At 66.5% G+C, this 111,049-nt stretch carries 111 protein-coding genes and 1 other RNA gene; 47 read left to right on the top strand and 65 right to left on the bottom strand.

All coding sequences use genetic code 11. The features are described 5' to 3' along the window. Positions 1–14 precede the first annotated feature (14 nt). The 6 genes from PIGHUM_RS05085 to PIGHUM_RS05110 form a co-directional block, all read right to left on the bottom strand. The gene (locus PIGHUM_RS05085) at positions 15–857 is read right to left on the bottom strand and encodes an N-acetylmuramoyl-L-alanine amidase (protein ID WP_124078312.1); all 843 of its coding nucleotides are present in this window, start codon (positions 855–857) and stop codon (positions 15–17) included. 123 nt (positions 858–980) lie between these two features. Then, a complete protein-coding gene (locus PIGHUM_RS05090) occupies positions 981–2,582 on the bottom strand; it encodes a DHA2 family efflux MFS transporter permease subunit (protein WP_124078313.1) in 1,602 nt (533 codons plus the stop codon). 25 nt (positions 2,583–2,607) lie between these two features. After that, complete coding sequence (locus PIGHUM_RS05095) at positions 2,608–3,900, bottom strand: HlyD/EmrA/EmrK family protein (protein ID WP_124078314.1); 1,293 nt, start codon at positions 3,898–3,900, stop codon at positions 2,608–2,610. Between the two features lie 54 nt (positions 3,901–3,954). Continuing rightward, positions 3,955–5,379, bottom strand: a complete 1,425-nt coding sequence (locus tag PIGHUM_RS05100) for an efflux transporter outer membrane subunit (RefSeq protein WP_124078315.1) — start codon at positions 5,377–5,379, stop codon at positions 3,955–3,957. Between the two features lie 99 nt (positions 5,380–5,478). Further along, a complete protein-coding gene (locus tag PIGHUM_RS05105; protein ID WP_124078316.1) occupies positions 5,479–5,967 on the bottom strand; it encodes a MarR family winged helix-turn-helix transcriptional regulator in 489 nt (162 codons plus the stop codon). Positions 5,968–6,116: 149 nt separating this feature from the next. Further along, the gene (locus PIGHUM_RS05110; protein ID WP_124078317.1) at positions 6,117–7,667 is read right to left on the bottom strand and encodes a helicase HerA-like domain-containing protein; all 1,551 of its coding nucleotides are present in this window, start codon (positions 7,665–7,667) and stop codon (positions 6,117–6,119) included. 216 nt (positions 7,668–7,883) lie between these two features. Between PIGHUM_RS05110 and PIGHUM_RS05115 the strand changes: the two genes are divergently transcribed. From PIGHUM_RS05115 to PIGHUM_RS05170, 12 genes are all read left to right on the top strand, one after another. Continuing rightward, positions 7,884–8,609, top strand: a complete 726-nt coding sequence (locus PIGHUM_RS05115; RefSeq protein ID WP_124078318.1) for a YebC/PmpR family DNA-binding transcriptional regulator — start codon at positions 7,884–7,886, stop codon at positions 8,607–8,609. Positions 8,610–8,615: 6 nt separating this feature from the next. Then, entirely contained in the window at positions 8,616–9,911 is a 1,296-nt protein-coding gene (purD, locus tag PIGHUM_RS05120; RefSeq protein WP_124078319.1) for a phosphoribosylamine--glycine ligase, read from the top strand. Beyond that, positions 9,908–10,816 carry an oxygen-dependent coproporphyrinogen oxidase gene (gene hemF, locus PIGHUM_RS05125; RefSeq protein WP_124078320.1) on the top strand — a complete coding sequence of 303 codons (909 nt, stop codon included), beginning with the start codon at positions 9,908–9,910 and terminating at the stop codon, positions 10,814–10,816. Before purD ends, hemF begins: the two co-directional genes overlap by 4 nt. Then, positions 10,813–11,436 carry a nicotinate (nicotinamide) nucleotide adenylyltransferase gene (gene nadD / locus PIGHUM_RS05130; RefSeq protein WP_124078321.1) on the top strand — a complete coding sequence of 208 codons (624 nt, stop codon included), beginning with the start codon at positions 10,813–10,815 and terminating at the stop codon, positions 11,434–11,436. Before hemF ends, nadD begins: the two co-directional genes overlap by 4 nt. A gap of 3 nt (positions 11,437–11,439) precedes the next feature. Then, entirely contained in the window at positions 11,440–11,799 is a 360-nt protein-coding gene (gene rsfS, locus PIGHUM_RS05135; protein WP_124078322.1) for a ribosome silencing factor, read from the top strand. A gap of 208 nt (positions 11,800–12,007) precedes the next feature. Then, on the top strand, positions 12,008–12,478 hold the full coding sequence (gene rlmH / locus PIGHUM_RS05140) for a 23S rRNA (pseudouridine(1915)-N(3))-methyltransferase RlmH (protein ID WP_124078323.1): 471 nt from the start codon (positions 12,008–12,010) through the stop codon (positions 12,476–12,478). A gap of 8 nt (positions 12,479–12,486) precedes the next feature. Then, a complete protein-coding gene (locus PIGHUM_RS05145; protein ID WP_124078324.1) occupies positions 12,487–13,083 on the top strand; it encodes a Maf family protein in 597 nt (198 codons plus the stop codon). A 46-nt stretch (positions 13,084–13,129) separates the two neighbouring features. Continuing rightward, positions 13,130–14,596, top strand: coding sequence for a ribonuclease G (gene rng, locus PIGHUM_RS05150; RefSeq protein WP_124078325.1), 1,467 nt, complete (start codon positions 13,130–13,132; stop codon positions 14,594–14,596). Between the two features lie 84 nt (positions 14,597–14,680). After that, positions 14,681–16,552, top strand: coding sequence for an FAD-dependent monooxygenase (locus PIGHUM_RS05155; RefSeq protein WP_160142173.1), 1,872 nt, complete (start codon positions 14,681–14,683; stop codon positions 16,550–16,552). 61 nt (positions 16,553–16,613) lie between these two features. Then, positions 16,614–17,591: a Bug family tripartite tricarboxylate transporter substrate binding protein gene (locus PIGHUM_RS05160; protein ID WP_246012916.1), complete on the top strand. Its 978-nt coding sequence runs from the start codon at positions 16,614–16,616 to the stop codon at positions 17,589–17,591. 11 nt (positions 17,592–17,602) lie between these two features. Then, positions 17,603–18,919 (top strand): fumarylacetoacetase, encoded by a 1,317-nt coding sequence (gene fahA, locus PIGHUM_RS05165; protein WP_124078327.1) that lies wholly within the window; start codon positions 17,603–17,605, stop codon positions 18,917–18,919. 30 nt (positions 18,920–18,949) lie between these two features. Next, positions 18,950–19,696, top strand: coding sequence for an IclR family transcriptional regulator (locus tag PIGHUM_RS05170; protein ID WP_124078328.1), 747 nt, complete (start codon positions 18,950–18,952; stop codon positions 19,694–19,696). Positions 19,697–19,815: 119 nt separating this feature from the next. Here the strand turns inward: PIGHUM_RS05170 and PIGHUM_RS05175 are convergent, their stop codons facing one another. Both PIGHUM_RS05175 and PIGHUM_RS05180 read right to left on the bottom strand, forming a co-directional pair. Next, the gene (locus tag PIGHUM_RS05175; RefSeq protein ID WP_124078329.1) at positions 19,816–20,019 is read right to left on the bottom strand and encodes a cold-shock protein; all 204 of its coding nucleotides are present in this window, start codon (positions 20,017–20,019) and stop codon (positions 19,816–19,818) included. Between the two features lie 325 nt (positions 20,020–20,344). Next, complete coding sequence (locus PIGHUM_RS05180) at positions 20,345–20,854, bottom strand: DUF2165 family protein (RefSeq protein WP_124078330.1); 510 nt, start codon at positions 20,852–20,854, stop codon at positions 20,345–20,347. A gap of 98 nt (positions 20,855–20,952) precedes the next feature. Between PIGHUM_RS05180 and PIGHUM_RS05185 the strand changes: the two genes are divergently transcribed. Beyond that, the gene (locus PIGHUM_RS05185; RefSeq protein WP_124078331.1) at positions 20,953–21,384 is read left to right on the top strand and encodes an acyl-CoA thioesterase; all 432 of its coding nucleotides are present in this window, start codon (positions 20,953–20,955) and stop codon (positions 21,382–21,384) included. A gap of 66 nt (positions 21,385–21,450) precedes the next feature. Here PIGHUM_RS05185 and PIGHUM_RS05190 read toward each other — a convergent pair whose 3' ends face one another. Continuing rightward, positions 21,451–21,738: a DUF883 family protein gene (locus tag PIGHUM_RS05190; RefSeq protein WP_124078332.1), complete on the bottom strand. Its 288-nt coding sequence runs from the start codon at positions 21,736–21,738 to the stop codon at positions 21,451–21,453. 113 nt (positions 21,739–21,851) lie between these two features. Then, complete coding sequence (locus PIGHUM_RS05195; RefSeq protein ID WP_124078333.1) at positions 21,852–22,751, bottom strand: LysR family transcriptional regulator; 900 nt, start codon at positions 22,749–22,751, stop codon at positions 21,852–21,854. A 92-nt stretch (positions 22,752–22,843) separates the two neighbouring features. Between PIGHUM_RS05195 and PIGHUM_RS05200 the strand changes: the two genes are divergently transcribed. The 4 genes from PIGHUM_RS05200 to PIGHUM_RS05215 are packed head-to-tail and all read left to right on the top strand — an operon-like array spanning position 22,844 to position 26,808. Then, entirely contained in the window at positions 22,844–23,269 is a 426-nt protein-coding gene (locus PIGHUM_RS05200) for a GlcG/HbpS family heme-binding protein (protein ID WP_124078334.1), read from the top strand. A gap of 19 nt (positions 23,270–23,288) precedes the next feature. Continuing rightward, positions 23,289–24,194 (top strand): VOC family protein, encoded by a 906-nt coding sequence (locus PIGHUM_RS05205; protein ID WP_124078335.1) that lies wholly within the window; start codon positions 23,289–23,291, stop codon positions 24,192–24,194. A 22-nt stretch (positions 24,195–24,216) separates the two neighbouring features. After that, positions 24,217–25,800 (top strand): bifunctional 3-(3-hydroxy-phenyl)propionate/3-hydroxycinnamic acid hydroxylase, encoded by a 1,584-nt coding sequence (locus tag PIGHUM_RS05210; RefSeq protein WP_124078336.1) that lies wholly within the window; start codon positions 24,217–24,219, stop codon positions 25,798–25,800. A gap of 24 nt (positions 25,801–25,824) precedes the next feature. Continuing rightward, complete coding sequence (locus PIGHUM_RS05215; RefSeq protein WP_124078337.1) at positions 25,825–26,808, top strand: Bug family tripartite tricarboxylate transporter substrate binding protein; 984 nt, start codon at positions 25,825–25,827, stop codon at positions 26,806–26,808. 51 nt (positions 26,809–26,859) lie between these two features. On the opposite strand, the gene PIGHUM_RS05220 is transcribed toward PIGHUM_RS05215, so the two are convergent. The 8 genes from PIGHUM_RS05220 to rpsP form a co-directional block, all read right to left on the bottom strand. Continuing rightward, a complete protein-coding gene (locus PIGHUM_RS05220; RefSeq protein WP_124078338.1) occupies positions 26,860–27,243 on the bottom strand; it encodes a DUF3597 domain-containing protein in 384 nt (127 codons plus the stop codon). Between the two features lie 167 nt (positions 27,244–27,410). Then, on the bottom strand, positions 27,411–27,662 hold the full coding sequence (locus PIGHUM_RS05225) for a hypothetical protein (protein ID WP_124078339.1): 252 nt from the start codon (positions 27,660–27,662) through the stop codon (positions 27,411–27,413). Positions 27,663–27,767: 105 nt separating this feature from the next. Then, a complete protein-coding gene (locus PIGHUM_RS05230) occupies positions 27,768–28,769 on the bottom strand; it encodes a CobD/CbiB family protein (protein WP_124078340.1) in 1,002 nt (333 codons plus the stop codon). A gap of 70 nt (positions 28,770–28,839) precedes the next feature. Beyond that, complete coding sequence (locus PIGHUM_RS05235) at positions 28,840–29,601, bottom strand: CoA pyrophosphatase (protein ID WP_124078341.1); 762 nt, start codon at positions 29,599–29,601, stop codon at positions 28,840–28,842. 173 nt (positions 29,602–29,774) lie between these two features. Next, the gene (gene rplS / locus PIGHUM_RS05240; protein WP_124078342.1) at positions 29,775–30,152 is read right to left on the bottom strand and encodes a 50S ribosomal protein L19; all 378 of its coding nucleotides are present in this window, start codon (positions 30,150–30,152) and stop codon (positions 29,775–29,777) included. Positions 30,153–30,274: 122 nt separating this feature from the next. Continuing rightward, the gene (gene trmD, locus PIGHUM_RS05245; protein ID WP_124078419.1) at positions 30,275–31,048 is read right to left on the bottom strand and encodes a tRNA (guanosine(37)-N1)-methyltransferase TrmD; all 774 of its coding nucleotides are present in this window, start codon (positions 31,046–31,048) and stop codon (positions 30,275–30,277) included. A 62-nt stretch (positions 31,049–31,110) separates the two neighbouring features. Further along, on the bottom strand, positions 31,111–31,722 hold the full coding sequence (rimM, locus tag PIGHUM_RS05250) for a ribosome maturation factor RimM (RefSeq protein WP_124078343.1): 612 nt from the start codon (positions 31,720–31,722) through the stop codon (positions 31,111–31,113). A 7-nt stretch (positions 31,723–31,729) separates the two neighbouring features. Further along, positions 31,730–31,990 (bottom strand): 30S ribosomal protein S16, encoded by a 261-nt coding sequence (gene rpsP, locus PIGHUM_RS05255; protein ID WP_124078344.1) that lies wholly within the window; start codon positions 31,988–31,990, stop codon positions 31,730–31,732. A gap of 110 nt (positions 31,991–32,100) precedes the next feature. Here rpsP and PIGHUM_RS05260 point away from each other — a divergent pair, with 110 nt between their 5' ends. Further along, positions 32,101–32,559, top strand: coding sequence for a TM2 domain-containing protein (locus tag PIGHUM_RS05260; protein WP_124078345.1), 459 nt, complete (start codon positions 32,101–32,103; stop codon positions 32,557–32,559). Positions 32,560–32,641: 82 nt separating this feature from the next. Here PIGHUM_RS05260 and PIGHUM_RS05265 read toward each other — a convergent pair whose 3' ends face one another. Further along, complete coding sequence (locus tag PIGHUM_RS05265) at positions 32,642–33,790, bottom strand: PA0069 family radical SAM protein (protein ID WP_124078346.1); 1,149 nt, start codon at positions 33,788–33,790, stop codon at positions 32,642–32,644. A gap of 143 nt (positions 33,791–33,933) precedes the next feature. Between PIGHUM_RS05265 and PIGHUM_RS05270 the strand changes: the two genes are divergently transcribed. Together PIGHUM_RS05270 and PIGHUM_RS05275 are read left to right on the top strand one after the other, a co-directional pair. Further along, positions 33,934–36,075 carry an ATP-dependent helicase gene (locus PIGHUM_RS05270; RefSeq protein ID WP_124078347.1) on the top strand — a complete coding sequence of 714 codons (2,142 nt, stop codon included), beginning with the start codon at positions 33,934–33,936 and terminating at the stop codon, positions 36,073–36,075. Between the two features lie 4 nt (positions 36,076–36,079). Further along, positions 36,080–36,520, top strand: coding sequence for a YbaN family protein (locus PIGHUM_RS05275; protein ID WP_124078348.1), 441 nt, complete (start codon positions 36,080–36,082; stop codon positions 36,518–36,520). A 53-nt stretch (positions 36,521–36,573) separates the two neighbouring features. Here the strand turns inward: PIGHUM_RS05275 and PIGHUM_RS05280 are convergent, their stop codons facing one another. The 9 genes from PIGHUM_RS05280 to PIGHUM_RS05315 all read right to left on the bottom strand — a co-directional run bounded on the left by PIGHUM_RS05280 (position 36,574) and on the right by PIGHUM_RS05315 (position 44,764). After that, complete coding sequence (locus PIGHUM_RS05280) at positions 36,574–37,890, bottom strand: sulfate adenylyltransferase subunit 1 (protein WP_124078349.1); 1,317 nt, start codon at positions 37,888–37,890, stop codon at positions 36,574–36,576. Continuing rightward, the gene (gene cysD, locus PIGHUM_RS24145; protein ID WP_246012918.1) at positions 37,890–38,804 is read right to left on the bottom strand and encodes a sulfate adenylyltransferase subunit CysD; all 915 of its coding nucleotides are present in this window, start codon (positions 38,802–38,804) and stop codon (positions 37,890–37,892) included. The genes PIGHUM_RS05280 and cysD overlap by 1 nt, the downstream gene beginning before the upstream one ends. Before the next feature lie 3 nt (positions 38,805–38,807). Continuing rightward, positions 38,808–39,563, bottom strand: a complete 756-nt coding sequence (locus PIGHUM_RS24150; protein ID WP_246012921.1) for a phosphoadenylyl-sulfate reductase — start codon at positions 39,561–39,563, stop codon at positions 38,808–38,810. A gap of 6 nt (positions 39,564–39,569) precedes the next feature. Further along, entirely contained in the window at positions 39,570–40,628 is a 1,059-nt protein-coding gene (locus tag PIGHUM_RS05290) for a sulfate/molybdate ABC transporter ATP-binding protein (RefSeq protein ID WP_124078350.1), read from the bottom strand. Positions 40,629–40,649: 21 nt separating this feature from the next. After that, positions 40,650–41,543, bottom strand: coding sequence for a sulfate ABC transporter permease subunit CysW (gene cysW, locus PIGHUM_RS05295; RefSeq protein WP_124078351.1), 894 nt, complete (start codon positions 41,541–41,543; stop codon positions 40,650–40,652). Continuing rightward, positions 41,540–42,430: a sulfate ABC transporter permease subunit CysT gene (gene cysT, locus PIGHUM_RS05300; protein WP_124078352.1), complete on the bottom strand. Its 891-nt coding sequence runs from the start codon at positions 42,428–42,430 to the stop codon at positions 41,540–41,542. The genes cysW and cysT overlap by 4 nt, the downstream gene beginning before the upstream one ends. Before the next feature lie 11 nt (positions 42,431–42,441). Further along, complete coding sequence (locus tag PIGHUM_RS05305; RefSeq protein ID WP_246012935.1) at positions 42,442–43,416, bottom strand: sulfate ABC transporter substrate-binding protein; 975 nt, start codon at positions 43,414–43,416, stop codon at positions 42,442–42,444. 192 nt (positions 43,417–43,608) lie between these two features. Then, positions 43,609–44,016: a DoxX family protein gene (locus PIGHUM_RS05310; RefSeq protein WP_124078354.1), complete on the bottom strand. Its 408-nt coding sequence runs from the start codon at positions 44,014–44,016 to the stop codon at positions 43,609–43,611. A 103-nt stretch (positions 44,017–44,119) separates the two neighbouring features. After that, the gene (locus PIGHUM_RS05315; RefSeq protein WP_124078355.1) at positions 44,120–44,764 is read right to left on the bottom strand and encodes a peroxiredoxin; all 645 of its coding nucleotides are present in this window, start codon (positions 44,762–44,764) and stop codon (positions 44,120–44,122) included. 250 nt (positions 44,765–45,014) lie between these two features. Here PIGHUM_RS05315 and PIGHUM_RS05320 point away from each other — a divergent pair, with 250 nt between their 5' ends. Then, complete coding sequence (locus PIGHUM_RS05320; protein WP_124078356.1) at positions 45,015–45,617, top strand: RBBP9/YdeN family alpha/beta hydrolase; 603 nt, start codon at positions 45,015–45,017, stop codon at positions 45,615–45,617. A gap of 45 nt (positions 45,618–45,662) precedes the next feature. Here the strand turns inward: PIGHUM_RS05320 and PIGHUM_RS05325 are convergent, their stop codons facing one another. The 4 genes from PIGHUM_RS05325 to PIGHUM_RS05340 form a co-directional block, all read right to left on the bottom strand. Next, entirely contained in the window at positions 45,663–47,459 is a 1,797-nt protein-coding gene (locus PIGHUM_RS05325; protein ID WP_124078357.1) for an acyl-CoA dehydrogenase, read from the bottom strand. A 58-nt stretch (positions 47,460–47,517) separates the two neighbouring features. Then, a complete protein-coding gene (locus PIGHUM_RS05330) occupies positions 47,518–48,447 on the bottom strand; it encodes an electron transfer flavoprotein subunit alpha/FixB family protein (protein ID WP_124078358.1) in 930 nt (309 codons plus the stop codon). 2 nt (positions 48,448–48,449) lie between these two features. Beyond that, positions 48,450–49,199, bottom strand: a complete 750-nt coding sequence (locus PIGHUM_RS05335; protein WP_124078359.1) for an electron transfer flavoprotein subunit beta/FixA family protein — start codon at positions 49,197–49,199, stop codon at positions 48,450–48,452. Positions 49,200–49,297: 98 nt separating this feature from the next. Continuing rightward, the gene (locus tag PIGHUM_RS05340; protein WP_124078360.1) at positions 49,298–50,218 is read right to left on the bottom strand and encodes a histone deacetylase family protein; all 921 of its coding nucleotides are present in this window, start codon (positions 50,216–50,218) and stop codon (positions 49,298–49,300) included. 130 nt (positions 50,219–50,348) lie between these two features. On the opposite strand from PIGHUM_RS05340, the gene mltB reads away from it, so the two are divergent. After that, the gene (gene mltB, locus PIGHUM_RS05345; protein WP_425466676.1) at positions 50,349–51,509 is read left to right on the top strand and encodes a lytic murein transglycosylase B; all 1,161 of its coding nucleotides are present in this window, start codon (positions 50,349–50,351) and stop codon (positions 51,507–51,509) included. A gap of 144 nt (positions 51,510–51,653) precedes the next feature. Here the strand turns inward: mltB and cysM are convergent, their stop codons facing one another. The 14 genes from cysM to gyrA all read right to left on the bottom strand — a co-directional run bounded on the left by cysM (position 51,654) and on the right by gyrA (position 67,457). After that, on the bottom strand, positions 51,654–52,559 hold the full coding sequence (cysM, locus tag PIGHUM_RS05350; RefSeq protein WP_124078420.1) for a cysteine synthase CysM: 906 nt from the start codon (positions 52,557–52,559) through the stop codon (positions 51,654–51,656). Positions 52,560–52,589: 30 nt separating this feature from the next. Then, positions 52,590–52,985, bottom strand: a complete 396-nt coding sequence (locus PIGHUM_RS05355; RefSeq protein ID WP_246012925.1) for a ComEA family DNA-binding protein — start codon at positions 52,983–52,985, stop codon at positions 52,590–52,592. 133 nt (positions 52,986–53,118) lie between these two features. Then, positions 53,119–54,108: an ADP-glyceromanno-heptose 6-epimerase gene (gene rfaD, locus PIGHUM_RS05360; protein ID WP_124078363.1), complete on the bottom strand. Its 990-nt coding sequence runs from the start codon at positions 54,106–54,108 to the stop codon at positions 53,119–53,121. A gap of 152 nt (positions 54,109–54,260) precedes the next feature. After that, on the bottom strand, positions 54,261–55,223 hold the full coding sequence (gene rfaE1, locus PIGHUM_RS05365) for a D-glycero-beta-D-manno-heptose-7-phosphate kinase (protein ID WP_281279054.1): 963 nt from the start codon (positions 55,221–55,223) through the stop codon (positions 54,261–54,263). Between the two features lie 254 nt (positions 55,224–55,477). Then, positions 55,478–56,746 carry a lipopolysaccharide assembly protein LapB gene (lapB, locus tag PIGHUM_RS05370; protein ID WP_124078364.1) on the bottom strand — a complete coding sequence of 423 codons (1,269 nt, stop codon included), beginning with the start codon at positions 56,744–56,746 and terminating at the stop codon, positions 55,478–55,480. Between the two features lie 9 nt (positions 56,747–56,755). Then, positions 56,756–57,073, bottom strand: coding sequence for a LapA family protein (locus PIGHUM_RS05375; protein ID WP_124078365.1), 318 nt, complete (start codon positions 57,071–57,073; stop codon positions 56,756–56,758). A 213-nt stretch (positions 57,074–57,286) separates the two neighbouring features. Next, positions 57,287–57,589, bottom strand: a complete 303-nt coding sequence (locus PIGHUM_RS05380; RefSeq protein ID WP_124078422.1) for an integration host factor subunit beta — start codon at positions 57,587–57,589, stop codon at positions 57,287–57,289. Positions 57,590–57,772: 183 nt separating this feature from the next. Then, positions 57,773–59,479 carry a 30S ribosomal protein S1 gene (gene rpsA, locus PIGHUM_RS05385; protein WP_124078366.1) on the bottom strand — a complete coding sequence of 569 codons (1,707 nt, stop codon included), beginning with the start codon at positions 59,477–59,479 and terminating at the stop codon, positions 57,773–57,775. Positions 59,480–59,616: 137 nt separating this feature from the next. Then, positions 59,617–60,306, bottom strand: coding sequence for a (d)CMP kinase (gene cmk, locus PIGHUM_RS05390; RefSeq protein WP_246012928.1), 690 nt, complete (start codon positions 60,304–60,306; stop codon positions 59,617–59,619). A 23-nt stretch (positions 60,307–60,329) separates the two neighbouring features. Further along, a complete protein-coding gene (gene aroA, locus PIGHUM_RS05395; RefSeq protein ID WP_124078368.1) occupies positions 60,330–61,658 on the bottom strand; it encodes a 3-phosphoshikimate 1-carboxyvinyltransferase in 1,329 nt (442 codons plus the stop codon). Positions 61,659–61,663: 5 nt separating this feature from the next. Continuing rightward, on the bottom strand, positions 61,664–62,581 hold the full coding sequence (locus PIGHUM_RS05400) for a prephenate dehydrogenase (protein WP_124078369.1): 918 nt from the start codon (positions 62,579–62,581) through the stop codon (positions 61,664–61,666). Between the two features lie 14 nt (positions 62,582–62,595). After that, positions 62,596–63,678 carry a prephenate dehydratase gene (pheA, locus tag PIGHUM_RS05405; RefSeq protein ID WP_124078370.1) on the bottom strand — a complete coding sequence of 361 codons (1,083 nt, stop codon included), beginning with the start codon at positions 63,676–63,678 and terminating at the stop codon, positions 62,596–62,598. Next, complete coding sequence (gene serC, locus PIGHUM_RS05410) at positions 63,671–64,801, bottom strand: 3-phosphoserine/phosphohydroxythreonine transaminase (RefSeq protein WP_124078371.1); 1,131 nt, start codon at positions 64,799–64,801, stop codon at positions 63,671–63,673. The genes pheA and serC overlap by 8 nt, the downstream gene beginning before the upstream one ends. A 16-nt stretch (positions 64,802–64,817) precedes the next feature. Then, positions 64,818–67,457 (bottom strand): DNA gyrase subunit A, encoded by a 2,640-nt coding sequence (gyrA, locus tag PIGHUM_RS05415; protein WP_124078372.1) that lies wholly within the window; start codon positions 67,455–67,457, stop codon positions 64,818–64,820. A 191-nt stretch (positions 67,458–67,648) separates the two neighbouring features. Here gyrA and PIGHUM_RS05420 point away from each other — a divergent pair, with 191 nt between their 5' ends. The 5 genes from PIGHUM_RS05420 to ssrA all read left to right on the top strand — a co-directional run bounded on the left by PIGHUM_RS05420 (position 67,649) and on the right by ssrA (position 71,854). Then, entirely contained in the window at positions 67,649–69,001 is a 1,353-nt protein-coding gene (locus tag PIGHUM_RS05420; RefSeq protein ID WP_124078373.1) for a TRZ/ATZ family hydrolase, read from the top strand. A 98-nt stretch (positions 69,002–69,099) separates the two neighbouring features. Then, entirely contained in the window at positions 69,100–69,750 is a 651-nt protein-coding gene (ompA, locus tag PIGHUM_RS05425; RefSeq protein WP_124078374.1) for an outer membrane protein OmpA, read from the top strand. 187 nt (positions 69,751–69,937) lie between these two features. Next, entirely contained in the window at positions 69,938–70,660 is a 723-nt protein-coding gene (gene ubiG, locus PIGHUM_RS05430) for a bifunctional 2-polyprenyl-6-hydroxyphenol methylase/3-demethylubiquinol 3-O-methyltransferase UbiG (protein ID WP_124078375.1), read from the top strand. After that, on the top strand, positions 70,657–71,322 hold the full coding sequence (gene gph / locus PIGHUM_RS05435) for a phosphoglycolate phosphatase (RefSeq protein WP_124078376.1): 666 nt from the start codon (positions 70,657–70,659) through the stop codon (positions 71,320–71,322). Before ubiG ends, gph begins: the two co-directional genes overlap by 4 nt. Before the next feature lie 112 nt (positions 71,323–71,434). Continuing rightward, positions 71,435–71,854: a transfer-messenger RNA gene (ssrA, locus tag PIGHUM_RS05440) on the top strand. A 204-nt stretch (positions 71,855–72,058) separates the two neighbouring features. Here ssrA and PIGHUM_RS05445 read toward each other — a convergent pair. After that, positions 72,059–72,478 (bottom strand): DUF2846 domain-containing protein, encoded by a 420-nt coding sequence (locus tag PIGHUM_RS05445; RefSeq protein ID WP_246012931.1) that lies wholly within the window; start codon positions 72,476–72,478, stop codon positions 72,059–72,061. 680 nt (positions 72,479–73,158) lie between these two features. On the opposite strand from PIGHUM_RS05445, the gene PIGHUM_RS24075 reads away from it, so the two are divergent. Genes PIGHUM_RS24075 through PIGHUM_RS05470 form a run of 5 tightly spaced genes read left to right on the top strand, consistent with a single transcriptional unit; the run spans position 73,159 to position 78,462 of the window. Continuing rightward, positions 73,159–74,619, top strand: coding sequence for an ATP-binding SpoIIE family protein phosphatase (locus tag PIGHUM_RS24075; protein ID WP_342773172.1), 1,461 nt, complete (start codon positions 73,159–73,161; stop codon positions 74,617–74,619). Positions 74,620–74,625: 6 nt separating this feature from the next. Further along, entirely contained in the window at positions 74,626–74,964 is a 339-nt protein-coding gene (locus PIGHUM_RS05455; RefSeq protein ID WP_124078377.1) for an STAS domain-containing protein, read from the top strand. Further along, positions 74,961–76,517, top strand: a complete 1,557-nt coding sequence (locus tag PIGHUM_RS05460) for an ATP-binding response regulator (protein ID WP_124078378.1) — start codon at positions 74,961–74,963, stop codon at positions 76,515–76,517. Before PIGHUM_RS05455 ends, PIGHUM_RS05460 begins: the two co-directional genes overlap by 4 nt. Then, positions 76,514–76,885 (top strand): response regulator, encoded by a 372-nt coding sequence (locus tag PIGHUM_RS05465; protein WP_124078379.1) that lies wholly within the window; start codon positions 76,514–76,516, stop codon positions 76,883–76,885. Before PIGHUM_RS05460 ends, PIGHUM_RS05465 begins: the two co-directional genes overlap by 4 nt. After that, positions 76,882–78,462: a Na/Pi symporter gene (locus PIGHUM_RS05470; protein WP_124078380.1), complete on the top strand. Its 1,581-nt coding sequence runs from the start codon at positions 76,882–76,884 to the stop codon at positions 78,460–78,462. The genes PIGHUM_RS05465 and PIGHUM_RS05470 overlap by 4 nt, the downstream gene beginning before the upstream one ends. An 82-nt stretch (positions 78,463–78,544) precedes the next feature. Here the strand turns inward: PIGHUM_RS05470 and PIGHUM_RS05475 are convergent, their stop codons facing one another. Beyond that, entirely contained in the window at positions 78,545–79,033 is a 489-nt protein-coding gene (locus PIGHUM_RS05475) for a MarR family winged helix-turn-helix transcriptional regulator (protein WP_124078381.1), read from the bottom strand. A 44-nt stretch (positions 79,034–79,077) separates the two neighbouring features. Here PIGHUM_RS05475 and PIGHUM_RS05480 point away from each other — a divergent pair, with 44 nt between their 5' ends. Further along, entirely contained in the window at positions 79,078–80,433 is a 1,356-nt protein-coding gene (locus PIGHUM_RS05480; protein ID WP_246012933.1) for an FAD-dependent oxidoreductase, read from the top strand. Positions 80,434–80,658: 225 nt separating this feature from the next. On the opposite strand, the gene pcaQ is transcribed toward PIGHUM_RS05480, so the two are convergent. Next, positions 80,659–81,579: a pca operon transcription factor PcaQ gene (pcaQ, locus tag PIGHUM_RS05485; RefSeq protein ID WP_124078382.1), complete on the bottom strand. Its 921-nt coding sequence runs from the start codon at positions 81,577–81,579 to the stop codon at positions 80,659–80,661. 132 nt (positions 81,580–81,711) lie between these two features. On the opposite strand from pcaQ, the gene PIGHUM_RS05490 reads away from it, so the two are divergent. The 7 genes from PIGHUM_RS05490 (at position 81,712) to PIGHUM_RS05520 (ending at position 88,763) form a co-directional block, all read left to right on the top strand. Further along, positions 81,712–82,686: an amidohydrolase family protein gene (locus PIGHUM_RS05490; RefSeq protein WP_124078383.1), complete on the top strand. Its 975-nt coding sequence runs from the start codon at positions 81,712–81,714 to the stop codon at positions 82,684–82,686. A gap of 49 nt (positions 82,687–82,735) precedes the next feature. Continuing rightward, positions 82,736–84,211, top strand: coding sequence for an aldehyde dehydrogenase family protein (locus PIGHUM_RS05495; protein WP_124078384.1), 1,476 nt, complete (start codon positions 82,736–82,738; stop codon positions 84,209–84,211). Positions 84,212–84,223: 12 nt separating this feature from the next. Further along, a complete protein-coding gene (locus PIGHUM_RS05500) occupies positions 84,224–85,384 on the top strand; it encodes an iron-containing alcohol dehydrogenase (RefSeq protein WP_124078385.1) in 1,161 nt (386 codons plus the stop codon). Continuing rightward, positions 85,381–86,355, top strand: coding sequence for a Bug family tripartite tricarboxylate transporter substrate binding protein (locus PIGHUM_RS05505; protein ID WP_124078386.1), 975 nt, complete (start codon positions 85,381–85,383; stop codon positions 86,353–86,355). The genes PIGHUM_RS05500 and PIGHUM_RS05505 overlap by 4 nt, the downstream gene beginning before the upstream one ends. A gap of 36 nt (positions 86,356–86,391) precedes the next feature. After that, positions 86,392–87,567, top strand: a complete 1,176-nt coding sequence (locus PIGHUM_RS05510; RefSeq protein WP_124078387.1) for an ABC transporter substrate-binding protein — start codon at positions 86,392–86,394, stop codon at positions 87,565–87,567. A gap of 163 nt (positions 87,568–87,730) precedes the next feature. Further along, a complete protein-coding gene (locus tag PIGHUM_RS05515) occupies positions 87,731–88,312 on the top strand; it encodes a VOC family protein (RefSeq protein WP_124078388.1) in 582 nt (193 codons plus the stop codon). 13 nt (positions 88,313–88,325) lie between these two features. After that, a complete protein-coding gene (locus PIGHUM_RS05520; protein WP_124078389.1) occupies positions 88,326–88,763 on the top strand; it encodes a nuclear transport factor 2 family protein in 438 nt (145 codons plus the stop codon). A 65-nt stretch (positions 88,764–88,828) separates the two neighbouring features. Here PIGHUM_RS05520 and PIGHUM_RS05525 read toward each other — a convergent pair whose 3' ends face one another. Beyond that, positions 88,829–89,755 carry a LysR substrate-binding domain-containing protein gene (locus PIGHUM_RS05525; protein WP_124078390.1) on the bottom strand — a complete coding sequence of 309 codons (927 nt, stop codon included), beginning with the start codon at positions 89,753–89,755 and terminating at the stop codon, positions 88,829–88,831. Positions 89,756–89,856: 101 nt separating this feature from the next. Between PIGHUM_RS05525 and PIGHUM_RS05530 the strand changes: the two genes are divergently transcribed. Together PIGHUM_RS05530 and PIGHUM_RS05535 are read left to right on the top strand one after the other, a co-directional pair. Continuing rightward, complete coding sequence (locus PIGHUM_RS05530; protein WP_124078391.1) at positions 89,857–90,552, top strand: nuclear transport factor 2 family protein; 696 nt, start codon at positions 89,857–89,859, stop codon at positions 90,550–90,552. 97 nt (positions 90,553–90,649) lie between these two features. Continuing rightward, on the top strand, positions 90,650–90,865 hold the full coding sequence (locus PIGHUM_RS05535) for a hypothetical protein (protein ID WP_124078392.1): 216 nt from the start codon (positions 90,650–90,652) through the stop codon (positions 90,863–90,865). A gap of 33 nt (positions 90,866–90,898) precedes the next feature. Here the strand turns inward: PIGHUM_RS05535 and PIGHUM_RS05540 are convergent, their stop codons facing one another. From PIGHUM_RS05540 to PIGHUM_RS05605, 14 genes are all read right to left on the bottom strand, one after another. Further along, positions 90,899–91,900 (bottom strand): tripartite tricarboxylate transporter substrate-binding protein, encoded by a 1,002-nt coding sequence (locus PIGHUM_RS05540; RefSeq protein ID WP_124078393.1) that lies wholly within the window; start codon positions 91,898–91,900, stop codon positions 90,899–90,901. 70 nt (positions 91,901–91,970) lie between these two features. Beyond that, positions 91,971–92,774, bottom strand: coding sequence for an amidohydrolase family protein (locus tag PIGHUM_RS05545; RefSeq protein WP_124078394.1), 804 nt, complete (start codon positions 92,772–92,774; stop codon positions 91,971–91,973). A gap of 150 nt (positions 92,775–92,924) precedes the next feature. Then, a complete protein-coding gene (locus tag PIGHUM_RS05550) occupies positions 92,925–94,127 on the bottom strand; it encodes a LysR substrate-binding domain-containing protein (RefSeq protein WP_160142174.1) in 1,203 nt (400 codons plus the stop codon). Positions 94,128–94,222: 95 nt separating this feature from the next. Beyond that, positions 94,223–95,002: an SDR family oxidoreductase gene (locus PIGHUM_RS05555; protein ID WP_124078396.1), complete on the bottom strand. Its 780-nt coding sequence runs from the start codon at positions 95,000–95,002 to the stop codon at positions 94,223–94,225. A gap of 20 nt (positions 95,003–95,022) precedes the next feature. Next, the gene (locus tag PIGHUM_RS05560; protein ID WP_124078397.1) at positions 95,023–96,039 is read right to left on the bottom strand and encodes an amidohydrolase family protein; all 1,017 of its coding nucleotides are present in this window, start codon (positions 96,037–96,039) and stop codon (positions 95,023–95,025) included. Positions 96,040–96,076: 37 nt separating this feature from the next. Then, the gene (locus tag PIGHUM_RS05565; protein ID WP_124078398.1) at positions 96,077–97,000 is read right to left on the bottom strand and encodes a VOC family protein; all 924 of its coding nucleotides are present in this window, start codon (positions 96,998–97,000) and stop codon (positions 96,077–96,079) included. A gap of 21 nt (positions 97,001–97,021) precedes the next feature. Then, positions 97,022–97,909, bottom strand: coding sequence for a substrate-binding domain-containing protein (locus PIGHUM_RS05570; RefSeq protein WP_124078399.1), 888 nt, complete (start codon positions 97,907–97,909; stop codon positions 97,022–97,024). A 4-nt stretch (positions 97,910–97,913) separates the two neighbouring features. Then, positions 97,914–98,873, bottom strand: a complete 960-nt coding sequence (locus PIGHUM_RS05575) for a substrate-binding domain-containing protein (RefSeq protein ID WP_124078400.1) — start codon at positions 98,871–98,873, stop codon at positions 97,914–97,916. After that, a complete protein-coding gene (locus tag PIGHUM_RS05580; protein WP_124078401.1) occupies positions 98,874–99,728 on the bottom strand; it encodes an HpcH/HpaI aldolase family protein in 855 nt (284 codons plus the stop codon). Positions 99,729–99,753: 25 nt separating this feature from the next. Next, positions 99,754–100,797, bottom strand: coding sequence for a WD40/YVTN/BNR-like repeat-containing protein (locus PIGHUM_RS05585; protein ID WP_124078402.1), 1,044 nt, complete (start codon positions 100,795–100,797; stop codon positions 99,754–99,756). 153 nt (positions 100,798–100,950) lie between these two features. Continuing rightward, the gene (locus tag PIGHUM_RS05590; RefSeq protein WP_124078403.1) at positions 100,951–101,679 is read right to left on the bottom strand and encodes a maleate cis-trans isomerase family protein; all 729 of its coding nucleotides are present in this window, start codon (positions 101,677–101,679) and stop codon (positions 100,951–100,953) included. Next, positions 101,676–102,650: a Bug family tripartite tricarboxylate transporter substrate binding protein gene (locus PIGHUM_RS05595; protein WP_124078404.1), complete on the bottom strand. Its 975-nt coding sequence runs from the start codon at positions 102,648–102,650 to the stop codon at positions 101,676–101,678. The genes PIGHUM_RS05590 and PIGHUM_RS05595 overlap by 4 nt, the downstream gene beginning before the upstream one ends. A gap of 14 nt (positions 102,651–102,664) precedes the next feature. Continuing rightward, positions 102,665–103,798, bottom strand: coding sequence for a porin (locus PIGHUM_RS05600; protein ID WP_124078405.1), 1,134 nt, complete (start codon positions 103,796–103,798; stop codon positions 102,665–102,667). Positions 103,799–104,067: 269 nt separating this feature from the next. Next, complete coding sequence (locus PIGHUM_RS05605) at positions 104,068–105,885, bottom strand: alpha/beta fold hydrolase (RefSeq protein WP_124078406.1); 1,818 nt, start codon at positions 105,883–105,885, stop codon at positions 104,068–104,070. 168 nt (positions 105,886–106,053) lie between these two features. Here PIGHUM_RS05605 and PIGHUM_RS05610 point away from each other — a divergent pair, with 168 nt between their 5' ends. The 5 genes from PIGHUM_RS05610 to ahpF all read left to right on the top strand — a co-directional run bounded on the left by PIGHUM_RS05610 (position 106,054) and on the right by ahpF (position 110,241). Next, entirely contained in the window at positions 106,054–106,434 is a 381-nt protein-coding gene (locus PIGHUM_RS05610; protein ID WP_124078407.1) for a DUF488 domain-containing protein, read from the top strand. A gap of 7 nt (positions 106,435–106,441) precedes the next feature. After that, a complete protein-coding gene (ogt, locus tag PIGHUM_RS05615) occupies positions 106,442–106,987 on the top strand; it encodes a methylated-DNA--[protein]-cysteine S-methyltransferase (RefSeq protein WP_124078408.1) in 546 nt (181 codons plus the stop codon). A 66-nt stretch (positions 106,988–107,053) separates the two neighbouring features. Next, positions 107,054–107,752, top strand: coding sequence for a glutathione S-transferase family protein (locus PIGHUM_RS05620; protein WP_124078409.1), 699 nt, complete (start codon positions 107,054–107,056; stop codon positions 107,750–107,752). Between the two features lie 183 nt (positions 107,753–107,935). Next, the gene (ahpC, locus tag PIGHUM_RS05625; RefSeq protein ID WP_124078410.1) at positions 107,936–108,499 is read left to right on the top strand and encodes an alkyl hydroperoxide reductase subunit C; all 564 of its coding nucleotides are present in this window, start codon (positions 107,936–107,938) and stop codon (positions 108,497–108,499) included. Between the two features lie 152 nt (positions 108,500–108,651). After that, a complete protein-coding gene (gene ahpF, locus PIGHUM_RS05630; protein ID WP_124078411.1) occupies positions 108,652–110,241 on the top strand; it encodes an alkyl hydroperoxide reductase subunit F in 1,590 nt (529 codons plus the stop codon). A 97-nt stretch (positions 110,242–110,338) separates the two neighbouring features. On the opposite strand, the gene PIGHUM_RS05635 is transcribed toward ahpF, so the two are convergent. Next, positions 110,339–111,034, bottom strand: coding sequence for a GntR family transcriptional regulator (locus tag PIGHUM_RS05635; protein WP_124078412.1), 696 nt, complete (start codon positions 111,032–111,034; stop codon positions 110,339–110,341). Positions 111,035–111,049 lie beyond the last annotated feature (15 nt).

Below are 111,049 nucleotides of genomic sequence, written 5' to 3' on the forward strand. Positions count from 1 at the left end.
GGGTTCTTTGGGTTTTAGTCGGCGTCGGGGGTGGCGGCCAGGAGGGCGGCTAGGATGGCGGCGGTTTGGGGGTCTAGGTCGCCGTCGTAGCGGGCGGGCCGGTAGTGCATCTGGAAGGCTGCGAGCGTGGTGCGGGTCTGCTGGTCGAATTCGCCGGTTTGAGGGACGCCGTAGCCCAGGCGCGCCAGTTGCTGCTGCACCCAGGCCGCGTCGGGCAGGCCTTGCTGGATGAAGCGCTCGGCCAGGGCCTGGGCGACGGATTCGTCGTACCAGCGGCCGAAGCCCTCTTGCGCCAGTTCCTTCCATGGGAACAGCGGCCCGGGATCCTGCTTGCGCAGCGGCGCGATGTCGCTGTGGCCGACGATGTCCTCGGGCGCGATGCCGTGGCGCGCGACGATGTCGCGCAGCAATGCCTTCACTGCCCGGATCTGCGCCGCGTCATAGGGTTGCCAGAGCGGCGTACCGTCCGGCGCGGCGCCCATCGGGCCGCGGTTGACGATCTCGATGCCGATCGAGGTGCGGTTGAGCCAGCTATACCCCTGCCATTCGCTGCGCCCGGCGTGCCACGCGGCCTGGCTTTCGTCGACCAGGCGGTAGACGCGGGGCGGATCGCTATCGGTCACCAGGTAGTGGCTGCTGACCTCGCCCTGGCTGAGGGTGCCCAGCGCCCGGGCGGAATCCGACACCGTGTAGTGCAGCACCACGAACTTGACGCGGCTCCCCTGGCTGCGGGCATCGATGGACGTATCGATCTCGAGCCGGCCGGCATCCCGCGGCGTCGTACAGGCCTGCAGCGCCAGCAGCGCGGACAGCGCCAGGATCGTGCCCGGCGCTCGTGCGAGAGAAAAAAACGGCATGCGCATCGAAGAAACGTGGAAGTGGATGGGCTCTCGCTACGATAACCCACCGCCATCGGCAGCCGAGGCGGCCTGGCGCGAACGGGAAGACGGCAGATGCCGCCGCCCCCTGCCCCTCTGCGCTCAGTGCGCGCCGCCCGCGTCCGCCGGCGCACCCTGGCCGCGCTTGCCCGGGCGCGCAAACCACACCATCGCGGTCAGGACCACGAAAATGATGGCCGAGCCGTAGAAAATGTCGACGGCCGACATGGTCAGCGCCTGGCCGTTGATCATGTTGTTGATCGACGCCATGGCCTGCTCCGGCGACATGCCCGCGGCCTGCATGCTGGACAGCGCCTGGCCCGCCGCCGGGCTGTCCGTGGCGATGTGTTCGGCCAGGTGGGCATGGTGCATGGCGGCGCGGTCCTCCCACATGGTGGTCGAGATCGAGGTGCCGAACGCGCCTGCCGTAATGCGCAGGAAATTGGACAGGCCCGACGCGCTGGCGATTTTTTCGGCCGGCTGCCCGGCCAGAGTCAGCGACACCAGCGGCACGAAGAAAGCAGCCATGCCCGCCCCCTGGATCAAGGTGGGTTCGAGCAGCGTCATGATGTCGGACTGCGGCGTGAAGCCCGCGCGCATGAAGCTGACCCCGGCGAATACTCCGAAGGCCATCGTTACCAGCACCCGCGGATCGGTGTGGGCGAGCATGCGGCCCACCACCGGCGTCAGCACGATGGCCAGCAGGCCGACCGGCGCGGTCACCAGGCCGGCATCGGTGGCGGTGTAGCCCATCTGCGTCTGCAGCCACAGCGGCAGCAGCACCACGTTGCCGAAGAACACCGCGTAGGCTACGGACAAGGTCAGCGCCCCCACCGTGAAGTTGCGGCCGGCGAACAGCCTCAGGTCCACGACGGGATGTTTGTCGGTCAATTCCCAGATCACGAAGAAGACGAGGCCGACCACGGCGATCACCGCCAGCGTGACGATGAAGCCGCTGGCGAACCAGTCGAGCTCCTTGCCTTTGTCCAGCATGATCTGAAGGGCGGCGATCCAGACCACCAGCAGCACCAGCCCCACGGTATCGATGGGCAGCTTGCGGATGGGCGACTCGCGCTTGTGGTAGATCATCCAGGTCGCCCATGCCGACAGCAGGCCGACCGGGATGTTGATGTAGAAGATCCACGGCCACGAGTAGTTGTCGGAGATCCAGCCGCCCATCAGCGGCCCGGCCACCGGCGCCACCAGGGTCGTCATCGCCCACAAGGCCAGCGCCATCCCCGATTTCTCGCGCGGATAGCTGCCCAGCATCAAGGTCTGCGACAGCGGGATCATCGGCCCGGCCACCAGCCCCTGCAGCACGCGAAAGGCGATCAGCGACTCCAGGTTGGGCGCGAGCCCGCACAGCCACGAGGCCACGATGAACAGCAGCACCGATGCGATGAACAACCGCACCTGCCCGAAGCGCATGGTGAGCCAGCCGGTCAGGGGCAGCGAAATGGCGTTGGCTACCGCGAACGAAGTGATTACCCAGGTGCCCTGGCTCGTGCTCACGCCCAGTTCGCCCGAAATGGCAGGCAGCGAGACGTTGGCGATCGAAGTGTCGAGCACGTTCATGAACACCGCGGCCGATAGCGCGATCGTGCCCAGCAGGCGCTGGCCGCCCTGCAGGGGCGGATACGAATCCTGCGGCGCGGGCCGCGTGTCGGCGGGCGCGTCGGACTGCGAAGAAACGGAAGTGGTCATCGAATATCCCGGTCCGGCGTTCCGCTCACAGCGCGCCCGGGCCCGGGCGCGCATTGCCCGGCCGGACCGCGATCGGATGCGGCGCGGCCTTGGCGGCTGCCGCCGGGCGGGCCGGCTGCGCGGCGCCCTTGCCCAGGTTCTCGGCGATAGTGGCGGCCACCAGGGCGTCGGCTTCCTCGCGCGCATGCTCCATGACGTCGGTGGTATAGGCCGGCTCGCTGCGCGGCGCCGCAGCCAGCGCGGCGCCGCCGGTGTCGGAGACGTCCACCGACACGTTCATCGACAGGCCGATGCGCAGCGGATGGGCCTCGACCTCCCTGGCGTCGAGCACGATGCGCACCGGCAGGCGCTGCACCACCTTGATCCAGTTGCCGGTGGCGTTCTGCGCCGGCAGCAGCGCGAAGGCGCTGCCGGTGCCGGCGCCCAGGCCGGCCACCTTGCCGTGGTATTCCACCTTGGAGCCGTAGACGTCGGCCTCGAGCGTCACCGGCTGGCCGATGCGCATGCGGCCGAGCTGCACTTCCTTGAAATTGGCGTCGACCCAGACCTGCTGCAGCGGCACGATGGTCATCAGCGGCGCGCCGGGCGCGACTCGCTGCCCCACTTGCGCGCTGCGCTTGGCCACGTAGCCGGTCACCGGCGCCGGCAGCGCGGTGCGCGACAGGTTCAGGAAGGCCTCGCGCACCTTGGCGGCGGCGCCCAGCACGTTCGGATGCGCCTGGACCGTGGTGCCGTCGGTCAGCGCGGTATTGGTCGCCAGCTGCTCGCGCGCGGCCACCAGCGCGGCCTGCGCCGAAGCCAGCGCCGACTTGGCGTTGCTGACGGCCGTCTGCGCATGCAGCAGTTCTTCGCCGCTGACGGCGCCCGACGCGGCCAGGTCCTGGCGCCGCCTGGCGTCGTTCTGGGCCTTGGCCAGGTCGGCCTGGGCGCGCTCGATCTCGGCCTGGCGCACCGTGATGTTGGCCCCCAGCGCGCCATTGCTGGCATACAGCGTGCGGACCTGGCGCACGGTCTGGGCCAGTGCCGCCCGGGCCTGGTCCAGCGCCATCTGGGCGTCGGCCTCGTCGAGCAGGACCAGCGGCGCGCCCGCCTCGACGTAGTCGGTGTCGTCGGCCTGGATGGCGACGATCGTGCCGGCGATCTGCGGCGTGATCTGGACCAGATTGCCCTGCACGTAGGCATCGTCCGTCTTCTCGTAGTGGCGCGCCACGATGGCCCACCATGCGCCATAGCCGATGGCGGCGACGGCAAAGACGGCGGCGGCGCCCAGCATCAGCTTCTTGCGGGGGCTAGCGGGGGCGGATTGTGCGGTTTCCATATACAACCTTGGCTTGAATAGGGGTGCGAATCACATGCTTGAAAAAAGGAATGCTCAGCCGCCGGCGGCGAGCGGCGCGGGCTGGCTGGCGGACAAGTCCGCGCCGCCGCCCAGCGCCTTGGCCAGCGCGACGTCAAGCGTCAGTGCGCGAGCCTTGAGATCGGCGTCGAGCCGGGATTGGGCCAGCACGGAACCTTGCGCGGCCAGCACGCTCAGGTAGTTGCCCAGGCCGGCGCGGTAACGCTTGACCGCGAGTTCGTAGGCTTGTTCGATGGCCTCCCTGGCTTTGCGCTGCTCGGCGCTCTCGCGCTCCAGTGCACGAATGGAGGCCAACGCGTCCGCCACCTCGTTGACGGCATGCAGCACCGTCTGGTTGTAGGTGGCGATGGCCAGGTCGGCGTCGGCCTGCCGGCCCGTCAGGTTGGCATTGAGCCGGCCGCCTTCGAAAATGGGCAGCGTAATGGCCGGCCCCACGCCGACGATCTGGCTGCCCGACCGGAACAGATTGGACAGGCCCAGCGCCGACGTGCCGATGAAGCCCGCCAGGTTGACGTCGGGATAGAACATGGCCTTGGCCGCGTCCACGCTGCCGCGTGCCGATTCGACCCGCCAGCGGGCCGCGACGATGTCGGCGCGCCGGCCCAGCAGCGACAGCGGCACGGAATCGGGCACGGCTGCCGCGGGCGCCGCCAGCTTCACGGGCTGGAGCGACACGCCCCGCTCCGGACCCCGCCCCACCAGCGCGGCGAGCGCGTTGCGTTGCAAGGCAACGCCTTCGTCAACCTGGGCAAGCTGGGTGCGGGCCTCGGCCAGCGCCGACTCGGCCTGCTTGACCTCGACCTGGGTATCCAGGCCCGATGCGTAGCGCTGGCGCGTCAGCTCGACCACGCCGTTGCGTTGATCGATGGCCGAGCGCAGCACCTCGCCCTGGGCGAACAGCCGCTGCAAATTGAAGTAGGCCGTGCCGACGGAGGCCGCCAGCAGGCTCGCGGCCGCTTGCCGCTCGGCTTGCGCGGCCCGCCCCTCGGACAGCGCGGCGTGCAGCTGCGCGCCGTTCTTGTCCCAGAAGTCGAAGTCGTAGCCGACGTTCAGCGCCAGCCGGGCATCGGTGCGCACCGCGCCGGCCAGCGGCGCCGGGACGATGCCATGCTCGGTATAGCGCTGGCGCGTGGCGGTGAACGTCGCATCGACCTGCGGCAGGCCGTTCGCCCGCACCGTGCCGGCGGCCGCCTCGGCGCGCGCCAGCCGGGCCTGGGCCATCGCGATGGAGGGACTGCCCGCCACTGCCTCATCGACCAGAGCGTTCAACTGGCCGTCGCCGTAGCGATGCCACCACTGCCGCGCGGGCCACTGCACCTCGTCCAGGCTCATCCCGAGCTGCGCGGCGTCGACCGCCTGCACATGCTCTGACGGGTCCCGGTCCATGCCCGCGCAGGCGGCCAATGCGGCGACCAGGGGCACTAGCAAGAGTTTCTTCATGGGAATACTTACGTTTTGCTGAATTTAATTGCCTAGCTTATTACTGCTTAGGCAGCTTTTTGGACATGAAAAGGCCGCCGGTGTTCGCTGCCGCCCCGCTCAGGCGGGGCTGGCTCCATTGGCGATCATCCGGCGCAACAGGGATTTCAATTGCTCGATTTCCTCCGCGGTAAAACCGCGCGTGTGCTGGTTCATGACATGGATGAGACGTTCGGGCACCTGCTCGCTGGCACGGGTTCCTTCCTCCGTCAGCTCGAGTTTGATGACCCGGCGGTCCTGCGCGCTGCGCACCCGGCGGATCAAGCCCTTGGACTCGAGCCGGTCGAGCATGCGCGTGGTCGCGCCGGTATCCGAACAGGCGCAGCGGGCCAGTTCAGCGGCAGTCTCGCAGCGTCCTAGCGCCAATTGCATGAGCGGTCCCCATTGCATGGCAGTCAGGTCGAGCACCGTCATCTCGGCATCGACCGTGCGCTGCAACGAATGATTGACCTGTTTGAGCAGGAATCCCAGGCTTTCGTCGAGGTCGTAATCCTTCAGGGATACGCCGCGCGCAGCCGAAGCCTGATCGGCTTGATTCGCATAGTCCATGCCGGCATTATCACTGTCTAGGCAATCATTGTCAAAGCAGCAACTGACCCGTACAGCAACACCAGGCGCATAGAAATATGCGATCTAACCCAGGGCGCCGTGGATCCGGCTTTGCCGGTCCACCAGCGCCGCCCCCCGGGGGGCGCGCGTCAGCGCGTAGGGGGCGGCCTTTTCCTCCCGAGCAGCGAGCCCAGCACGCCTCGCGTCAATTCACGGGCCAATTGCGTGCCGGCAGAACGCACGGCGCTGCGCGCGGCGGATTCCAGCATGCCTTCCCTGCGTCCGCCGCGCGGCCCGGTGGAGCCGAACAGTACGTCGCGCAGGCCGCCGAGCAGGCCGCCATCGCCGGCCTCGTTCGCGGCCGGAGCCGGACGCGGCTCCGCTTTGCCTGCCTTGCCCGCCGTGGCCGGGGCGGCAGACCCGGCGCGGGCGGTCAGCATTTCATAGGCGGACTCGCGATCCACGGCTTCTTCATAGACTCCCGCAACGATGGAAGACTGGCGCAGGGCCTGGCGTTCGGCCCCGGACGCCGGCCCGATGCGGCTGCCGGGCGCCACGACATAAGCGCGTTCGGTCACGCCCGGGCGGCCTTTCTCGTCGAGCAGCGACACCAGCGCCTCGCCCACGCCCAGCTCGGTGATGGTCGCAGCGATGTCCAGGCCGGGGTTGGGCCGCATCGTATCGGCCGCCGATTTGACGGCCTTCTGGTCGCGCGGCGTGAAGGCGCGCAGCGCGTGCTGTACGCGGTTGCCCAGTTGCCCCAGCACCGTCTCGGGAATGTCCAGCGGATTCTGGGTGCAGAAATACACCCCGACCGCCTTGGACCGGATCAGCCTGACCACCTGTTCGATCTTGTCCAGCAGCGCCTTGGGCGCATCGTTGAACAGCAGGTGCGCCTCGTCGAAGAAGAACACGAACTTGGGCTTGTCGGTATCGCCGGCCTCGGGCAGGTGCTCGAACAGCGTGGACAGCATCCACAGCAGGAAGGTCGCGTAAAGCGTGGGCGACTGCATCAGCCTGTCCGCGGCCAGGATGTTGACCACGCCATGCCCTTTGGCGTCGGTCTGCATCAGGTCGTCGATATCGAGCATGGGCTCGCCGAAGAAGCGGTCGCCGCCCTGCGCCTCCAGCGCCAGCAGGCCGCGCTGGATCGCCCCGACCGAGGCCGCCGAGACGTTGCCGTAGCGGGTCTTGAACTGGGCCGCGTTGTCGCCCACGTACTGCAGCATGGCGCGCAGGTCTTTGAGGTCGAGCAGCAGCAGGCCGTTGTCGTCGGCGATGCGGAACACCATGGTCAGCACGCCGGACTGCGTATCGTTCAGGTTCAGCATGCGGCCCAGCAGCAGCGGCCCCATGTCGGAAATCGTGGCGCGCACCGGATGCCCCTGTTCGCCGAACACGTCCCACAGCGTGGCCGGGCACGCGCCCCAGGCCGGCTCGTCCAGGCCCAGCGAGGCCAGCCGGGCCTCGAGCTTGGGCGAACTGGCGCCGGCCTGCGCGATGCCGGTCAGGTCGCCCTTGACGTCGGCCATGAACACCGGCACCCCTTGCCGCGAAAAAGCTTCGGCCATCACCTGGAGCGTGACGGTCTTGCCGGTGCCGGTCGCACCGGTGATGCAGCCGTGCCGGTTGGCCATGGCGGGCAGCAGGAAGAGCTCGGCCTGGGCGTTCTTGGCGAGGAGGATGGGGGCAGCGGCCATGGCGATTCCGTTGAGCGCGCCGACGGGCGCGGAAAATTGCCGGGATTCTGGGCGCAAGGGGCGGATCTTGTCAAAAACCGTCCCGCCGCGGCTCTCCGGCCCGGGCAGATCACGCTCCGGCTGTGGTATCGGCATCAAGAGCATATTCCTCCGAGCGCCGGTATCCCGCGGTCAAGCTAAAATGGCTGTTTTACCGTTACGACACAAGCGATTTCCATGGCCGGACATAGCAAATGGGCCAACATCCAGCACCGCAAAGGGCGCCAAGACGCCAAGCGCGGCAAGCTGTGGACCAAACTGATACGTGAAGTCACCGTTGCCGCCCGCGCCGGCGGTGCCGACCCCGACACCAACCCGCGCCTGCGCCTGGCCTGGGACAAGGCCACCGACGCCAACATGCCCAAGGACACCATCCAGCGGGCGATTGCGCGCGGGGCCGGCGGAGCCGACGGCGACCACTACGAAGAAGTCCGCTACGAGGGCTATGGCATCGGCGGCGCGGCGGTCATCGTCGACTGCATGACCGACAACCGTACCCGCACCGTGGCCGAGGTCCGGCATGCCTTCGCCAAGAACGGCGGCAACCTGGGCCAGGAAGGCTCGGTCGCCTTCATGTTCAAGCACTGCGGCCAGTTCCTGTTCGCTCCCGGCACCTCCGAGGACAAGGTCATGGAAGTGGCGCTCGAGGCAGGCGCCGAAGACGTGGTCACCGACGACGAGGGCGTGATCGAAGTCCTCAGCGCCCCCGCCGACTACGCCGCCGTCAAGCTCGCCTTCGACGCCGCCGGGCTGAAGGCCGAGATGGACGACATCGTCATGAAGGCGCTCAACGACACGGCGCTGGCGGGCGAAGACGCCGAGAAAATGCAGAAGCTGCTGGATGCACTCGAATCCCTGGACGACGTCCAGGAGGTCTACACCACTGCGGTCATGGACGAATAACTCCTTATGAAGCTCCTCGTAATCGGCTCCGGCGGCCGCGAACACGCCCTGGCCTGGCAACTGGCAAGGGCGGCCAAGACCCAGAAGGTCTTCGTCGCGCCCGGCAACGGCGGCACCGCGCTGACTCCGCGCCTGCAGAACGTCCCCATCACCGACCCGGAACGGCTCGCCGACTTCGTCGAGCAGGAAGGCGTCGGCCTGACCGTGGTCGGCCCCGAAGCGCCCCTGGCCGCCGGCGTGGTCGACATCTTCCGCGCCCGCGGCCTGAAGATCTTCGGCCCCACCAAGGCCGCGGCGCAGCTGGAAAGCTCCAAGGATTTCGCCAAGGCCTTCATGGTCCGGCACAACATCCCCACGGCCAAGTACCAGACCTTCACCGATCCGGCCCAGGCCCACGCCTATGTCGACGAACAAGGCGCTCCCATCGTGATCAAGGCCGACGGCCTGGCCGCGGGCAAGGGCGTGGTGGTCGCCGCCACGCCGGAGCAGGCCCATGAGGCCATCGACGCGATGCTGGGCGACGGCAAGCTCGGCCAGGCCGGCGCGCGCGTGGTGATCGAGGAATTCCTCGACGGCGAGGAAGCCAGCTTCATCGTGCTGTGCGACGGCAGGCACGTGCTGCCGCTGGCCACCAGCCAGGACCACAAGCGCCTCAAGGACAACGACGAAGGCCCCAACACCGGCGGCATGGGCGCCTACTCGCCGGCCCCGGTGGTGACGCCCGAATTGCACGGCCGCATCATGCGCGAGGTCGTCTGGCCCACCATCCAGGGCATGGCCAAGGACGGCATCCCGTTCACCGGCTTCCTGTATGCGGGCCTGATGATCAGCGCGAGCGGCATCAAGGTCCTCGAATTCAACTGTCGGATGGGCGATCCCGAGACCCAGCCCATCATGATGCGGGTCAAGAGCGATCTGCTCGAAGTCTTCGAGCACGCCGTCGCCGGCACGCTGGACCAGGCCAACATCGACTGGGACCGCCGCACCGCGCTGGGCGTGGTGATGGCCGCGCACAACTATCCCGACACGCCGCGCTCGGGCGACGTCATCACCGGCCTGCCGGCCGAGACCGCCGACAGCATGGTGTTCCACGCCGGCACCACCGAAAGCGGCGGCGTGGTCAAGACCAGCGGCGGCCGCGTGCTCTGCGTCACGGCCCTGGGCGACTCGGTCAAGCTGGCCCAGCAGCGCGCCTACGACGTGCTGCAGTCCATCCATTTCGACGGCGCGCAATGCCGGCGCGACATCGGCTGGCGCGCCATCTCCCGGCGCGCTGCTCCGGCCGACACGAGCGCCTCATGAACGTCGATACCGCGCTGATGCGCAGCTACTTCACCGGCCTGCAGGCGCGCATCGTCCAGGGCCTCGAAGAACTGGAAGGCCAGCCCTTCCGCACCGACGTCTGGGAGCGGGCCGAGGGCGGGGGCGGCATTTCGCGGCTGATCGAAGGCGGGCAGATGTTCGAACGCGGCGGCGTGCTGTTCAGCCACGTCACCGGCGCCACGCTGCCGCCCTCGGCAAGCGCGCACCGCCCCGAACTGGCCGGCCGTCCCTGGGAAGCCATGGGCGTATCGCTGGTCATCCACCCGCGCAACCCGCACGTGCCGACCGTGCACATGAACGTGCGGGCGTTCATCGCCAAGTCCGTCCACGCCTCCGATGCCGACGACGTATTCTGGTTCGGCGGCGGCATGGACCTGACGCCCTACTACCCGCACGAGGAAGACGCGGTCCACTTCCACCGCACCTGCAAGGCCTCGCTGGAAACCGGCGGCCCCGATCTCTATCCGCGCTTCAAGAAGTGGTGCGACGAGTATTTCTACCTCAAGCACCGCAAGGAAGCGCGCGGCGTGGGCGGCGTGTTTTTCGACGATTTCAGCGAAGGCGGCTTCGAGCATGCATTCGCGGTCACCCGTTCGGTGGGCGACCACTTCCTCGACGCCTACGTTCCCATCGTGCAGCGCCGCGTGGCGCTGCCCTACGGCGAACGCGAGCGCGACTTCCAGGCCTACCGCCGCGGCCGCTATGTCGAGTTCAACCTGGTCTTCGACCGCGGCACGCTGTTCGGCCTGCAATCGGGCGGACGCACGGAATCCATCCTGATGTCCATGCCGCCGATCGCGCAGTGGCGCTACGACTGGCATCCGGAACCCGGTTCGCCCGAGGCGCGCCTCTACGAACTGCTGCCGGCGCGGGACTGGGCTTGAGCGCCACCGTCCCGCACATCGGATTGCTGGGAGGCAGTTTCGATCCCATCCATACGGCGCACGTGGCCCTGGCGCTAACGGCGCTCGAACACCTTCAGGCGGATTCGGTCCAGCTCATTCCTGCCGCCGCTCCCTGGCAACGGCAGCCCTTGGCTGCCACCGCCGAGCAGCGTGCCGAGATGGCGGCGCTCGCCGTGGCCGGCCACCCGGGGCTGGCGGTGAACCGCATCGAAATCGAACGCGGCGGCCCCAGCTACACGGTCGACACGCTGCGCGAACTGACCCGGGAAGCCAGGGAACAGGGCCGCCCGGTCCGCTACGTCTGGATCCTCGGCGCCGATCAGTTGGCCAACTTCTGCACCTGGAACGACTGGCAGGAAATCGTCGCCCTCGCCGACCTCGCCGTGGCGGCCCGGCCCGGCGCCCAGCCCGAACCGTCCGCCCCCCTGACCGAAACGATGCGGGCGTGCGGCTCCCTGCTGCACCGCCTGCCCATGCCCGAAATGGCCGTTTCCAGCTCCGCCATCCGCCAGCGCCTCGCCCGCGGCGAGTCCATCGAAGGCCTCGTCCCTGCGGCGGTATCGCAATACATCACACAGCACCGCCTGTATCAGGTCTAAAACATGGATATACGCAAACTGCAACGCGCCGTCGTCGACGCCCTGGAAGACGTCAAGGCCCAGAACATCACGGTGCTCAACACCAGCCACCTGACCAGCCTGTTCGACCGCGTCGTCATCGCCAGCGGCACCTCGAACCGGCAGACCCGGGCCTTGGCCTCCAACGTCTGCGAAAAGATCAAGGCCCTGGGCGGCGAGGTCATCGCCACCGAAGGCGAGGAAACCGGCGAATGGGTGCTGGTCGACCTGGGCGACGTCGTCGTCCACATCATGCAGCCCGCCATCCGCGAGTACTACAACCTCGAAGAGGTCTGGGGCGGCAAGCCCGTCCGCATGAAGATGACGCCCCCCCCTACGCGCTGACGCGCGCCCCCCAGGGGGCGAAACCGGCGGACTGGCGGAGCCAGATCCGCGGTTTCCTGGGTCTAAACCAACGTGCTTCGCATGCAAACACAATTAGGCAAGAGAGACATCTTGATTAATCGCATGTTTCTATCCAGGGCACAGCGGATCCGGCTCTGCCGGTCCGCCAGTGCCGCCCCCTGGGGGGCGCGCGTCAGCGCGTAGGGGGGTGAAACTGATCATTATCGCGGTGGGGCACCGGATGCCCGGATGGGTCGACGAGGCCTTCGCCGACTACGCCAAGCGCATGCCGCCCGACCTGCCCATCGAACTGCGCGAGGTGCGGCCCGAGCCCCGCACCACCGGCAAGACCGCCGCGCAGATGCAAGCCCTGGAAGCCAGGCGCATCGAAGCCGTCCTGCCCGCCGGCGGACGCTGGCTGGCGCTGGACGAGCGAGGCCGCGACCTCACCACCATGGACCTGTCCAAACAGATGCGGCAATGGCGCGACAACGGCCAGGACGTCGCGCTGCTCATCGGCGGGCCCGACGGGCTCGACGCCGACCTGAAGCGCCGCTGCCACGGCATGCTGCGGCTCTCCAGCCTGACTCTGCCGCACGGCATGGTGCGCGTGCTGCTGGCCGAGCAGCTCTATCGGGGCTGGTCCATCCTGGCCAACCATCCCTACCACCGCGCCTAGGAAGGCCCATGACCACCATCTACCTCGCCTCGCGCAGCCCGCGCCGCCGCGAACTGCTGACCCAGCTCGGCATAGACCACGAACTCCTGCTCGCGCCGCCATCAGAAGGACCGGACGAACCGCAGCTGCCCGGCGAACGCGCGGCCGACTACGTGCGCCGCACGGCGCGCGAGAAAGCGCTGGCCGGCGCCGAGCTGATGCAGATGCGCGAATTGCCTGCACGGCCGGTGCTGGCGGCGGACACCACCGTGATCCTGGACGGAGACGTGCTGGGCAAGCCGCTGGACCGCGACGATGCCGGCCGCATCCTGCGGCGGCTGTCGGGGTCCACGCACGAGGTGCACACCGCGCTCGCGATGGTACATGGCGGCATCCTGCATGAAGACGTCTCGGTCACGCGTGTGCGTTTCCGCGCCCTGGACGAGCGCGACATTGCCAGCTACTGCGACAGCGGCGAACCCTTCGACAAGGCCGGCGCCTACGGCATCCAGGGCCTGGGCGGCGTGTTCGTCGAGCATATCGCCGGCAGCTTCACCGGCGTGATGGGACTGCCGCTGTTCGAGACCGCGCGCCTGCTCGCGATAGCCGGCATCGCCCTGCCCTGACCTGCGGTAAGCTGCGGACTGGGCCCTCGCGCATCTCCTACCGTCCATGACCGAAGACATCCTCATCAACGTTTCCCCGTATGAAACCCGGGTAGCCGTCATCCAGCAGGGCGCCGTCCAGGAACTCCACATCGAGCGCACCTCGCAGAAGGGCTACGTCGGCAACATCTACCTGGGACGCGTGGCGCGGGTGCTGCCGGGCATGCAGAGCGCCTTCATCGACATCGGCCTGGGACGCGCGGCCTTCCTGCACATCGCCGACATCCGCGAAAGCCGGCAGGAGCGCGCCCACGGCGGACACCCCGCCACCCCCATCGAGAAACTGCTGTTCGAAGGCCAGACGCTGATGGTGCAGGTCATCAAGGACCCCATCGGCACCAAAGGCGCGCGGCTGTCCACGCAGATCAGCGTGGCGGGCCGCATGCTGGTCTACCTGCCCTTCGATCCGCATATCGGCATCTCGCAGCGCATCGAATCCGAGGCCGAACGCACGCAGCTGCGCGACCGCGTGCAGAAGCTCGTGCCCGAAGACGAAAAGGGCGGCTACATCGTCCGCACCCAGGCCGAGGACGCCAGCGACGAAGAGCTCGCCGCCGACATCGCCTACCTGCGCAAGCTGTGGTCCATCATGCAGCAGCAGGCGCGCACCAAAGGCGCCCCCTGGCTCCTGCACGAAGACCTCAACCTGACGCAGCGCGTGCTGCGCGACGTCGCCAGCGCCGAGACCGCCTCCATCCAGATCGATTCGCGCAGCAGCTTCACGCGCATGCTGGCCTGGGCGCGCGAGTTCACCCCGTCGGTCATCGACAAGCTGGTGCACTACACGGGCGAACGGCCGCTGTTCGACCTCTACAACATCGACGACGAAATCAGCCGCGCGCTGTCGCGCCGGGTCGAGCTCAAATCCGGCGGCTACCTCATCCTCGACCAGACCGAAGCGCTGACCACGATAGACGTGAACACCGGCGGCTTCGTCGGCGGGCGCAATTTCGACGACACCATCTTCAAGACCAACCTCGAGGCGGCCCAGGCCATCGCCCGCCAGTTGCGCCTGCGTAATCTCGGCGGCATCGTCATCCTGGACTTCATCGACATGGAGAACCTGGAGCACCGCGAGGCGGTGCTGGCCGAACTGCGCAAGGCGCTCTCGCGCGACCGCACACGCATCACGCTCAACGGCTTCACCCAGCTCGGGCTGGTCGAAATGACCCGCAAGCGCACACGCGAATCGCTCAGCCACGTACTGTGCGAATCCTGCCCCACCTGCCAGGGCCGCGGCCAGGTCAAGACCGCCCGCACGCTGTGCTACGAGATCCTGCGCGAGATCCTGCGCGAAGCCAGGCAGTTCAACCCCAAGGAGTTCCGCATCCTGGCCTCGCAGGCCGTGGTCGACCTGTTCCTGGAAGAGGAAAGCCAGAACCTGGCGGCGCTGGGGGACTTCATCGGCAAGCCGGTCTCGCTGCAGGTCGAGGGAATTTATAGCCAGGAGCAGTACGACATCATTTTGATGTGATCAAATTTGGTATTTACCCTCATATAAATTGCCATTTAATAGAATAAAAATACCAGAAAATGGAATTTATAAGAGATGGATCACATGCAGGACCAAGCATTCCCATTCGTCCCCCCTGCCGAAATGCGGGGAGCCCCGGCCAGCGTCCACCCGGTAGCCATCGTCGGGGCCGGGCCGGTCGGCCTGACCTTGGCGCTGACGCTGGCGCGGCATGGCGTGCCGGCGGTCCTGCTCGAGGACCAAGCACAGGTCTGCACAGGCAGCCGCGCGCTGGGCATGTCGCGGCGAACCTTGGAGATCTGGGCAGCGCTGGGCGCGGCCGAAGCCATCCATGCGCGCGGCGTGGTCTGGGACGGCGGCCGCAGCTTCTTGCGCGACCGCGAGATTCTTCGCTTCCGCATGGCCGACGACGAACGGCTGAGGTTCCGGCCCATGCTCAACCTCCAGCAATGCCACACCGAGCAGTACCTGGTCGAGGCGGTGAGCAAACATCCCCACATCGACCTCCGCTGGCAGCAGCGCGTCAATAAGGTTGCGGCCGGCGGCGACCGGGTCGAGCTCGAAGTCCAGACCCCCGAAGGCAGCTATACGCTGCTGGCCCGCCACGTCGTCGCCTGCGATGGCGCGCGCAGCACGGTGCGCGAATCCATGGGGCTGCGCCTAGACGGATCGACCCACGAAGCGGCTTATCTCATCGCCGACATCCAGCTCGACACCGAGACGCCCATGGGCCGCCGCTGCTGGTTCGATCCGCCGTCGAATCCCGGCTCCACGGTCCTGATGCACGGACAGCCGGAAGGCGTCTGGAGGCTGGACTACCAATTGCAGCCGGGCGAAAACCAGGATCAGGCCCAGCAGCCGGAACGGGTGAAGGAACGCATCGCCCGGCATCTCGACTACATCGGCGAAAAAGGCGCATGGACATTGCTCTGGACCAGCCTTTACCGCGCCCACAGCCGTTCCCTTGCCGATTTCCGCGTCGGCAACGTCTTCTTTGCCGGCGATGCCGCGCATCTCATGCCCATCTTCGGCATCCGGGGCCTGAATTCCGGCGTCGAAGACGCCTGGAACCTGGGGTGGAAGCTGGCGCTGGCGCACCATGGCCAGGCCGGCGATGCGCTGCTGGACAGCTATTCGGCCGAACGGCGCAAGATATTCCTGGAGAACGCGGCCCTGGCCGACCGCAATGCCTGGTTCATGACGCCGCCCACCGAAGGGGCCCGCCTGGTTCGCGACGCCGTGCTTGACCTGTCGGTTTCTTGCCCCGAAGTGACGGGCATCATCGACCCGCGGCAGGCCAGCTACGTTCCCCAGCGCGACTCCCCCCTGAATACGGCGGACGGGGAGAACGGCTTCGCATGCGGCCCCGCGCCGGGCGACGTGGTGCCCGACATCGCGCTTCCCCGGCAGGAGGGCTGGCTGCATGCGCGGCTGGGCCGGTCTTTCACGGCGCTGGTGTTCTGCCGGGCAGAGGAACCGGATGCCGCAACGCTGCAGGAACTGCGGCGATTGTCGCAGCGATGCGCATTGCAGATCCTGCAGGTGGCGCAGCGCGCGCCCCGGGAGACGGACGAGGCGACGATCGCGGATCCCGAGGGAATGCTGCACGACGCGTTCGGCGCGCAAGCGGGAACGGTCTATCTCGTCCGTCCGGACCAGAACGTCGCGGCCAGGTGGAAAAAACCGGACGCCGGCGCCCTGGAGGCCGCCACGGCCAAAGCCCTGGCGCGTCACGGCCAATCCGGTTGGGCAGCGCCCTCCCCGGTGGTCGTCGAACTCACGCCGGCCGAACGGATTTATCGCATGATCAGTACCGCGGTCAACGGCGCGGACCGGGCCTCCAATGCACTGATGCTGGCCAAGCTCGCCATGCTTCTCGCTCTGGAAGTGGGAGATCCGGAGTCCGTCAGGCAAACCATCGCGCGTGCAGGCCTGGGCGAGCCCGCGGCCGACTGAGCGGGAACACTCACCCGACTCCCATCACCGAGCCCTTCCCGCCCTATTCCAGGAGACAGACTTGAACATCCGAATTTCCTTCGCCCTGAAAACCCTCGCCGCGACGGTGCTCGCATCGGCGCTCGGCACTCCGGCGCTGGCGCAATCCTATCCCACCCGGCCGGTCAGGCTGATCGTTCCGTATGCCGCCGGCGGCGGCTCCGACGTATTCGCCAGGACGGTGGCGCCGGCGATGTCGGCCGACCTCGGCCAGCCCATCGTGGTGGAAAACAAGCCCGGCGCCGCGACCGCGATCGGCGCGGACCTGGTGGCCAAGGCCGCGCCCGACGGCTACACGGTCCTGTTGGGCGACAACGCCACCTATGCGGTCAACCCGAGCCTGTATCCCAATCTGGCCTACGATCCCCAGAAAGACCTGGCGCCGGTATCGCTGACCGCACGCTTCGCGCTGGTGCTGGTCGTCGGGTCTCAGGTGCCCGTCGCCTCGGTGGCCGAGCTCACCGCCTACGCAAAGAAGTCGAATCTGTTCTATGCCTCGCCGGGTACGGGCTCGCCCCACCACCTGGCCATGGAAATGTTCCGCCGCGGCATGAACATTCCGATGACGCACGTGCCCTACAAAGGATCCGCACCCGCGACCAACGATCTGCTTGCCGGCACCATCCCGACCATGTTCCTCGATCTGGCCTCGGCATCGCAACACCTCAAGGCCGGCAAATTGCGCGCCCTCGCCGTCAGCACGCCGCAGCGGCTGAAGGATTGGCCCGATATCCCGACGGTCGCCGAATCGGGCCTGCCCGGATACGAGGCCTGGGCCTGGCAGGGCTTGTCCGTCCCGGCAGCCACGCCGGCAGCCATCGTCGAGCGCCTGAACAAGGCCTATGCCAAAGCGGCATCCGACCCAGCGACCCGGCAGCGGATCACCGACCAGGGGGCGGAAATCCTCTCCAGCACGCCCAACGAGATGGGCGCCTACGTCAAATCCGAGACGGCCACCTGGTCCAGGCTGATCCGCGAAGCGAACATCAAGGTCGAGTAACGGAGATAACGATGCAATTGAACGAAACCCACGACGTTGGCAAGCGCAGCTGGCTCGACTCGGCCAATCAGGCCGAGACGGATTTTCCGATCCAGAACCTCCCGTTCTGCGTGTTCCGCCGCGCCTGCGGAGGCACGGCGGCCATAGGGGTAGGCATCGGCGACCAGATCCTGGACCTTGCCGCTGCGCTGGAGTCCGGCGCGATACCCCGCTCGCCCGGCCTCGACGCCGCTGCGGCGCAGACCCGGCTCAACGCGCTGATGGCGCTGGATCGCGGCGAACAGTCGTCGCTGCGCAAGAAGCTGTCGGCGCTGCTGGATGCCTCTTGCGACGGCGCGCAGCGCGAACGGGCGGCTGGCCACCTGGTGCCGATGCGCGATGCGGAACTGCTTCTTCCCGTGGAAATCGGCGACTACACGGATTTTCTTACCTCGGCCTGGCATACCGAGCGGCATGGCAGATTCAAGGGCTTGCAAGATCCCCTGCCGAAAGCCTTCTTCTCCCTGCCCGTGGCCTACCATGGACGCGCCTCCTCCATCCGGGTCAGCGGCACCCATGCGACTCGTCCGTGGGGGCAGATCAGGGACGCGCAGGGCGGCGTGAGATTCGCCCCCAGCGAAGCCATGGATTTCGAACTGGAACTCGCGGCCTTCGTCGGCCAGGGCAACCAGCAGGGCCGGCGCGTCGAAATCGGCCGCGCGGGCGAGCATTTGTTCGGCTACTGCCTGATGAACGACTGGTCGGCCAAGGACATCCAATGGTGGGAACAAGTCCTCGGCCCTTTCCTGGGCAAGAGCTTCATGACGGTCGTCTCGCCCTGGGTCGTCACCGCCGAAGCGCTGGCGCCCTACCGTGGCCGGATGGACCCCCGGCCTGCCGGCACCGCCGCCATCCTGCCGCACCTGGCGGGCGGAAACGAGACGCTCGACCTCGTCATGGAGGCCTGGCTCCAGACCTCCCGGATGCGCGGCGAGGGAACGCCGGGCGTCCGTCTCACGCGGACCAATCCGCGCAACCTGAGCTGGAATTTCGAGCAAATGCTCGCTCACCACACCAGCAACGGCTGCAATCTTCGAACCGGAGACCTGCTGGGCAGCGGCACCGTATCAGGCGCGTCCGACGACGCCATGGGCTGCATGACGGAAATGACCTCTGCCGGCGCTTCCGCGCTGCAGCTGCCCAATGGCGAAACCCGCAGCTGGCTCCAGGACGGCGACGAGGTGTTCTTCAGGGCGCGGGCCGCGCGGGAAGGGTTTGCATCGATCGGTTTCGGCGAATGCCGCAGCCGGATCCTGCCTGCGAACGCCGGCGATTCGGCCGCATCGTAACCGCGCCTCGCAACACTTTTCCACCTCGCCATGTCGCAATTGAACAAGGTCCTGCAAGTCCTGGCCGTCTTTACCGAGGAGCGCCCTTTCTCAAGCGCCGAAGAAGTCGCGGCGCGATTGGACATTCCCCGCACGACGGCCTTCAGGCACCTGAACCAGCTTTGCGAAAGCGGATTCGTGACCAGGCAATCCGGACGCTACAGCCTGGGGCCGCGCATCATCCAGCTCGACTATCTGATGCGCCGCAACGACCCCTTGATCAACGCCTCGCGCCAGGTCATGCAGTCGCTGTCCGCGGCCACGCATTGCTCCGTCCTGCTGAGCAGCCTGTTCGGCGACCAGATTCTCAACATCCACCACGAGGCCGGCTCGGACACCACCCATTTCAGCTATGTCCGCGGCCGCGGCCTGCCCCTGTTCCGGGGAGCAGCGTCGAAGATCATTCTTGCGCACCTGACGTCGGCCAGGCTGCGGAGCATCTACGACAAGCACCAGGAAGAGGCCCACGCCATCGCCGGGGATTGGCGGACGCTATCCGACTCCCTCCGGCAGAGCCGCAAGAATGGCTGCTACATTTCGCATGGCGAAGTGGACGAGGGCGTCACCGGCATCGCCGTACCGCTCTTCGGCGACGATGGACTCGTTGCCGGCAGCCTGTCGCTCGTATTCGAGTCGCAACGCGCCGGGCTCTTCAACACAGAACTCCTGGTGCGCATGCTGCAGCAAGGCGGCCAGGCCATCAACGAGGCCCTCGCCCAGGCTGTGCAGCCGTCCTGAGCCGGCGGCCCGGCCAATCGCGGGGCGTCCTCCATTTAAGACTGGCCCATAACGAACAAGCCCTCTTTCGAGGGCTTGTTGGGTGAAGAACCGGGCCGCTCTAGGCGGCTCGATCTTGCTTACAGCGGCGTGATCTTGGTCGCTTGGGGACCCTTGGCGCCTTGGCCGGACACGAAGCTGACACGCTGGTTCTCTTGCAGGGCCTTATAGCCGCTGCCTTGAATTTCGGAGAAATGCGCGAACAGATCCTTGCCGCCGTTGTCGGGCATGATGAAGCCGAAGCCCTTGTCGGCGTTGAACCACTTGACGATACCGGTTTCCATGGATATTTCCTTGATACCTTGATAAATACGGGCACATGCCCGAGGACGAGACGATCAAGGAAGGACCAGAACAATTTATGGCGTACGGGTCGTTCGCGCACAACGGCAGGAATCACAACACTTGAAGATCTATGCGCACTATCGGCCCTGAGGGAACCGGCGTCAAGCGGTATTGTGTGACAGCCCCCCTTCGAGCCTCGCCAACCGCGGAAAACACCCTTTCCATATACGAAAATACGACATATCGCGCACCCCTGCGCTGCAGCTGGGAATACTGCTCGACCGTTATCCCCGGGGTCGTGTCGATAAAACTCCCGTTCTCCAGTCAGTCGTCGCGCATCGACACATAGATCAGCACCCCCAGCACGGTGATGAACATGCGGAAAGCGCTCTCGATGCCGTTCCATTGCTCCGACATCCACATGCCGAACCATTCGCCGCCCAGCGACATGAAACCAACCTGCCAGAGCAGGAAGCCCACCGTCAAACCAGCCACCGCGGCCGCTTTGGCATGCTGGAAATCCGGCGCCGGCGCGCGCAGGCGGTGCGCCATGCGCCATGCGCCCAGCCAGCAAAGCAGCGCGGCCAGGATCTCGGCGGCGATGATGAACGCATACGCCACATGATGCATCGCGGGGGATTCGATGGCGCGGTAGCGGATGGTGCTGCCGGGAAAAATGGTGTCCATCTTCAGGACGTGCTGCACGAACGCGAAATTGGTCCCGTAGTCGGTAATGTTGCCGACGGCGGCAAGGGTCGCGAAGAGTCCGACGGCACCCACCATCGACGTTTTGGAAAGCCTGACGAGCGGGCTGGCCGCGCCGAGGTCGCGCATAATGATTATCCTTTCTTCCGGGCGTGGAGCACGACCGCAGCTTACCAGCCCGCTGCGCGCAGCGCGCCCTATCGTTCCGACGGACTTGCCTCTTGCCCATGCAGACCAATCACACCTTCCGCCTGCAGCACAAAATCCACTTCTCCCGCTGCGATCCGGCCGGCATCATTTTCTATCCGCAGTATTTCATCCTGTTCAACGACCTGGTCGAGAGCTGGATAGACGCGATCCTGCCCGGCGGCTACCAAGGGTTGATAGGCGAGCGGCGGGTGGGCATGCCCACGGTCCACATCGAATCGGAATTCCGGGCGATCAGCCGCTTCGGCGAGCAGGTATGGCTGGAGCTGGAAGTCGCGCGGCTGGGCAATCGCTCCATCACGCTGGCGTGGCGCTGCGTAGGCATGGACGACGTGGTGAGGATGTCGGCGGTGCAGACCATCGTAACGACCTCGCTGGAGACGCACACGTCGATCGCCATTCCCGAGGATCTGCGGGCCGCCCTGGAACGCGCGGCGCCCGCGTCCGGCTGAATCGCCTTGCCCTGGAGCATGGCGGGCGGCTGCCCGGACGGAGCGAGCCGCGCTCGAGGTTCGGGCTTACGCGCGCAGCCGGCCCAGCAGATAGGCGATGGCCGCCACGCCTGCCACGGTAGTGATCGGATGGGTACGGATCACATCCTTGGCGCAGCTCAGGGCCTCCTCGAGGTAGTCCTGTCCGCCGTCCAGCGCCTGCTCGGCCTTGTCCTTGGCCTGGCGGGCCGTCTTCGACACAGAGTCCGCGGCAGATTGCGCGGCCTTGGCCGTTTTCTGCGCAGCGGCATCGACGTTGTCGGCGACTTTCTCTACGACGTTTTTAGCTTGGTCAACAGCGTCATCCTGGGCCATGTTCGTTTCCTTGAGGCATCTGTCACGGGAAATCCAAGTCTACCGCCGCAGCCAACGCCTCGCCGCGTTACCAAGGTAACGGTGTGCGTGCCCGGCCGCGCGCCGATGCCGGGTCACGCCCGGAACAGTTCGTGCAAAACGCCTCGCAGCCACATATTGCCCGCGTCCTTGTGGAAGCGGCGCGGCCAGAACTGGTGGACCTCGATCGTCGGCGCCTCGAGCGGCACGTCCAGCATGCGGATATTGGCGTGCTGGACGCAGACATTGGCCATGTCGCGCGGCACGGTGGCGACCAGGTCCGAGGTCTCGATGATGGGCATCAGGCTGGTGAAGTGCGAGGTCTCGAGCAGCACACGGCGCTCGAGACCCTTGCGCTGGAGGAACTCCTCGAACAGATGTTCGCGCCCCGGCCGCACGGCGGCATGAGGCAATGCCAGGTATTGCCCGAGCGTGAGGCGGTCGCCTACGTCGGGATGGTCGGCGCGGACGATGCAGACGAAGGTATTGCGGAACAGCAATTGCTGGAACATGCCGGCCTTGTGCAAGTCCGGGAAGTAGCCGATGGCCAGTTCCGCCTCGCCCGATTCCAGCGCCTCGGCCGCCGCATGGCGCGGCATGGAGAGGGTGCGCAGGTTCAGCCCCGATCCGGCCCGCACGAGGCGGGCCAGCAGCCTGGGGACGAAGTTGATCTCGCCGATGTCCGGCGTGATCAGTGTGAAAGTGCGCTCGCTCGCGGCAGGATCGAAGCTGTGCGCCTGCAGGATCTCGCCCTTGACCGTCTCCATCACGCGCCGCACCGCCGGCGCCAGGGCCACGGCCCGCGGCGTAGGCTGCATCTGGGCGCCGGTGCGCACGAACAGCGCGTCGTCGAACAATGCGCGCAGACGCGCCACGGCCGCGCTCATGGCCGGCTGGCTCAGGCCGATGGCCTCGGCCGCGCGCGACACGCTGCGGTGCTCGAGCATCGCGTCGAAAACGCGGAGCAGATTGAGATCGACATGACGAATATCCATGCGGTGGATTCTAACTATTCACTGAATCATCTGGATAGATATTCCTCTAGTCCGTAGACTCCCGGCATGAATCGATCGCCGGAGACACAGTCATGAACGGACTTACCCTGGAGCGGGCCAACCTCATCATTGCCGAAGCGCTGCGCACGTCGGCCAGCAAGGGCTACAAGCCCATGGCGGTCGTGGTGCTGGACGCCGGCGGCCACTTGAAATCGGCCCAACGCGAGGACGGCGCCAGCATGTTCCGCGTGGACGTGGCCACCGGCAAGGCCTGGGCCGCCATCGGCATGGACGCCTCCAGCCGCACCCTGGCCCAGCGCGCCAAGGAGAACCCGAACTTCTTCACGACGCTGGCGGCGACGGCGCAGGGACGCTTCCTGCCTCAAACGGGCGCCGTCCTGATCAAGGACGAAGCGGGCAATATCCTGGGCGCGGCGGGTGCCAGCGGCGGCACCGGCGACCAGGACGAGGAAATCTGCATCGCCGGCATCATCGCTGCCGGCCTGCAGGCGGGTTGACCGATACGGCGAGACACCCATGGCATCCTCCACCATACAAGGCTTGCGCAGCGTCGCCCTGGACGTCCCCGACCTGGACAAGGCCGAGGCGTTCTACACCCAGATCTGGCATCTGGCCGTCGCGGCCCGCGAGCCGAATGCCGTCTATTTCCGCGGAACCGGACCGGATCACCACCTGCTCGCCCTGCACCGCGGTCCGCGCACGGCGATCCGCCACGTCACGCTGCGCGCCCGCAGCGAGCAGGCCTTGCACACGATTGCGCACGCCTGCGCCGAAGCCGGCGGCAGCGTGGCGGATCCGGTCGGGCCGGCCCGCGATCCGGCGGGCGGGCTGGCGCTTCGGATACGCGACGGCGACGGCCGGCTGATCGAGATCGTGGACGGCGATGCGCGCCACGCGGACGTCGGCGAGCATCCGGACCGCCCCAGCCGCCTGGCCCATGCCGTGCTCAACAGCGACGACGTGCCCGCGACCCAGCGCTTCTTCGAACGCGCGCTGGATTTCCGGCTGTCGGACCGCACCCGCATCATGGCTTTCATGAACTGCAACAGCGACCATCACACCATCGCGCTGGGCGATACCGACAACAATGCGCTCAACCACATCGCCTTCGTCATGCCCGACGTGGAATCGGTCATGCGCGGCGGCGGACGCATGAAGGATGCGGGATACGGCATCGAGTGGGGCCCCGGCCGCCATGGCCCCGGCGACAACGCCTTCAACTACTTCATCGGCCCATCGGGCGAGGTCATCGAATACACCGCCGGGGTCGAACAGATCGACGACAGCTACCTCGCTGGCGGTCCGGACGACTGGAAATGGCCGCCGGGCCGCCTGGACCAATGGGGCATCTCGGCCCCGCCCTCCGCCCGCCTGAAAGCGGCGCAAAGCTCTGTGTTTTTTGCCGCCGGCTCAGCGGCCTGACTTTTCCCGCCACGGATACATCATGCGAAGCACCCATGCCCAGGACGCGGGCAGGACCCGTCACGCGCCCGACACCTTCTACGACGTCGCCATCGTCGGCTTCGGCCCGGCCGGCGCCGTGGCCGCCGGGCTGCTGGGCGGGATGGGCCTGAAGGTCCACGTTTGCGACCGGCAGCGCGAGGTCTACGACAAGCCGCGCGCCATTGCCGTCGATCACGAGATCATGCGCGTGTTCCAGCAACTCGGGCTGGTCGAGCGCATCGCCGGCTACGTCGAACCGTTCACGCCGTCGGAATACTTCGGCGTGGACGGCCGGCTGATCAAGCGGCTCACGATGGTCGAGCCGCCCTATCCGCTGGGCTATACGCCCTCCAACGTATTCACCCAGCCGCCGGTCGAACGCATTCTGCGCGAGCATGTCCAGGCACTGCCCGATGTCTGCGTCGAGCTGGGCGCGGCGCTGCGCTCGCTGGAGCAGGACGATGCGGGCGTGACGCTGGCGCTGGATCACGACGACGGCCGGCGCAGCAAGGTGCGGGCGCGCTACCTGGTCGGCTGCGACGGCGCCTCGAGCACGGTGCGCGACCTGGTCGGCATCGCGCTCGAAGACCTCGAGTTCGACGAGCCCTGGCTGGTCGTGGACGTGCTGGCCAATGAACGCGGCCTGGCCAAGCTGCCCCGCACCAGCGTGCAGTACTGCGAAGCCGACCGTCCCTGCACGCTGGTCATCGGCCCGGGCAATCATCGCCGCTGGGAAATCTCCCTCAGGCCCGGCGAAGATCCGCAGGCCGCCACCCGGCCGGAGGAAACCTGGAAGCTGCTGTCGCGCTGGCTGACGCCCGACGATGGCGAACTGTGGCGCCAGGCCAGCTACCGCTTCCATGCGCTGGTGGCCGGCCAATGGCGCAAAGAGCGGGTGTTCATCGCCGGCGACGCCGCCCACCAGCAGCCGCCGTTCCTCGGCCAAGGCATGTGCCAGGGCGTGCGCGACGTCGCCAACCTGAGCTGGAAACTCGCCTCCGTGCTGCGCGGCGAAGCCGGCGGCAAGCGGGCCGAGGCCCTGCTCGACAGCTATGGCGTGGAGCGCAAGCAGCACGTCCGCACTTTGACCGGACGCATCAAGGCCATCGGCGCGGTGATCTGCGAACGCGACGAGGCCCGCGCCCGCGAACGCGACGCCCGGCTGCTGGAAGAATGCGGCGGCATCGTGCGCGATACCCCGCGCCAGGACGTCATCCCGCCGCTGGAGCTGGGCCTGCTCGCCCCGGACGCGTCATCCGCCCGCGGCACGATCTTTCCCCAGCCGTGGATCCGGCGCGCCGGCGGCGCCGCCGTCCGCCTCGACCACCATGCCGGCGACGGCTGGTGGCTGGTGCTGGCCGCGGACTACGGCGGCGACGCCCCGCCGCTGCCCCATGCGCCGCAGCTCGCCCTCTTGCGGCTGGGCCGGGACCTGGAAGAAACCGAAGGTGTCTGCGCGGCCTGGTTCGCGCGGCACCAGTGCGCGGCGGCCGTCGTACGCCCGGACCGCTACGTCTATGGCACCGCCGCCACCGCACAAGAACTCGACGCGCTGCTCGAGACACTGCGCAACAAGCTGCACTGACGCCCATCCCGCGAGGAGACAAACATGAACAGAAGAATCGCCATCAAGACCGCAGCGGCCCTGGCCGCCGCTTCCCTCCTGGCGCCGCTGTCCGCGGCCCAGGCCCAGGCTTGGCCCGACAAGCCGGTACGGCTGCTGCTCTCGCAGCCGCCGGGCTCGGGCCCCGACAACATCGCACGTCTGCTGTCCGACCGCCTGTATGCGCGCTGGAACCAGCCCGTGATCATCGAGAACAAGCCCGGCGGACAGAATACGGTCGGCGCAGTCGCGGCGGCGCGCTCCCCTGCCGACGGCCACAACTTCTATTTCGCCACGACCGCCGCGCTGGTGACCAACCCCTTCCTGTTCAAGCAGTTGCCTTACGATCCCGCCAAGGATTTCGTGCCGGTGGCTTTCGTGGCGCGCAGCCCTTTCGGCATCCTGGTCAAGGCCGACTCGCCCATTCGTTCAGTGGAAGAACTGGTCGCCAAATCCAAGGCCGCGCCCGGCACGGTCACATTGGGCAATGAAGGACCGCGCACCTTCGGCGGCATGATCGCGCGTCTGTTCAATTCGCGCTCGGGCGCCCAGGCCAACCTGGTGCCCTACGTATCGGTGGGAGTGTCCACGCAGAACCTGATGGGCGGCCACGTGGATGCGATCGTCGCCGACGTGGCCTCGACGGCCCAACTGGCCAAGCAGGGACGGCTGCGGCTGCTGGCCGTCACCTCGGACAAGCGCCTGGCCGATTGGCCTCAGGTGCCGGCGCTCTCGGAACAATTGTCCGATTTCGACATGGTCGGCTGGTTCGCCATCGTCGCGCCGGCGGGCACTCCCGCAACGGCCATCGAGCGCATGAACCGCGACGTGAACGCGCTGCTGTCGGACGACGACGTGGCCGCCCGCATCGCCGCCGTAGGCCCGATCGCCGCGCCCGGCTACAGCCCCGAGCAGACGGGGGCCTTCCTGGCGCGCGAACATGCGCGCTGGGCCAAGATCACCAAGGAAATCGATATCCTGCCGGAGTAATCCGCCGGCGCGGCGGCGCGGCCTGGCCCGTCGGCCGCCGCCGCCCGCTCGCTACCTCTTCAGATCGTCCGGCACCTTGCCGCCGTTGTCCGCCAGCTTCTTCATGACCTGCTTGTGCAGCCAGATGTTCATCGTGGCCGAGTCGTTCATATCGCCGCCGTAGCCGAGCTCGGTCGCCAACTGCTTGCGCGCGGCCAGGCTGCTGTCCAGGCCGAGCAGCTTCATCAGGTCGACGATCGACGTCTTCCAGTTCAGCTTTTCCGGGTTCTTGGCGGCCAGGCCGTTGAGGATGGCTTCGACGTCGACCATGGGAGCGGAGGCAGCCGGCGCCGCGGTGGGCGCCGCCGGCGACGCCGAAGCCGGTGCGCCGGCTTGCGTCGTTGCGGGATGGCTGGAGGGGAAGATCTTGTCGAGTATGGCTTTGAAAATGCTCATGCTGGTTCCCTCGTTGGAAATGGCAGGCACATGCCTGGACACGATTGTAGGAAACACGGATGCGAGCGTATGTGGCGATGCGTAAGCATCGCCGGCCATCGCAGAACGGTTTTGCGAAGCAAGGACCGGGCGTCCGGGGAAACACTCCCCTGGACGTCGCCGCGCGCCTACAGCTTGAACCAGCGATCGTTCTCGATGTCGGCGGCCACGCGGATCTCGGCCTCGTCCAGGCATTCCTCCTCGGACTGCGCGGCGATGTCGCGCAGCGACAGCGCCGGCCCCAGCAACAGGCGGCGGCCTTCGCTGGCTTCATAGATCCTGCAGTTGGCGTCCCACATGCCGGGCGCGCGCTGATGGGGATCGATTTCCACTTCCAGCACGCGAGAGCTGCGATTCGGACTGTATTGGAAAGAAAACATGGCCAGACCCCGCTCCGATCCGTTTTCGACGCGCCCACTATAGCGCCGGATCCCGCGCTTGGCCTCATGCACCGCAGCATGCGGCGAGGCCCGGCCGTGGCGGCCTCAGGAAGCCCAGGACACCAGCGACAGCAACAACAGCAAGGCCATCCACAGCACGACCGCCCGCCACAGCAGGCCGACCGCGGCCTGCAGCGTGGCCGGGTCGGGCGCGCGCACCGGTTCGTCGGGCACCTCGGAGGCCGCCGCGAACTCGCTGGCGGCCGAGGCCGGCTGCACCGGCCCGACCAATCCGGGATCCGGTTCCTGCACCGGCCGGCCAGGCTGCCATGCGCTGGAAACGGCCGCCAGCCTCACGCCCAGCGCGCCAGCGGCGCTCTCGACGATGACGCCGCGCTGCGGATCGTCCCAGGCCGCGGCGCGCTGACGCCAGCCATAGAACGCGTCTTCGAAATTGCCGACGATTGCGAAGCCCACCGCGGTCATGCGCGCCGGAATCCAGTCCAGGATCAGGAAAGCCTGGCGGGCGACCTCGCCAAAGCCGTCGGTGCGCGCGCCCCATTCCTGCCGGGCGATGCCGGCCAGCTTGTAGAGCGCCGCGCCGGTTGCGCCAGGCAGCACGGCATACCAGAACAGCACGCCATAGACGTTGCGGTGCGAGGCCACCACACCTTCTTCGATGGCGGTCCGGCAGACTTCGGCAACGCTCATGTTCTCGGTGGACACGCGCGATTCGCCCGCGCGCAGCCACTGCTGCAGGTGATCGCGTGCCAGGTTCAGGTCGCCGCGCGCCAGCGCGAACTGGATTTCGGTGAAGTGATGGCTGAACTGGCGGAATCCCAGCGTGAACCACAGCACCAGGACGTGGAAGAGCAGCGCCAGGACGGGATGCACCGCCCACAGCAGCGCATCGACCACCCACACGGCCAGCGCCGGCGCCAGCACGACCAGCAGCCAGCCGAGCACGGCGTAGCCCCGGCTGCCCGCGTCCAGCGCGTGGCCGGCCCAGCGGCACGCCGCCCGCGCGGCTTCGTGGACGGCATTGGAACGGGGCAGCGGCCGGACTTGTTCGGCCAGGAAGGCAAGAAGAAGGGCGAAGAAACTCATGCAGGCATTCTAGTGTGCTGGGCGGGGTTGTGCATCTCCCGGAACGCTGCCGGAAGGCTGCGCCGCCGGTTCATGCGCGCAGGAACTGGTAGAGATTGCGCAGCATGCCTGCCGTGGCGCCCCAGATGAAGAACTGCTTCCACGGCATGGAATAGTAGGACCGGCTGCCGCCCGAGGGCAGGCTGGCGCTGTGCAGATGGTGGTTGGCCGGATCCATCAGGAAAGGCAGCGGCACCTCGAACACCTCGGCCACTTCGGCGGGATCGGGGCGCGGCAGGAAATCGGGCTGCACCAGGCCGACCAGCGGCACGACGCGAAAGCCCGTGCCGGTGAAATAGTCGGGCAACTGGCCGATGACCTCCACCATGCCGCGCGGCAGGCCGGTTTCTTCTTCCGACTCGCGCAGCGCCGCGTGCGCCACGGAAGCATCGCTCGGCTCGACGCGCCCGCCGGGAAAACTGACCTGGCCCGCGTGGTTGTGCAAGTGCGCAGCGCGCTGGGTGAGCATGATCCGGATGCCGCCGGGCCGCAGCACCATGGGCACGAGTACCGAAGCCAGCCGCAGCGAGCGGTCGATCTCGCGCGCCGGGTTGATGTCGCTGGCATCGGGCTGCCAGGCGGGCGGATCGACGAAGCGGGTGCGCAAGGCCGGCGGCGTCAGGCGTTCCGGCGGCACCGGCGCCAGGCCGCCGGGATTGGCCACCCACGGCTGGGCAACCGGATCGAAGGCGGGGCTTCCCGCCAGGCGCTTCTTGCCGGCGGCCCGCTGGATTTCTTCCGGCGTATCGTCCGGCCCGTCGGCAATGCGGGCGCTGCGTGTATCGGATGACATGGTCGAAATTGTAGAAGCTGAAACAGCGCCACCCATGAAGAATGGCCTCCAAGCTCACCCGCTAAGCGGGATCGCTGCCCCCGAGGGGGACGCTTTCTCATCTTGGGGCGGCCCGGCGATAAAAAAAGGCATGCCGCGCGGCATGCCTTTTTCTTGCTGCGGTAATGCGGAAATCAAGCCTTGGCAGTATTGCGCACGAGCTTTTCCTTGATCCGGGCCGATTTGCCCGAACGGGAACGCAGATAGTACAGCTTGGCGCGACGGACGTCGCCACGGCGCTTGACTTCGATCGAGGCGATCGTCGGGGCATACAGTTGGAACGTACGCTCCACGCCTTCACCGGACGAAATCTTGCGAACGATGAACGACGAATTCAGGCCGCGGTTGCGCTTGGCGATGACCACGCCTTCGTAGGCCTGGACGCGCTTGCGGGTGCCTTCGACCACGTTGACGTTGACCACCACGGTGTCGCCGGGGGCGAATTCGGGGATGGTCTTGTTCGCCGTCAGGCGGGTGACTTCTTCTTGCTCGAGGACTTGGATCAGGTCCATTGCACTCTCCATGAACCATCATACGCAGCGGGTAGGCTTTTGATGGCACCGCTACCAGAGGATGGGGTTTCCCGCCGGACCCATGCCCGGCAGGCTTGCTGCAACACTGCCCGCTTGCACGGTCAGCGCTTGCCCTCCCCTTGCGGGTCGGACAGAAACTTTTCATCGTCGCGGCTCAACCAGCCCTTGCTGCGCGCCGCCTCGATCAGGTCGGGGCGCCTGGCCTGGGTGGCCGCCAGCGACTGCCTGCGCCGCCAGCGCTCGATGTTGGCATGGTGGCCCGACATCAGCACCTCCGGCACCGGCACGCCGCCGTAGACTTCGGGCCGCGTATAGTGCGGGCAATCGAGCAGCCCGGAAAGACGATCGTTGAACGAATCCTGCATCGCGGATTCGTCGTCGTTCAACACCCCGGGCAGCAAGCGCACCGCCGCGTCCATCATCGCCATCGCGGCGATCTCGCCGCCGGACAGCACGAAGTCGCCCAGCGACACTTCCTGCGTCACCCAGCGGTCGATGAACCGCTGGTCTATCCCTTCATACCGGCCGCAGACCAGGATCGCTCCGGGGCCGGCAGCCAGTTCCTGCGCGCGGGCCTGGCCGAACCGCCTGCCCTGCGGCGACAGCAGCACCACCGGCGCCTCCGGCAAACCCGTCTGCGCACGCTGCTCGCGCGCCGCGCAGACGGCTTTCTCGAGAGGCTCGACCCGCATCACCATGCCGGGCCCGCCGCCATAAGGACGGTCGTCCACCGTCCTGTGCACATCCACGGTGAAATCGCGCGGATTCCACACGTGCAACTGCCACCGGCCCTGCGCATGCGCCCGGCCGGTCACGCCCTGCTGGCTGACGGCCTCGAACATCGGGCCGAACAGCGTTACCACGTCGAACCGCAAGATTTCGCTCATCGTCCGACGGACACTCCCTTCAACCGGCACGGTACCCGCGGTTCCGCAGGCTAGAAGCCCTCGGGCCAGTCGCTGTCGATACGGCGGGCAGCGATATCCACGCCGCGCACGTGGGCCTCGACAAACGGCACCAATGTCTGGCGCGGCTTGCCGCGGGCATCGAGCGCAGGCTGGACGGGCTCGCCCGGCGCGACCGGCACGGCGCAATCCACATGCAGGATCGCGTGCGCACCATTGTCGCTGACCTCGGACACCGTGCCCAGCACGACGTCATCCCCGCCGGCCGACTTGCCGATCAACACGCAGCCGATCAGATCCAACCAGTAGAACTCGCCTTCGGCGAGCGCGGGGAACCGGCTGCGCGGCACCAGCACGGCCCACCCTTTCCAGGCCAGGGCCTGGTCGCGGTCGGCAATGCCCGGCCACGTGGCCGCGACCGTCGCGCCATGCTTGCGCGCGCTGGCCACCTCGACACGGCGCACTTCCCTGCCCTTGCGCAGCCACCACGTACGGGTGCCGAGCAAGGCTTCGGATTGCGCCGAATACGGCTGTATCTTCAGGGCACCCCGTATGCCGTAGGCTTCCGCCACATGCCCGACCTCGACCAGATCGGGCGGAGGCGCGGGATCGGCAACGGGCGCCGCCGTGGGTGCATCGGACACGGGCGTATCAGGCAGCCGAAGCGACCTTGGCGCCGTATTCCTTGACGAGACGGGCCACGGCCGGCGACAGCTGCGCGCCGTTCTTGGCCCAGTGCTCGACACGGTCCAGCGAGATGCGCAGGCCTTCTTCGCCCTCGGCGGCAACGGGGTTGTAGAAACCCACGCGCTCGATGAAACGGCCATCGCGGCGGTTGCGCGAATCGGCGGCAACGAGGTTGTAAAAGGGGCGCTTCTTCGAGCCGCCGCGGGACATACGAATCACCACCATAGGTAATTCCTTGGAAAAGTTGACTAAGAAAAGCCCTAAAGTATAGCCCGCACTGCTATCCCTAGCAAGCTCGGATAGGGTAAAGTCCTTCAAAATCAAGGCATTCGACGATGAATTACCAACATCCCCCCGCCCAGGCAGAGGAACATGCGTCACACAACCCGCCTGCGGCGTTCCGCAGCAAGGCGCTGGCCGGGTTCCTGGCCGCCACCCTTGGCTGGGCCGGCGCCCATTGGCGCTACCTGGGGCGCAAACACGGCTGGATCCCGCTGCTGGTCTCGCTGCTGGCCATGGGCACCGCGCTGCGCAGCGAACAATGGTACTTCCACATCGGTTTCTTCCTGTTCCTGATCCCCGCGGCGGCGGGCTTCATCGAAGCGCTGATCATCTGCCTGATGGCCGACGAGAAGTTCGACGCTCTCTACAACCCCGGCCTGCAGCGGCGCGCACCTTCCGGCTGGGCGCCGGTATTGGTGGCCATGCCGACGCTGGCGATAGGCACCTCCATCGTGACCCTGGGCATCGTCCTGATGGTGCAGCGCGCCTTCGGGGTCGTGCCCGTTTATTGAAGCAAAGGCCTGCAGGAACAGGCGCCGAACGCCGCACCGGCACCGAGCCCGCCGGCTATAGTGCCGGCTGCGGCTCATGCGCTCAATCGAACAGCGAAATCTGCCGCGCATCGCCGCGCTTCGCCGCCCCGGCAGGCCGCCCGGGCGGCCGGAACGACCCGATATCCAGCTCGATGCGCCGCCCCGCCAAACCGAACTGCCGCAACGCGCGCATGAAGCGCTGCCTGACCAGGTCGGCCCAGATGCCCTCGCCCCGCATGCGGCTGCCGAAACGAGGGTCGTTGAGCCGCCCGCCCCGCAAATCTTCCAGCCGATGCAGCACCCTTGCCTTGCGATCGGGAAAGTGCGCCTCCAGCCAGTCGGTGAATATCGTCCGGACCTCCCAGGGTAGCCGCAGCATGGTGTAGAACGCCGTCTGCGCGCCCGCCTGCGCGACCGCTTCCAGCACCTGCTCGATGTGGTCGTCGGTAATGAAGGGAATGACCGGCGCCAGCGACACGCCCACCGGCACGCCGGCCCGGGTCAGTTCGCGCACCAGTTCCACCCTGCGCCATGGCGCGGCGGCACGCGGCTCGAGGGTGCGCGCCACCGCGCCGTCCAGGGTGGGTATCGTGACGTAGACCGCCACCAGCCGCAATTCCGCCAGCCTCGCGAGCAGGTCCACGTCGCGCCCGAGCAGCGCGCCCTTGGTGACCAGCGACACGGGATGGCGCGTCTCGAGCAGCAGTTCCAGCAGGCCGCGGGTGAGCTTCCAGCTGCGCTCTATGGGCTGGTAGGCATCGGTGGCCGAACCGATGTTGATGACGTCCACGCGGTAGCCCGGACGGGACAGCTCGGCGCGCAGCGCTTCCACGGCATTGGCCTTGGCGACCAGCCGCGTCTCGAAATCCAGCCCCGGCGACCAGCCGAGGTAGGCATGGGTGGGACGGGCGAAGCAATAGACGCAGCCGTGTTCGCAGCCACGATAGGGATTGATGGCCCGGTCGAACGGAATGTCGGGCGAATCGTTGCGCGACAGAATCTTGCGGGCGCGCTCGACCGCGACCTCGGTCTTCAGGCGCGGGGCCTCGTCAGGGGGCTGCGCCCAGCCGTCGTCGACCGCGCTGCGCTGGTCGGCATCGAAGCGATGCGCGACGTTCGCCACGGCGCCGCGGCCGCGCTGCGGCACAGGCGGCGCGGCGGCAAAGCCCGGCTCGGTAAGGTCATGATCATCCACTTCGATACTGTACATATATACAGTATTTTTGACAATCGGCCAGGGCGAACCGTGGCTCGAAGGCGCGGGAAAAGCACCGACTCGGCCACCCGGCCTGCGTGGACATTCTCGCGGAGGCATCCTCCGTACCGGACCATGCGCCGGTTTACACTGCCGGCATGAGTTCCCTACTACTGACTTCGGAACAGCGGCAGATCGTGTCGTACGGCGGCAGGTTCCTGCTGATCGACGCCGTCGCCGGCTCGGGCAAGACCACGACGCTGGCGCACTGCATCGCCCATCGCGAGCGCCGCGGCGTCGCGGCCGAGAGCATCCTCGCCCTGGTTTTCACGCCGGCCGCGCGCGAGGTCCTGCAGCAGCGCCTGGCCCAGGCGGGCGCCTCGCGCGCGGTCCGGGTCTCGACCTACGCGGACTTCGCCCGCTCCCTGCTCGAGGGCTGGCGCAGCCAGGGGGTCATAGACGGCGCCGAGGTCTACCTGGCCGATGCCGAAGCCATGCGCCCCTATGTGTACGAGGCCATCGAAACCGCGGCCGCGGACCCGGGCGCCGATCCGGACTACGGCTACGACCTGAACAATCTGCACGCCGAAGCCGTCATCAACCAGCTGTCGCGCCTGAAAGGCACGCTGGCGCTGGCAGGCAGCGGCGACGTCTCCGATTCGGAACTGGCCGACCAGTTGGACCTGCCGCGCGGACTGGTCGCCGTCTGCCGGGCCTACGAGCGGCTGCGGCGCATCGACATCGGACACTACGCCTTCCAGAGCGAACACGATCTGGTCGGCGACGTCCTGGCGGTATGCGAGCAACTGGGCGGGCTCGCGGCGCTGCCCCACCCCGCGCTCATCGTCGCGGACGAATGGCACGACGCCAATGCGGCGCAGATCACGCTGCTGAGCCGGCTCACCGGCACGGATACGGCCATCATCGCGGCCGGCGACAAGGAACAGGTCGTACACAGCTGGAACGGCGCCGATCCGCGCTATATGGGCGAAGCCTTCGAGCACCTGTTCGGCGGCACGCGGCGCTTGCCGCTGGCCTTCTCTTTCCGCTGCGGACCGACGCTGGGCGGCTGCGCCCAGGCGCTCACCGCGCAGCGCTTCGAGTCCGGGCGGCAGGGCGATACCGAGGTCGACATCCTGGCCTACGGCCGCACGCAGCAGGACGATTGCGGCGCGCAACTGGCAGCCGCCCTGGCGCAATCGACGCGCGCCGGCTCGGGCCTGGCCCTGTCCGACTGCGCGGTGATCCTGCGCGACGCGCATCAAAGCATCGCGCTCGAAAACGCGCTGATCGCCCACGACATCCCGTACGTCACCGACGGTTGCCAGAGCTATGTGGACCGCATCGAGATCCTGATGCTGCGCGGCATCCTGCACATCGCCCGGCAGTCCATGGCACCGGTGCGCGAACCCGCCGAAGTGGGCGCCGTCCTGCGCGCGCTGGGACTGTTCGCCGGCCTGGACTACACCGAAGCCGAATGGCGGGACGCGGAAAAAACCATTGCCGCCGATCCCGAGACCATCCGCTATTTCTATCGCGGCCGGCTCAGCCAGACGGCCGATGCGCAGGAAGCCGTGGACGCCGGCACGCGCCGCTGGCGGGCCCGCTTCGCCCAGGTGTGCGAGCACCTGCTGGCCCAGGCGCACGCATGGTCCGCCGGACAGCTGCTGGCATACGCCGCGCGCGAACTGAACATTGCGGATGCCACCCGCCGGCTGTTCGTCCATCGACTGGACGCGCTGGCCGTGGCTCGCTCCATCGAAGGCTTCATCGCCTATGCCGGCGCCACGGGCCTGGACGCGGCAGGCCTGCTCGACCAGTTGCACCAGGCGCAGCAGCACAGCGGCACATGGCGCAAGAGCCGGCGCCGGCCCTTGACGCTGACCACCGCGCGCGCCGCCAAGGGCAAGGAATGGCGCGCCGTGCACATTCCCTACGTGGCCGACGGCGAGTTCCCGCAAGCGCATGCCGACCCCGCCGAGGAGCGGCGGCTGTTCTACGTGGCCATGACGCGAACCTGCGAACGGCTGGTGCTCTACACGCCGCAGGGCCACGATAGCCACTTCATCCGGGCGCTGAACCTGCCCGCCGCGCGCCGGGCCGCACGCGACCGCCCTTCCTTAGCGGCGACAGCACCCACCCGCCTCTACCTCCACGTACCCTATGCGGACAAGGACTCAGCCCGGCAACTGGGAGCGCAGTGGGATCCCGTACAAAGAAAATGGTGGATCACGCTGCGCATGCCCCGGCGCCCCTTCGCGAAATGGCTGCCCGCCGATGACGGCGCCGGCCAGCCGTGAAACCATGACACCGCCGCCCAGACCAGACCCCACGTCCGCAGAATTCCGCTCCCCGCCCGGCCCGCTGATGCGCATGCTGATGTACGCCGCGGCGCTGCTGTGCCTGGCACTGGGCGTCATCGGCATTTTCGTGCCGGGCCTGCCCACCACGGTCTTCATCCTGATGGCCGCCTGGCTGGCCGCGCGCAGTTCGCCCCGACTGCAGGCGTGGCTGGAAAACCATCCCCTGTTCGGCTCGATGATCCGCAACTGGCGCAAAGAAGGCACGGTGAGCCGGAAAGCCAAGTGGAGCGCCACGATCACCATGGCGCTGTGCGCGGCGATACTGTTCATCGTGCCGGCCCCGGCGTGGGCCGCCTGGCTGAGTTGCGCCGCCATGGGCGGCGTGGCGGTCTGGCTGTGGATGCGCCCCGAGCCCACCGCCGAGGAGACGGCGCAAGGCTGAGGCCCCGGCCGGACCGCGGATGCGCCCGCCGCCGCGCAGCCGCGGGCGTCGGCTCAGTCGGCGATCGCGCGCCGGATCATGCCTGCCGCGGCGGTCTGATGCGTGGCCTCGTCGATGAGGATGAAGGCGCCGGTGGCGGCAATGTCTTCGTAACGATCGAGCGCCAAGGCATCCCGCGTGGCCAGCACCGCCCGGCCGATGTCGTTCATCGAGAACGGCGAATCCGCCAGGCTGACTTCCTCCAGTTCGTGGATGTCGCGCCGCGCTAGCACGTTCTTGATCTTGGCCGTGGTCAGGCGCGTGCCCTGCTTGAGCAGGTATTTGCGGGCGGGGTTCAATGCCTGGGCGTCCAGCCAGCACAGTTCGGCCTCGAACTCCCGCGCCACCGTCGCCGGCGCCGTCTCGTGCACCAGCACGTCGCCACGCGAGGCATCGACGTCTTCGTTCAGCACGACGGTAACCGAATCGCCGGCGCTCGCCGCGTCGATCTCGCCGCCATGGACCACCAGCGACTTCACCGTGGCCGACACGCCCGAAGGCTGCACCAGCACGCGGTCGCCCACACGCACCGAACCGCTGGCGATCTGGCCCATGTAACCGCGGAAGTCGTCGGCCCGGTCGCCGCCGTGGCGGGCGACCATCTGCACCGGAAAGCGCAGCGCGCGGGTATGCGCCAGGTCGCGCACTTCCAGCGACTCGAGCAGTTCCAGCAGCGCCGGTCCGGCATACCAGGGCGTGCGCTGCGACCGGGTGACGACGTTGTCGCCGGTCAGCGCCGACAAGGGCAGTATCTCGAAATGGCCGATGCCTATCTTGGCCGCCAGCGCCGAGTAGGCGTCGCGGATCCGCGCGAACACATCTTCGTTCCAGTCCACCAGGTCCATCTTGTTGACCGCCACCACGATGTGGCGGATGCCGAGCAGATGCGCAAGCGTGCTGTGGCGCTTGGTCTGTGTCAGCAACTGGCCGCCGGCCACGCGCGTGGCGTCCACCAGGATGATCGCGGCGTCGGCCGTCGAAGCGCCCGTCACCATGTTGCGGGTGTACTGCTCATGGCCCGGCGCGTCGGCGACGATGAACTTGCGCGCGGGCGTCGAGAAATAGCGATAGGCCACGTCGATCGTAATGCCCTGCTCACGCTCGGCCTCCAGGCCGTCGGTCAGCAGCGACAGGTCGAGGGCATCGCCTACGGTGCGCTTGTATTTGGCCCGCGATATGGCGTCGAGCTGGTCGGCGAAAATGCCTTTGCTGTCGTACAGCAGGCGGCCGATCAGCGTGGACTTGCCGTCATCGACGGAGCCGGCGGTGATCAGGCGCAGAACGCCCTTGTCGGCGGCGGAGAAAAAATCGGGATCGGTCATGGCGTTCATCAGAAATACCCTTCTTTCTTGCGCCGCTCCATCGAAGCTTCCGAGGTCTGGTCGTCCATGCGGGTGGCGCCTCGCTCGGTCACATCGGTAATAGCGGTCTCGGCAATGATGGCCAGCGGATCCGCGGCCTCGGATGCAACCGGGCAGGTGCACGAAATGTCGCCGACGGTGCGGAAGCGCACGGTCAGGCTCTCGACCTGCTCGCCCTCTTGCGGCGGCGTCAGCGGGGTGACCGGCACCAGCAGTCCCTTGCGGCGGATCACCTCGCGCTGGTGGGCGTAATAGATCGACGGCAGCGCCAGGTTCTCGCGGGCGATGTATTGCCAGACGTCCAGCTCGGTCCAGTTGGAAATCGGGAACACGCGCATGTTCTCGCCGGCATGCACGCGGGTGTTGTACAGATTCCAGAGTTCGGGACGCTGCGCCTTGGGGTTCCACTGGCCGAACTCGTCGCGGAACGAAAAGATGCGTTCCTTGGCGCGTGCCTTTTCCTCGTCGCGGCGGGCGCCGCCTATGCAGGCGTCGAAGCCGAACTCCTCGATCGATTCGAGCAGCGTCACGGCCTGCGCGGCATTGCGCGAATCGGTTTCCTTGCGCAGCACCACCGAGCCGCGCCGGATGGAATCTTCCACGCTGCGCACGATCAGTTCCTCGCCCAGCTCGGCCGCGCGCGCATCGCGGAAAGCGATCACCTCATCGAAGTTGTGGCCAGTGTCGATGTGCATCAGCGGGAAGGGAAACTTGCCGGGCCGGAAGGCCTTTTCCGCCAACCGGAGCAGCACGCAGGAATCCTTGCCGCCGGAGAACAGCAGCACGGGGCGGGCGCATTCGGCGGCGACCTCGCGCAAAATGAAAATGGCTTCGGCTTCCAGCCAATCGAGATGGCTGCGCGTGACGTTCTGGATAGCGGGCATGATTCAGCCTGGTTGCTTGGTTGTGACGACAGAGACGGGAATGGCCGACAGGTTGCCGGCATGCAGGCCGCACTCCTTGGAATCCGAAGACTCCCACCACCAGCGGCCGGCGCGCAGATCCTCGCCGGGGCGGATGGCGCGCGTACAGGGCTCGCAGCCGATCGACGGATAGCCGCGGTCGTGCAGCGGGTTGTAGGGAATGTCCAAGGAACGGATGGCGCCCCAGACCTCGTCCTGCGTCCACAGGGCGAGCGGGTTGTACTTGTGCAGGCCGAACACCGGATCGTGCTCGTCCAGCGGCAACTCGCCGCGCGTCACGGCCTGTTCACGGCGCTGGCCGGTAATCCACGCGCCGCGGCCGGCCAGCACCCGGCGCAGCGGCTCGACCTTGCGGATCTCGCAGCAGCGCTTGCGCAAGGGCACGCTCTCGTAGAAAGCATTCTGGCCATGCTCGGCGACATAGGCGGCGACTGCCGCCGCTTCCGGCCGCACCACCTCGATAGCGCGGCCGTAGCGTTGCGCGATGCGGTCGATCATGGCCACCGTCTCGGCATTGAGCCGGCCGGTGTCGAGCGTGAACACCGTAATCGGCAGATCGTGCTCGAAGATGGCGTGCGTCAGCACCATGTCTTCGGCCGCCAGCGACGAAGCGAATGCCGCGTCGGCATGCGCGGCGGCAATCGCGGCCAGGCGCCCGGCGAGATCGGACCAGCGCGGCAGTTGTTCGGCGGAAACGGCGAGGGAAGCGGTGGCGGCCATGTCGGATCAAGTAAGAAACACTTGGGCGTTGCGGGGCTTGACGACGAGCGCCTCGCCGCCCTTGAGCTCGAGCTGGCGAAACACCTCCGCGGGCAGCTCGACTTCGATCGGCTTGTCCGACCCCTGGCGCGTCAATTCCAGATAGGCGCTGGGGCCGGACAGGTAGGCGCGGCTGAAAGTCGTCACCAGGCCGATGTCGCCGTCGCTGTAGCGCTGCACGTCGAACTCGTGCGGCCGGATGTAGGCGGTGGCCTGGGCGTGCTCGGCATCGGCGAACTCGGGCGTCGGAATGGTCAGGCCGTCGGCGTGCAGCACGCCACCGTGGGCCTGGCCCTGGAACTGGTTGACGTCGCCCAGGAAACCGTAGACGAACGGCGTGGCGGGGCGCTCCCACACTTCGGTCGGCGAACCCACCTGCTCGATGCGGCCGGCGTTCATCAGCACGACGCGATCGGCCACTTCCAGCGCCTCTTCCTGGTCGTGCGTAACGAACACGCTGGCCACGTGCAGTTCGTCGTGCAGTCGGCGCAGCCAGCGGCGCAGTTCCTTGCGCACCTTGGCGTCGAGCGCGCCGAACGGCTCGTCCAGCAGCAGCACGCGCGGCTCCACGGCCAGCGCTCGCGCCAGCGCGATACGCTGGCGCTGTCCGCCCGACAACTGCGACGGATAGCGGTCGGCCAGCCAGTCGAGCTGCACCAGGTTCAACAGCTGGTGCACTTTCTCCTTGATCTGCGCGTCGGACGGACGCGCGGCGCGCGGCTTGACGCGCAGGCCGAAGGCGACGTTCTCGAACACGGTCATGTGCCGGAACAGTGCGTAGTGCTGGAACACGAAACCGACCTGGCGCTCGCGCACGTGCACGTCGGTGGCGTCCTCGCCGGAGAAATACACGCTGCCGGAATCGGGCGTTTCCAGGCCGGCGATGATGCGCAGCAAGGTCGTCTTGCCGCAGCCCGAGGGCCCCAGCAGCGCGACCAGCTCGCCCGATTCGATGTGCAGCGAAACGTCCCTGAGGGCGTGGAAATCGCCGAAACGCTTGGAAAGATTGCGAACTTCGATACTCATGTCTGATTCATCCCTGGGCAGTCAGCCGGCCGCCTGCATGCGCAGCGGCGCGGCACCTGGAAATTCGGAAGGAAGCGGTTGCTCGTGGGCAAGCCTGGCGCCGCGCCACTGGATCACGCTCTTCAGGATCAGGGTCACCAGTGCCAGCAATGCCAGCACGGATGCAACGGCGAACGAAGCCTGGTAGGCGTATTCGTTGTAGAGGATCTCCACGTGCAGCGGGATCGTGTTGGTCAGCCCGCGCACGTGCCCGGACACCACCGATACCGCGCCGAATTCGCCCATGGCGCGCGCATTGCACAGGATGACCCCGTACAGCAACCCCCATTTTATGTTGGGCAGCGTCACGCGCCAGAACATTTGCCAACCCGTGGCGCCCAGCGTCAATGCGGCCTGCTCCTCCTCGCTGCCCTGCGCCTGCATGAGCGGGATCAGTTCGCGCGCGATGAACGGAAAAGTGACGAACAAGGTGGCCAGCACCACGCCGGGCACGGCATAGACGATCTTGAAGCCGGACTCCTGCAGCACCGGGCCCAGCCAGCCATGGGTGCCGAACAGCAGCACGTAGACCAGGCCCGCCACCACCGGCGACACCGAAAACGGCAGGTCGATGAGCGTGACCAGGAATTGCTTGCCGCGGAACTCGAACCGGGTGATGGCCCAGGCCGCCGCCACGCCCAGCACCAGGTTCAGCGGCACGGCGATGGCGGCCACCAGCAGCGTGAGCCGTATCGCCGCCAGGGCGTCGGGCTCGACCAGCGCTTCGGCATACAGCTCCCATCCTTTCTTCAGCGCTTCGGCGAACACTGCCACCAGGGGCAGCAGCAGGAACAGCGTCAGGAAACCCAGCGATACCGCCAGAATCAGGCCGCGTACCCAGGAAGGTTCGTTCAGATGTGCGGGCCGTTGGCTCATGATGCTCTTCCCAGTCCGCGGCGCGCCTGCCACCATTGCAGCGCGTTGATGGCCAGCAGCAGGACGAACGCCAGCGACAGCATGACCAGCGCGATCGACGCCGCGCCCGCGTAGTCGTATTGCTCGAGTTTGGTGATGATCAGAAGCGGTGTGATTTCCGACACCATGGGCATGTTGCCGGCGATGAACACCACCGATCCGTACTCGCCCACGCCACGCGCGAAGGCCAGCGCGAACCCGGTCAGCAGCGCCGGCAGGATGCCCGGCAGCAGCACCTTGGCGATCGTCTGCAGGCGGCTGGCGCCCAGGCTGGCCGCGGCCTCTTCCAGTTCCCGCTCGGCATCCTCGAGCACAGGCTGCACGGTGCGCACCACGAAAGGCAATCCGATGAAAATCAGCGCCACCACGATGCCGACCGGCGTATAGGCGACCTTCAGCCCGAGAGGCTCGAGCCAGCGCCCCATCCACCCATTGGAGGCATAGAGCGAGGTCAGCGCGATGCCCGCCACCGCGGTCGGCAACGCGAACGGCAGGTCCACCAGCGCATCGACGATGCGCTTGCCGGGAAATTCATAGCGAACCAGCGACCAGGCTACCATCAGCCCGAACACCAGGTTGACCAGCGCCGCGATCAGCGCCGCGCCGAAAGTCAGGCGATACGAGGCCAGCACGCGCGGCGCGGTGGCCGCGGCCCAGAACGCGTCCCAGCCGACGCTGGCGCTCTTGAACAGCAGCGTGGACAACGGGATGAGCACGATCAGGCTCATGTAGAGGATCGTGAACCCCATGCTCAGGCCGAAACCGGGCAGCACGCCGGCACGCCGGGCGCGCCGCGCCCGGCGTGCCGGGACATCCGGTGTTGCGGGAAGAGTGGTCGAAGTCGCCATGGCCCGCCGGATCAACGCTTGCCGGGCTGGTAGAGCTGGTCGAAGGTGCCGCCGTCCTCGAAATGGGTTTTCTGCGCGGCCTGCCAGCCGCCGAACACCTCGTCGATGGTGATCAGATTGACCTTGGGATAGGCCGAGGCATGCTTGGCGGCAATGGCCGGATCACGCGGGCGGTAATAGTTCTTGGCGATGATTTCCTGCGCCTGCGGCGTGTAGAGGAATTCGAGATAGGCTTGCGCAGCCTGGCGGGTGCCCTTCTTGTCGACGTTCTTGTCGACCACCGCCACCGGAGGCTCGCACAGGATGGACAGCGAGGGAGCGACGACGTCGAAACGGTCCGGTCCGAGTTCCTTCAACGCGAGCAGGGCCTCGTTTTCCCAGGCGAGCAGGACGTCGCCCTGGCCGCGCTCGGCGAAGGTGGTGGTCGCGCCGCGCGCGCCGCTGTCGAGCACGGGCACGTGCTTGAACAATTCGGCGATGAACTCACGCGCCTTCGCCTCATTGCCGCCCGGCTGTTGCAGGGCGTAGGCCCAGGCGGCCAGGTAGTTCCAGCGCGCGCCGCCGGAGGTCTTGGGATTGGGCGTGATGACGGACACGCCGGGCTTGATGAGATCGCCCCAATCCTTGATCCCCTTGGGATTGCCCTTGCGGACCAGGAATACGATGGTCGAGGTATAGGGAGAACTGTTCTGCGGCAGGCGCTTTTGCCAATCGACCGGCAGCAGCTTGCCGCGCTCATGCAGGGCGTCGATGTCGTAGGCCAGCGCCAGCGTGACGACGTCGGCCTCGAGCCCGTCGATCACGGCGCGCGCCTGGCTGCCCGAGCCGCCATGCGACTGGCGGATGGTCAGTTCGGTGCCCGTCTTTTTCTTGTATTCGGCGATGAAGGCCTTGTCCAGATCCTTGTACAGCTCGCGCGTCGGATCGTAGGAGACATTCAGCAAGGTCTGCTTGGTCTGCGCGGAAACAGGCAGCGCGACGGCCATCGAGGCCACGGCCAGCGTGACGGCGCTCAATGCGCTTCCCAGAAATTTCACCATCGTCGAACTCCAGATCGGTACGTTGCAAGGACTGAATCATCAGCCAGCACCGCACCGCTTGGGAACGACTTCTTGGAAGGTTGCTTATTCCACGCCGGTATAAACCCGCACGCCTAGATCGGTACAACGCATGAAGCGCTAGTTCAGCGTACCGGCCTTGCCGCCGGCGCTGAAGCGTCCTGCGCCGATCAGCGCGATCACCAAGCCGCCCACCAGGAACAAGCCCTGCAACTCGAGCGACCAGGCGCCGTTCTTGGTGACGGAAAAAATCTGTCCGCCATGGGCCAGCGCAATGGCGACCACCATGTTGACGGCCACCACCAGTCCGGCGGCACGCGTATAGAAGCCCACTAGCAGCAGGATGGGCGCCACGACCTCGCCGGCGTAGACGAAATAGCCGAGCCACGTGGGCAGGTCGTGGCTGGCGAGCAGGTTCTTCACGAAACCGATGCCGCCCACGACCTTCGGAATGCCGTGCATCAGCATCAGCACACCGACGGCGATGCGCAGGAGGAGTTTGCCTAGATCGTCGGCGGTCTGGAGCATTGGAGAGCCCTTCGAATCAACAGGAAAGGCTCGCATTACAGCATATGCACAAGGGCTCCGGCGCGATGCTTCGCGCCGGAGCCCCGTAGAGCGGCCGACAGGATCAGGGCTTGTTCGGCTGCGGCGTGGTGCGCAGGTAGGGACGCACGGCCGTGTAGCCCTTGGGGAATTTTTCCTTGAGCACGTCGGGATCCTGCAGCGCCGGCACGATGATCACGTCGTCGCCGTCCTTCCAGTTCACCGGCGTAGCCACGCTGTAGTTGTCGGTCAGCTGCAGCGAATCGATGACGCGCAGGATCTCGTCGAAATTGCGGCCCGTGCTGGCGGGATAGGTGATCGTCAGACGCACCTTCTTGGCCGGATCGATGACGAAGACCGAGCGAACGGTGGCCGTGGCGCTGGCGTTCGGATGGATCATGTCGTAGAGCGTGGCAACCTTGCGGTCGGCGTCGGCCAGGATGGGGAAGTCGACCACGCAGCCCTGGGTCTCGTTGATGTCGCCGATCCAGCTCTGGTGCGAATCCACCGGATCCACCGACAGCGCCAGGACCTTGACGTTGCGCTTGGCGAACTCCTGGGCCAGCTTGGAGGTATAGCCCAGCTCGGTCGTGCAGACGGGCGTGAAATCGGCCGGATGGGAGAACAGCACGCCCCAGCTATCGCCGAGGTATTCGTGGAAGCGGATGACGCCCTTGGAGGAATCCTGTTCGAAATCGGGCGCGGTGTCGCCCAAGCGCAGCGTTGCCATGTCGGTCTCCTGAGTGGAAGCTATCGATGGATTGTGATGCTCCGGCGGCCTGCCGAGAACGAATGTTTCCCTATATCATTATTCCATATAGATATTAGAGAATCTATTTTGCTTATTTCCGGACATAAGCATCGTTGCCGGCCCCTCATGCGCTGCCAGGCTGCAATAGGCGCTTCCACCCAAATTCGAGTAATGAGCAAACAGGAAAAAATTCGTTCCCCGCCCCGGGGTACGCCGCCATCATGCCGCCATGCGGCTACAACCTTTGATCATCCCCGGCTGGAACAATTCCGGCCCCGGCCACTGGCAAAGCCTGTGGGAATCCGAATTGCCACGCGCCCAGCGCGTGCAGCAGCACGACTGGAATATTCCGACTCCGCACGAGTGGGTCGCGGCGCTGTCCGCCGCCATCGATGCGGCGCCCCGCCCGCCCCTGCTGATCGCGCACAGCCTGGGCTGCATCACCATCTGCCACCTGCCCTCGCGCATCAGCGAGAAAGTGGCAGGCGCGCTGCTGGTAGCGCCGGCCGACGTCGAGCGCGACGGCGCACCGGCACCATTGCGCGCGTTCTGTCCCATCCCGATGCAAACGCTGCCGTTCCCGAGCGTCGTAGTCGCCAGCACCGACGATCCGTACTGCCGGCTGGAGCGTGCCAGCGGATTCGCCCAGGCCTGGGGAAGCCGCCTGGAAATCCTGGCGAACGCAGGCCATATCAACGCCGACTCCGGCTATGGCGCCTGGCCGGAAGGACTCAAGATGCTGGCCGCGCTGCGCCGGCGCGCGTACTGGCGCGTACCGGTAACGCCCTGCCGCACGCCGCCGCTGCCCGGTTCGGCCCGCCCGGCGGCCTGACCCCGCCGGCGCAGGCCCACGGCCGGCGCATGCGCGGCAGCGCGCTCAGAACGCTTCGGCGGGCAAGGACAGCGCGCTGGCGCCGCCTTGCAGGATCTCCAGCCGCAGCGCATGCGCGCGCGGCAGCAGATGGGCGCAATAGAATTGCGCCGTGGCCAGCTTGGCGGGGTAGAAATCGTCCACGATGCCCTTGCCGATATGGGTCCGGCATACGAGCGCCGCGCGCGCCATCTGCCAGCCGCCGTGGACCAGGCCGGCCAGCATCAGGTAGGGCACGCTGCCGGCGAAGACTTCGCGTACTTGCCGGCCCGCGTGCTGCACGATGAAATGCACGACGGCCTCGTAGTCGTCGATGGCCTGGGCCAACTGCGCGCGCAGCGCCGCCAGTTCCGCGTCCGCCTCGAGTTCGGCCAGCGTGCCGCGCATGCGGGCGACGATGGCACCCACCAGCGCGCCGCCGTCGCGCAAGGTCTTGCGGCCCACCAGGTCGTTGGCCTGGATCGCGGTCGTGCCTTCGTAGATCGGCAGGATGCGGGCATCGCGGTAATGCTGGGCGGCGCCGGTCTCCTCGATGAACCCCATGCCGCCGTGGACCTGCACCCCCAGCGAGGCGACCTCCACCGCGATCTCGGTCGAGAAGCCTTTGACGATCGGCACCATGTATTCATAGAAGGCCTGGTTGCGCGCCCGCATGTCGGCATCGGGATGGCGCCGCGCGAAATCGTGCGCGCCGGCCGCGACGTAGGCGACGGCGCGCGACGCCTCCGTCAGCGCGCGCATGGTCATCAGCATGCGGCGCACGTCCGGGTGGTGGATGATCGCGACGGGCCCGGGCGAACCCTCCACCGCGCGGCTCTGGATGCGTTCCCTGGCGAAATCCGCCGCCTGCCGGTAGGCCCGCTCGGCCAGCGCGATGCCTTGCAGGCCGACGGCGAAGCGCGCCGCGTTCATCATGATGAACATGATCTCGAGGCCGCGATTCGGCTGCCCCACCAATTGGCCGACGGCGCCCGGCCCCGCCTCGCCCTTGCCGTCGCCGTAGATCAGCACGGCGGTCGGACTGGCCTTGATCCCCAGCTTGTGTTCCAGCGATGCGCACCATACGTCGTTGCGCGCGCCCAGGGTGCCGTCCTCGTTTACCAGGAACTTGGGCACCACGAACAGCGACAGTCCCTTGATGCCCTCGGGCGCGTCCGGCAGGCGGGCGAGCACGAGGTGCACGATATTTTCCGCCATATCGTGCTCGCCGTAGGTGATGAAGATCTTCTGCCCGAACAGCCGGTAGCTGCCGTCCGGCTGCGGCTCGGCGCGCGTGCGCACCAGCGACAGATCGGATCCGGCCTGCGGCTCGGTGAGGTTCATGGTACCCGTCCAGGTACCGGCGATCATGGGAGGAATGAAGCGCTGCTGCTGCTCGGCCGAACCGGCCGTGAGCAGGACTTCGATGGCGCCGTCGGTCAGCAGCGGGCATAGCGAGAAAGCCAGGCAGGCGCTGTTCAGGCTCTCCATGCACGGCGTGGCCATGAGCTTGGGCAAGCCCTGCCCGCCGAGTTCGACGGGATGCGGCAGGCCTTGCCAACCTGCCTCAGCGAACAGCCGGAGCGCCTGGCGGAAGCCGGGCGAGGCTTGCACCCGGCCGTCCCGCCAGACCGGCGGGTGCGTATCCCCCTCGCGGTTCAAGGGGGCGACCGCCTGCTCCAGCAGGCGCGCATTCTCGGCCAGGATGGCCTCGACCACTTCGGGTCCGATCTCTTCGCCGCCCGGCAGGGCGCGCAGCGCCGGCATGCCGGCCAATTCCTCGAGCACGAAGCGCAGTTCGCGCACGGGCACCTTGTAAGCCATCACATCCTCCTGTCGCCGGGAGGCCGGCCGATCATGCGGCCGTGCGCCCGGGCAGGCGCTACAGCGCCTGGGTCAACTCCGGCACGGCCGTGAACAAGTCCGCCACCAGGCCGTAATCGGCCACGCCGAAGATCGGCGCCTCGGCGTCCTTGTTGATCGCCACGATCACCTTGGAATCCTTCATGCCCGCCAAGTGCTGGATGGCGCCCGAGATCCCCACCGCCACGTACAGTTGCGGCGCCACGATCTTGCCGGTCTGGCCGACCTGCCAGTCGTTCGGCGCATAGCCCGCGTCGACCGCCGCGCGCGAAGCGCCCATGGCCGCGCCCAGCTTGTCCGCCAGGGGTTCGAGCAGCTTGAAGTTCTCGGCGCTGCCCATGCCTCGCCCGCCCGACACCACCGCCTTGGCGGCGGTCAGTTCGGGGCGGTCGCTCTTGGCGACTTCACGGCCGACGAAAGACGACTTGCCGCTATCGGAGACCGCGGCCACGTCCTCGACCGCGGCCGAACCGCCGCTGGCCGCGGCCGCGTCGAAGGCCGTCGAACGAACGGTGATCACCTTGACCGCATCGCCCGACTGCACCGTGGCGATGGCGTTGCCCGCGTAGATGGGGCGATCGAAGGTATCAGCCGATACCACGCCGATGATGTCCGAGATCTGCGCGACGTCCAGCTTGGCAGCCACGCGCGGCGCGATGTTCTTGCCATAGGCGGTCGCGGGGAAAAGAATGTGGCTGTAGGCGGATGCCGCGGCCAGCACCTGCGCCGCCACGTTCTCGGCCAGCCCTTCTGCCAGCGCAGCGCCGTCGGCAACCAGCACCTTGGACACACCCGCGACCTGGGCGGCCGCCTGGGCCGCGCCGGACACGCCCGAGCCGGCCACCAGCACGTGCACCTCGCCGCCCAGCTTCCGGGCCGCGGACACCGTGTTCAGCGTGGCAGGGCGCAACTGCGCATTGTCATGTTCTGCTACGACCAGGATCGCCATCTTCACACCACCTTCGCTTCATTCTTGAGTTTGTCGACCAGCGCAGCCACGTCGGCCACCTTCACGCCCGCCTTGCGCGCGGGCGGCTCGCTCACTTTCAGGGTCTTGAGCCGCGGCTTGACGTCCACGCCGAGATCCTCGGGCTTGACCGTCTCCAGCGGCTTCTTCTTGGCCTTCATGATGTTGGGCAGCGTCACGTAGCGCGGCTCGTTCAGGCGCAGGTCGGTCGTGACGATGGCCGGCAGCGCCAGCGACAGCGTTTCCAGCCCGCCGTCCACTTCGCGCGTGACCGTCGCCTTGCCGTCGGCCACCTCGACCTTGCTGGCGAACGTGGCCTGCGGCCAGTCCAGCAGCGCCGCCAGCATCTGCCCGGTCTGGTTGGCGTCGTCGTCGATCGCCTGCTTGCCCAGGATCACCAGTTGCGGCTGTTCCTTCTCGACCAGCGCCTTGAGCAGCTTGGCCACCGCCAGCGGCTGCAGCTCTTCCGACGTCTCGGCCAGAATGGCGCGGTCGGCGCCGATCGCCATGGCCGTGCGCAGGGTTTCCTGGCATTGCGCCACGCCGCACGACACCACCACGACCTCCGAGGCCACGCCTTTTTCCTTCAGGCGGGTCGCTTCCTCGACCGCGATTTCATCGAACGGGTTCATCGACATCTTCACATTGGCGATGTCCACCCCCGTCTGGTCCGACTTCACGCGAACCTTGACGTTGTAGTCGACCACTCGCTTGACTGGCACCAACACCTTCATTTATGCGACCTCGTAAAGGAAACCGGCTATGCGCCCGGATGAGAGCAAGCATGCGACGACCGGCATGCGAGACAGGGAACCGGTCGATTATAGGTAATTCAGATCCCGGCCAGGGCGCGGATATGGGCCGTGACGCTGCGCCCCAGCGCGGACAGGTTGTATCCGCCCTCCAGGCAGCTCACCATGCGCGCGCCATGGCGGCCGGCCAGCTCGCCGAGCTGTTCGGTCATCCACGCGAAGTCCGCCTCGACCAGGCCCATGCGGCCCAGGTCATCCTCGCGATGGGCATCGAAACCGGCCGAGATCAGCACCAGCTGCGGCTTGAACCGCTCCAGGCGGGGCAGCCATCGGGAGGTCACCAGCTCGCGCACCGCCGCGCCTTCGGTATAGGCCGGCAGCGGTTGATTGAGCATGTTGTCGGCCCAGGGGTCGGCGCCGCTGAACGGGTAGAAAGGATGCTGGAAAAAGCCGCACATCAGCACGCGCGGATCGCCCGCCAGCGCGGCTTCTGTGCCGTTGCCGTGATGCACGTCGAAATCGATCACGGCGATGCGCTCGAGCCCATGGTGGGCCATGGCATGGCGGGCAGCGATCGCCACATTGTTCAGAAAGCAGAATCCCATTGCCCGATCCGGGCAGGCATGATGGCCGGGCGGACGCACTGCGCAAAAAGCCGCCTCGCCCTCGCCCGCCAGCACCGCATCCACCGCCGCGATCGCCGCGCCGGCGGCGCGCAGCGCCGCTTCGTAGGTGTGCGGGTTCATCACGGTGTCGGGGTCCAGCTCGGCATAGCCGGCGGCCGGCGCGCGCTCCATCAAGGATTCCAGGTATTCGACCGTGTGGACGCGCAGCAGCGCTTCCTGCGCCGCGCGCGGCGCCTCGCGCTCGAGCAGGAGGTCGGCCACTCCGGACGACAGCAGGCGGTCATTGATCGCATCCAGGCGCGCAGGGCACTCGGGATGTCCCTCGCCCATCTCGTGCAGCTTGCACGCTGGATGCGTGTAATAAAGCATTGCCATGGTCTCCATCATGCGCCCGACTTGCATCGCGGCCGAACAGCCGGCAGCATTTCGCTATCGATCTCGCCACCGGGAAATCTTACGCGTGAAATCGCCACACCGCTCTTCGGCCCCGCTGCGCACCGCGGCGCTGGCCGCCGCGCTCGGCGCGCTGGCCTCCTGGGGCTGCGCCTCGACGCCATCGCCGGCCGCCACTACGCCTGTCCAGCCTGCGCCCATCGCCCACCCCGTTGCGCCGGCCGCGCCGCCTGAAACCGACGCTTCACCGCCTGCCCCGCCAGCTCCCACCGCCCAGCCCGCGCCCGCCACAGGCCCGGCAGCCGCATCCCCCGAGCAACGGCGTGCCGCCGCCAAGCAGGACTTCGCCGCCGAGATGGCGGCGCACGGCCTGGCGTCCGCGCAAGTCTCGGCCTGGCTCGGCCAGGCGCGCTATTCGGAAACCGTGGCGCGCCTGGTGCTGCCGCCCGCCTCGCCCACCCTGCGCAGTTGGCCGCGCTACCGCGCGCGCTTCGTCGAAAGCAAACGGATCAAGGAAGGCATGGATTTCCTGCAGCGCCACGCCGCCACGCTGGCGCGCGCGGATGAGCGCTATGGCGTGCCGCCGTCCGTCATCGTCAGCGTGATCGGGGTGGAAACGTTCTATGGGCGTGTGACCGGCAACTTCCGCATCATCGATGCGCTCGCCACGCTGGCATTCGACTATCCCGCCCAGGCGCGCAGCGACCGCGGCCCCTTCTTCCGCGACCAGCTCGCGCAATTCCTGATCTGGTGCCAGGAAACGGGCACCGACCCGCTGGCCGTGAAAGGCTCCTATGCCGGCGCCATCGGCCTGCCGCAGTTCATGCCCGGCAGTCTGCGCAACTACGCGGTGGACGGCAATGGCGACGGCCACGTGGATCTGCTCGGCAGCCCCGAAGACGCCATTTTCTCGGTCGCCAATTTCCTGGTCCGGCACGGCTGGCAAGCCGGACAGCCGGTATTCCTGCCGGTGCGCCTGCCCGGCGATCCGGCCGCCCTGGTGGACGGCGGACTCAAGCCCACGCTGAACTGGCAGCAGTTGCGGGAGGCGGGCGCGCGGCCGCCCGCGGTGCCCGGCATGGCGGATACCTGGATGTCCTGGCCGCTGGCGGTAATCGACCTGTACGACGGCGCGACCGGCACGACCGAATACCGTGTGGCCGCGCCCAACTTCTTCGCGCTGACCGAATACAACCGCAGCTATTTCTACGCCACGGCAGTCACCGACCTGGCGGTCGAACTCGAAAAGAGTAGGCCCCCCCGTACGCGCTGACGCGCGCCCCCCAGGGGGCGAAACCAGCGGACCGGCGAAGCCGGATCCGCGGTTTCCTGGGTCGGCAACGTTGTCTCGGTTCGTCGTGCTAGCGTGCTTCTCATCCTATCCGCATGGAGCGACTACGCACGCGAAACGCACCGATCAGTTGAACACGCCGGTCGAGAGGTAGCGGTCGCCTCGGTCGCAGACGATGAAGACGATGGTGGCGTTGCTGACTGTCTCGGCCACGCGCAAGGCCGCCACCAGCGCCCCGGCCGACGAGATGCCGGCGAAGATGCCTTCCTCGGCGGCGAGTCGGCGCGCCATGGTCTCGGCATCGGCCTGCGAGACGTTCTCGGTGCGATCGACCAGCGAGGCGTCGAAGATCGCGGGCAGGTAGGCTTCCGGCCACTTGCGTATGCCGGGAATCTGCGAGCCTTCCTCCGGCTGCGCGCCGACCACCTGGACCGCCGGGTTCTTGCTCTTGAGATAGCGCGATACGCCGATGATGGTGCCGGTCGTGCCCATTGCGCTGACGAAGTGCGTGATCTGCTCGTCGGTGTCGCGCCAGATTTCGGGGCCGGTGGTTTCGACGTGCGCCAGCGGATTGTCGGGATTGGAAAACTGGTCGAGCACCTTGCCCTTGCCCTCGGCCTGCATCTGCAGGGCGAGGTCGCGGGCGTACTCCATGCCGCCCTGGCCGGCGGGCGTCAGGATCAGTTCGGCGCCATAGGCCGACATCGCCGCGCGCCGCTCCAGCGACAGGTTGTCGGGCATGATCAGAACCATTCGGTAGCCGCGGATGGCTGCGACCAGCGCAAGCGCGATGCCCGTGTTGCCGCTGGTGGCCTCGATCAGCGTATCGCCCGGCTTGATGTCGCCGCGGGCCTCGGCCCGCGCGATCATGGACAGGGCGGGACGGTCCTTGACCGAGCCGGCCGGGTTGCTGCCTTCCAGCTTGGCCAGGATCACGTTGCCGCGCGCATCGTTATGCGCGCCGGGGATTCGTTGAAGGCGCACCAGCGGCGTATTGCCGATGGTCTGTTCGATGGTGGGATAGCTTTTCATGCCCGCCATGATAATCCAGCCTGCCTGCCTCTACCCCCCTTTACCCTTACCCTTGGGAGGCATATTCACCATCACCGGCGGCGCCTCGCGAGCCTGCCCCCCCAGCGTCAGCCCGGCCGCGCGCAAGCCCTGCAGGCGCTTGGCGCCCAGCCCGCGCACCCGCTCGGACAAGTCGTCGAAAGAAAGAAAAGGGCCGCCGCGCGTACGCGCCTGGACGATGCCGGCGGCGGTCTTGGGACCGATGCCGCGCAGCGATTCGAGCTGCGCCTGGCTGGCGCTGTTCACATCGACGGCCTGGGCCTGGGCAATCATGCCCAGGCCCAGGCCGGCCGCCATCGCAAGCCGGCCGGCACGGCGGCGCACGCCGCGCAACCGGAATGGCTGGGGATGGGGTTCGGCCCGGGTGGGATCGAGAAACGGGTTCATGGTCGAGCTCCGTAAGCGCAATGGGTAAACGGCAAATCCGCCGCGCCTCCAGATTGCGCCGGGAGCCGCCGCCGCGCCTGCCGCCGGCATGGCGGCATCCAAGCGGGGAAACGCGTATGCCCGACCAGCCGCTTCAGCCCGCCATGCCCCGCAGTTCGCGGATGTACTCCGACACGCCGGTCTGCACATCGCGCAGCGGCGCCGTGAAACCCGCGGCGCGCAACTGCGCGGCATCGGCCTGCGTATAGCTCTGGTATCGTCCCTTCAGGTCTTCGGGAAACTCCACGTAGCGGATCAGTCCCTGCGCCGCCAGTTCGGCCAGCGATAGCGGCGCTTCGCCGCGCTCCTGACGCAAGGTATTGACCACCGCCGCGGCCACGTCATTGAACGGCTGGGCGCGGCCGGTGCCGCAATTGAACACGCCCGACACGGGGCGGTCCAGGAAATGCAGGTTCACCGCGACCACGTCCTTCACCGAAATGAAATCGCGCTGCTGCTGCCCGTCGCCATAGCCGTCCCAACCGCCGAACAGCCGCACGTGGCCTTCCTTGAGGAACTGGTTCATGTTGTGGAAGGCGACCGACGCCATGCGCCCCTTGTGCTGCTCGCGCGGGCCATAGACGTTGAAATAACGCAGCCCGATCACCGGCGCGGTCAGCGTATCGAGCCGGCTGCGCAGCACCTGGTCGAACAAGAACTTGGAATAGCCGTAGACGTTCAGCGGCTTTTCGTTCTTCAGGTCCTCGGCATAGACCGGACCCGCGCCATACACCGCGGCCGACGAGGCATACAGAAAAGGCACGCACTCGCGCTGGGCATATTCGAACAACTCCAGCGTGACGCGGTAGTTGTTGTCCATCATGTACTTGCCGTTGCGCTCGGTCGTATCCGAGCAAGCGCCCTGGTGCAGGATGGCATCGACCTTGGGCAACGATCCCTCCGCCACCCGCTTGCGGAAATCGTCCTTGTCCAGGTAGTCCGCGATCTGGCAATCCGCCAGATTCACGAACTTGTCGCCCTCCAGCAAATCGTCCACCGCAATAATGTCCCGCTCGCCGCGAGCATTCAAACCCTTGACCAGATTGCTGCCGATAAAGCCCGCAGCTCCCGTAACGATAATCATGGCTCTTCCTTCCGGTTTATCCATTGCGCACCACATGCCCCCGCTTCGCCCAGCCCAAAACCAGCACTGCATCGAAACCCCGGGTTTTATCCAGGAGGCGGTGGATCCGGCTTTGCCGGTCCACGCGCCTCGCCCCCCTGGGGGGGCGCGCGTCAGCGCGTAGGGGGGGGATCCAATTCTTCAGGTGTAATGATCGACGTTCCCAGCTTGCCCACCACAATGCCGCCCGCCAGGTTGGCCCAGCGCATGGCCGTGTGCAGGTCCAGTCCGGCTGCGCGCATCACGGCCAGCGTGGCAATGACCGTATCGCCCGCGCCCGAAACGTCGAACACCTCGCGCGCCTGCGCCTCCACATGGTCGCGGCCCTCGGCCGTATACAGCGTCATCCCCAGTTCGGAGCGCGTCACCAGCAGCGCCTCCAGGTCGAGCGCCTGCCGAAGGTGCTGCGCGCGCTCGGCCAGTTGCTCCTCGTCGCGCCAGCGGCCCACGGCCTCGCGCATCTCTGCCTGGTTCGGCGTCACAAGCGTAGCGCCGCGATAACGGCTGTAGTCGTCGCCCTTGGGATCGACCAGGATCACGCAGCCGCGCGCCTTCGCCAGCGCGATCAACTCCGGGACCTGGTCGAGCACGCCCTTGGCATAGTCCGACAGCACCACCACGTCGTGATCGGCAAGATGCACCGCCACACGCGCCGCCAGGTTCGACAGCACGCCGGCCGGCGGGCGCTGCTCGAAATCGACCCGCAGCAACTGCTGCTGGCGTCCCATCACCCGCAGCTTGAGCGTCGTCGGCAAGACCGTATCGACCACCAGGTCGGCATGCACACCGCCTTCCTCGCACAGCCGCGCGATCGCCCGGCCCGAATCGTCCTCGCCCACCAGCCCCACCAGCGTGACGTGCGCGCCCAGCACAGCCGCGTTGCGCGCCACGTTGGCCGCTCCGCCCAGCCTGTCCTCGCTGCGCGACACATGCACCACCGGCACCGGCGCCTCCGGAGAAATGCGATGCACGTCGCCGAACCAATAGCGGTCCAGCATCACATCCCCCACCACCAATACCCGCGCCGCCGCGCGCTGCGCATCCGACGGAAACGCCGTACCCGGCATCGCGCTCATCCACGCACTCCCCTGTCGCTTCGTGACATCAACCCAAGCACCCTACTCTTCAATCGGAAAAAACGAACCAGCCCAAACCCGCCACCTTCATAAATCGCCCGGAGGTTTTAGACCCAGGGCACAGCGGATCCGGCTTTGCCGGTCCGTAAGTAGAGCCCCTTGAGGGGCGCCCGCAGGGCGTAGGGGTGGACTTCCCCTTCCGGTCCGCCAGTGCCGCCCCCCGGAGGGCGCGCGTAAGCGCGTAGGGGGAGCTCCTACACCTCTTCAAGCCGCCGGGGCGCATAAGTCTCCCAGGCATTGCAGCCCGGGCACTGCCAATGAAACCGCTTGGCCTTGAAGCCGCAGGCCCGGCAGGCATAGCGGTCCAGGCGCTGCGTGTGCTTGTGTATCAGGCTGCGCATCAAGACCGCGTCGTCCGCCGGCGTCCAGGAAGACGGCGCTTCCGCCTGCGGATTGTTCAAGGCCACCACGTTGGCGGCAGCCTGTCGCTCGGTCGCGGCCTCCGGGGCCTGGTTCTTGGCGATTTGCGCCTCCAGCAGGCGATCAAGCCCCAGCAGCGACGGATTGCGCTGCAACGCCGAGCGCGCGAAATTCCAGGCCTGCGTCAGACCTCGCAGGCGCCGCAGGGCCTGGAAAATGGCATTGAACAAATCCAGCGAGGGATGACGCGCATAGTGGGCCTCCAACTGCGCCAGCCCCTCATCGGGCGTGCCTCGCGCCTCGTAGTTGGCCAGGATCCGATCGGCCACCAGGCCCGCATAATCGGGATGCCCGCTCAGCACCGACTCCAGATGCAGGCGCTCGGCGCGCAGGTCGCCCTCGCGCTTGGCGAGATCGGCCCGCATCATCGCAATCCGGACATGCGGCACTGCATCGCTGCCCTGCTGCGCCTGCACGGATGCGTGCGTCGCCGCATCCAGCGCCGCATGGGCCGCCTCCAGATTGCTCGCCGCCAGCGCGGCGGCCGCTTCTTCGCAATGGAAATGCACCGCCTGCGGCACGGGTTCGTCGATCAGGCCCTGCAGCGCCTGCACCGCCATGATGGCATTCGGCCAATCGCGCTCCGTCTCATGGATGCGAATCAAAGCGCGCAAGGCATCCGGCGCGAAACGCGTGCCCTTCAATTGATCGAAGGCCGACTCCGCCCGATCCAGCATCCCCGCACGCAGATAATCCTGCGCCAGCTCATGCAACGCCTGCTCGCGCTGCTCAGACGGCAGATCCGCACGCTGCAACAGATTCTGGTGCACGCGAATCGCGCGCTCGATCTCGCCGCGCCGGCGAAACAAGCTGCCCAGCGCGAAATGCAATTCGATGGTTTCAGGGTCGAGCTTGGCCACCTCGATAAACGCATCGATGGCCCGGTCGTGCTGCTCGTTCAGCAGGAAATTCAGACCGCGAAAATACGAATCGGGCAGATTGCGATGCTCCGACAGCATTTGCCGGATATCCACGCGCGCAGCCACCCACCCCAGGCCGAACAGCACCGGGACGGCAATCAGCCACCAAGGTTCGAAATCCACGTATGCGCCTTACATAGGGGCCATGGGAAGCACCACATCCGGCGATGGTGGAGCATCCGCGGCCGACGCCGATCCCGCCCTGGCCTGCTCCACTTCCCGCCGCAACGCCGCGATCTCGCGGCGGCGGCGCATCACGCTCGGCACGGTCAACAACAGGCCGAATACCGTTCCCACCACGAAGCTGGCCAGCATCACGACGATCAGCGGGACCTCGCTGATCAGATGATCGGCGAAGAAATACACGGTCACCCGATCGGTATTCTTGAGTGCGAACAGCAGAACCACGACGAATACGACCAGCCTCAGCGCCCAGACGAGATATCGCATGGCAGGGAACTCCCTGGTGGGTTATCAGGATTGGGATTGTAGCCCACCCCCTACGCCCTTCGGGCGCCCCTCGAGGGGCGGCACTGGCGGACCGGCAAAGCCGGATCCGCGGTGCCCTGGGTAGCAATGGCCATGGCTCCTCCAAAAAAACAACCCCGGCAGCCCAAAAGCTGTCGGGGTTGTCCTTTGCCGGCAATCCGATTGCCTAGAGCTTCAACTCCCGGCGGAAACTTCCGCAGGAGCATCCACCCGTTCCCGCAATTCCTTGCCCGCCTTGAAATGCGGCACCCGTTTCTCAGGCACCAGCACCTTTTCGCCGGACTTGGGATTGCGCCCGATGCGCGGCGGCCGCTTGGACAGCGAAAAACTGCCGAAACCACGAATCTCGATGCGCTGCCCCTCCGAAAGAGACTGAGCCATCGCATCGAGGATGGTCTTCACGGCGTAATCGGCATCCTTGGCCACCAACTGCGGATACCGCGTGGCCAATCGGGCGATCAACTCGGATTTCGTCATGGAGTTCATAAGGACCTCATGCGAGCTTCCTGACCCCACCCCCAGGGCACCGCGGATCCGGCTTTGCCGGTCCGCCGGTGCCGCCCCTTGAGGGGCGCCCGAAGGGCGTAGGGGTGGGTTTCCCTGCCGGTCCGCCAGTGCCGCCCCCTGGGGGGCGCGCGAAGCGCGTAGGGGGGGACTTAATTAATTGCTTTGCTGGTCGAGCTTGGCCTTCAGCAGGGCGCCCAGGTTCGTCGTACCCGACGAAGCGCTGGCATCGGACATGCGCTGGATGGCATCAGCCGTCTCGGCGCTGTCCTTGGCCTTGATCGAGAGCTGGATCGAACGCGTCTTGCGGTCGATGTTCAGGATCATGGCGTCGATGTTGTCGCCGGCCTTCAGCACCGTGGTGGCGTCTTCCACGCGGCCCGAGGAGATCTCGGAAGCGCGCAGGTAGCCTTCGACGTCGACCGACAGGGTCACGACGGCGCCCTTGGCTTCGACCGACTTCACGGTGCCCTGGACGACGGCGCCCTTGTCATGGGTGGCCACGAAGTTGTTGAAGGGATCGCCTTCCAGCTGCTTGATGCCCAGCGAGATGCGTTCCTTGTCGGTATCGATGCCCAGCACCACGGCCTCGACCTCGTCGCCCTTCTTGAAGTTGCGCACGGCTTCTTCGCCGGATTCGCTCCAGGACAGGTCGGACAGGTGCACCAGGCCGTCGATGCCGCCAGGCAGGCCGACGAACACGCCGAAGTCGGTGATCGACTTGATGGCGCCGCGGACCTTGTCGCCCCGCTTGTGGTTGATCGAGAACTCTTCCCACGGGTTCGGGCGGCACTGCTTCATGCCCAGCGAGATGCGGCGACGGTCTTCGTCGATCTCCAGGACCATGACTTCCACTTCGTCGCCCAGGGTGACGACCTTCTTGGGATCGACGTTCTTGTTGGTCCAGTCCATTTCGGACACGTGCACCAGGCCTTCGATGCCGGCTTCGACTTCCACGAACGCGCCGTAGTCGGTCAGGTTGGTGACCTTGCCGAACAGGCGGGTGCCCTGCGGATAGCGGCGAGCCAGGCCGACCCACGGATCTTCGCCCAGTTGCTTGACGCCCAGCGAGACGCGGTTCTTTTCCTGGTCGAACTTGAGGACCTTGGCCTGGATTTCCTGGCCGACGGACAGGACTTCCGAGGGGTGACGCACACGGCGCCATGCCAGGTCGGTGATGTGCAGCAGGCCGTCGATGCCGCCGAGGTCGACGAACGCACCGTAGTCGGTGATGTTCTTGACCACGCCATTGACGATGGCACCTTCGTGCAGCGTCTCGAGCAGCTTCTGGCGCTCTTCGCCCATGTTGGCCTCGAGCACGGCGCGGCGCGACAGCACGACGTTGTTGCGCTTGCGATCGAGCTTGATGACCTTGAATTCGAGGGTCTTGCCTTCGTACGGGGTGGTGTCCTTGACGGGACGCAGGTCGACCAGCGAACCCGGCAGGAAGGCGCGGATCGCGTTGGTCATGACGGTCAGGCCGCCCTTGACCTTGCCGGTGATGGTGCCGGTAACCAGGTCGCCGGATTCCAGCGCCTTCTCCAGCTGCAGCCAGGCGGCCAGGCGCTTGGCGCGGTCGCGCGACAGCACGGTGTCGCCGTAGCCGTTTTCCAGCGCGTCGATGGCCACCGAGACGAAATCGCCTTCGGAAACTTCCAGCTCGCCCTTGTCGTCGAGGAACTCCTCGAGGGGGATCAGGGCCTCGGACTTCAGACCGGCATTGACCACGACGAAGTTATGGTCGATGCGCACCACCTCGGCGGTGATGACTTCGCCAGATTTCATTTCCTGGCGCTTGATGCTTTCTTCGAACAGGGCGGCAAAGCTTTCTTCGCCGGCAGGGGCTTGGGAAACCGAAGACATTGTTGAGTGTTACCGGGTTACGCACTTCATGGGGGCGGCCGAGACATTCGGCCTGACACCGCACCAATCGGTGGAGTTGCACAACCTCATTGCTGAGGACCTAAACTTGGGATGCTGCTCTACTGCTGGACTCGCGGCTAGGCGCCGCGGCTGGCTGCGCGCTGGTGCCACCGTTCGTGCCACCAGGCCATGACCTGGGCCACCGTCTCGTCTATCGTGAGGTGGGAGGAATCGAGCACCAGGGCGTCGTGCGCGGCGGCCAGCGGCGCCAAAGCTCTCTGGGTATCGCGGGCATCCCGCGCCTCCAGATCGCGCAAAAGGGTTAAGAGGTTAGCCGAAAAACCCTTTTCGATCAACTGTTTATAGCGTCGCTGGGCACGCGCCTCGGCGCTGGCCACCAGGAATATCTTGAGGTCGGCATCCGGAAAAACAACCGTCCCCATGTCGCGGCCGTCGGCCACCAAGCCCGGCGCCGCGCGGAATGCGCGCTGACGCTCCAGCAGCGCGGCCCGCACCGGCGCCAGCGTGGCCACCTGCGAGGCCAGGCTGCCGACGTCCTCGCGCCGGATGTCGGCGCTTACGTCGCGCCCCGACATCGCTACCGTTCCATCGCCGAATCGAACGTCCAGCGCCTGGGCCGCGGCAGCCGCCCGTCCGACGTCGTCGGCCGCAATACCCTGTTCCAGGCAGGCCAGCGCCGTCAGGCGGTACAGCGCCCCGCTATCCAGCAAATGCCAGCCCAATTGCCCGGCCACCCGGGAAGCGACCGTTCCCTTGCCCGAGGCCGTAGGGCCGTCGATGGCGATCATCGGTATCCGTTCGGCCATATTCACATCCATCCCATCGAGATTCAAGCCACCAGCCCGCCATAGACGTCGAAATACGTCGGAAAAGTCTTGCTCACGCAGCCGGGATCGAGAATGCGCACCGCCGCCGGGCCGAAGGCCGCCAGCGAGAAACACATGGCCATGCGGTGGTCGTCCCAGGTACCGATCTCGGCCGCCCGCCAGGCGGCGGGCGGCGTGATGGACAGGCTGTCCGGCGTCGCCTCGACCGTTGCGCCCAGCTTGGCCAGTTCGGTCTGCATCGCGTGGATGCGATCGGTTTCCTTGACCCGCCAGCTGGCGATGTTGCGCAGCCGGCACGGGCCGTCGGCATACAGCGCCAGCACCGCCGCCGTCATGGCCGCGTCGGGAATCAGGTTGAAATCGGCATCGAAGGCCTTCAAGCGCGCGCCTTCGGCGACTTGCACGCCGCGCGTCTCGATCCAGTCCGGCCCCATTTCCACCTCGGCGCCCATGGTCCGCAGCGTCTCGGCAAACGCCACGTCGCCCTGAATGCTGTCGCGGCCCACCCCGGTAACTCGCACCGGCCCGCCGCCTATGGCCCCCAGCGCGAGGAAATACGATGCCGACGAGGCATCTCCTTCGACCAGCATGTGCCCCGGCGAGCGGTAGCGCGCGCCGGCAGGCACGACGAAGCGGCTCCAGCCCTCGCGGGCGACGCTCACGCCGTAACGGCGCATCAGGTTCAGCGTCATCTCCACATAGGGCTTGGAGATGAGCTCGCCTTCGACCTCGATGGCGAAATCCTGCCCCGTGGCCTGCACCGCCAGCGGCGCGGCCAGCAGCAGCGCGGTCAGGAACTGGCTGGAGACCGAGCCCTTGACGCACACCGGGCGCGACAGATCGGGCCGTCCGCAACCGACGGCCAAGGGCGGATAGCCCTCCCTGCCCTGGTAATCGACCCGGGCGCCCAGCATTCGCAAGGCATCCACGAGGTCGCCGATGGGCCGCTCGTGCATGCGCGGCACGCCGCTCAGCACGTACTGGCCGCCCATCATCGCCAGCGCGGCGGTCAAGGGGCGGATGGCGGTGCCGGCATTGCCCATGAACAAGTCGGCCCGCTGCTGCGGAAAACGCTGCGCCCCCGTCACGAGCACTTCGTCCGGACGCGCGCCTTGCTCGACCTCGATGCCCAATGCGCGCAAGGCGGCCAGCATGACGCGGGTGTCGTCCGAATCGAGCAGCCCGCTCAGCCGGGTCGTTCCCTCGGCCAGCGCAGACAACAGCAGGACGCGGTTCGAGATGCTCTTGGATCCCGGCAGCGCGACCGTGCCGTGGGCGGACCGGACCCGGGCCAGGTCCAGATGCGGAGGATAAGGATGGGCGTTGCTCATTGCATTCATTCCGTCGTGCCGGAAGATTCCGGTTGTTCGGCGCGCCAGCAGCGCCGCGCGGCGGAGATGGCGGCCAGCCGCTCGCGCAGCGCCGACCCGTCGCCCTCGCGCATGGTCTGTTCGAGGCGCTCCAGTTCCTGACGGATCGCCGCCGTCTCGGCCAGCATCGCCTCCCGGTTGGCCAGGAAGATGTCGCGCCACATTTCCGGCGAACCGCCGGCAATGCGGGTGAAATCGCGAAAGCCGCTGCCGGCCAGATCCATCCTCAGAGCCGCATCGGGGGTGGAGAGCACCTGGCCCATGAACGCGAAGGCCAGCAGATGCGGCACGTGGCTGACCGACGCCAGCACGGTGTCGTGCTCGGCGGCGGACATATCGCGAACGAGGGCGCCGCAAGCCTGCCATGCCTGCCGGACGAGTTCGACCGAAGCGGCGGGATTCTCCGCCAGCGGCGTCAGGATGACGGTACGCTGGCGGTACAGCTCGGCGAATGCCGCGGCCGGGCCGCTCTGCTCGCTGCCGGCGATGGGATGGCCGGGCACGAATTGCCCGACCCGATCGCCCAGCGCCCGGCGCGCAGCAGCGACGACGTCCGACTTCGTGCTGCCGGCATCGGTAACGATGGTATGCGGCCCCAGATGCGGCGCCAGCGCGCACAGCGTCGGCTCGGTCGCCCCTACGGGCACGGCCACCAGGACCAGGTCGGCGCGCGCCGCCTCTTCGAGCGTCGCGATACGGTCCACCAGGCCCAATCGGCGGGCCTGCTCGAGCGAACCCGCCCGGCGCCCCACCCCGAGCACCTCGCCGACCGCGCCGGCTTGGCGCAGCGCCGCGGCGAAAGAGCCGCCGATCAGCCCGACGCCGACCACCGCAAGCGCGGGAATCAGCGGCCCGCCGCCGGACGCCGCCTCTGGAGAAGACATGCCCCGCGCCCCGCTCAAGAGGTTACCGGGTAGGACCCGAGCACCTTGATGAACGCCACGCGCGCCTTGAGCGCGGCCAGCGCCGCGGCCACCGCGGGGTCCTGCCAGTGTCCTTCGATATCCACGTAGAAGTAATACTCCCATTGGCCGGTGCGGGCGGGACGGGATTCCAGGCGCGTCATGGACACGCCGTTCTCGGCCAGCGGCGCCAGCATGCGGTAGACCGCGCCGGCTTCATTGGGCACTGCCAGGATCAGGCTGGTCTTGTCGCGGCCCGAGGGCGCATTGTCGATATGGCCGATGGCGAAGAAGCGGGTCCGGTTGTGCGGATCGTCCTGGATGCCGGCGGCCACGATCTTCAGCCCCCAGCGCTGTGCCGCCTGCTCGCCTGCAATGGCCGCGACCGTGGGGTCCTCGGCGGCCAGGCGGGCGGCCTCGGCATTGCTGGCGGCCGATGCGCGCGCCAGGCCCGGATGATGGTCGGACAGCCAGCCCTGGCACTGCGCCAGCGACTGCGGATGGGACCGGACGATGGTCACGCCGTCCAGCGTGCCGCTGCGGGTCATCAGGCATTGCACCACGGGCACGGAGCGTTCGCCGATGACCTTGGCCGACGAGGTCAGCAGCAGGTCCAGCGTGCGATTGACCGCGCCTTCGTTGGAATTTTCCAGCGGCACAATGCCGAAATCGGCGCGGCGCGTCTCGACCGAGCGGAACACCTCGTCGATGGTCCCGCACGAGTCGGCATCCACGGCATGGCCGAAATGCGCCAGCACGGCCTGCTCCGAATACGTGCCCTGCGGCCCCAGGTAGGCCACGCGCGGACGCTGCTCGAGACCGCGGCAGGCCGACATGATTTCGCCCCAGATGGCCGCCAGGGCGGACGCCGGCAGCGGACCGCCGTTCAGCTCCTGCAGGCGGCGAATGACCTGGGCTTCGCGCTCGGGGCGCAGCACGACGCCGGCATGGTCCTCTTTGGCCGCGCCCACGGCCTGCGCGGTGCGCGCGCGCTCGGACAACAGTTCCAGCAACTGCGCATCGATGGCGTCGATGCGCTCGCGCAGCGGCGTCAGTTTCTTCTGCAGTTCGTCAGCCATGGCTACGCTCGAATTCCTTCATGAAATCGACCAGGGCGCGCACGCCTTCGATGGGCATGGCGTTGTAGATGGAGGCGCGCATGCCGCCCACGCTCTTGTGGCCCTTCAGCTGCAACAGCCGCGCCTGCTCGGCCTGCTTGAGGAACTCGGCGTTGAGCGCATCGTCGCGCAGGATGAACGGCACGTTCATGCGCGAGCGCACCGGACGATGGACGGGATTGCGATAGAAACCGGTCGAATCGATGTAGTCGTAGAGCAGCGCGGCCTTGGCGACGTTGGCGGTTTCCATCGCCGCGACGCCGCCCTGCTGCTTGAGCCATTTGAATACCAGGCCGGCGATGTAGATCGCGTAGGTCGGCGGCGTGTTGAAGCGCGAATCGTTTTCCGCGACGATGCCGTAGTCGAACGCCGACGGGCAGATCGGCAGCGCCTTGCCGAGCAGGCTGCGGCGCACGATGGCGATGGTCAGCCCGGCCGGCCCGATGTTTTTCTGCGCGCCCGCGTAGATCAGGCCGGCGCGGCGCACGTCCATCGGACGCGACAGGATGTGGGAGGAGGCGTCGACCGTCAGCACGGTCTCGGGCGCGCCCAGCGCGGCCAGGTCGGGCCAGTCCGTGAACTCGACGCCGCCTATGGTCTCGTTGCTGCACAGGTGGACGTAGCTGGCCTGCGGGCGGACCTTCCAGGCGGCGGGGTCGGGCATGTAGGTCCACGCGCCCTGCTGCTTGCCGTCGATGTCCATGGCCTGCTCGGCGCTTGCCGCCACGGCCACGTCGCCGTAGCGCTTGGCTTCCTTGCTGGACTTGACCGACCAGGAGCCGCTCAGCACGTAGTCGGCGGCATGGGCCTCGCGCAGTCCGATCAGATTCATCGGCGCGATCGCGTTCTCGCCCAGCCCGCCGCCTTGCAGGAACAGCACGGCATAGTCGTCAGGCACCGAGAGCAATTCGCGCAGGTCGGCCTCGGCCTCGTCGCAGATCTGTTCGAACTGCTTGCCGCGATGGCTCATTTCCATCACGGACATGCCGCAGCCGTGCCAGTCGAGCATTTCGGCGGCCGCCTGCCGCAGCACGGCTTCAGGCAGCACCGCCGGACCGGCGGAAAAGTTGTGGGGTCGCTTCATCGTTGCCACCATAGACTCACTCGGTTGCGCCGCCGGCCTCGCCCGCATCGTCCGCGCCGCCTTCGGCTTCCTCGGCGTCGGCCTCTTCAGTATCGGATTCGACCACCCGCTGCACGCCCGACAGATGCGTGCCTTCGTCCACGTTGATCAGCGTGACGCCCTGCGTGGCGCGGCCCATCTCGCGGATCTCGCTGACGCGGGTGCGCACCAGCACGCCGCCGGTGGTGATGAGCATGATCTCGTCGGTCGTATCGACCAGCACCGCGCCGACCACCTTGCCGTTGCGCTCGGAAGTCTGGATCGCGATCATGCCCTTGGTGCCGCGGCCATGGCGGGTGTACTCGCCGATGGGCGTGCGCTTGCCGTAGCCGTTCTGGGTCGCGGTCAGTACGCTCTGCGTTTCGGTGCCCGCCACCAGCAGCGAAATGACCGTGTGCGTCTCTTCCAGCATCATGCCGCGCACGCCCCGCGCCGTGCGGCCCATCGGACGCACGTCGTTCTCGTCGAAGCGCACGGCCTTGCCGGCGTCGGAGAACAGCATCACGTCGTGCTGGCCGTCGGTCAGCGACGCGCCGATCAGGTAATCGCCGTCATCGAGGTCCACCGCGATGATCCCGGCCTTGCGCGGGTTCGAGAAATCGGAAAGCGGGGTCTTCTTGACCGTGCCCTTGGCTGTGGCCATGAACACGTACTGGTCTTCGCTGTAGGCCTTGACCGTCAGCACCACCGTGACCTTCTCGCCCGGAGACAGGGGGAACATGTTGACGATGGGCTTGCCGCGCGAATTGCGCGTGCCCTGCGGCACTTCCCAGACCTTGAGCCAGTACACGCGGCCGCGGTTGCTGAAGCACAGGATGGAGTCGTGCGTGTTGGCGATGAAGAGCTGGTCGATCCAGTCGTCTTCCTTGGTCGCCGTGGCCTGCTTGCCGCGTCCGCCGCGCTTTTGCGCGCGGTATTCGGACAGCGGCTGGCTCTTGATGTAGCCCGAGTGCGACAGCGTCACCACCATGTCGGTCGGGGTGATCAGATCTTCGGTGTCCAGCTCGGTCGCGTTCAGCTCGATGTGCGAACGGCGGCTGTCCTTGGCGTCGGTGCCGAACTCGGCCTTGATGGCCGACAGCTCGTCGCAGATGATGGTGGTCACGCGCTCGGGCCTGGCCAGGATGTCGAGCAGGTCGGCGATGGTGGTCATCACGTCCCGGTATTCGCCGACGATCTTGTCCTGCTCCAGGCCGGTCAGGCGCTGCAGGCGCATGTTCAGGATTTCCTGGGCCTGGGTGTCGCTCAGGCGATACAGGCCGTCGGCCTGCATGCCGTAGCTGGCGTCCAGCCCTTCCGGCCGGTAGGCCTCGCGGCCGCCCGCGGTCTCGTTCTCGGCGCGCGCCAGCATCTCGCGCACCAGCGAGGAGTCCCAGGTACGCGCCATCAGCTCCTGGCGGGCGATGGGCGGCGTCGGCGCGGCCTTGATGATGGCGATGAAATCGTCGATATTGGCCAGCGCCACGGCCAGGCCTTCCAGCACGTGGCCGCGCTCGCGCGTCTTGCGCAGCTGGAACACGGTGCGGCGGGTGACGACCTCGCGGCGGTGCGCCAGGAAGTACTCGACCATCTGCTTCAGGTTCAGCAGGCGCGGCTGGCCGTCGACCAGCGCCACCAGGTTCATCCCGAAGGTATCCTGCAGCTGCGTATTCTTATAGAGGTTGTTGAGAACGACCTCGGGCACTTCGCCGCGCTTGAGCTCGATCACCACGCGCATGCCGTCCTTGTCGGACTCGTCGCGGATGTCGGAAATGCCCTCGATCTTCTTCTCGTTGACCAGTTCTGCGATGCGCTCGAGCAGCGAGCGCTTGTTCACCTGATAAGGGATCTCGTCGACGATGATGGCCTGGCGCCCGCCCTTCTCCACGTCCTCGAAATGGGTCTTGGCGCGCATGACCACGCGGCCGCGGCCGGTGCGGTAGCCTTCGCGCACGCCGGACATGCCGTAGATGATCCCGCCAGTGGGGAAGTCCGGAGCCGGGATGATTTCGATCAGCTCGTCGACCGTGCAGCCGGCATTGCGCAGCGCGTACAGGCAGCCGTCCACCACCTCGCCCAGGTTGTGGGGAGGAATGTTGGTGGCCATGCCCACGGCGATGCCCGAGCTGCCGTTGACCAGCAGGTTGGGCAGGCGGGTGGGCAGCAGCAGCGGCTCTTTCTCGCTGCCGTCGTAGTTGGGCCCGAAATCGACGGTTTCCTGGTCGATGTCGGCCAGCAGTTCGTGCGCGATCTTGGCAAGCCGGATTTCGGTGTAGCGCATGGCCGCGGCGCCGTCGCCGTCGACCGAGCCGAAGTTGCCCTGGCCGTCCACCAGCATGTAGCGCAGCGAGAAAGGCTGCGCCATGCGCACGATGGTGTCGTAGACGGCCTGGTCGCCGTGGGGGTGGTACTTACCGATGACGTCGCCCACGATACGGGCCGACTTCTTGTATGCACGGTTCCAGTCGTTGTTCAGTTCGTGCATGGCGTACAGCACGCGCCGGTGCACGGGCTTGAGACCGTCCCGCACATCGGGGAGCGCCCGGCCCACGATCACGCTCATGGCGTAATCGAGATAGCTGCGGCGCATCTCTTCTTCAAGAGAGATCGGGAGTGTTTCCTTGGCGAAGGAATCCATGGGCAAGATACGTCAAGAGGTGAGGTCGCGCCCCGCGCGCCGGCGCCGCTGCCGTGCCCGGCTCGGCGCCGGCCGCCGCAGCCGGCATTCCCCAAGGAAAAACCGCCGCCGGGCAAGCTTCGGACAAGCCTTGCAGTTTAGCACCCCCCTGCGGTTATGCTGTGGTCCTCCCCTGCTGCCGATGGCGACCTATGGCGACCGACACCCTGCTCCTGCCCGACTGGGTCATTCCCGTACACCCCCAGCGCACCGCCCTGGAACGCTACGGCGTGGCGCTGCGCGGCGGACGCATCGTGGCCGTGGCGCCTCATGCGCAACTGCGCGCGCAGCACCCCGGCGCCCAGGAGCAGGATCTGGCCGGCTGCGCGCTGCTGCCGGGCTTCGTCAACCTCCATACCCACGCCGCCATGGGCCTGCTGCGCGGGGCCGGCGACGACCTGCCGCTGATGGTCTGGCTGCGAGAGCGGATCTGGCCGCTGGAGCACCGGCTGATGGGCCCGGATTTCGTCTATGACGGCAGCGTGCTCGCCTTTGCCGAGATGCTGGCGGGGGGCACGACCTGCTGCGCAGATATGTATTTCCATCCGGAACAAGTGGCCCAGGCCGCGCTGGCTGTCGGCCTGCGCGTCGCGGTCGGCAGCACGGTATTCGAAATACCCGGGGCGCAACCTGTGGAAACCCTGATTACGCAGGCGCTGGCGGCCCTCGAGCAGTTCCGCGGCGAGCCGAAGCTGCGTTTCACACTCGACCCCCATGCTCCCTATACAGTGGGCGACGATACCTTGTGGCGCATCGCGGCGCTGGCCGAGGAGGCCGACCTGGGCATCGCCATCCACCTGCAGGAAACCCGCCAGGAAGTAGACGACGCGATCGCCGCCACCGGCATGCGCCCGGCCGAGCGGCTGGCGCGGCTGGGCCTGCTGTCGCCCCGCCTAGTGGCGGTGCATGGCGTACACCTGAATACGGACGACATCGCGCTGCTCGCCGCCCATGGCGCCAGCCTGGCGCACTGTCCCGCCTCCAACCTCAAGCTGGCCAGCGGGATCGCCCCTGTCGCCGGCATGGCCGCGGCCGGGCTCAACATCGGCCTGGGCACGGACGGCGCCGCCAGCAACAACCGCCTGGACATGCTGGGGGAACTGCGCCTTGCCGCGCTGCTGGCCAAGGGAGCCAGCGGCGACGCCAGCGCCCTGCCCGCGCATGCCGCGCTGCACGCAGCCACGCTCGGCGGTGCGCGAGCGCTGGGCTGGGATGCCGACATCGGTTCGATCGAAGTCGGAAAATGCGCCGATCTGGTGGCGATCCGGCTGGACTCGGCCCGGCTGGCGCCGGTATTCGACCCGGTTTCCCACATCGTCTACGCAGCAGGACGCGAGGACGTGGAAACCGTCTGGGTGGACGGCGAACCAGTTGCGAAAAAGCTACAGCTCAGCAAATACCCATCACAAAGCAATCTCGAACGGATAATGTCGCGGGTATCACAATGGCGCCTGCGTGCATCCAGCGTGATTTCTGGCACAAACGCTTACTTATCCCTGCAGTGAGTGGCGTGGCGTAACAACCGCGATGCTATACTGGACTTGTATATCCATGTTGCGGCGGGGGTTCGCTGCGAGTTTCATTACAGGCTAAGAGGAGAAACATGAACAAACGCTCCAAAATTGGAATCTCTCTGGCACTCGCCTTCGCCGCAGTAACGGCTTCGGGCGTGGCCTCGGCTCAGGCCGGCAAGGTCAACGACAACTGGCAAACCGCCGGCGGCCCGCTGCTCAAGAACGCCGACGGCCTGTGCTGGCGCAATGGGTTCTGGACCCCCGCCACTGCCGATCCGTCCTGCGATGGCGCGCTGAAGGTTGCGGCTCCCGCCCCGGCCCCGGCGCCTGCGCGTCCCGCTCCTCCCCCCGCTCCGAAGCCCGCGCCGGCTCCGGTTCCCGTGAGCCAGAAAGTCACCTACTCGGCTGATGCCTTCTTCGACTTCGACAAGTCCGTCGTCAAGCCCGAAGCCAAGGTCAAGCTGGACGAACTGGTTCAGCAGATCCGCGGCATCAACCTGGAAGTCGTGATCGCCGTCGGCCACACCGACTCCATCGGCACCGACGCCTACAACCAGCGTCTGTCGGTTCGTCGTGCCGAAGCTGTCAAGGCCTACCTGGTCAGCAAGGGCATCGAAGCCAACCGTGTCTACACGGAAGGCAAGGGCGAGAAGCAACCCGTCGCCGACAACAAGACCGCCGCCGGCCGTGCCAAGAACCGCCGCGTGGAAGTCGAAGTGGTTGGTACGCGCAACCGCTAAGCATTATCCGCCTGGATATCCAGCCGGTTACCGGCAGCGCCTTCGGGGCTGCCGGCTTGAAACCCCGCAGGCAGTCACTGCGGGGTTTTTTCATCGCCGGACCGCCCCGAGATGAAAAGCGCCCCCTCGGGGACAGCGACTACACAGTGAGCGCAGCGTGGGGGGCCATTTTCATTTGGAGCATTTGATGACGACTTCCGCCCAAGCAAACCCCGTCAACGCGGATGCGGCCGAACTGGCCAAATTCAGCGCGCTGGCATCGCGCTGGTGGGACCCGGAAAGCGAATTCAAACCCCTGCACGCCATCAACCCGCTGCGCCTGGAATGGATCAGCCAGGTCGCGAACGGGCTGGGAAACAAAACTGTGCTCGACGTGGGCTGCGGCGGCGGCATATTGGCCGAAAGCATGGCAGCGCACGGCGCCGTCGTTACCGGCATCGACCTGGCCGAAAAATCCCTCAAGGTTGCGAAACTCCACAGCCTGGAAACAGGCATCAAGGTGGAATATCGCAATATCAGCGTCGAACAGATGGCAGCCGACCACCCTGCCTCGTTCGATATCGTGACGTGCATGGAATTGCTGGAACACGTTCCCGATCCTGAATCCGTCATTCGCGCTTGCGCAGCCCTGGTCAAACCCGGCGGCCTGGTTTTCTTTTCCACGCTTAACCGCAATTTGAAATCCTTCGCATTTGCGATTTTGGGCGCCGAATATATATTGGGGCTCGTACCCAAGGGCACGCATAGCTACGAGCACTTCATCCGGCCCAGCGAATTGCTCGGCGCCGCCCGGCAAGCCGGGCTGGACGCAGTGGCGATCAAGGGCCTGGAATACAACCCGCTCACCAAGATCTACCGACTGAGCGGAGACAGCAGCGTCAATTACCTGGTAGCCACGACACGCATATGAAACCGCTGGTTCTTTTCGATTTCGACGGCACGCTGGCCGACACCGCGCCCGATCTCGCCGCGGCCGCCAACCAGCAGCGCATCCGGCGCGGCCAGGCGCCCCTGCCCTACGAAAACCTGCGGCCAATGGCCTCGCACGGGGCGCGGGGGCTGCTCGGGGTCGCGCTGGAGATGACGCCCGAGTCGCCCGGCTACGAAGCTGCGCGGCAGCAATTCCTGGACGACTACGCCGCCAACATCGCCGTCCACACCACACTGTTCGCCGGCGTGGAAGACCTGCTGGCCGCGCTGGGCGGCAAAGGCTGGAGCTGGGGCATCGTCACCAACAAGGTCACCCGCTTCACCACGCCCCTGGTCCGCCACCTGAGCCTGGAAGCGCGCAGCGCCGTGGTCGTCTGCGGCGACACCACCCCCTATTCCAAACCGCATCCCGAACCCTTGCTGCACGCCGCGCGCCTGGCCGGCGCAGAACCCGGGCAATGCCTCTATGTCGGCGACGACCAGCGCGACATCATTGCCGGCAAGGCTGCCGGCATGAAGACCATCGCCACCGCCTACGGTTACTGCGGCCAGGGCACGCCGGTTGCCCAGTGGGGAGCCGATGCCATCGCGGCTTCGGTGGAAGACATCCTCCCCGCCATCAACCGCCTGCTGGCCGCCTAAGACCCCTGCCGGCATCGGTCAACGCTCCCTGCACGGGGCAGCCGTCGATATCTCGCATCCGGGGGCTTGAATCGCAGGCATCCGGCGCCATATGAGATACAATCCTCCTCAAGGGGCCGTACCGGTTTCGACGGGGGTCGCGAAGCAGAGCAGGGCATGTCGAGCACCAGTAAGCTCGTAAAACCACTGGAAACGCAATAAACGCCAACGACGAGCGTTTCGCTCTCGCCGCTTAAGCGGTGAGCCGCTGCACTGATCTGTCCTTGGGTCAGGCGGAGGAAGGCAACTTCCTAAGGATTCCTGCGTAGGGCCATACTCCCCGAAACAGGCTCATCCTGAACCGCAGCAGTGTCATCTACAAGGAATCGGCATGTGCTGGGGTCACACGGCCCATGCCTAAACTACGTGAATCGCCGCGTGCCGGCCTGTCGGTTGGCTAAGCCCGCGGTTAAATCAAAATAAATCGACTACACATGTAGAACTGCCTGTAGAGGGCTTCCGGACGCGGGTTCGATTCCCGCCGGCTCCACCACTTTAGCAAGCTGTAGTACGTAGCAGCCAGCGTGACGAAACCCATGAAGCAGCCATTTGGCCACTTCATGGGTTTTTTTCTGCCCGACTGCAGTAGGTGCGGGCTACCGCCGTCACGGCACGGCGCCCATACCAGAAGCGGCGCGCCGGAGGCGTGTCCGGCCGTGCCGGCCCGACCGCGAAGCTCCAGCCGGCGCGCAGACGCTTATTTCTGCGCTGCTGCGTTTGCTGCCGGCTTGATGGACGGGTGATCGCAGTGCCCGGACATGGCAGCGAGATTGACGTCGGGCTTGGAAATGACCCGTTTGCCTTCCTCTTCCGATACGGACTCCAAGCCGGCGCCGCCGACGAACACGCCCACCTTTATGAATTGCCGCACGAAATAGTTTTTACCCGCATTGATGTCCAGGACCAGGTCGTTGGGCGAGAACTCGGACTCCGTGGACAACTTGTAGGTGCGATTACCTGCAAGCTGGGTATAGAAGAAAATCTTGTCTGCGGTTTCTCCGATGCAATTGCCATCGAGGTAAACGTCCTTCTTCAACGCCTTCCCGACAAAACTGTCCCGGTATACATAGAGTCCGGATTTGCCTTGCTCGGGCGTCGGAAACGACTTGGCCTTCATATTATTTTCAGCGGATTCCATGGGCACGCTTGCGCAGCCCGTTACTAGAATCAAACAAGCGATTGAAAGCAGAGCCTTGAAGGACATCGGATGCATCGGGGTCTCACGAGGTTTGAGGATTGAATGTGCACCCATTGTATCCAAATGTGTATTTTTTATCCTCAGCAAAATATTCGGTGAGCCGAGAGTCTCTTATCTCCAACAGGCTCCAATGTTGGGCGCCTGTTCGCAGTCAGGCGCCGCGCCGCTGAATTGGATTCTGCGACCAAGCGAGTGGGCCTTGGTTTCATGAATTGACATCATTCTGTCTTAAACAGGACCTACCATCGGGGTACGTAACAAAATATAACTCGACCCTATCGGTTCGGCAGCTTCGTCGCCATTCATGTTCGTCCGGTTTGGATTGGCGCGCACGCGCTGCGCCATGGCAGAGGTCCCGCGCCAAAAGGCAAATCGATTCACCATGAGCATGCCAGCCTCTTTCGATTCCGCTCAGCATGCCGAATACGCGCCGGCGACCGACGTGACGCAAGCGAGCGTGTTGATCGTGGACGACGTCGCCGACAACCGCGACCTCCTAGCAAGACGCCTGCGCCGTTTGGGCATCAGCCGGATTCGTCGAGGCCGGGAATGGCCGGCAGGCGCTCGAGCAGCTCAACGATGCGCGCTTCGACCTGGTCCTGCTCGACATCATGATGCCGGTCATGACGGGCCACGAGGTGTTGCAGTGTTTGAACGCCGATGGCCGCATCCACACGCTGCCCGTCATCGTCATTTCGGCCCTGAGCGAAGTCGACGACATCGCTGCCTGCATCGAAGCGGGAGCCGAGGATTTTCTGCTCAAGCCCTTCAATCGCACCCTATTGCGGGCACGCGTACTATCCAGCCTCGAGAAGAAATTCCTGCGCGACCAGACGCGCCTGGAACTCCAACGCAAACAGGCCGAACTGGCCGAAGCGCGTACGCTGCAACTCGCCCTGGCCCCCGCCGCAATCAGCATCGAAGCCGCTTGCGGCACGGTTTCCATCGATCTCGTACTCGATCCGGCCCGGGAGGTCGGCGGCGACCTGGTCGACCATTTCCTGATCGGCGGCGATCTGCTCGTCGCGGTACTGGGCGACGTCTCCGACAAAGGCGCTGGCGCAGCGCTCATGATGGCTCGCACGTGCGCGCTGCTGCGCGGCCTTGGGGCGCGCCCGGACGCCAAGGCGCTGTTCACCGAGCCGGGGCAGGCGATGGCCGCCCTCAATGCGGCGCTGGCGCGCAATAACCCGTCGTGCATGTTCGTGACGATGCTGCTGGCCAGCCTCGACCTGGCCTCCGGCCGGCTGCGCTATGTCCGCGCCGGCCACGTCCCGCCGTTTCTGCGCTACGCCGATGGAGGCATTGCACGCCTGGGCGAGCCGGGCGGGGTGCCGCCGGGCGTCATGGAAGACGCGCGCTACACCTCCCATGAGCTCACGCTCGCCCCGGGCGATCAGATGCTGGTCATCACCGACGGGATCACCGAGGCCACGTCCCCCGACGGCAGGATGTTCGGCGACGAGGGCACGGCCGCCTGGCTATCCGCTCCCTCTCGACAAACCTCGCTCGTTTCCGGTCTCGTCGCCGAAGTCAGGCGCCACGAAGCCGGCGCCCCGCCTTCCGATGACGTAGCCGCCCTCATGCTGAGCCTGTCCGCGCCCCGGCCCGAGCCCGCGCCCCTGCTCCTGCACGACCAACCGCTACAACCGCAGCCAGACGAGATCTCGACATTGGTCGACAAGGTGATGGAGCTGCTCGAACGGCGTGGCGTGGATCATCGCTGCGCGCACCACACCGGTCTGATGCTGGACGAGCTGTTGACCAATCTGGGCAAGTACGGCCAAGGCCTGGACAAGACCTGCGGCATCCGCCTTTGGCTGACCCCTGTCCACGTGCGGATCGTCATCGAAGATCGAACCGAGGCATTCGACCTACGCAAGCTGCCGGCCCCCGATACCGGCGCTGCGCTCGACGCGAGAACGCCCGGCGGACTGGGCGCGCATCTGGTGCTGACGCTGGCCCAGCGCTATGACTACGCCAGCACCGGCGGCCTCAATACAACAACGCTCGTGATTGCCCGCAACGCTGCGGCCAACCAGGAACAGCAAGAAAGGTAGACATCCATGGAGTTGCAAGAATCGTTGGAAGGCGAGGTGGTGGTGCTGGTCCCGCAAGGCAGACTGAACAGCACGACCAGCCCGCGCCTGGGCGCCCGGCTCGACCAGTTGGCCGCGGCGCCCAATGGCCGCCTGGTGCTCGATCTGGCCAGCGTCGATTTCATTTCCAGTGCGGGCTTGCGGGTGATTCTTTCAGCGGCCAAACAGGCCCGTATGGCGCGTGGCCTGCTGGTTTTGTGCGCCGTGCAACCGCCCGTTCAAGAAATCTTCGATATTTCAGGCTTCACTGCCCTGCTCTCCATCCACCCCCGGCGAGAGAATGCCCTGCAGGAGCTCGGCGCATGAACGACCACGGCCAGAAAAACGGCAATTCCCTGCAAGCGCGCCAGCTGCTCGAGGCCTCGCCCATTTCCGTCGCCATTCTGACCGAAGACGGCCGGTATCTGTACCGCAATCCCGCCCACAACGCCATCTATCTCTATGACGCGAACGATACGACGGCCGCCAGCCACGACACCTGGGTCGATCCCACTCAGCGCGCCCGCCTTCTGAAGATTTTTCAAGACACGGGCGAACTGCGGAACGTCGAGGTACAGCATCGCCGAACCAACGGCGAGACGTTCTGGGGCCTGTTCACCTGGCAACGCCTGCAATACGATGGCCAGCCCGCGCTGGCGGGATGGGTCTACGACATCACGGCCCAGAAACAAGTGGAATTGGCCATGGAAGAGGCCCGCCGCGCGGCCGAACAAGCCAACCAGATCAAATCGGAATTTCTGGCCAACATGAGCCACGAGCTGCGCACGCCGCTGAACGCCATCATCGGTTATGCGCAGATCATGCAGGAAGACGCGGAAGACGACGGGCATGAACAATACGCCGCCGATCTACGCAAGATCGAAAACGCGGGCAAGCACCTGCTGGGGCTCATCAACAGCATTCTCGATCTCTCCAAGATCGAAGCAGGCCGCATGGAAGTATTTCTCGAACCGGTGCTGGTGTCGCAACTGGCCGAAGAAGTACGCACCCTGACTGCGCCCCTGGCCGCCAACAGCAACAGCACGATGGGCATTCATATCGATCCGGCCATCGATGGCGTCGGCATCGACACCGACGTCACCAAACTCAAACAGTCTTTGCTGAACCTCGTCAGCAATGCGTGCAAATTCACGAAGAACGGCCTTATCATGCTGGATATCAGCCCCCTGCGGCAGGACGGCCGTTCCTTCATTGTGTTCGCCGTCTCCGACACGGGCATCGGCATGACGCCCGAACAGCAGGCCAAGCTGTTCCAGCCGTTTACCCAGGCCGACTCCTCCACTACCCGGGAATACGGCGGCACCGGGCTGGGGCTGGCCATCACCAAGCGTCTATGCGAACTGCTGGGCGGCTCGGTCAGCGTGGCCTCCGAGATCGGCAAGGGCAGTTGCTTTACCATTACCCTGCCGGTCCAGCCGCAGGCGATCGCGGAACCGCAAGCGGCCAGATCCGCGCATGGGCCCTCGGGCGCGACCACGCTTTTGTTGATCGACGACGATCCCCAGGTACATGACGTCATGGGCGCCATGCTGGCGCGCAACGGCTACCGGGTCGAACACATCTCCACCGGCAAAGACGCACTGGCGGCCATTCGCCGCATCGAACCGGCCGCCATCCTGCTCGACGTCATGATGCCCCAGGTCGACGGCTGGGCGGTGCTGGACGCCTTGAAGAAAGACTCCGGCCTGGCCTCGATTCCCGTCATCATCGTTTCGATGCTCGACGACCGGCCCCTGGGCCTTTCACTGGGCGCGGCCGAATTCCTCACCAAACCCATCGACCGCAAAACCCTGATCGACACCATTGCCCGCCACGTCGGGCCGCCCACGCACGCACGAACGGCGCCAGACCAGCCATGACCCGCATCCTGCTCGTCGAAGACAACCCCGAGAATCGCGACATGCTGTCGCGACGCTTGCTACGGCGGGGCTTCGACGTTGTCCTTGCCGCCGATGGCGGGGAGGCCGTGGCCGCCGCCGCCACCCTGCCCGACCTGATCCTGATGGACTTGAACCTCCCGGTCATCGATGGCTGGGAAGCGACCCGCCGCATCAAAGCCGATCCGGCCACCGCGTCCATCCCCATCATTGCCTTGACGGCCCACGCCATGTCCGGCGACCGCAAAACCGCGCTCGAAGCCGGCTGCGACGATTACGACACCAAACCCATCGATCTGCCCCGCCTGCTGGGGAAAGTCCAGGCCCTGCTGCCGTCGTCACAGCCATGATTGCACTGCTGCCCGCCCTGACGGGACTCGGCCTGTTTTTTTGCGGCGTCCGCTTTCTTGCCAGCAACCTCGCCCTGGTCGCCGGCCCCTCCGCGCGCAGCCTGTTTCGGCGGGCGCTGGGATCCAACGTGCTGGCCGCGTTCAGCGGCATGCTGGCGGGCCTGCTGACGCAAAGCACCAATGCCGTGGCCCTGATCGTGGTCAGCTTTGCGCGCGCAGGCATCGTCGAGGGCAAGCGGGCACCGCTGGTGCCCACCTGGTCGCATGTGGGAGCGTCGGCCCTGGTCTTTCTGGTGGCCCTGGATACCCGCTACGTGGTGGCCTACGTTCTGGCGGCCTGTGGCATTTCGCTTTATTTCGATTTGCGCCTCAGCGACCGGATGCGCTACACCGTCCTGGCTCTGCTGGGCGTGGGCATGCTCTTGCTGGGCCTGAGCATGCTCAAGGTCGGCAGCGGGCCGCTACAGGAAATGCTGCGCAGCTTCGGCCTGCTCGAACCGGGCAGCACGGCGCTCGGCACCCTGCTCATCGGCGTCGCGCTGGCCATCGCCACTCAATCGTCCACGGTCGCGGGCGCCATCGCCGTCGCGCTGCTCGGCGCGGGCGTCTTCGATCTGGATACGGCCATCCTGCTATTGCTGGGCGCCAACGGGGGATCGGGCCTGAACTACGCGTTCCTGGCCTGGGAAGGAGAAGCCACCGGCCGCCATATTCTGTTTTTCCAAGCCGCCCAGAAGCTGGCGGGGACGCTGGTGCTCCTGCTGCCCTTCGCCATTTCGTCGGGCGCGCTCGAACAGATGCTGCTCAAGCTGCCCACCGACGACGGCCATCGGCTCGCGGCAGCCTTTCTGGTCATCCAGATCTTCGGATCGCTGGCCTGCACCCTGGCCCACCAGCCCTTGTCCCGGTTCTTGAATCGCATTGCGCCGCCCCGGTTCGAAGACGAATTGGCCAAGCCGGCCTTTCTGATGCAAGAGGCACTGGATGACGTCGAGCTCGCGCTGGAACTGGCCGAACGGGAGAGCCATCGCCTGATGCAACGCCTGCCTTTGATGCTGGAACATGTACGCGAAGACGGCAACACGAACGAACCCAGCGCCGCCACCTATAAAAAAGCGGGCCTGTCGGTCGGCAACGCGCTGCGCACCTATCTCGCCTCACTGCTCGACCGGCAACCAGGCCATCAGGCCATCGTGCGGGCCATGAGTCTGCAGCAAAGCGTTGCCGACACCATCGCCATCCACGAAACCTTGGCGGAATTCGTCGCAACGGTGGACAAGGCCTCGGGCGCCCCGGGCGCGGCGGCCACGGTCAGCAGCATGACGGAATCGCTGCACATGCTGCTGGACGTCCTTGCCGAAACCGCCCGGTCGAACGACCCTGAAGAGCGCGAGGTAGCACTATCGCTCCTGGGCCAGCGCGATGCGCTCATGGAGAACATCCGTACGCGGCTGCTGGCCGGCGACCCCGGCACCCCCGCCAAAGTCCAGGAAGCCCTGTTTCAAACCACCATTCTGTTCGAACGCACGATCTGGCTGGCCCGCGACAACTTGCTGGCCCTGGGCCGCGAAGCGTAGATTGCGCGGCTCGCCCCGGCCTGCCGGCCAGGGACAGGCCGGGGCGCTAGAAGAATTGCAAAGGCCGCAACATGCGCCGGATCTAAGCCCCTCCCGGCAATTCTTCCTCCAAAGCATCCGCGAACTTTCGCATCAACCTGACGAAATCGCCGATTTCGTCCTCGCTCCAGTTCTTGAAGATCGCCCGGCCCATTCGCTCGCGTGCCGCATCGATGCGGTCTGTCATCGCCTTGCCCTTCGCGGATATGACGGCCTCGCGCACGCGGCGGTCAAGAGGGTTCTCCCGGCGTTTTACGAGGCCCAGGCTTTCGAGCTTGGCAACTTGCCGGCTGACCGTGGTGTAGTCGCGTCCGGCCCGCTCGGCCAGCTCCACCACCCCGATCGGCCCGAGCCGTTCGATGCCGACGAGCGCGAAAAACAGCGCCCTATCGAGCTGGATGCCGGCTTCCTCGATCAGTTTCTCGTCATTGCGCGGCCGATTCATCGCGCTGACGATGCTGATCAGCGCGAGATGCAAGGCTTTCATCCGATCCGAAATATGTGCATCTTGCACATTTTTATTGTCTGGCATAGCATGACTCCCAATGAGTGCATATTACACACATCAGGAAAACCATGACAGACCACTCCAAGACCGACGTCCTGGTTTGCGGTGCCGGTGCCGCCGGCCTCACCCTTGCCATCGAGCTCGCGCGCCGCGGTATTTCGTTCCGGCTGATCGAGAAGATGGCCACGCCGTTCCAAGGCTCCCGGGGCAAAGGCATCCAACCCAGGACACAGGAGATTTTCGAAGACCTCGGCATTCTCGACAGAGTTGTTGCCGCCGGGGGCCGTTATCCGCGACAGCGTATTTACCGTGATGACGGCGGCTATCTCGATACAGACTTGGCAGAGCCTATCGATCCGACGCCAGCCGAACCTTATCGACTGCCGTTGATGCTTCCGCAGTTCCTGACGGAACGCCTCATGCGCGAACGGCTCGGCGAGATTGGACATCGGGTGGAGTTCGGAAATGAACTGCTCGAGTTCAGGCAGGATGAAAACGGCGTCGCTGCGCATGTTGCGGGATCGGCCGGGAAGGAGACCATCCACGCCCGCTATCTCATTGGAGCCGACGGCGGCCGCAGCCTCGTGAGGAAAATCCTCGGTGTGGACTTCCCCGGCAAGACGCTGGGCGTGCGCGCCATCGTGGCGGATGTCATGCTGACCGGGCTCGACCGCGATGCATGGCACCAGTTCAACGACGGCGACGTGGCGAAAATGGTAGCGATTTGCCCGCTCGCCGGAACCGATCTCTTCCAGATCCAGGCGCCTATGCCGCCGGTCGAACACGCGGATCTCTCGGCTGCAGGACTGACAGCCCTCATAGCCAGGCGCACGGGACGCAAGGACATCACCGTCCATTCCGTATCCTGGGCTTCGGATTACCAGATGAGCGCGCGGCTGGCCGAGCGCTACCGCATAGGCCGGGTGTTTCTTGTCGGGGACGCCGCCCACGTGCATCCGCCCACGGGAGGACAAGGGCTGAACACCAGCGTGCAGGATGCCTATAACCTGGGATGGAAGCTTGCAGCCGTGCTGAAAGGTGCGCAAGACGGGCTTCTCGACACTTACGAGCTCGAGCGCCGTCCGGTGGCCGAAGCCATGCTCGGCCTCGCGACCAGGCTGCTCGATGCCCAGAGGCAAGGCGGGATCCGCCGCGGCCGCGAGGTGCATCAACTCGATATCGGCTACCCCGACTCGCCCCTCTCGAACGATCTGCCCGCGCGAAAAAGCGGTCTTCGGGCAGGAGACCGCGCGCCGGACGCCCCGGTCCTCGGAGCGGCGGGCCAGCCTGCACGGCTGTTCCAGCTGCTCCGGGGGCCGCATTGGACATTGCTGGTCCGGGAAGCCGGGAACGAGACGGTCGCACCGCGTCCAGGGCTGCGCGTCCACCGCATCGGCCCGCGAGGCGAGATCATCGACGCCTGAGGACACTTCCAGAACGCCTATGAATTGGTGCCGGGGGAATGTGTGTTGATCCGTCCGGATGGGTACGTCGGGGCGACTTTCGGCGAAGGCTGGTCTACAGGGCTCGAACGCTATCTGGCCCGGATGGGCCTGGCTTTGGCGGCCTATGGCGATCAAAGATGGCCACAGCCAGCTTGAACAAGCCTTCCAGGGCGGACGGCGCAAACCGATCCGTCTTTTTCATCCTCACGTGCGCGCCACCGCGCTGTCGCGGATGGCCGCCAGCACCTGCTGCAGCGCACCCGACGGCACCATGTCGGCGCGCAGCGTCAGGCCGACCGGGCCCTCGGTCGTATGGGTGTCCAGAGGCAAGCGGTACAGCACGCCTTCGCGCAGGTCGCTTTCGACCGCCCCTTCCGGCACGCACCAGACCGCATCGCTTTGCAGCACATAGTTGCGTCCGAACGAGGTATCGAATGTCTCGATCGCATTGAGGGGGTCATCCACGCCTTCGGTCAGGAGGAAACGGTCGGCCGCTTCGCGGATGCGGGTGCCCAGATCGGGCAGCACCATCCTGAACGACGACAAGGCCCGCGGCGAAAGCGGCCGCTGCTGCGCCAACGGATGGCCGCGCCGTACCGCGAAGATCAAGACCTCGGTGTACAAGGGTTCGAAGTTCAGGCCTTGCATGCCCGAGGGATCGACCAACCGGCCCAGGACCAGATCCAGCCCGCCCCGTCGCAGCTCCGATATGAGCTGCGCATTGGTGCCCGTGCGCACACGTACCCGCGCTTGCGGATTGCGCTGGCCGAAGAGATTCAGCGCCTTCGGCAATACGCCGGCCGCGACGTTGGGCGCGGCGCCTATCAGCACTACCGGAGCTTCGATCGAACGGTCGCGCGTGATGCTGTCCAGGCCTTCGCGCAGCGTGCGCAGGCTGCTGCCGGCATAGCGCACCAGCAACCGGCCGGCATCGGTCAGTTCCACGCCGCGCGGCGAACGCTCGCACAGTTTCTGGCCGACGATTTCCTCCAGCTCCGCCACGGTCTTGGACACCGCCGGCTGCGTGATCGCCAGCGCTTCCGCGGCGCGCACCAGCGCGCCGTGCTCGGAAATCGCGACCAGGCTGCGCAGGTGCCGCAGTTTGATGCGGTCGGTAGTCGCCATGCTTTTCAGGACCGGGGGCTGCAATAAGGACCTCAGTATAACGATCAGTAATAGCGGACCGATGAAATTTCAATGGTCCCGCCTAGGCGTCTTACTTACAGTCCTTCGCAATCATTCAGCGAGGACCAAGACATGACTGCCAACCCTGCCAACCGCAAGCTGATCGCCCTGGAGGAACACTTCGTCCACGCGCCGATATTGGCCGAACACAACGAGGTCGATCGCGCGCTGCTGGCACCCGGACGGGTACCGGGACTGGACGAGATCGGCGATATCCGTCTCGAAGGCATGGACAAGGCCGGCATCCGCATCCAGGTGCTGTCCCATACCAAGCCCGGCGTGCACGAAATGGAAGACGCGCAGCGCGCCACCGGGCTGGCCCGCGACGCCAACGATTACCTGGCCGAGGCCGTGGCCACTCACCCCGACCGCTTCGCCGGCTTCGCCACCCTCGCCCCGCAGGATCCGCAAGCCGCCGTCCGCGAACTGGAACGCACCGTGGAGCTTTACGGTTTTCGGGGCGCCATGCTCAACGGCCATACCCGCGGCGAATACCTCGACCGCCAGCGCTTCTGGCCCATTTTCGAAGCCGCCGCCGCGCTGGACGTGCCGCTCTACCTCCATCCGGCCAATCCGCACCCGGCCGTGCATGAAGCGTGGTTCAAGGACTACCCGGTGCTCGGCTACGCCCCTTGGGGCTACGCGCTGGAAACCGGCACTCACGTGCTGCGGCTGATCCTCAGCGGCCTGTTCGCCCGCTTCCCCAAACTGCAGATGATCATCGGCCACATGGGGGAGATGCTGCCCTTCGGCCTATGGCGCGCCGACGGCCGCCTGACGCCCAAGTACCCGCAGTTGGGCAAATCGGTGCGCGACACCTTCCTCGACCACTTCCACGTGACCACCTCGGGCGTGTTCTCGACCCCCGAGCTGATCTGCGCCGCCGACGTGGTCGGCTGGGACCGGCTGCTGTTCTCGGTGGACTACCCCTTCGAATCCAACCAGTTGGCGGTCGAGTGGTTCGACCAGTTGCCGATAGCCGACAGCGAACGCGCCAAGCTGGCCTGGCGCAACGCCGCGCAACTACTGAAGCTGCCCGCCGCCTGACGCCGAACGCCGCGACGGTTCGACGCCTATTTCCCTCAAGGATTCCGACATGTCTTCCACCACATCCCGCGACACGCGCGCGTATCGCCAGCTCATCGCCGGAGAATGGGTGGCCGCCGAAGGCGGCCGCACCTTCGACGATATCAATCCCTATACCGGGCAGCCGTTCGCGACGATTCCGGCCTCCGGCGCGGCCGACGCGCAGCGCGCCATCGACGCGGCCGCCGAAGCTTTCCCGGCCTGGGCGGCGATGGGCGCGCGCGAGCGGCAGGCCTTGTTCCTGAAGGCGGCCGCCATCCTGGAACGCCGGGCGGACGAGATCGTCCCGCTGATGGCCGAGGAAACCGGCTCGGCCTCCGCCTTCTCCCGCTTCCAGATCCAGTGGGCGGTGGGCCTGCTGCGCCAGGCCGCCGGCTATCCCTACCTGCCGGGCGGCGAGATCGTGCAATCCGACACGCCGGGCGTGTTCGCCATGGCGGTCCGCAAGCCGCTGGGCGTCGTCTGCGGCATCTCCCCCTGGAACGGCTCCGTGGCGCTGGGCTTCCGCAGCATCGTCGCCCCGCTTGCCTGCGGCAACACCGTGGTGCTCAAGCCCTCGGAAGAAGCGCCGGTGTGCGCCGGCATCCTGATGGGAGAAGTCTTCCACGAGGCCGGTTTTCCGCCGGGCGTGGTCAATGTGGTCACCCACGCGCCGGCCGACATCGGGCCGATCGCCGACCGCCTGTTCGACAGCCCCGCGGTGCGGGCCTACAACTTCACGGGCTCGTCGGCCACCGGCGCGAGGCTGGCGTCGCGCGCCGGCGCCAAGCTCAAGCGCATCGCCCTGGAACTGGGCGGCTACAACCCGATGCTGGTGCTGGCCGACGCCGATCTCGACTACTCGATCGACACCGCCGTCTTCGCCGCCTTCTTCCACCAGGGCCAGATCTGCATGAACACGCGCAAGATCCTGGTCCACCGCTCCTTGTACGACACGTTCCTGGAACGCTTCGTCGCGCGCGCCAAGGCACTGCAGGCCGGCGACCCCTCGGACCCCGCGACCAAGCTGGGCCCGCTGATCACCGAGCAGGCGGTGGCCAAGGTGAAGCAGGGCATCGACGAGGCGCTCGCGCGCGGCGCGCGCCTGCTGGCGGGCGGGACCTGCCGCGGACGCTGCTTCGATCCGACCGTCCTGGTCGACGTTCCCGCCGATGCGCCCATCCACTGCGAGGAAGTGTTCGGTCCGGTGGTCCTGGTCGAGCCCTTCGACGACGAGCAGGCCGCCGTACAGGCCGCCAACGGCACGGCCTATGGGCTGACGGCATCGATCATGACCGCCGATGTCTGGCGGGGCATCAGCCTGGGCGGCCAGGTGCAGGCCGGGATGGTCAACGTCAACGGCCCGACCATGGGCGGCGAGCCGCAGATTCCGTTCGGCGGCGTCAAGGACAGCGGCTGGGCCCGCTTCGGCCGCTGGGCCATCGACATCTTCACCGACCTGAACCTCGTGACGGTCAGCCGGAACAAGCGCCAGTACCCCTTGTAGATCGATGAAGCCATGACCAACGCATCCGCAGCCCCCCTGCCCGTCCCGGCGCTGACCGCGCCGCGCACGCTGTACGCCGCCGGCGCGATCCGCGCCCTGCCGGCCGAGCTGGAAAGCCTCGGCGTACGCCGCCCGCTGATCGTCACCGACCGCGGCCTGGTCGCCGCCGGCGTGGCCGCCAAGGTCGAGGCGGCCTGCGGCGATGGCGCCGCGGCCGCGCGCTTCGACGGCGTCACCGAGAATCCGCTCTACGCCGACGTCGATGCCGGCGCCGCGTACTACGCCGCCCAGGTCTGCGACGGCGTCATCGCCGTCGGCGGCGGCTCGGTGATCGACACGGCCAAGATGATCGCCCTGCTCGCCACCAACGCCGGCTCGGCCGCGGACTACCTCGGCAAACCCAACGTCCGCCACGGTCCGGCCGCGCCGCTGGTCGTCGTTCCGACCACCGCGGGCACCGGCAGCGAAGCCTCGCCTTCGGCGGGCATCCATCCCGATGCGGCCACGGCGTCGGTGGGCATGAACTCGCGGCACCTGGTTCCCAGGCTGGCGGTGCTCGATCCCGAACTCACGGTGAGCCTGCCGCGCCGCCTGACCGCCGCCACCGGCATCGATGCCTTATCCCATTGCATCGAAGGCTATCTCTCCAACCGCGAGCAGCCGCTCGGCAAGGCGATCGCGCTCGACGGCATCGCGCGAGCCGCCCGCAGCCTGCGGCGCGCCGTCGAGGACGGCGCCGACCTGCACGCGCGCGGCGAGATGATGCTGGCGGCCTTCGCAGGCGGCGTTTCCATCGGCATGGGGCTCGGCCCCGCCCACGCCGTCGCCATCGTTTGCAGCGACCAGGGCTTCCACCACGGCGTGTTGAGCGGCATCGGGCTGGTGGCCACTCTCGACGCGACGGCCGAGCATGTTCCCGACCGCATGGCCGCGGTGTCGGCGGCTTTCGGCCTGCCCGCCTCGGCCTCGCTGGCCGAAGGCGTGGCTGCCTTGATGCGCGAACTGGGCCTGCCCACCACCCTGGCCGAACTCGGCTACACGGCGCCGGACCTGCAGGCCCTGGCGGCGGCGGCCGAACGCAGCCACTTCAACCTGTCCGCGCCCTTCCGCCCGCAGACGGCGCACTACGCGGATTTTCTTACCCGATCCCTATATCCGGAGACAAAAAAATGACATCCACCCGACTGATCGCCTATGCCGCCGCGGCATTGGTCTCGCTGGGCGGCGGCGCCGCGCACGCGCAGGACTACCCTGCCCGCCCCGTCAGCATCGTCGTGCCCTCCACGCCCGGCGGCGGCTTCGACCTGATCGGCCGCGTCATGGGCGAAGGCCTGAGCAGGCAATTGGGCGGCAAGAGCTTCGTCGTCGAGAACAAGACCGGCTCCGGCACGCTGGTCGGCACCCAGTATGCCGCCGAGGCGGCGCCGGACGGCTATACCCTGATGGTCGGCGGCCTCAGCAACCTGGTGTTCAACGTCGGCCTCTACAAGTCCATCAAGTACGACCGGACCGACTTCACCACGATCGCCATGGTGGGCACCAATCCGTACCTGCTGGTGGCGCGCCCCGACCTGCCGGTGAACTCCTACGAACAATTGCTGCAGCAGATCAAGGCCCATCCCGAGAAGTTCACCATCGGCACCGCGGGCTCCGGCAGCGGACAGCACATCATGGCAGCCGCTTTCGTGAAAGCGGTCGACCCGCGCATCACCATCGTCCCCTACCGCGGCGCGCAGGCGGCCTACCAGGATTTGCTGGGCAACCGCATCGACCTGTTCATCGACGCCTGGCCCACCGTGCGGCCGCTGCTGGAGAGCAAGCGCGTCAAGGCCTTGTTCACCACGGCCTCGAAGCGGCTGCCCGGCGCGCCCGACGTTCCGACGGTCGCCGAATCGGGCCTGCCCATGCTCGAAGTCGTGTCCTGGTACACCCTTTCCGCGCCGGCCAAAACGCCGGCGGCGACGGTGGCCACGCTGCGCAAGGCCGCCGATGAAGCCTTGAAGGATCCGGCGGTCACCAGCCGGCTGGAGAAGGCCGGCGTCGACGTCACGCCCATGACGCCGGAGGCGGCCGAGCGCTTCATGAAGGCCGACTACGACAAATGGACCGGCTTCATCCGGCAGGCCGGCATCGTCGCGGAATAAGCCAAAAGAAAGATACGAGACACAGAAGGAGACACCATGTTCACGACTCGCAAATTCCTGGCCCTGCTCGCCCTTGCCGGCGCGTGCCTCGCGGGCGCCGCCCCGGCGGCCCAATCCCCCATGAAGATCGGCTACATCACCACGCTGTCCGGCCCGGTCGGCCCGCTGGGCCAGGATATGTACGACGGCTTCATGCTGGGCGTGGAACAGGGCGGCGGCAAGCTCGGCGGGGTGCCGGTCGAGATCCTGCTGCAGGACGACCAGTTCAAGCCCGAAGTGGCGGGCCAGATCGTCAAGAAATTCATCGAGCGGGACATGGTCCCGATCATCACGGGCATTGCGGGCTCCCACGTCATGATGGCGGTGCAGCGCCCCATCGCCGAAAAAGAAGTCTTCCTGATCGGCTCCAATGCCGGTCCGTCGGATCTCGCCGGCGCGCAGTGCTCCCCGTACCGCTTCGTTTCCTCGTGGCAGAACGACAGCTGGGCCGAGGCCGCGGGCCAGTACGCCACCGACAAGGGCTACAAGCGCATGGTGCTGGTGGCCACCAACTACCAGGCGGGCAAGGACGCCGTCAACGGCTTCAAGCGGTTCTACAAAGGCACGGTGGTGGAGGAAATCTATCCCGGCGTGACGCAGCCCGATTTCTCGGCGGAACTGGCCCAGATCGCCGCGTCGCGGCCCGATGCCGTGTTCTCCTTCATTCCGACCGGCGCCGTCACCTTCATCCGCCAATACCAGCAGGCCCGGCTGAACAAGAACGTGCCGCTGATAACCGTGGGCATGGCCGACGCATTGACGCTGCCGGCGCTCCGGGAATCAGCGCTGGGCATCAAGGCCGTCCACTTCTGGGCCCCCGACACCGACAATCCCGTCAGCAGGCAGTTCGTCGAAGCCTTCGAGAAGAAATACAAGCGCATCCCGTCGAACTACGCCGCACAGGGATACGACTCCGCCCTGCTGCTGGACGCCGCCATCGGGCGCGTCAAGGGCGACGTGGCGGACAAGAAGGCGTTCATGGCGGCCCTCAAGCAGGGCAGCGAGAAATCGGTACGGGGCACCCTGCGCTTCAACAACAACAATTTCCCCGTCAACGATTGGTACGCCTTCGAGGTGGCCAAGGACGCCAAAGGCCGCGTGAGCCTCAAGACGGTGGCCACGCCGTTGAAGAACTACCAGGACTCCTACCATGCCCTCTGCCAGATGAAGTGACGCGGCGCCCCGGGACGCCGGGGTGCTGCATCATGACTTGGCGATAGAGAAAACATATCGCCAGAACGATTCCCGCATCTATCATCGGAATGGCGGCCTGCCTAGCATGCTCGCTGAAGCGGCGCTCAGCGCCCGGCCCCAGCATTCGAACGGAGACGACCTCGTGCCCACCGCCATCCGCCCCAAGACATTCGCCCACATCGTCTACCGCACCTATCGTTTCCAGCAGATGCTGGACTGGTACGTCACGGTGTTCAACGGCACGGTACAGCACCAAAGCCCGGTGATCGCCTTCGTCACCTACGACGAGGAGCATCACCGGGTCGCGCTGCTGAACCTGGGCATCATCAAGGGCGAGTCCGATGCGCGCACGCCGCGCGGCCAGCCCGGCATGGACCACGTGGCCTACGGCTACCGCAGCCTGACGGAATTGCTGGACAAGTATGCCGAACTCAAGGCGAAGGGCGTCCTGCCGTACTGGAGCGTCCATCACGGCATCACCGTGTCGCTGTACTACGCCGATCCGGACGGCAACCAGATGGAGTTCCAGGCGGACTGCTTCGCCACCAACGACGACGCCAACGCCTTCATGAAGGGCCCCCACTTCGAGACCAATCCCATAGGCGTGGAATTCGACCCCGAAGTCCTGATCGGCCGCCTGCGCGCCGGGGAAGCCGAAACGGACCTGCTGCCCCGGCGCGAGCACCTGCCGGTGTCTCCCGTGCGCGGCTCGCTGATGGGCTGAGGGTTTCGACACGATGAACGGCACATTGACCGGATCCGCCGCACGGTGGCTGGACGAAGCCGCGTGCACCCGCTTGTGCGTGGACTTCGCCAACCACATCGATGCGCGCCGCTACGAACCGCTGCTCGACCTGTTCACGGACGACGGCGTCCTCGACCGGATGGGCACGGTAACGTCCGGCCAGGCGGAAATCGCGCGCTTCCTGGACGCACGCCCGGCCGGCATGGCCACGCGGCATCTTTGCACCAACATCCGGATAGCCTTTGCGTCGGCGGACGACGCAACCGGGTTTTGCTACGTGCTGTTCTTCCAGGGCGTGCCCGGCACGGCGGGCGAACCGGCCCAGGCGTCGGGACCTCCCTCGGTGGTGGAATACCACGACCGCTACCAGCGCACGCCGCAGGGCTGGCGCATCCGCGAACGGCGCATCCGCATGGCGATACGGCCCTGAAAGCGGCGCTGCGAGGCGCTCAGCCGCCGTATCGCCGATACGCGCCGGCCGAGGCGACAGAGGCGTTACCGCATGTCGCCGTCCAGCCCCCTCTCGGACACATAGGCGGCCGCGGCCCGCCGGAACATATCGCATAGATAGTCCGCGGCGGGCGTCAGCGGCAAGGCCATGCGCCGCACGATGACGATGGGCGGCGCCGGCAGGGCCTCCTTGATCGGAATGCGCTGTATCGCGCCCCGGCTGAGCGGAAACTCGTCATACTGGCGCAGGGTCATGGCCAGCAAGTCCGAGGACGTCAGCGCAAGCAGCATGCTCAGCATCGACTCGGCCTGCAGGACCAGGCGCGGCGCGGGCAGCCGGTAGCGTTCGAAGGTATCCAGCAGTTCCACCTCGGCCTTGTCGGTGATGCCGGTGGTGATCCAGCCGGCATCGGCGAGGTCTTTCAGCGAGCGCGCCTGCGCCAGCGGATGGCCGCGGCGGGCGAATACGGCACGCGTATTGGGAAACAACGCTTCCACGGCGAACTCGCGCGCCGGCGCGGGTTCCGGCGCCGGGCCGATGTAGAAATCCATGCTGCCGTCGCGCAGCCGCGCCTCGTGCGCCGGAAACGCGCCTTCGACGATGCGCAGCCGCACCTGCGGATAGCGCCGCTGGAACAGCGGCAGGGCCATGGGAAGCAAGGCGAGATGCGCCGCGATCGACAGGCAGATCGTCACCGAACCCTGGTCGCTGCCCAGTATCTGGGCAACTTCCTCGCGCGCGCGGCGCGCTTCGCTGACGATCACCGCCGCCCGCTGCAGGAAAGCCGTTCCGGCCGGCGTAGGGATCACGCCGCGCGAGTTGCGCTCGAACAAGGTCGCGCCGAGATCGCGTTCGAGTTCGGCGATGCTGTGGGTGATGGCCGGCTGCGAAATACCCAGCTCCCGTGCAGCGGCCCGCAGGCTGCCTTTGTCCGCCACCGCCAGCACGATACGCAGTTGGTGCAGTTTCATGTGATCAGAAAAATCTATCGGTGGATCGGTTTTACCATCTTCACGCGCATCGCTCCCACCCCTACCATCGGCAGCCCAACCTCAGCCCTTTACCGGAGACCATGGTGAGCCCCAGCCTTCCCGCCGAACCCGCCGCGCAGCCATCGCCGGACCGCCGCCCTGGCGCGTCGCCCCAGGACCTCCAGCCCGCGGAACCGTCCGAGCAGGCACGATGGCTGGACCGCCTGGCCATCACCAAAGTGGTGCAGGACTGGGGGCTGGCGCGCGACGACGGCCGCTGGGACCAATTGCGCGCCTGCTATGCGCCCGGCGCCATGATGCACACCACCTGGTTCGTCGGGCCGGCCGAGGAGTTCGTGGAGCGGTCGATCGCGTCGGCGCGCGCCGGCGCGCGCGTCCAGCATTTCATCGGCGCCGCGACCATCGCATTGCGCGACGGCAGGGCCGTGGCCGAAACGCGCATGATGCTGCTGGTGCGCGGACAGCTGGACGGCGAGGAAGTCGACATCAGTTGCTGGGGCCGCTTCCATGACCGCTTCGTGAAACACGGAGCGCAGTGGCGCATCGTCAAACGCGTGCCGGTATACGAAAAAGACCGGCTGGATCCGGTGCTGCCGGGTTCGCGGCTGAAACTGGATCCCGCGGCGCTGGCGCAACACCCCGACGGCTGCCGCCACCTGGTCTACCTGCAATCGCGCGGCGGCGCCGACATCGCGCCGGACCTGGCGGTCCCGGGCAGCGCAGCGCTGGCGCGGCTGGAGGCCGAGAGCGCGGCCTGGCTGGCGGACGGAGAATAGCGGCCGCACGCGCCGCGCAAATTACATTCCAGCAAGGATCTACATTCTGTAGCACTGGATTGCTAGTATTTCCCATCCGGTCAACAGGCGGTGCGTCATGGGTCTCTGGTGGGTGGTATTGGCTTTGGCGGGGGCGATAGGCGGCATTGCCGCATGGCGCAGGCGGAGCCGGCGCCAGCGCCGGCTTTACACCGTAGCGACCCGCGGCGGATCGCTGTGCGTGAAATGCGGCCGCTATGTCCGGCCGCATGCGCGCTATTGCTCGCACTGCCTGACCGAACAGCCGCGCGGCAAGGCGCCGCCGCAGGAGTAGGCGGCCCCGGGCCGCCCTCCACTGGCGGCCGCGTCAGCTCTCGGGCGTGAAACGCAGCGCCTGAACCGCCTTTTTCCAGCTCGCGCGCTCTTCGACGATGGCGGCCTTGAGCGCGTCGGGCTCTCCCCAGGCGACCTCTTGCAGCTGGCGCCCCATGGCGGCCTGGACTTCGGGCTTGGACAGCTCCTGCTTCAAGGTCTGGCGCAGGCCGTCCAGCGTGCCCGCCGGCACGCCCGTGGGCGCGAAGACGGCGATCCAGACGCTGCGGGCATATTCGCCATAGCCCTGCTCCTTGAACGTGGGCACATCGGGAACGAACCGGCTGCGCTCATCCCCGGTGGTGCCGAGGATGCGGATCTTGCCTTCGGCCGCCAGCGGCATGACGTCCAGCAGGGGCACGACGACGGCCGAAACCATGCCGCCCTGAAGATTCATGACGGCGGGGCCGGGGCCGCGATAGGGCACGTGGTTGAGGTTCACGCCCGCGACCTGCCCGCTCATGCTGCCGACGAAGTGCAGCATGGAGCCGGCGCCGGGCGAGCCGAAGTTGGCCTTGTCCGGATTCTGCTTGCACCACTCGAAGTAGCCCGGCAGGTCCTTGACGCGCTCCGGCACCATGGGCCCCACCGCCAGCGCGAGGTCGAAGCCGCCCAGCCGGCCCACGGGAACGAGATCCTTGTCGGGATCGTAAGGCAGCTTGGCATAGGTGACGGGATAGACGGTGATCGGCGAAGACACGCCCACATAGAGCGCGCTGCCGTCGGCGGGCAGGGTCTTCAGGTAGCTCAAGGCCAGCATGCCGCCCGCGCCGGTCTTGTTCTCGACCATGGCGCTGGCGGCGTAGCCGGGCGTCAGGAGCTCGGCCACCTGGCGGGCGATGTTGTCGATCATCGAGCCGGCCGGCACGCCGGTAATCACGCGCGCCATGTTGATCTTCTCGGGAGCGGCGACGGCGCGCGGCGAGGCGAGTACGGCGGCGGCCGCGGAAGCGCCCATGATGCCGCCGAAGCGGCGGCGGGTCAGCAGGGTGTTCATTGTTCTGTCTCCTGGATGTCGGCGGTCCGCTTGCCTGCGGAGCCGCCGGTATGTCGGGCGTTGCGCACGGTCAACGCCAGTTCAGCAACTGCAGCATGTTCAGTCCCATGACCCGGGCCAGGTCGTGCTGGCCCAGGAAGGGCAGGTGGTGCTTGAAATGCTCGACGCATTGGGCGTAGGGATGATGCAGGCGGCTCAGGTCGCTCCCCCATACCACCCGCCCGGCGCCGAAGGCATCGAATATGCGTTCCAGCGGCTCCTGCAGCGAAGCGAAAGGAAACGGGTCGAACGCATAGTCGCCCACGCCCGCGGCCTTGACGTAGACGTTGGGCAATTCGGCCAGTCCGAGCAGTGCGGGCAGATGCTCGAAAGCGCGCGGCCCCACCGCGCCACGCGGCACCGCCAGGTGATCGACGATCAGCCTGAGTCCGGGGTGCCTGCTTGCAATGGCCCGCACCGCTGGCAGTTGGCCGGGCGCGAGCACTGCCACGGCGATGTTCTGCGCTTCGGCGATGGGCCACAGCGGGTCGAGCAGACCCTCCTGCAGCGGCTGCAGGCGCTCGGGCGTATTGAGCAGGAAGCGCACGCCGCGCACGTGGGGCTGGTCGCGCCAGCGCGCCAACCGTTCGGCGGCATCGCCGCGCGCCGGATCCAGCAGTCCCATGACCGAGAACTTCTCCGGCTCCGCCCGCGCCATCTGCACGGCATAGGCATTGCCGTTCGGGTCCCATAGCGGCGGCACCAGCACGACCCGGTCCACCCCCGCCTCGGCCATCTCGCGGACCATGACGCCATGGTCGATGGGGTCGCGCCGGTGGTGGCCGGTGGACACCCCTTCCGACCAGGTATGGACCTGCGCATCCACGATAAGCATATGTTCCCGCACTCCTGTCTAAGGCCCCCTCGGGCCAAGTGCGGGCTATGTTATCCCTGCGCCGGGACAGGCTTTCATAAGATGTTCGGCTGCTTCCATAAAAAATGCCTAGACGCCGCGCCGCCCCAAGGGAGCGCTTCTCGCCTTGGATCAGCCGCGGCTCAGCGCCTGGGCGTTCTTGCTGAAAGCATCGACGAAATACTGCTGCACGTCGTTCATTTCCTTGCCCTTGGTACGGCACATGCCGACCAGCGGCTCGTCGCAGGAAATCTCGAAGGGAAGCGCCGAAAGCAGGCCGAAATGCCGCTCGCTGAGCACTTCCACCCAGCTCAGCACGGTCAGCATGTCGGAGTCGGCCAGCGTGATGCGCATGGTGGACAGCGAGTAGGTCTCGATCAGCGCGGGCGGCAGCGAGGTCTCGGAGAACAGATGTTCGTAAGCCTGTCGGCGCGGCGAGCCCGCCGGGGGGATGATCCAGGGATACCGCTGCAGGTCTTCGACCGTAATGCTGCGCTTGCGGTGCAGCGGGTGTCCGCGCCGCGCCACGATGCAGTACGACTCTTTGTAGAGCGGCAATTGCTCCAGTTCCTGGACGTGCGCGGTTTTCTTGAGCACACCAATGATGAAGTCGATCTCTTCGCGCAGCAGCTTGTTCACCAATTGCTCGTAGGTGCCGCTCAGGACGGTAATGCGCACGTCGGGATAGCGCTCGCGCGTCTCGTTCATGGCGTTGACGAGCAGCATGGAAGGATCGAGCAGCATCACCCCCAGGGCAATGCGCTTGCTGCGCGGATAGGTGAATCCCTGGATGGCTTCCACCAGCGCCACCGACTGGGATTCGATGCTTTTGAAGCGCAGCGCCAGGTCGTCGCCGAGGGAGGTCGTCTTGATGCCCGAGGCCGTATTGCGATAGAGCTCGCAGCCGAGGTTGGACTCCAGCGTGCGCGCCGAGCGCTGCAGCGACGCTTCGGTGATGCCGAGCTTGACCGCGGCCGCCCGGAAGGAATGGCATTCGTGGATGGCGATCAGCGCGAGCATCTGCGAACGCGTGATGCGCGAGGCCATCGCCAGGGGCGCGATCGTCCGTTCGCCCGACAGCGGCTGCATCGCGTCCTCCAGCGCGGCAAGGATTTTCTTGATGCGTATGTGCGCGGCCGCCCCGACCTCGGTCGGGTAGATGCCGGTCTTGTTGCGCTCGAACAGGGTCGCGCCGAGGATCTTCTCCAGCGCGAAGATGCAGGAGGTAATGGCCGGCTGGGTACGCGACAGGGCTATCGAAGCCTTGGTGACGTTCTCCAGCCGTGCAACGCAGTCGAAGACGCGCAACTGCCAGATATTGGGAACGGTATGCATTGGCGGGACTTCAAAGCGTTGTCCGTGCCCCCCGCCCGGCGCGAGGGGTGGCCGAAGCATAGCCCAACACGCGGCGGCCCGGCCATGCGCCTGTCCTAGACCAGGCCGGCGTAGGAACCGCCGTCGAGCTGCAGGTTCTGCCCGGAAATGAAGCTCGCCTGCTCGCTGCACAGGTAGGCGCAGGCATCGCCGAACTCTTTCGGCTTGCCGAAGCGCTTGGCCGCGATCGTATTGGCGATGCGCTTGCGCGCCTCTTCCACGGTGATGTTCTCGCGCGCGGACATCCGGTCGGCCATGAAGCGCTGGCGGTCGGTGTCGAAGCGCTCGGGCAGCAGGTTGTTGATGGTGACGTTGTCGATCACGCTGTCGCGCTGCACCGACTTGCAGAGCGCCGTGAGACCGGCGCGCACCGCGGCCGACAGGCCCATCGTGGCGCTGGGCGACTTCACCATCGCCGAGGTGATGTTGACGATGCGGCCAAACTTGCGCGCGCGCATGCCCGGCACATAGGCCTTGATCAGCATGATGGGCGCGAGCATGTTGCCTTCCACGGCGTCGCGCCAATCCTGGTCGGACCAATCGGCGATCTTGCCAGGCTCGGGGCCCGCGTTGTTGTTGACCAGGATGTCCGCATCCGGGCAGGCCTCCAGTATGCTGGCGCGCCCGGCGTCGGTGGCGATGTCGGCCACGATGATCCCGGGACGCCGGCCGGTCTGCGCCTCGATCTGCCTGGCCGCCTCGATCAGCGTGGACTCGGTCCGGCCGTTGATCCAGACCTCGCACCCTTCATGGGCCAGCGACGTCGCGCAGGCCAGCCCCAATCCCTGCGACGATGCGCAGACCACGGCCTTGCGGCCTTTGATACCCAGATCCATAGTGTCCTCCTCGGCTCGTTCTATTGTTGGATGTAGCGCTTGAGCCGCGGATAGACGCGCAGCACGTTCTGCTGGAAGACCTGCGCGCGCGCGGCCTCGTCCAGGTGCGGCGAGGCGTCGACGTAGCGCTTGGTATCGTCGTAGTAATGCCCCGACTCGGGATCCACGCCCTTCACGGCGCCGATCATCTCGGACCCGAACAGGATGTTCTCCGGCGGAACGACCTTGGTCAGCAGGTCCACTCCGTCCTGGTGATAGACGCAGGTATCGAAGAACACGTTCTTGAGCATGCCTTCGCCCAGCTTTTGCAGGCCCATGTCCTGCGCCATGCCGCGATAGCGGCCCCAGTGATAGGGCACCGCGCCGCCGCCATGGGGAATCACGAACCGCAGTCCGGGGAAGGTCTCGAACAGCTCGGGCGCGAGCAGGAACTGCATGAAGGCCGTGGTGTCGCCGTTCAGGTAGTGCGCACCGAGATGGTGATGGCAGGGGTTGCACGAGCTGCTGACATGGATCATGGCCGGCACGTCCAGTTCGGCCATTTTTTCGTACAGCGGGTAATAGAGCCGGTCGGTCAGCGGCGGAACCTGCCAGAACCCGCCCGAGGGGTCCGGGTTCAGGTTGCAGGCCACGAAGCCCAGTTCAGTCACGCAGCGCTCGAGTTCCTCGATGCTGGCCCGCACGCCGAAATCCTCGGCGCGCGCCGATTGCGGCAGTTGGCACACGCCGACGAAGTTCTTGGGGTAGAGCCGGCATACGCGGTGGATCAGGTCGTTGGAGACGCGCGACCACTCCACGCTCTGTTCGGGCGTGCCCAGATGGTGGCCCATCTGCCCGGCAATGGGCGAGAACAGCGTCAGGTCCAGCCCGCGCTCGCGCTGGTAGCGGATCTGCTTGCCTTCCAGGCTCTGGCGCAGTTCGTCATCGGAAATCTCCAGCGGCCTGCCGTACGGGCCGCTGCCGGCCAGCTGGTTCTTGCGCCATTCCTGCAGGGCGCTGGGCACCGTCGTGAAATGGCCATGGCAATCGATGATCATCGGATATCCCTTCGTTCTGTGTGCATGTCTGCGAAACTCATGTCTGCAAGATGGGCGAGCATTGCTTGACGAAGCGCTCGGGAGGCCGTTCGCCGCTGTCGTGCGCCATGCCCGAGCCGATCTTTATCTCGTTGCTGCTGCTGTGGACGTTCATCTTCTCGGTGGACGACCAATGCTCGTGCATGGCGCCGAAAGGCGACATCCAATAGTCGAAGACCTGGCTGCCCAAGGCATGGCGGCCGATGCCGCGCACGTGGTCGTACTTCAATTCGTGCAGGTGATCGCCGCCGGTAAAGATCTCGTCGACCCGCTCGACTTCGAAGGACGCATGGTGCAGGCCGGATCGGCCGCCGCGGAACAGGAACAGGATGTGGTGGTAGACCGGCTCCTCGCCCATGTCCTGGCGGATGAAACGGCCCAGCAGGTTGCCCGGCGTCTCGATGTAGAGTTCATCGGTAGGCAGAAAGCCGAAGCTGCTCTCGTACCAGTCCAATGTCGGCTTCAGGTTATCGGTCATGTAGGCCGTATGCACCAGGCGCTCGATCCGCGCCGGCCCGCGGTTGCGGCTCTCGGCCAGGCTGCCGCGCAGCGGCCTGTAGCGCGCCAGTTCTCCTACGCTGGCCCTGCCCTGCACCAGCTCCACGCGCATGCCGTTCGGATCCCGCAGGCTCAGGCGCTTGCCGCCGCCAGGCTCGTCGATGTCTTCGACCCGGGCGCCGAAGCGCTCCTGCAGCGACTCGATCGGGACCTGCGGATGCACGTCGTAGCCGACGGCGACGACGCCCGAAGCGCCGCGCTCGGTCACGTGGATGAAGGGCGAATCGGCGATGCCCCGCATGTAGAGACGGCCGGCGTGGCGGTGGACCTTCTCCAGGCCGAAATCGAGCAGGAATTTTTCCTGCACGTCCAGGTCCGGCGCACCCAGCCGGACGTAAGCGATGGAAGATACGATTCCAGGCATTGCGTTCCTCTGATCCAGTGCCTACGCGAGGACGGCGCGCACGCCGCCGTACAGTTCTTCGGGCGTGTAGCGACGCTTGATCATCCCTTGGGCGTAGGTATAGTCGATAGCCTTGCGCAACGAAGCATCGATGGCCTCGAAGCCGAAAGGCTGCAGGTCTTGCGAGCCGTCCGGCGGGATTTCGCCCGCGGCGCGCCGGCTTTCCACCAGCATGCGGTAGACCTCGGCCACGGCCTCGGGGTGGTTCCGCACCAATTCGTCCCTGACCACCACCATGTGGTTGATCGGGATCACGCCGGTGCGTGCGTGCCACGCCTGCGCGGCCTGCTGCGGCGCATCGATGACGTGGCGCAGGCGATCCTTGTTCTGCACCGCCGCGCCGGCGATGATGGCGTCCACCTGGCCGGCCAGCAGGGCCTGCTCCAGGTTCGCGCCCTCGTCGAGGCTGCGCACCCAGTCCGGATCGCGGTACTCGGCCACGTGGGCGCCCTCCTGGCTCCACCATTCCACGTCCTGCGCGGACAAGCCGTGCTCGTCGCACAGTATGCCGCGCACCCAGGTCGGCGTGGTCTGTGAATACGACCGCATGGCCACGCGCCTGCCCTTGAGCTGGGCGGGCGTGAACAAGTCGTCGGCGCGCGCATAGATGCTCTTGTGATGGAAATTGCCATTCATCACAAAAGGCAGCAGCCGGTAGGGATGGCCGGCATCGACCGCCAGCAGGTAGGTCACCACGGCCAGTTCGGACACGTCGAACGCATGCTTGCGCACCGTGTCCTTGAATGCGGACTGGGCATGCTCGACCGGCGCAATGTCCAGCTCGATCGAAGAAGAGCCTACCTGTCCGTTCTTCAGGGCGGCGGTCTTGGGATAGCTGCCGAACATGGCTTGCAATCGGGGTTTTTCCACGGTTTCAGTTCCATTGCGCCACCCGGCCCGACGGGCCGGTGCGCGGATCGATGAACAGATTGCGGGCATCCGCTTCCCTGCCGACCAGCTTCTGGGCATGGGCATAGCGGATCAGGGCCAGCAGGGAGGCACGGTTTTCTTCGAAGCCGTAAGGCAGCGGATCGTCCATGAACTCGCGCAGGCGGCGGTAGCGCCTGTCGTCGCCGCTGGGCTCGACGATCCCATCGAGGCCTGCCAGATAGGACTGTTTGGCCTGCGCGAAGTGTCCGTACAACGCCTGCTCGATGCCCGGATGGCGCGCCAGCACCTCGTTCCTGACCACGACCACCCCGTGGATGGGATAGATGCCGGTGCGCTCGAACCACTGCCGCTCGGCCCGCGACGCATCCGACACCACGTCCACCATCTCGACCCGCGCGTCGGCCGCGCCCGCCAGTCCGTCGAACGCCACGTCGATCTCGCCCGCGTCGATGGCATCGACGATCTTGCGGCCGTCCGGCAGGCGCCGCACGTTGGCGGGCAGCGCCAGGTCCTCCAGGTTCTCGGGCTCTTCGGTCACCCACGTCACGCTGCCCGGATCGAGCCCGTAGTCGTCGGCGAAGATGCCGCGGGTCCAGACCGCCGCCGTCACGGAATAATTGCGCACGCCTATCTTCCTGCCCGCCAGGTCTCGGGGGCCGGCGAGCGCCAGGCCCTTGCGCATCTTCAGGCCGGAATGCCGGAACCTGCGCGTCATCGGCAGGGGCAGCGCGGTCAATGGCGCGCCCCGCTCCAGCGCCATCAGATACATGACGGGCGCCATCTCGCAGATGTCGTAGGGCTGGGTGCGGACCATGTCGCGGTAGGCATCCGGCATGCGCTTGACGTCGATGAACGCGAATCCCGCGCCGGGGAGTATCTCGTCCAACGCGCGCACGCCGGCAACCTGGGCATGCTTGCCCAATACGGTCTTGAGCCGTTCCATCTATGCTCCCTGCACGACATTGCGGCCGGTCTCCAATGCGGAGAAGTCGCGGCGCGGATAGCTCATCAGGAAGCGATAACCCTGGTCGACGATCTGCCGGGCATTCTGCTTGGTCATGTGCGGATGGCCCACGGCCACGTTGTAGGCTTTGCCGACCTCCAGCACGTGCGCCATCATGCGCAGCAGTTCGGGATTGTCGTAGTCGCGCGGGCAGCCCAGTTGCTGGCTCAGGTCGCCCTCGCCCAGCAACAGGACGCCTATGCCCGGGACCTCCTTCAGAATGGTCTCGATGTTGTTGACGCCGTCTACGTCTTCGATCATCAGGGCCACCAGGATCTCGCCCTCGGGCACCAGCGGCCAGACGTCGGCGCGCTTGTAGTATTCCTGCTGCGACAGGCCCCAATAGCGCGCCGCCGCCATCGGCGCATCACCGCGCAAACCGGCGGGTTCGTAGGGTGCACGCTCAGGCAGGCGGGGGTAGCGGCAGGCGGCCACCGCGTTGTAAGCCTCGGCGCTATTGCTGATGCGCGGCCAGACGATGCCGTAGGCGCCCAGGTCCAGCGCCTGCTTGGCGAACCACTGGTTCATCTCGCTGCCGCTGGGGGGAATGCGCACCATAGGTGTCATGGGGTTGGCGATGGAACCGGCCTTGATGATCTGCTCGCGCAGCAGCAGGAACTGCATGGCCACGCGCAGCGCGTTGATGTCCCAGGGATTGTGTTCCATCTCGAACACCAGGCCGTCGTTGCCCGATTGCGCGAAATTGACCGCGTTCTCGATCTCGGTCTGCACGAAGGAAGTGAAAGCGATGCCGGGACCGCTTTCGAGGGCGCGAATAATGCCGTTCAGGCGCATGGAATTCTCCGTATCTCGCGGCGGTTCAGATCATGGCCGCGCAGAAGGCATCGCCAGCCTCGGCCGGGAGCTGTTTTTCAACCCAGTTCTCGCCGCCGTCGAAGGTGTAGAACACCTGGCCGCCTCGCGTGACCGAGATCACGCCGCCGCCATCGTCCTTATGGACATTGATCCCCATGATGGTGCTGCGCGCGGTCATCTGCGGATCGGCGCGGCGCCAGTTGCGGCCCAGGTCGTCGCTGGCGTAGACGGCGCCGGCGTTGCTGCGCGAGGCGATGCTGAAGCACGCATACAGCTTGCGGGGCTGGCCGGCGGCCACGCGCAGATCGCGGCAATAGCTGAACGGCGCGAAATTGCGCACCGCGAGGTCCTCGAACGTGCGGCCCTGGTCGCGGCTCTCGAATACGCCCATGCGGCACAGATAGAACAGCGAATCGGGCGCGGCCGGCGTGGTGGTCACGGCGTGGGCGTCGAACATGCCTTCGGTTTCGTCGTCGGTCTCGATCTTGTTGCGCAGATGCTCCTGGCCGGCCAGTTCCACCAGGCCCTCGGGCCGCGCATTCCAGGTCTTGCCGCCGTCGGTGCTGAGCATGAAGCCGTTGATCTCGGCAATGCCGTACAGCACGTCCGGGTCGGCGGGATGGAAGGCCAGGCGCATCACCCGCGAAGCGCCGAAGCGGATGTTGAAGCGCTCGGGATGGTTCACTTCGCAGGCCGTCCAGGTCTCGCCGCAGTCGCGGCTCTCGAACACGCCTATGGGCGAGGTGCCGGCGAACAGGTGGTCCGGGTCGCGCGGATCGACCTCGACCGACCAGAACTGGATCTTGGGATCGGCGCTGGCGCCGACGTTGCGCCAGTGCGCGCCCCTGTCTTCCGACTTGTAGATGCCCTTGCGGGTGGCGGCGAAAACGATGTGGTCGCAGGCGGGATGCTGCACGATGGCCTGCACGGCGGCATCGGCCGGAATGTCCGCGGCCTTTTCCCACTCGCCCCCATGGGCCAGCCGGTACAGAGAGCCGACGGCCCCCTCGCGCGTGACGGCCGTACCCGCGAACAGCACTTTATCCATTGCCTGTCTCCTGATCGTATTGGCGAAATCGATGGGAACGATTCTAGGGAGCGAGGGCTACGCACAAAAATCAATTCACCCTCTTATCCATAAATTTTTGCTGAACCGCCTCCGGGCGCCGCATACCCACCCGGAGACGGACCCTGCCGCTTTTCAGCCGCGCGGCGCGAACAGCTCGCCGCCGCCCGGCACCGCGCCCGCCCAGCCCACGAGCCCGAGCACGTCCCACAGCACGGCCTGGTTGCTGGTGACGACCGGCACGCCGAGCTTGCGCTCCAGGGTCTCCACGGTTTCGAAGGCGCGCACGTTGGCGCACGACAGCAGCATGGCGTCCATGCCCGGCTCCGCGTGCGCCAGCGCGTGGCCCGCCAGGGTTTCCGGATCCATTCGCGCCGCCTCGCGCGCATCGACGAAGTTCAGCCCCACCGACTTCATCACCTCCAGGCCGCCCGCCGCCAACGCGGCCTTCTCGTCTTTCGAGAACTTGTCCGCGAATGGGCAGACGTGCACGATCCGGCGCGCGCCGACGTGGGCCAGCGCGCGCTTGATCGCCACCATGGTGTTGGACGAAGCCACGCCGAGTTCGCGCGTCATCCGCTCGGCCAGCGCCTGGTCGCCGGCCGGGCCGTTGGAGACGCTGGCGCCGGTGCAGTTGAAGGTGACGACGTCGGGACCCATGTCCTTCAGGTAGCCGGCCTCCTCGACCGCTTCCAGGTGGGCGCGCAGCAGGCTTTCCACCGTGACCACCCCGCCCTCTTTGCGCAGGCGGATGCGATGCACGTGGTAGCCCACCTCCGGCGGGCAGAACTTGCGGAAATCGTCCTCGCCTATGGTGTTCAGCGAAGGCACGATCATGCCTATGCGTTTGCGAGTCGGGCTCATTTCTGCGCTGCTCCGATTTCCTGGACGATCTTGCGATAACGCTCGATGTCCGCCGCGATCAGCTTGCGGAAAGCGTCGGGCGGGCTGTAGAAGCGATCGTTTTTCATCGACTGAAAGAACTTTTCCGACTCCGCATCGGCCAGGATGGTCTTGAGCTCCCCTTCCAGACGCGCGACGATGGCCGCGGGCGTCCTGGCGGGGGCCAGCACGCCCATCCAGTTCTTCACCTCGAAGCCCGGCAGCCCGGCAGCCTCGGCGATGGTGGGCACACCCGGCGCCAGCGGCGTGGGTTCGGCCGAAGACACCGCGAGCATTTTCAGGCGGCCGTTCTTGGCGAAGGTTTCGGACGAGGAATAGCCGCTGGACACCATGTCCACCTCGCCGGCCACGGCGGCCTGCACCGACTGCGGCGTGCCGTTGTAGGGGATGTAGCGCACCGGCAGGCGGGCCTCCGCGACGAACATGGCCATGCCCAGGTACATCGTGGTCGAGCCGCTAATGGCGCCGTAGGTCAGCCTGTCGGGATGCGCCCGCGCATAGGCCATCATCTCTTGCAGCGTGTTGAACGGCGCGTCGGCGCGCGCGGCGATGCTATTGGGCGAACTGGCCACGGTCGCGATAGGGGCGAAGTCCTTCAGCGTGTCGAACGGCAGGTCGGGATAAAACGCTGGATTGATCGCATGCGCGATGCTGGTGAACAGCAGCGTATAGCCGTCCGGACCGGCCTGGGCGACGCGCGCGGTGCCGATGGAAGCGCCCGCCCCCGGCTTGTTCTCGACGATGACCGGCTGCCCGAGCCGGCCCTCCAGGCGCTTGGCGAGATATCTGCCGATCTGGTCCACTCCGCCGCCCGGGGCGAACGGCACCACGAGCGTCACCGGGCGCGACGGATAGGTCTCGGCGGCGTGGGAAAGACTGGCGGACAGCAGCAGGGCCGCGGCCGCTGCGCCCTGCAAGAGTTGCTTGAACATGACGGATTCCTCTTTCAGAAGCGATGGCGCAGGCCGACGGTGAACGAACGCGGATCGTTCTTGTAGATGGCCGGATCGCCATGGCTGCCGCGCAGGTCGGTGACGAAATCCGCATAGAGCGCGGTGCGCTTGGACAGGTTGTAGAGCGAGCCGACGTTGACCACGAAAGTGTCGGTGCCATCGACGATGCGGTACGCGCCGGTGCCGTTGGTGCGATGCTGGCCGAATTTGACGTAGGGTTCGAACGCGCCCGCCTGGTAGGCGGCGGTAACGGCCCAAGCCGACGCATGCGTCCAGCGGGCGGCGGGCCCGGACGCCGTCTCGTACTGATAGATCGCGCCGACCTTGAGCTTGCCGAACGCATAGGTGCCGCCCAGGGTGGCCAGTTCGCCCTTGGCGTTCCAGAGCGGGTCGGGCCGCACCTGCGCATAGCCTGCGGCCAGGAACAGATTGCCGCTGGTGTAGCCCAGCGTGGCGTCGAAGTGATTGCCGTTGCCGTTGAGCGGATGGCTGCCCGTTTCGCCCAGCGCGTACATGAGCCTGGCCTGGAAGCCGCCGATGCGCGGCGAGGTGTACTGAACCGAGTTGTTCTTGCGGTTGGACTCGGCCGAGCCGGCGGTGCCGTTACCGCCGGAGAACACCGAGATGCCGTCGTTGTTGTTGCCGCCCCGGCCCGGGCTGCCGGAGATCCAGCGGCCGACCACCGCGAGGTCGCCGTTGTACATGATGCCGGTGCCGTTGAAGCCGCTGGCGCACCAGTGCAGATCGACCTGGCACATGAGATTGGCGGTGCCGGTGAGCTGCCGGCCCAGGCGCAGCTCGCCGGCGGCGTTGCTCGACAGGCCGACCCACGATGCGCGGTTGAACAGGCCGAAGCGGCTGGCCGCGCCGGTGTCGATGGCGGGCCCCATCTCCAGCATGAAATTGGCGCGCAAACCGTTGCCCATGTCCTCGCTGCCGGCGATGAGCAGGCGCGATGCGCCGAAGCCGCCGTTCTGCAGGCGCGTGATCTTGTCGCCGTTGGCGGCCTTGTAGAGTTGCAGGCCGGCATCCACCTCGCCGGACAAGGTGACGCGGCTCTGCGCCCCCGCACCTGCCGCCACGCCGCAAAGCAGCGCCCCGAGCGCCATCCCGTACTTAAAACCCATGAGGGGTCTCCTTGTTTTTTATGATCGATCCGGAATCGCGCTGCGTGCGCGGCGCGATGCGAGGATTGTCATCAAGAGACCCCGGGCCCATTTCATACAAAATGGGTGTTATCGATAAATTCCTCCTGATATCGGGATTTTTTAGGGGTTTTCCTCAAGCGTGACGCAGCGCTTCGCGCCGATGCAGCCACGCCGCCTCAAAAGCAAACCGCCCGGCGCGAAGCCGGGCGGTTGTCGGAACGAGCAATGCGAACTTCAGGCCATGGTGCTCAGAAGCGCAACCCCTGGGCCGACATGGCGTCCAGTTGCGCATTCAGCGCCGCGCGGGCCTGGGCCGCCGCATCCTCTTCCTCGGGCGCCGCCGTCTTGGCCATGCGGCTCAGCGTCTGCGTCTCGCCGTCGTAGGGCAGCTTGGGGCCCTCGCACGTGCTGCTGCGGCCCGCCACGACACCGTCCGCGAAGTAGCGCCCGATCTTCTCGTTCACGCACTCGACGCCCAGCGATACCAGGCCATGGGTGTAGTAATCGCGGAGCGTGGTCATGTGCGCCTGCGGCAGGCTCGCGAAGGAGCGCAGCGCCCCTTCGGTCGCGGTCAGCGCATCGAACTCGGTCTGCAGCATCAGGATGGGGCCGGTCTGCGCGGCGCGCGACAAGGCCGGCCGGCTGACCGACGGGCCGCCCCAATTCACGCACTCGTTGTTGGTGACCGATCCGCCCTCGTAAGGATAGCTCGCGGCCATCTGGTTGCCCAGGTCGACCCAGTATGAGGATTCGGTGCTGGTGGCGACGGTGTCGTTGCACACCACGGTATGGAACACGGCGCTAGAGGGCCCCATCTCGATCGGCTGGGACTGCGGATCCCGGGCCTCGAAGTACGGCTTGACCATCGATTGAGCCAACCCTCGTATTTCGATGTCGTCGCCGAAGGACTCCGGCGCGAACGGATACTCCAGCAGCACCTCCTCCAGCTTCACGGGATCGTCCTCGATTCCGGGATTGTCGAGAAAGATTTGATGCATGCCGCGCGCCGCGGAGAGCAGTTGCGCGCCCTTGACCACATTCGCCGTCCTGTTGAGGATCGCGTGGCTCGAAGCCTGCTTGCCGAACGCCACCCGCATGGGTTCGGGCAAGGCCCGGTAGATGGCCGCGATCGACGCGGCATCGGTGCCTATCGCGAAATGGTCCGGATGGCGGGCGGCATAGGAAGGAATGAAACTGTCGAGCACGTGCTGCATGGATTTGGGCTGCAGCACCAGATTGACGTCGATATTGCCGGTCACGTCCATCGAGCTGTCCAGCACCATGCGGCCGACCCGCTCGGGAAACAGCGACGCATACCATACGCCGAGCCACGTGCCGTAGGAGATGCCGTAGTAGTTGAACTTGGCGTCGCCCAGCAGTTCGCGCACGAGATCCATGTCGCGCGCCGTGCTGTCGGTGTTGACGTACTTGACCATGGGATTGCGCAGGCAGGCATCGCCCAGCGCATTGGCGTTGAACAGCATGGCGGCAACGTTGTCCTCGCTGCGGTCCGAACTGTGCCGCACCGGCCTCAGTATGCCGTTGTTGGCGCAGTACAGGCGGCTGCTCGCCCCCACGCCGCGCGGCGAAAAACCGATGAGGTCGTAGCGCTGGGGAATCGCTCGCAGGCTCTGGCCGACGGCGGTCTCGTCGCTGGCGTTCTCCCACAGCGCCGCCAGGTTCATCGACAAGGCAAGACCGTCTCCGCCCGGACCGCCGGGATTGACCAGGATGGCCCCCTGGCGCTGCGTGGGCACGCTCGCCGTCACGCGCGAGATGGCCACGACGGCGTCGCCGCGTTCGGGCGCCGAGTAGTCGAGCGGCACGCGTATGGTCGCGCAGCTCAGGCGTTTCTTCAGTTCGGGATCGACAATGACGTCGATGGTGTCGCCACAGGACGTCCAGTTGACCGCTTGTTCGCGATACGGCTGCATGGGGTCGGAGACCGCCCCGCTGCCTCCGCCGCACCCTGCCAGGACGGCCAGCGCAAGCGCAGCCAGGCCGGTTTCCGTCATGCGCAGCCGCCCGGCACGGGCTTGCCTGCTCCAACCTCGGTGCATACTCATGGCTTCTCTATTCGTAACTATTGTATTCAATTATGACTGACGATGAGATAGCTGGGCAAGCGCGAGGCTGTCTCCCGTCCCGCCGGATTTTGCGAGTCCGGACGCTTCGATCTATGCTGGGCGGCTGGATGCGCCGCGCGGCCGCGCCACTGGCTGGAGGTCCGACCCATGAAATCCGCCGAGCAACCCGATATCGATTTGCATCGCGTCTACGATCATGCCCAGGTGCCGGCCGGCCGCCTGCGCGTCCTGGTGGACCGCCTGTGGCCGCGCGGCATGCGGCGCGAGGCGCTGTCCTACGACGCCTGGCCCAAGGACCTCGCCCCCAGCCCGGAACTGCGGCGCTGGTTCGGCCATCGGCCCGAACGCTGGGCCGAGTTCCATCGGCGCTATGCCGCGGAACTGCAGGACGAAGCCCAGCAGCAGGCCATGGCAGCGCTGCTGCGCGATGCCGCGGGCCGGCCCATTACGCTGCTCTACGGCGCGAAGGATCCCGAACACAACCATGCCCTCGTGCTGCGCGAGGCTCTGCTGCACGCTGCACACTGACGATGCCATGACGCCCTTGCCGATTTTCCTGGAATCGACTGCCACCCCGGTGGGACTGATGCTGGTCTTGACGGACGAGGCCGGCCGCTTGCGCGCGGTAGACTGGGAAGACTACCGGCCCCGCATGCACCAGCTGCTCGGCCATCACTACGGCAAGACCGGGTACGCGCTATTCGACCGCGAAGGCGCGAGCGAGGCGCGGCGGCGGCTGGACGCCTATATCGGCGGAGAACTCTCGGCCATCGACGGACTCGGCATCGCCACGGCCGGCACGCCCTTCCAGCGCGCGGTATGGACCGAACTGCAGCGGATTCCGCTGGGCACCACCATTACCTATTCAGAGTTGGCGCGGCGCATCGGCCGCCCCAAGGCGGTCCGCGCCGTCGGCCTGGCCAACGGCGCCAACCCGGTCAGCATCGTCGTGCCTTGCCACCGGGTCGTGGGGGCCAACGCAACCCTGACCGGCTATGGCGGCGGCCTGCACCGCAAGGCGTGGCTGCTCGCGCACGAAGGCGCGCGGCAGCTGCCGTCGCCGCAGGGCGCGCTGTTCTAACACGCCGTTGCGCGTATAGTCCCCGCTGTCCATCCCCTACCCTCCATTCCAGGTGCGAACACGCCCATGAACAGAGTCCTCTACGATCTCGCCGGCGCCAATCCCGATTTCCGCTTCAGCCCCTATTGCTGGCGCGCGCGTCTGGCGCTGGCCCACAAAGGACTGGCGGTGCAGACCGTGCCATGGCGTTTCAAGGAAAAGGACAAACTCGCGTTCTCCGGCCAAGGCCGGGTACCGGTGCTGGTGGACGGCGACAACGTCGTGGCCGACTCATGGCGGATCGCCGTCTATCTGGAAGACGCCTACCCGGACGCGCCTGCGCTGTTCGCGGGTCCCCAAGCCCGGTCGCTGGCCCGCTTCGTCAACGGCTGGGCCGACTCCGTGCAACTGGCCGGGCTGAGCCGGCTGGTCCTGGCCGACATCCCCGCCGCGCTGCACGCCGACGACCTCTCCTACTTCCAGACCAGCCGCGAACAGCGCTTCGGCATGCCGCTTGCCGCCATCTGCGCCGACCGCGAACAGCGCGTCGAATCATTCCGCGCCAGCCTGTTCCCGCTGCGGCAGGCGCTGGCCGACCAGCCTTTCCTGTGCGGCCACGCGCCCGCCTATGCCGACTACATCGCCTTCGGCGGCTTCCAATGGGCCCGCTGCGTCAGCGATTTCCCGGTTCTGGCGCACGACGACATCATCGCGCAATGGCTGGAGCGCATGCTGGAGGCGGCCGGGCCTGCGGCCCGGGGCATGCCCGCGCTGCGCTGCGCTTGAGCCCGGTCGGCGCTTGCAAAGCGCCGCCACGTCTCCATGTAAGTGAAGTGCCATGGTGTTTTGCTTGTCCACGTCGATAGCCATTTACGATTGACCAAATAAAATCAATCAATTTGATCAATTCACTAGCGACGTATAAAGTTCATATACGTCTTTTCAACCCAGCAACGAGAGGAACCTGCAATGGCTCTAGTCAATACCCCGATCAAGCCCTTCAAAGCCACCGCTTTCAAGGAAGGCAAGTTCATCGAAGTCACCGACGAGACCCTGAAGGGCAAGTGGTCGGTGGTCGTGTTCTACCCGGCCGACTTCACCTTCGTGTGCCCGACCGAGCTGGAAGACCTGGCCGACAACTACGCCGAATTCCAGAAGCTGGGCGTCGAGGTGTACTCGGTCTCGACCGACACGCACTTCTCGCACAAGGCCTGGCACGACACCTCGGCCGCCATCGGCAAGATCAAGTACGCGATGATCGGCGATCCCACCTGGGAAGTCACCAGGAACTTCGACGTGCTGCGCGACGGCCAGGGCCTGGCTGACCGCGGCACCTTCATCATCGACCCGCAAGGCGTGATCCAGGGCGTGGAAGTCACCGCCGAAGGCATCGGCCGCGACGCCAAGGAACTCCTGCGCAAGGTCAAGGCCGCGATCTACGTCGCCAACCACCCCGGCGAAGTGTGCCCGGCCAAGTGGAAGGAAGGCGAAAAGACCCTGGCTCCCTCGCTGGACCTGGTCGGCAAGATCTAAGCAGTTCCGCAACGGCGGCGGCCTGCGGGGCGCCGCCTGGTCGGGGGGCGCGCTACCGCTGCCGGCCCTCCGCGCAAAATACGGTCCGGATCGCCACAAGCGGTCCGGACATCATCCGAAAAACACAAGTACCGGAATAGGGGATACGAATCATGCTGGACGTCAATCTCAAGAACCAGTTGCAAGCCTATTTGGAAAAGATCACGCAGCCGATCGAAATCGTCGCGTCCATCGACGACGGCGACAAATCGCGCGAACTTTCCGAACTCCTGAACGAGATTGCCGCCCTGTCGGACCGCATCACGCTGATCGAGCGACGCGACGACGATGAACGCAAGCCCTCTTTCGCCATCAACCGCCCCGGGCAGGATCTCGGCATCCGTTTTGCCGCCATCCCCATGGGCCATGAATTCACGTCGCTGGTGCTTGCGCTGCTGCAGGCCGGCGGCCACCCGGTCAAGCTCGACGACGACGTCATCGAGCAGATCAAGAATCTCGACGGCGACTACACCTTCGAGACCTATATGTCGCTGTCGTGCCAGAACTGCCCGGAAGTCGTGCAGTCGCTGAACGTGCTGGCGCTGCTGAACCCGCGCATCCGCCAGGTGACCATCGACGGCGCGCTGTTCCAGAATGAAGTCGAAGAGCGCCAGATCATGGCCGTCCCCACGGTCTATCTGAACGGCGAAGTGTTCGGCCAGGGCCGCATGGGCGTGGCCGAGTTCCTTGCCAAGCTGGACAGCGGCGCGAGCAAGCGCGACGCCGAAAAGCTCAGCGCCAAGGAACCGTACGACGTGCTGATCGTCGGCGGCGGCCCGGCCGGCGCTGCCTCCGCCGTCTATGCGGCGCGCAAGGGCGTGCGCACGGGCGTGGTGGCCGAGCGCTTCGGCGGCCAGGTGCTCGACACCCTGGCGATCGAGAACTTCATTTCCGTCAAGGAAACCGAAGGGCCCAAGTTCGCCGCGGCGCTGGAAGAACACGTCAAGGCCTACGACGTGGACATCATGAACGTGCAGCGCGCCGAAGCGCTGGTGCCGGGCAGCAAGCTCATCGAGGTCAAGCTCGCCAACGGCGGCACGCTCAAGAGCAAATCCGTCATCCTGTCCACCGGCGCCCGCTGGCGCGAAGTCAACGTGCCGGGCGAACGCGAATACCGCAACCACGGCGTGGCCTACTGCCCGCACTGCGACGGCCCGCTGTTCAAGGGCAAGCGCGTGTCGGTGATCGGCGGCGGCAACTCGGGCGTGGAAGCGGCCATCGACCTGGCGGGCATCGTGCAGCACGTCACGCTGCTCGAGTTCGCTCCCGAACTGCGGGCGGACGCGATATTGCAGCGCAAGCTGTACAGCCTGCCCAACGTCACGGTCGTCACCCAGGCGCAGACCACCGAGATCACCGGCGACGGCCAGAAGGTCAACGGCATTTCCTACAAGGACCGCCAATCGGGCGAGCAACACCACATCGAGCTGGAAGGCGTGTTCGTCCAGATCGGGCTGGTGCCGAACACCGAATGGCTCAAGGGCACGATCGCGCTGAGCAAGCACGGCGAAATCGAAGTCGACGCCAGGGGCCAGACCTCGATACCGGGCGTATTCGCGGCAGGCGACGTGACCACCGTGCCGTACAAGCAGATCGTCATCGCCGCCGGCGACGGCGCCAAGGCCGCGCTGAGCGCCTTCGACTACCTGATCCGCTCTTCGGTGGAAACCGACGAGCCGGCAACGGTCGCAGTGCCCGCCTGATTCGTTGCTGGGTTGGCGGTCCGGGGCTCGCAGGGCAACCTGCGGGCCCTTTTTCTTTTTGCTTCCGGCACCCGGGCCCGTTCTTGAAAGACGGTGCTCAGGCCGCGGCGCCGTCGCCCTGCGCGCGCTCGCCGGCTTCCCACTGTTCGAGCAGGATCGCGATGTTGGCGGCCGTCCGTTCGATGTGCTGGCTCAGGAGGCCACAGGCCCGCGCGTGCTCGCGCGCGAGCGTGGCGGCGAGGATGGCTTCGTGCTCGTCGGGAATGTCCCGGTCCAGCGGCCGTTCGCGCAGGAAGATGCGCCGGTAGCGGTCGGAAAACGCCAGCAGCTTCTCGCAGAACTGCAGCAGCACCGGCATCTGGCCGCCGCCGATCAGCGTCATGTGGAATTCGCGGTGGCGCGCTTCCCATTCGAGCAGCGCCTGCGTGTCGCTGGCCGCGCGCCGTTCGACCTGCTGCAGCCTGTGATGCGCCGCCAGCACCTGCACTTCCCATTCCTCGCCGCCGTACTGCATGGACGATCGCAGCGCCTGCGGTTCGAGCACGATGCGCAGATCGGTGATCTCCCGGTGGTTGCGCAGCGATACCGGCGCGACCTGGTAGCCGCGCTGGTCCTGCGCGATCACCAGGCCTTCGGCGGCCAGCCGCGACAGGGCTTCGCGCAGCGGACTGAGGCTGACGTCGAATTGCTGGCTGAGCTGGTTCAAACGCAATTGCTGACCGGGCGGGAAGGTGCCGTTCAGCAGTTCTTCGCGCAGGGACTGAGTAAGCTGGGAGGTCAGGGATGTACTCATGGCACATTGGGGAGG

Source organism: Pigmentiphaga humi (assembly GCF_900606115.1).
Taxonomy (GTDB): domain Bacteria; phylum Pseudomonadota; class Gammaproteobacteria; order Burkholderiales; family Burkholderiaceae_B; genus Pigmentiphaga; species Pigmentiphaga humi.

Bases quoted from the DNA above. Each gene is read 5' to 3' on its own strand.
- PIGHUM_RS05085 (WP_124078312.1), bottom strand. From the start codon at position 857: ATGCCGTTTTTTTCTCTCGCACGAGCGCCGGGCACGATCCTGGCGCTG.
- PIGHUM_RS05090 (WP_124078313.1), bottom strand. From the start codon at position 2,582: ATGACCACTTCCGTTTCTTCGCAGTCCGACGCGCCCGCCGACACGCGG.
- PIGHUM_RS05095 (WP_124078314.1), bottom strand. From the start codon at position 3,900: ATGGAAACCGCACAATCCGCCCCCGCTAGCCCCCGCAAGAAGCTGATG.
- PIGHUM_RS05100 (WP_124078315.1), bottom strand. From the start codon at position 5,379: ATGAAGAAACTCTTGCTAGTGCCCCTGGTCGCCGCATTGGCCGCCTGC.
- PIGHUM_RS05105 (WP_124078316.1), bottom strand. From the start codon at position 5,967: ATGGACTATGCGAATCAAGCCGATCAGGCTTCGGCTGCGCGCGGCGTA.
- PIGHUM_RS05110 (WP_124078317.1), bottom strand. From the start codon at position 7,667: ATGGCCGCTGCCCCCATCCTCCTCGCCAAGAACGCCCAGGCCGAGCTC.
- PIGHUM_RS05115 (WP_124078318.1), top strand. From the start codon at position 7,884: ATGGCCGGACATAGCAAATGGGCCAACATCCAGCACCGCAAAGGGCGC.
- purD (WP_124078319.1), top strand. From the start codon at position 8,616: ATGAAGCTCCTCGTAATCGGCTCCGGCGGCCGCGAACACGCCCTGGCC.
- hemF (WP_124078320.1), top strand. From the start codon at position 9,908: ATGAACGTCGATACCGCGCTGATGCGCAGCTACTTCACCGGCCTGCAG.
- rsfS (WP_124078322.1), top strand. From the start codon at position 11,440: ATGGATATACGCAAACTGCAACGCGCCGTCGTCGACGCCCTGGAAGAC.
- PIGHUM_RS05145 (WP_124078324.1), top strand. From the start codon at position 12,487: ATGACCACCATCTACCTCGCCTCGCGCAGCCCGCGCCGCCGCGAACTG.
- rng (WP_124078325.1), top strand. From the start codon at position 13,130: ATGACCGAAGACATCCTCATCAACGTTTCCCCGTATGAAACCCGGGTA.
- PIGHUM_RS05155 (WP_160142173.1), top strand. From the start codon at position 14,681: ATGCAGGACCAAGCATTCCCATTCGTCCCCCCTGCCGAAATGCGGGGA.
- fahA (WP_124078327.1), top strand. From the start codon at position 17,603: ATGCAATTGAACGAAACCCACGACGTTGGCAAGCGCAGCTGGCTCGAC.
- PIGHUM_RS05170 (WP_124078328.1), top strand. From the start codon at position 18,950: ATGTCGCAATTGAACAAGGTCCTGCAAGTCCTGGCCGTCTTTACCGAG.
- PIGHUM_RS05175 (WP_124078329.1), bottom strand. From the start codon at position 20,019: ATGGAAACCGGTATCGTCAAGTGGTTCAACGCCGACAAGGGCTTCGGC.
- PIGHUM_RS05180 (WP_124078330.1), bottom strand. From the start codon at position 20,854: ATGCGCGACCTCGGCGCGGCCAGCCCGCTCGTCAGGCTTTCCAAAACG.
- PIGHUM_RS05185 (WP_124078331.1), top strand. From the start codon at position 20,953: ATGCAGACCAATCACACCTTCCGCCTGCAGCACAAAATCCACTTCTCC.
- PIGHUM_RS05190 (WP_124078332.1), bottom strand. From the start codon at position 21,738: ATGGCCCAGGATGACGCTGTTGACCAAGCTAAAAACGTCGTAGAGAAA.
- PIGHUM_RS05195 (WP_124078333.1), bottom strand. From the start codon at position 22,751: ATGGATATTCGTCATGTCGATCTCAATCTGCTCCGCGTTTTCGACGCG.
- PIGHUM_RS05200 (WP_124078334.1), top strand. From the start codon at position 22,844: ATGAACGGACTTACCCTGGAGCGGGCCAACCTCATCATTGCCGAAGCG.
- PIGHUM_RS05205 (WP_124078335.1), top strand. From the start codon at position 23,289: ATGGCATCCTCCACCATACAAGGCTTGCGCAGCGTCGCCCTGGACGTC.
- PIGHUM_RS05210 (WP_124078336.1), top strand. From the start codon at position 24,217: ATGCGAAGCACCCATGCCCAGGACGCGGGCAGGACCCGTCACGCGCCC.
- PIGHUM_RS05215 (WP_124078337.1), top strand. From the start codon at position 25,825: ATGAACAGAAGAATCGCCATCAAGACCGCAGCGGCCCTGGCCGCCGCT.
- PIGHUM_RS05220 (WP_124078338.1), bottom strand. From the start codon at position 27,243: ATGAGCATTTTCAAAGCCATACTCGACAAGATCTTCCCCTCCAGCCAT.
- PIGHUM_RS05225 (WP_124078339.1), bottom strand. From the start codon at position 27,662: ATGTTTTCTTTCCAATACAGTCCGAATCGCAGCTCTCGCGTGCTGGAA.
- PIGHUM_RS05230 (WP_124078340.1), bottom strand. From the start codon at position 28,769: ATGAGTTTCTTCGCCCTTCTTCTTGCCTTCCTGGCCGAACAAGTCCGG.
- PIGHUM_RS05235 (WP_124078341.1), bottom strand. From the start codon at position 29,601: ATGTCATCCGATACACGCAGCGCCCGCATTGCCGACGGGCCGGACGAT.
- rplS (WP_124078342.1), bottom strand. From the start codon at position 30,152: ATGGACCTGATCCAAGTCCTCGAGCAAGAAGAAGTCACCCGCCTGACG.
- rpsP (WP_124078344.1), bottom strand. From the start codon at position 31,990: ATGGTGGTGATTCGTATGTCCCGCGGCGGCTCGAAGAAGCGCCCCTTT.
- PIGHUM_RS05260 (WP_124078345.1), top strand. From the start codon at position 32,101: ATGAATTACCAACATCCCCCCGCCCAGGCAGAGGAACATGCGTCACAC.
- PIGHUM_RS05265 (WP_124078346.1), bottom strand. From the start codon at position 33,790: ATGTACAGTATCGAAGTGGATGATCATGACCTTACCGAGCCGGGCTTT.
- PIGHUM_RS05270 (WP_124078347.1), top strand. From the start codon at position 33,934: ATGAGTTCCCTACTACTGACTTCGGAACAGCGGCAGATCGTGTCGTAC.
- PIGHUM_RS05275 (WP_124078348.1), top strand. From the start codon at position 36,080: ATGACACCGCCGCCCAGACCAGACCCCACGTCCGCAGAATTCCGCTCC.
- PIGHUM_RS05280 (WP_124078349.1), bottom strand. From the start codon at position 37,890: ATGAACGCCATGACCGATCCCGATTTTTTCTCCGCCGCCGACAAGGGC.
- cysD (WP_246012918.1), bottom strand. From the start codon at position 38,804: ATGCCCGCTATCCAGAACGTCACGCGCAGCCATCTCGATTGGCTGGAA.
- PIGHUM_RS24150 (WP_246012921.1), bottom strand. From the start codon at position 39,563: ATGGCCGCCACCGCTTCCCTCGCCGTTTCCGCCGAACAACTGCCGCGC.
- PIGHUM_RS05290 (WP_124078350.1), bottom strand. From the start codon at position 40,628: ATGAGTATCGAAGTTCGCAATCTTTCCAAGCGTTTCGGCGATTTCCAC.
- cysW (WP_124078351.1), bottom strand. From the start codon at position 41,543: ATGAGCCAACGGCCCGCACATCTGAACGAACCTTCCTGGGTACGCGGC.
- cysT (WP_124078352.1), bottom strand. From the start codon at position 42,430: ATGGCGACTTCGACCACTCTTCCCGCAACACCGGATGTCCCGGCACGC.
- PIGHUM_RS05305 (WP_246012935.1), bottom strand. From the start codon at position 43,416: ATGGCCGTCGCGCTGCCTGTTTCCGCGCAGACCAAGCAGACCTTGCTG.
- PIGHUM_RS05310 (WP_124078354.1), bottom strand. From the start codon at position 44,016: ATGCTCCAGACCGCCGACGATCTAGGCAAACTCCTCCTGCGCATCGCC.
- PIGHUM_RS05315 (WP_124078355.1), bottom strand. From the start codon at position 44,764: ATGGCAACGCTGCGCTTGGGCGACACCGCGCCCGATTTCGAACAGGAT.
- PIGHUM_RS05320 (WP_124078356.1), top strand. From the start codon at position 45,015: ATGCGGCTACAACCTTTGATCATCCCCGGCTGGAACAATTCCGGCCCC.
- PIGHUM_RS05325 (WP_124078357.1), bottom strand. From the start codon at position 47,459: ATGGCTTACAAGGTGCCCGTGCGCGAACTGCGCTTCGTGCTCGAGGAA.
- PIGHUM_RS05330 (WP_124078358.1), bottom strand. From the start codon at position 48,447: ATGGCGATCCTGGTCGTAGCAGAACATGACAATGCGCAGTTGCGCCCT.
- PIGHUM_RS05335 (WP_124078359.1), bottom strand. From the start codon at position 49,199: ATGAAGGTGTTGGTGCCAGTCAAGCGAGTGGTCGACTACAACGTCAAG.
- PIGHUM_RS05340 (WP_124078360.1), bottom strand. From the start codon at position 50,218: ATGGCAATGCTTTATTACACGCATCCAGCGTGCAAGCTGCACGAGATG.
- cysM (WP_124078420.1), bottom strand. From the start codon at position 52,559: ATGAAAAGCTATCCCACCATCGAACAGACCATCGGCAATACGCCGCTG.
- PIGHUM_RS05355 (WP_246012925.1), bottom strand. From the start codon at position 52,985: ATGAACCCGTTTCTCGATCCCACCCGGGCCGAACCCCATCCCCAGCCA.
- rfaD (WP_124078363.1), bottom strand. From the start codon at position 54,108: ATGATTATCGTTACGGGAGCTGCGGGCTTTATCGGCAGCAATCTGGTC.
- rfaE1 (WP_281279054.1), bottom strand. From the start codon at position 55,223: ATGAGCGCGATGCCGGGTACGGCGTTTCCGTCGGATGCGCAGCGCGCG.
- PIGHUM_RS05375 (WP_124078365.1), bottom strand. From the start codon at position 57,073: ATGCGATATCTCGTCTGGGCGCTGAGGCTGGTCGTATTCGTCGTGGTT.
- PIGHUM_RS05380 (WP_124078422.1), bottom strand. From the start codon at position 57,589: ATGACGAAATCCGAGTTGATCGCCCGATTGGCCACGCGGTATCCGCAG.
- rpsA (WP_124078366.1), bottom strand. From the start codon at position 59,479: ATGTCTTCGGTTTCCCAAGCCCCTGCCGGCGAAGAAAGCTTTGCCGCC.
- cmk (WP_246012928.1), bottom strand. From the start codon at position 60,306: ATGGCCGAACGGATACCGATGATCGCCATCGACGGCCCTACGGCCTCG.
- aroA (WP_124078368.1), bottom strand. From the start codon at position 61,658: ATGAGCAACGCCCATCCTTATCCTCCGCATCTGGACCTGGCCCGGGTC.
- PIGHUM_RS05400 (WP_124078369.1), bottom strand. From the start codon at position 62,581: ATGTCTTCTCCAGAGGCGGCGTCCGGCGGCGGGCCGCTGATTCCCGCG.
- pheA (WP_124078370.1), bottom strand. From the start codon at position 63,678: ATGGCTGACGAACTGCAGAAGAAACTGACGCCGCTGCGCGAGCGCATC.
- serC (WP_124078371.1), bottom strand. From the start codon at position 64,801: ATGAAGCGACCCCACAACTTTTCCGCCGGTCCGGCGGTGCTGCCTGAA.
- gyrA (WP_124078372.1), bottom strand. From the start codon at position 67,457: ATGGATTCCTTCGCCAAGGAAACACTCCCGATCTCTCTTGAAGAAGAG.
- PIGHUM_RS05420 (WP_124078373.1), top strand. From the start codon at position 67,649: ATGGCGACCGACACCCTGCTCCTGCCCGACTGGGTCATTCCCGTACAC.
- ompA (WP_124078374.1), top strand. From the start codon at position 69,100: ATGAACAAACGCTCCAAAATTGGAATCTCTCTGGCACTCGCCTTCGCC.
- ubiG (WP_124078375.1), top strand. From the start codon at position 69,938: ATGACGACTTCCGCCCAAGCAAACCCCGTCAACGCGGATGCGGCCGAA.
- gph (WP_124078376.1), top strand. From the start codon at position 70,657: ATGAAACCGCTGGTTCTTTTCGATTTCGACGGCACGCTGGCCGACACC.
- PIGHUM_RS05445 (WP_246012931.1), bottom strand. From the start codon at position 72,478: ATGAAGGCCAAGTCGTTTCCGACGCCCGAGCAAGGCAAATCCGGACTC.
- PIGHUM_RS05455 (WP_124078377.1), top strand. From the start codon at position 74,626: ATGGAGTTGCAAGAATCGTTGGAAGGCGAGGTGGTGGTGCTGGTCCCG.
- PIGHUM_RS05460 (WP_124078378.1), top strand. From the start codon at position 74,961: ATGAACGACCACGGCCAGAAAAACGGCAATTCCCTGCAAGCGCGCCAG.
- PIGHUM_RS05465 (WP_124078379.1), top strand. From the start codon at position 76,514: ATGACCCGCATCCTGCTCGTCGAAGACAACCCCGAGAATCGCGACATG.
- PIGHUM_RS05470 (WP_124078380.1), top strand. From the start codon at position 76,882: ATGATTGCACTGCTGCCCGCCCTGACGGGACTCGGCCTGTTTTTTTGC.
- PIGHUM_RS05475 (WP_124078381.1), bottom strand. From the start codon at position 79,033: ATGCCAGACAATAAAAATGTGCAAGATGCACATATTTCGGATCGGATG.
- PIGHUM_RS05480 (WP_246012933.1), top strand. From the start codon at position 79,078: ATGACAGACCACTCCAAGACCGACGTCCTGGTTTGCGGTGCCGGTGCC.
- pcaQ (WP_124078382.1), bottom strand. From the start codon at position 81,579: ATGGCGACTACCGACCGCATCAAACTGCGGCACCTGCGCAGCCTGGTC.
- PIGHUM_RS05490 (WP_124078383.1), top strand. From the start codon at position 81,712: ATGACTGCCAACCCTGCCAACCGCAAGCTGATCGCCCTGGAGGAACAC.
- PIGHUM_RS05495 (WP_124078384.1), top strand. From the start codon at position 82,736: ATGTCTTCCACCACATCCCGCGACACGCGCGCGTATCGCCAGCTCATC.
- PIGHUM_RS05500 (WP_124078385.1), top strand. From the start codon at position 84,224: ATGACCAACGCATCCGCAGCCCCCCTGCCCGTCCCGGCGCTGACCGCG.
- PIGHUM_RS05505 (WP_124078386.1), top strand. From the start codon at position 85,381: ATGACATCCACCCGACTGATCGCCTATGCCGCCGCGGCATTGGTCTCG.
- PIGHUM_RS05510 (WP_124078387.1), top strand. From the start codon at position 86,392: ATGTTCACGACTCGCAAATTCCTGGCCCTGCTCGCCCTTGCCGGCGCG.
- PIGHUM_RS05520 (WP_124078389.1), top strand. From the start codon at position 88,326: ATGAACGGCACATTGACCGGATCCGCCGCACGGTGGCTGGACGAAGCC.
- PIGHUM_RS05525 (WP_124078390.1), bottom strand. From the start codon at position 89,755: ATGAAACTGCACCAACTGCGTATCGTGCTGGCGGTGGCGGACAAAGGC.
- PIGHUM_RS05530 (WP_124078391.1), top strand. From the start codon at position 89,857: ATGGTGAGCCCCAGCCTTCCCGCCGAACCCGCCGCGCAGCCATCGCCG.
- PIGHUM_RS05535 (WP_124078392.1), top strand. From the start codon at position 90,650: ATGGGTCTCTGGTGGGTGGTATTGGCTTTGGCGGGGGCGATAGGCGGC.
- PIGHUM_RS05540 (WP_124078393.1), bottom strand. From the start codon at position 91,900: ATGAACACCCTGCTGACCCGCCGCCGCTTCGGCGGCATCATGGGCGCT.
- PIGHUM_RS05545 (WP_124078394.1), bottom strand. From the start codon at position 92,774: ATGCTTATCGTGGATGCGCAGGTCCATACCTGGTCGGAAGGGGTGTCC.
- PIGHUM_RS05550 (WP_160142174.1), bottom strand. From the start codon at position 94,127: ATGCATACCGTTCCCAATATCTGGCAGTTGCGCGTCTTCGACTGCGTT.
- PIGHUM_RS05555 (WP_124078396.1), bottom strand. From the start codon at position 95,002: ATGGATCTGGGTATCAAAGGCCGCAAGGCCGTGGTCTGCGCATCGTCG.
- PIGHUM_RS05560 (WP_124078397.1), bottom strand. From the start codon at position 96,039: ATGATCATCGATTGCCATGGCCATTTCACGACGGTGCCCAGCGCCCTG.
- PIGHUM_RS05565 (WP_124078398.1), bottom strand. From the start codon at position 97,000: ATGCCTGGAATCGTATCTTCCATCGCTTACGTCCGGCTGGGTGCGCCG.
- PIGHUM_RS05575 (WP_124078400.1), bottom strand. From the start codon at position 98,873: ATGGAACGGCTCAAGACCGTATTGGGCAAGCATGCCCAGGTTGCCGGC.
- PIGHUM_RS05580 (WP_124078401.1), bottom strand. From the start codon at position 99,728: ATGCGCCTGAACGGCATTATTCGCGCCCTCGAAAGCGGTCCCGGCATC.
- PIGHUM_RS05585 (WP_124078402.1), bottom strand. From the start codon at position 100,797: ATGGATAAAGTGCTGTTCGCGGGTACGGCCGTCACGCGCGAGGGGGCC.
- PIGHUM_RS05590 (WP_124078403.1), bottom strand. From the start codon at position 101,679: ATGAGCCCGACTCGCAAACGCATAGGCATGATCGTGCCTTCGCTGAAC.
- PIGHUM_RS05595 (WP_124078404.1), bottom strand. From the start codon at position 102,650: ATGTTCAAGCAACTCTTGCAGGGCGCAGCGGCCGCGGCCCTGCTGCTG.
- PIGHUM_RS05600 (WP_124078405.1), bottom strand. From the start codon at position 103,798: ATGGGTTTTAAGTACGGGATGGCGCTCGGGGCGCTGCTTTGCGGCGTG.
- PIGHUM_RS05605 (WP_124078406.1), bottom strand. From the start codon at position 105,885: ATGAGTATGCACCGAGGTTGGAGCAGGCAAGCCCGTGCCGGGCGGCTG.
- PIGHUM_RS05610 (WP_124078407.1), top strand. From the start codon at position 106,054: ATGAAATCCGCCGAGCAACCCGATATCGATTTGCATCGCGTCTACGAT.
- ogt (WP_124078408.1), top strand. From the start codon at position 106,442: ATGACGCCCTTGCCGATTTTCCTGGAATCGACTGCCACCCCGGTGGGA.
- PIGHUM_RS05620 (WP_124078409.1), top strand. From the start codon at position 107,054: ATGAACAGAGTCCTCTACGATCTCGCCGGCGCCAATCCCGATTTCCGC.
- ahpC (WP_124078410.1), top strand. From the start codon at position 107,936: ATGGCTCTAGTCAATACCCCGATCAAGCCCTTCAAAGCCACCGCTTTC.
- ahpF (WP_124078411.1), top strand. From the start codon at position 108,652: ATGCTGGACGTCAATCTCAAGAACCAGTTGCAAGCCTATTTGGAAAAG.
- PIGHUM_RS05635 (WP_124078412.1), bottom strand. From the start codon at position 111,034: ATGAGTACATCCCTGACCTCCCAGCTTACTCAGTCCCTGCGCGAAGAA.